Here is a 114426-nt window from a genome sequence, read left to right as displayed (position 1 = left end):
CCGCGAGCAGCGTGTGCGTGCCGATGAGCGCGCCGCACAGCATCTCCGCGCGGTCGTCGCCGTCGTCCGGCAGCGCCTCCGCCGACCGTTGCGTACGGTTCTCCGTGCGCACCCGCACCTTCAGCAGGCCGTACGGGCCGGGCACCGCCTCCGTCGCGATCCGCACCACCCCGCGCAGCGCCCGGCGCCTGCGGCCCTCTTCCTCGCCACCGGGCACCTCGAAGCGATGGTGTGCGACCGCCCCGGGCACGAGGTCCGCGTGCGCGTCGATCTCCCGTACGACCCCCTCGTCCCACGGCGGATCGCCCGGCCCGCGCGAGAACCGCCGCTGGACCTGGAGGAATCTCAGCCGCACGGCGAGCGTCGGGCCGCTGCCCCGGCCCGGGTCGACGAGGCAGTCGGCGTGCGCGGACGACGTCTCCGACGCGTCCGAGCCCTGTGGCGCCAGTACGCCGAACTGCCAGCGCAGCCGGTTCTTGGGCGCGGACGCCCGGTACGGGTAGAGGATGTAGCCCTCGAAGAGCACGGCGTCCGCCACCGCGCGGGCCCGCTCGAACCCGGCGGGCTGCCCGCCGGCCGCCGCCGCGCTCACCGGGCCTCACCCCCGCCGCACCACTGCCGTGGCCGGTCCCCGGCCCCGTCCTGCCCCGTCGGGCCCCTCCCGGCCCGGTCGAGGAGCGCCTCGACCGTCTCCTCCCACGTGGTGAGCTGCCGCGCGTGCTTGAACTCCTGCAACGCGTCCAGCGTTTCGCGGCGCAGCCGTAGCCAGCCGCTGCCCGGGAAGTACAGGTCCATCACCTCGCGCCACACGGCCGCCGGCAGCTCCGCCGTGCACTCCTGGTCCCATGGCACCATCTCGACCTGGCCCGCCGTGAAGACCGTGCCGCTGAACAGCATCAGCACCGGCACCTGGCCGCCCTCCAGAGCGTGGAAGTACTGGCCGCACGACACCTCCAGGTCGTACGAGCACGGCACCGGCACGTCGATCTCCGTACCGCCGCGGAAGCCGGGCACCATCACCGTCACGGTGGCGAGTTGCAAGGGCTGCTGCGTGGTGGACCAGCGGTCCGGCGGCCCGAACAGGGCGCCCAGCCGGGCCTGTTCGAGCGGACTGTACGTGCGCTGGTGCGGCTGGACGCGCAACTGGCAGCGGAGGGCGAGGGCCCGTACGTCCAGGCCGCTGCGTTCCTCGACGCACAGCCGGAAGAGCAGGGTGGGGGCCGCCGCGTACGGCTCGGGGCGGACACCGGAACAGGCGAAGGCGAAGTCACCCACGGGTGTCCACCTCCGGTCCCCCGGAGGCCGCCGAGCGGTTCCGCAACGCGGCGAAGAACGCGTCCAGTTCGCCCCGGACCAGCTCCCCGCCGTCGAAGCCCCGCCAGTGCAACCGCATCCGCCCCACCAGGTCGTAACACGCGTCGATGGGGACGAGATGGCACTCGACCCGCTCGCCGTGGCGGCGCAGCAGCAGGGCCTCCACGTCGTCGGCCAGGTCGGCCACGCCCGGGTTGACGGCCATCACCCGCTCCCAGGCGGCGTCCGGCAGCAGCGACTCGGTGGCGCCGCCGGGGCTCGGGTAGAACACCACGTAACGGCCGAGGCGGGAGTTGCGGAAGCAGAAGACCATGCCGACCGGCAGTTGCAGCGCTTCCCACTGCGCCGAGTCGAGCCCGAAGCCGGGTACGTGGCGGTGGCGGTCCGGTACGCCGCGGTAGCGTCCCTGGGCCGCACCGCGGGGCGCGAGCAGCATCCGGCAGGCCCGGCAGACACACAGCAGACCGCGGTCGTCGAGATCCACCACATGCCCGTGCGGGCCGGTGCCGAGGCCCGCGGCACACAGGTCGCAGCGTGGTCCGGGCGGCCCGGCGGCGGGTTCACGGAAACGGCGCAGGCCGTGGCCGGCGATCATGTTCGCGCCCCGCGGCCGGTGGGCGCGGGACACCGCGGCGGCGGCCCCGAACCGATCTGGAGCAGCGGCTGCCGCGGCGCGGCGCTCTCCACCCGTACGCCGGTGACCTCCGGAGCCACGGACCGGACCGCCCGTGTGACGGCCTGCTCGACGGTGGCGGCCGAGGAGGCGCAGCCGTCACAGGCGCCGTGCAGCCGGATCCGGGCCACGCCCGCCCCGTCGATCCCGACCAGTTCCACGTCGCCGCCGTGCGACCCCAGGAACGGCCGGACCCGCGCCAGCGCCTCGGTCACCCGTTCCGCCGTGCCGCGCGGATGCAGGTCGTGCAGGATCAGCAGGCTGCCCACCAGGTCGTCGGCGGCCAGTTCCGCCACCCGCTCGGCGGGCAGCAGCTCGGTGATCCGGGCCAGTCCGCCCCCGTACAGCCGCATCAGCAGCCGGACCAGCTCCTCCACCTGCTCGCCGACCCGCGGTGAGGTGGCGAGCCGGCCGATCAGCTCCTCCACCCGCGCCTCGGTCTGCCGTAGTTCTTCCATGTCAGCTCTCTTGGCCGTGGACGGTGGGGGACAGCGACTTCTTCAGCACCCGGCCGCCGCCCAGGAACATGTGCACGCCGCAGGGCATGCACGGGTCGAAACTGCGGACCGCCCGCATGATGTCGATGCCCTTGAACTTCTCGGGCGGGTTCTCCTCGAAGATCGGCGTGTTCTGGACGGCGTCCTCGAAGGGTCCCGGAGTGCCGTGCACGTCGCGGACGCTGCCGTTCCAGGGTGTGGGCGGGTACGGGTGGTAGTTGGCGATCCGGCCGCCCCTGATCACCATGTGGTGGGACAGGGCACCACGCACGGCCTCGCTGAAACCGCAGCTCACGGCCTCGTCGGGCACGGTGAACGGCGCCCAGGTGTCGGTGCGCCCGGCCCGCACCTCCGCGAGCGCGCGCTGCGCGAAGTGCAGGGCGGCGGCCGCCGCGTACGCCTGGAAGTACGTACGGGCGCGGTTGCGCTCGATGGCGTTGCTCAGTGGCTCACCGTTGTGCTCGGGGATGCGCCACTCGAAAGTGGTCTCGGGCTTCGTGGCGGTACGCGGCAGGTTGATCAGCACGCTGTGCCCGGTGGCCTTGAGGTGTTCGGTGTCGACCAGCCCGGACAGCGCCGTGGACCAGAGCCGGGCGAGCGGCCCGCCGCCGGTGTCCAGCGCGAGGTGCTCGCTGCCGTCGAACCACCGCGGGGACATCACCCAGCTATATTTGTCGCCGAAGTCCCGTTTCTGCGGCCGCGGGATCGTGTGCTGGTTCCACGGGTGCCGCTGGTCCACCGGGTTGCCCAGCGGGTCTTCGGTGACGAAGGGTTCGCGGTCCTGCCAGTCGTCGTAGAAGGAACTGCCCAGCAGGATACGGATGCCGAGGTTGATGTCCACCAGGTCGTTGGTGACGAGCCTGCCGTCGACGACCACGCCCGGCGTGACGAACGCCTTGCGCCCCCAGTCGGCCATCGTCCGGTAGTCGTAGTCGCAGTGTTCCGGGTCCTGGAACCCGCCCCAGCAGCCGAGCAGCACCCGGCGCCGCCCGACCTCCTCGTACCCCGGCAGTGCCTGGTAGACGAAGTCGAACAGGTCGTCGTGCATCGGCACGACCTTCTTCATGAACTCGACGTAGCGCATCAGCCGGGTCAGGTAGTCGGTGAAGAGCTGGACCGTGGCGACCGTGCCCACGCCGCCCGGGTACAGCGTCGAGGGGTGGACGTGGCGCCCTTCCATCAGGCAGAACATCTCCCGCGTGGAGCGGCTGACCTGGAGGGCCTCGCGGTAGAACGCGCCCTCCAGCGGGTTCAGCGAGCGCATGATCGCGCCGATGGTCCGGTAGCCGTGCTGCTCCGCGTGCGGGGCCTCGGTGCGCTCGGCCAGCTCCCACACGCCCGGGTTGGTCTCGCGGACCATCCGCTCGCAGTAGTCGACCCCGACCAGGTTCTCCTGGAAGAGGTTGTGGTCGAACATGAACTCGGCGGCCTCGCCCAGGTTCAGGATCCACTCGCCCAGCGCCGGCGGCCGCGCGCCGTACGCCATGTTCTGCGCGTACACCGAGCACGTGGCGTGGTTGTCCCCGCAGATGCCGCAGATCCGGCTGGTGATGAAGTGCGCGTCGCGCGGGTCCTTGCCCTGGAGGAAGATGCTGTAGCCGCGGAAGATCGACGAGGTGCTGTGGCACTCGGCGACCCGCCCGCGCCCGAAGTCGATCTTCGTATGGATTCCCAGGCTGCCGACGATGCGGGTGATCGGATCCCACGCCATCTCGACCAGTTCGCCGTCGTCCGTCCCCTCAGCCATGCCGCTTCCCCTTTCGCCAGGAAGGCTCGTATCCGGTGGTCAGCGCTTCGCCCTTGTGGCGCCACGCCGGTTCCTTCTCGACGTTGTGCAAAGTGATCGCGCGCAGGGTGCGGACCAGGCTCGTGTACAGCCCGCCGGCCGGCTCGGCGGCCTTCACCCCCGCCGGCTCGTCCATGAACGGCATGAACTTGTCCGGGAAGCCCGGCATGGTGCACGCGATGCAGATGCCACCGACGTTGGGGCAGCCGCCGATGCCGTTGATCCAGCCCCGCCGGGGCACGTTGCACTTCACCACCGGCCCCCAGCAGCCGATCTTCACCAGGCACCGGTCGGAGGCGAAGCCGCCCGCGAACTCGCCCTGTTCGTAGTAGCCCGCCCGGTGACAGCTCTCGTGCACGGTCTGACCGAACAGCCACGCGGGCCGCAGGTTGTCGTCGAGCGGGATCATCGGCGCCTGACCGGTGATCTGGTACAGCAGGTGGACGAGGGTCTCGGAGAGGTTGTCGGGCTGCACCGGACAGCCCGGCACGCACACGATCGGCGTCCCGGTCCGCGACCGCCAGTCACGGCCCAGGTAGTCCGGTACGCCCATGGCGCCGGTCGGGTTGCCGGCCATCGCGTGGATGCCGCCGTACGCGGCGCAGGTGCCCGCCGCCAGCACGACGGCGGCCTGCGGCGCGAGCCGGTCCAGCCACACGGACGTGGTGATCGGCTGGCCGGTCTCCGGATCGTTGCCGAACCCGCTCCAGAACCCCTCCGCCTTGATCGCCTCGTTCGGCACCGAACCCTCGACGACCAGGACGAACGGGTCGAGTTCGCCCCGGGCGCCCTTGTGGAACCACTCGATGAAGGAGTCGGCGCCGCCCTGCGGGCCGCATTCGTAGTCGAGCATCGGCCAGTGCATCGCGAGCCGCGGCAGCCCCGGCAGGGCGCCCAGCACGATCTCCTCGATGCTCGGCTGGGTGGCCGCCGTGAGCGCGACCGACTCCCCGTCGCAACTGAGTCCGGCGTTCAGCCACAGCAGGTGGACGAGCGGTTCCCCGTCCCGCCCGGCGGAACCCGGCGGGGGTGTGGCACGGCTGCCCGAGCCGTCGTCGGACGTCACCGCGCACCACCCCGCTCGGCGCGGACGGTCCGCAGCGCCCGCTGGGTCAGCTCCCACAGCGCGTGGTACACCGTCGTCTGCGCTTCCTGGATGCGGTGGACCGAGGCGGACGGGATGACGAACAGGTGGCCGAGCCCGCCGAGCCGGGCCAGCCGGCCGCCGTCGTGGCCCGCGAGCGCCACCGTCACCATGCCGCGCCGGTGCGCCTCCTCCAGCGCCAGAAGGACGTTGGCGGACCCGCCGCTGGCCGACAGGCCCACCGCGATGTCGCCGCGCCGCCCGAATGCGGCGAGCTGCCGGGCGAAGACCACCTCGAAACCGACGTCGTTGGAGAGCGCCGTGACCACCGCCATGTCACTGGTCAGCGACAGCGCGGGCAGCGGCACGGCCGCCGGCACCACCCCGGCGGGCGGCTGCAGGAACGTGGTCACCAGGCCCTGCGCGTCCGTCGAGCTGCCGCCGTTGCCGAAGGCGAACAGCCGGCCACCGGCCGCGAAGGACTCCGCCATGCGTACGGCGCAGGCGGCGATCCGCGGGCCGCACTCCGCCGCGACCCGCTGCCGGAGCGCGATGGTCTCGGCGGCTTTCTCCCGGGTCGACCGGGCCACCTCGTCGACCGGCCCGGCATCGGACGCCCGGCCCGCGGGAGCCGCCGACCCGTACAGGAACGGGTACAACTCCCGTACGCCTTCCGGCACGTCAGTCATCGGTGTCTCCCGTCGTGACCGGCCGTGCCAGGGCGACGGCCTCCCCGGCGTGCACGAGGACGGTGGCACCGGGAACGGCCTCGACGAGCGCCACACTGATCTCCACATCGCGGCCGCCCGCGTCGCCGTTCTCCTCGCGGGCCAGCGCCAGGCCGCCCGGCAGCAGCCGCCGCACCCGCATCGGCCGCGCCTCGTCGGAGCAGGTCACGCACGCGCCGCCGGGCTCCGGGGGCGCCTCGCACCACGGGCCGAGCCGGTCGAGGAAGACATGCGTCAGCTCCCACACCAGGTGGTACGCCGTCACGTGCACCTCCTTGGCGACCAACGGGTCCGGACCGCCGAGCACCAGCACGTGGTCCGCCTCCGGCGCGTCCGCGCGGTCGCCGCCGCACAGGGCGATGGTGAGCAGCCCGGAATCCCGCGCCTGGGCCAGCGCACGGCGTACGTTGGTGCAGCGGCCGTCCGGCGAGACGCCCAGCGCGATGTCCCCGGTGGCGGCGAACGCCCGTAGCTGGTGGGCGAAGACCTCGTCGAAGCCCTGCCGGACGCCGACGCCGCTGAGCGTCGCCGCGTCGTTGCCGAGCGCCAGCGCCGGGAGCGCCCGCTTGCCCACCACGACCGGGTGCATGAACTCCACGGCGATGTGGCCGGCGTCCACCCCGGACTCGCCGTTGCCGAACACGATCAGCTTGCCGCCGCCGGCGAACCGCCCGGCCATGTCCCGGCAGGCCGCGGCCACCCGGTCGGCCGCCGCGGCGAGTTCGCGGGCGGCCGGGGCACGGCGGGCGAAGACCTCACGTACCGCCGTCCCGTCGACGACCGGGCCGTTCATCGGCACACCCCGGGCGGGCCGCCGGACAGCAGGTAGACGGTCATCGTCGCTCAACTCCCTACGTGGAGGACGATGACGCAGGTGTCGTCCTCCGGATTGGTGTGCAGGACGGACAGCAGGGTCCGCAGATGCTCCTCGGGGCTGCCGGCCGCTCCACGGCGGGCGGCGGACAACAGCAGGTCCTCGCGCTTGCCGGCCCGGTCGGCGCGGCGCTCCACCAGGCCGTCGGTGTAGAGGATCAGGCGGTCGCCGGGGGCCAGCGGGAGCGTCTTGCAGACGTAACCGGGATCGAGGCTGGCGCCGAGGGTGGTCCCGTCGTCGTTGACCAGTTCGGTGGCCCGGCCACCCCGTACGAGCACGGGCGGCGGGTGACCGGCGCGGGACCAGGACAGGGTGCGCCGCAGCGGATCGAAGTGGCCGACCACGGCGGTCGCCGTCAGCGACTCGTCGTGGCCGTGGAAGGCGACGAGGTTGAGGCAGTCGAGGACGCGGGCCGCGTCGGCGCCGGTGTACGCGATCCCGAGCAGCGCGTTGCGCAACTGCGCCATGCCCGCGGCGGCCTGGAGACCGTGCCCGAGCACGTCGCCGATGGCGATCAGCACCCGGCCGTCGGGCAGCGGCGTGGCCTCGAACCAGTCGCCGCCCACCCGGGCGCAGTTCTCGGCGGGCTGGTAGCGGATGGCCGCCCGCAGCCCCGGCAGGGAGGTGTGGACCCGGGGCAGCAGGGCCAGTTGCAGTTCCTCCGCCATCCGTAGCTGCTGACGCTCGGCCTCCCGCCGGGACGCGTCCAGCGCCGCCTCCACCCGCCGGACGCGGGAGACGTCCTGGACGACACCGCGCAGCGCCACCGGGTTGCCGAGGCTGTCGCGGATCAGTTCGGCGTTGACGCTCACATGGCGCGGCCCGCCGGAAGCCCGCGTACGGACCTCGAACCACACCGGACCGTGGTTGCGGGACAGCGACTGCACGGCCCGGACGACGACGGGCAGGTCCTCCTCGACGACGTACTCGGACAGGGCGCCCAGCGACAACGGCCCCCGTTCCGCCGCGAGGTCGAAGATGTCGTACATCCGCCGCGACCACGTGGCCTCGGCGGTGGCCAGGTTCCACTCCGCCCAGCCGAGGTCGGCCAGCCGCTCGGCGTCGTCGACCCGGGCTGTCATCCGCGCGTGCTCGTCGTGGAACTGCCAGCTCACCAGCAGCCCGCCGCCCACGCGCTGGGCCCGCACGCTCAGCACGGCCGGATGCAGGACGCCCCGCAGCGGCTCCTCGTACGGGAACGGGCCCCGGTCCAGCGGGACTCCGGTCTCCAGGACCGTCACATAGGCGTCGAACAGCCCCGACAGGATCATGCCGGGGAAGGCGTCGAGCAGTCGGCTGCCGGTGATCTGCTCGGGCGTACGGCCCAGGAGGCCGGTGGCGTGCGCGTTGCAGCGGTCGATGGTGAACTCGACCACCCGGGCGAACGGTCCGCGCACCGGGAAGAGCAGGGCCGCCGGTACGGGGATGGCGTCGAGGACCGCGCCCAGCCAGGCGGCGCGCACGTCGTCGTCCGGCAGCCCGAGGGCGGCCAGGCCGCGCAGCCGCTGCCCGGCGCAGTCGGTCAGCTCCTCCAGCCGGCCCCGCACCGCGGGAGCCCGTGGCGCGGGGCCCGACCAGATGACGCTGGCCACGCAGACCACGACGTCGGTGCCGGTGTCGGATTCCCGGACGCCGACGGGGCGGGGCGCGTCCGGCGCGTCGCTCCTGGCCGAGACCCAGGTCAGCACCCGGTCGCCGGCCTCGTCGTCGAGCCACATCTGCTGGTCGGTGTCGGCCATCCGGGCCAGCGGGAGGATGCAGTGCAGGGGCACCTGCGACCAGTCGCTGACCGTCTGCGCGGCCGGGCCGGCGACTCCGCTCATCCGGAGCACGCCTTCCATGTCGAGGACCGCCAGCAGCACCGCCGTGGCGCCCGAGGGCTCGGCCTGTTCGTACAGCCGCTGCGCCAGCTCCACCGGGCTGCGGGCGGTGGTGAGTTCCACCGCGCCGTCGGACGGCCCGGGGCGGTGCGGGACCGTTACGGCATGACCGCCGGGCGCGGGGGCCCGTATGGCGCGGTGCTCGTCGTCGGCCGGCCTTTCGGTTCCGTACGCCGTTCCGGCGGTCGCTGCCGAGCCGTTTCCGCAGGCAGCGGCAGCGGCAGCGGCAGCGGCAGCGGGGCTCGGTGGCACGGGCGCCGCCGGGACTGCCGTCGCGGACACGCCCGCTTCGGCGACGACCTGGGTGCGCGCGGCTCCGTCCCGCTCGGCGCCGCGGACCGCCTCTGTGGCGCTCGCCCCGGTGAACCCCAGCAGTCCGCTCGCACAGGCGCGGGCCTGCGCCTCGTCGCACCCGAGATGCTTGACGAGGAGTTCCCCGACGCGTGCGGCAGTCAGCGCGGCCGCAGGCGTCGGCCCGGCCCCCTGCGGGGGGCCGTCCTCCTCCGGCCGGGAACCGGCAACGCCGCTGTCGCACCGGACCATGACACCTCGTCGCTTCATCGAAGGCGCCTGCGCCCGCCCCATGGGGTTCTCCGGACGGCGCACGGTAGACGCGCACGCACGCGGACCGGTCGGGGGAGCTTGCCTCATGACGGCTGATATCTAACAGTGCTCACTCGATCACCGTGAGAAGTGGCCGGTAATGTCCCAGGGCTTTGTCGTGCCGATCCCGAGAGCAAGAAGGCGAGCGGCGGCTGACCGTTATTGATCGGTCCGCCGGGGCGCCGGAGGGGGAACCGCGGAGGGGTGGGCCCCTGGCCGGGAGTGCGCGGGGCCGCCGGTCACGTCGGCGGGCGCCCCCGGGGCACTCGCCACCTCCGGCAACTTCACGCAATATGTGTTAACAATGCGAGGGTCTTCTGCTAAGAATGCCGTCCACCGTCATCCGTGCGATGACCCCCGCCGACTTGAGGGACACCCGCCCATGCCCGCTCCGCTGCCCGCCCACGTGCCCGCGACCATGCGCGCCGCCGTCCTGCACGCGCCGAAGGATCTGCGGATCGAGGAGCGGCCCGTGCCGGTTCCCGGGCCGGGACAGGTGCTGGTCCGCGTCGAGGCCGTCGGCATCTGCGGCTCCGACGTGCACTTCTACGAGCACGGACGGATCGGCGACTTCGTCGTCCGCGCCCCGATGGTGCTCGGTCACGAGCCCGGCGGCACGGTCGTCGCCCTCGGGCCCGGCGCCGCCCGGCACCAGCCGGGGCAACGGGTCTCACTCGAACCCGGCGTCCCCTGCGGCACCTGCACGCAGTGCCGCCACGGCCGCTACAACCTGTGCCCCGAGGTCTCCTTTTACGCGACCCCGCCGGTCGACGGCGCCCTGTGCGAGTACGTCACCATCGACGAGCACTTCGCCCACCCCGTCCCGGACACGCTGACCGCCGAGACCGCGGCCCTGCTGGAGCCGCTGTCCGTCGGCGTGTGGGCGGCGCGCAAGGGCCGGATCGGCACCGGCTCGCGGGTGCTGGTCACCGGCGCCGGGCCGATCGGGCTGATCGCCGTCCAGACCGCCCGCGCCTTCGGCGCCACCGAGGTCGTCGTCACCGACATCGCACCCGAACGGCTCTCCCTGGCACGGGAGTTGGGTGCCACCGCCACCCTCGACGCCCGCACCGCCCGGCTCGCCGACACCGGGTACGTCCCCGACGTGCTCCTGGAGTGCTCCGGCGTCCCGGCCGTCGCCGTCGAGGGGATCCGGGCCGTCGGCCGCGCCGGCCGGGCGGTGCTGGTGGGCATGGGCGCGGACACCGTGCCGCTGCCGCTGGCCCATGTGCAAAACTTCGAGATCGAGGTCACCGGCACCTTCCGGTACGCCAACACCTGGCCCGCCGCCATCGCCCTGGCCGCCTCCGGCGACGTACGGCTCGACCGGCTGGTCTCCCACCGGTACGGCCTGGCGGAGGCGGAGCAGGCGCTCACCGCGGCCGCCCGGGACCGTACGACGATCAAGCCCGTGGTGTGTCCGCTGCCCCGCTGACCGCCGCGGGCACGAAGGGAAGGAACGCCGGATGCCCGCCAAGGCACGGCTCTCGCAGGCCGCCGTCGAACAGCGGCGGCAGGCCGTCCTGCGGTACGTCGCCGATCACGGCGCCCTGCGCATCGACGCGCTCGCCGACCGCTTCGGCGTCAGCCTGATGACGATGCACCGCGACCTCGACGACCTCGCCGGACGCCACCTGCTCCGGAAGGAGCGGGGGCGGGCCGTCGCCTTCCCCGCCCTGACCATGGAGACCGCCACCCGCTTCCGGGAGAGCGTCGGCCTGGCGGCCAAGACGGCGCTGTGCGCCGCGGTGGCCGACCGGATCGCACCGGGCAGCACCCTGCTGATGGACGACTCCACCACCCTCTACCCCCTGGCCGCGATGCTGGCCCGGCGGGGCCCGGCCGCGCGGCTCGCCGTGGTCACCAATTCCGTCGGCCTGGCGCAGCGGCTGGGCGCGGCACCCGGCGTGGACGTCACACTGCTCGGCGGCCGCTATCAGAGCGAGTTCAACTCCTGCACCGGCCCGGAGGTCACCCGCGAACTGTCCCGGCTCCACGCCGACCTGGTGCTGATGTCCGCCACCGCCGTCCTCGACGGGCGGCTCTTCCACCCGCTGCGGGAGTACGCCGACGTCAAGGAGGCGATGCTGGCCGCCGCCGACGAGGCCGTACTGGCCGTGGACCATTCCAAGTTCGGCAAGCGGGCCACGTACCGGTACGGCACCGCCGCCCGCTACGGGGCGGTCGTCACCGACACCGCCACCCCCGCCGCGGAACTGGCGGCCCTCCGGGACACCGGCACCGCCGTCCAGGTCGTCGAGCCGGGCACGGGGTGAGCCGGGCGCCTGGCTCAGAGGCCCTCCGGGGGCAGGGCGGCAACCGTGTCGAGCAGGCGGTTGACGTCGGTCAGGGCCTCCCGGCCGGCGTCGGAGTCGCACTGCACGGGATCGTCGAGGACATCGGCGGTGCAGGCCATGAGCTGGTACATGGCGCCGATGGGCTTCAGGCCCCAGGAGGCGCTCAGCAGGATGTGGGTGATGAGGGGGGCGGTGAGCCGGCCGCCGTTGTCGTCCCGGGCGAGGACCAGGGCCAGGGCCAGGTTGCGGTCGGCGTCGTCCGGCTGCCACGGCCCGCCGAGGTCGCGGGCGAGGGTGGTGGCCTGGGACCGGATGTCGGATGCCGCGTTCATGGTCCGACGGTGCCACACCGTCGCCCGCGCCGCCCGGAGGCCCGGCCGCGGTGTCGTTCCGCCGGGGGGACGCGTGGGGTGCCGGCGCCGGGACTGTCCGCACCCGGCGGCACCGGCGGACCCGCACCGCCACGTGCACGCCCCGGGCCCCGGCGGGCGCGCTTCGCACGCGCCCTCGGCCGCGTCACTCCACCGGGTGAAGGCGGCCGCCGCCCGGCATACGGCGGTGCGACACCGGGCGCGCAGGGCCCGATGGCCCCGAAGCGGTCGGGCAGCCGGGGCCGCCGCGCGAAGAGGAAGCGTCGGGGAAACGGACACCGGACACGAGTGGGACCGCCCGGCGGGTGACCGCACCGGCGGGCACGCGGGGTGCCCGCCGGTGGGGGGTCACGGCTTGGGCAGGACGCAGCCCGGCCGTCCCAGGTCGAGTTTGTTGCCGGTGCCGAAGCACTTGGGTATCTCGTACGTCTCCTGCGCGTAGCCGATGCCCCGGCGCACGCTCACCTGGCCGTTGGCGTCCACCTCGCACGGGTTGTTCATCGTGCAGCGCTGGCCGCTCTCATTGATCGTGTTGTTGACGGCCGCCACCTTGCCGGAGGCCACGTCGATCACCGGCGATCCGGAGGTGCCGCCGATGACCTTGCACGGGGCGGTGTAGCGGACCGAGTCCTTCCAGGTCCAGTCGCCTTCCTTCAGCCGGTAGGCGAAGCCGTCCACATTGCAGTTGTAGGTCTTCTTCCAGTAACCGGAGACGACGCTGATCGCGGCGCCCTTCACCGGGTGGGTGGTGGCCATGTCCAGCGCCTGGATGCCGTAGCGCTGCTTGATCTGGGCGTAGGTGGAGGAGAGTTCGTACAGCGAGACATCGGTGTCGGTCATCGTGCCGTAGGCGATCTTGGTGGCGCGTACCGTGCCGAGGTTGCCGGCCGAGGCGCTGAGCACGGTGAAGCTGCGGCTGGAGGGCCGGTCGACGATGACCTCGCCCGCACCGGGCATCCCGGTTTCCAGGCAGTGCCCGTTGGACATGACCAGGGCCGGGTCGTTGTCGGTCGAGGTGGGCATCCGCACGATCGAGCCGGAGCAGTTGCTGAGCGCCACCGTGCCGGCGAAGGACACGGCCCGGGGAGCCGCCGCATCGGCTCCGGCGAGCGTGGCGTCCGTCGTGCGCGTCAGCGAGGGCGTCGCCGGGTGCCCGGTGGCGTCCGCGGGCGTGGCGGCACCGGCGGTTCCGGCGGTGCCCACGAGGGCCGCGGTACCCAGGACGGCCGTGGCCAGGGCACCGACGAGAGGGCTTCTCATGTGGGGGTCCTCTCAGAATCCGTGGCCGAAGTTCCTTCGGCTTTGACGTGCGCATTGTTGGGGCAACCGATGCCGCTGGCAACAACTTCGCCGTAACCGGCGGAAAGTTGTTCGGGTCAGGAGAGGGGGCGGAGGGGAGGGTGGGGCGGGGCATGACGGGGCGGGGGCCGTGCGCCGTCGTGGGGGACGCCGGACGCCGCCGTACCCATCCCGGCCTGCCGCCGCGTGGTGCCGGTCGGCTCCCCGCTCGCTCCCGGCCCGCCGCTCCGGAGCGGCTCGGGGGCGGGCGGGTCTCCGGACGCGACGCCTTTTGTCTCCGCACGGTTGACTGCCGCGCCGATTTCTCATGCGCTTCTCACGAACGCGCCCCGCCCTGTCCGGCGATACCCCGTTGACCTGCACCGCAGCCGACTCCGGGAAGTTCGCGAACGTTGTGGACATGAGGCAGGTGAGGTGTCGTACGCTAAACTCCGCGATCCGTTCGCGCATTTTCCGCTGTTTACCGTCAAACACGGACAGGTTGCCGCCGCACCGTCGTTAAGGACCCGGATGCTTTACGCCGCGCCCCAACACCCTCCCGGCCCGCAGGGAGAGGTGCGGCGGCCCAGACTGCGTATCCTCGACGGGCTACGGCTGCTGGCCGCCTTGATGGTCCTGGCGTATCACTACATCACCCTGCGCGACGGCTGGGGTGACGATCCGCAGGCATTCTCCCCGCTCGTCCACCACCTGTCGGAGTACGGGTGGCTGGGCGTCGAAGTCTTCTTTCTGATCAGCGGGTTCGTCATCTGCATGAGCGCGTGGGGGCGCTCCCTGGGTGATTTCGTGACATCCCGCGTTTCCCGCCTCTATCCGGCCTACTGGGTTGCCGTGCTGCTGACGGCGGCGGTGCTGACGGTGTGGCCGAACGTCCGCAGCGCGGACAACTGGGAAACGGTTCTGACCAATCTCACCATGCTCCAGCAGGGGCTCGGTGTGCCCGACGTGGACGACGCCTACTGGACGTTGTTCATCGAATTGAAGTTCTACCTGCTGTTCGCGGTCGTGGTCTTCCGCGGGGTCACGTACCGCCGTTGTGTGCTCTTCTGCGGCCTGTGGACCGTGGCCGGGGTGGTGGCGCTGAAGTCCAACAGTGACCTGCTCTCGGTGTGGGCGATCGCGCCGTACTCCCCGTACTTCATCGCGGGCATCGCCTTCTACCTCATGCACCGCTTCCGGCCCACCGTCCTGTTGTGGGCGATCGTCGCGGTCTCCTTCCTGCTGGCCCAGCACTATCTGCACGGCCGGCTGGTGATGAATCTCGGCGCGAAGGCGGACGTGGCCGAGGGGTGGCCGGTACGGCTGGCCGTCCTGGCGGCCTTCGCGCTGATGGCCGCCATCGCGCTCGGCTGGTTCGACGGACTCCAGTGGCGCTGGCTGTCCACGGCCGGATCGCTCACCTATCCGCTCTACCTGCTCCACATGTACGTCGGTTTCACCCTGATCGACCTGCTGCGCGACCGGGTGCCCGCGCTCCTTCTGCTGCCGGCGATCGTCGTCCTCATGCTGGCCCTTTCCTGGCTGGTGCACCGCTTCGTGGAACGGCCGCTCGGCAGGAAACTCCGGGTGTCCATGCAGAAAAGCGTGGAGGAAATGCGCTTCCATTCCCGGGGGAAAGGGGGCGGCGTCCCCTCGGGAGGGCCGGTGGAGCAACGCAAGGAAGTCATACGGGAGGAGCGGAAACCGGATCCGGAATTGCTGCACTGACGGCTGGGGGCGACCGGGGGCGGTCGGAGGGGGGATTCACTCCATGAATGCCGCCAGGGCAACTCCGCAGAGCAATTCTGGGCGGCTTCGGGGCAACTCCGTGCCATTCCCGGACATTCCGGCCCCATCCCGGGGGTAGTCTCAGTGGCACGTATTGGGGAACCCGGAGAAAACTCCCACCCCACCCGCCTCGTACGCCCTTCCCCGCGCTCCTCCGCTTACGCCGTTTCGCCTTCTCCGTTCACTCGTTGACGTGGGTACCGGCAACACCGGACGAAGAAAGCCGGGGCCGGCCGGCATTCCCCACACGACGAAGGGAAGACGTCAGGGATGAGCGGTGAGATGTGGGCGATCGTGGTGATCCTGGCGGTTCTGCTCGCGGCGATGGCCGGCGCCGCGATCGTGCTGCTGGTCAAGGTGGTCCGCGCACGCAGCGCCCTGCGCGACGCGGGTGTACCGCTGGAGAACAAGGTCGCGTACTGGGGCGCGCTGCTCTACGTGATCTCCCCGGTCGACCTGCTGCCGGACCCGGTCCTGCTCGACGACATCGGCGTACTCCTGCTGGCCCTCCGCTCGCTACAGGCGGCGGCCGCGGCCTCGGGCGTACACAAGGAGAAGCGGTCGGCGGCGTCACCGGAGGTGGAGGCGGGGGCGTGACGGTGTACGGCCGGGCGGTGGCGGGGCCGTCCGGCCGGCAACTCGCCGTCCTCCGCGCCGGAACAGGCGGCCCCGGCGCTCAGGTCCGCGCTCTCTCCGCCGCTCCTCACTCCGCTCACCGCGCCCGCCCGACCGACTCCCGCTCGATGAATTCCGTGGGCAGCGTGAGGTGTTCGGGGTGGTGGGCGCTGCCCTGGACGCGGGCGATCAGGGCCTGTACGGCCCGGGTGCCCAGCTCCTGGACGGGCTGGGCGACGACGCTGATGCGGGGGCGTACGGCGCGGGCCCAGTCGGTGTCGTCGAAGGTGATCACGGACAGGTCTTCCGGGACACGCAGGCTCAGCTCCCGTGCGGCGGACAGGACGCCCAGGGCGATCAGGCTGTCCGTCGCGAAGACGGCGGTGGGCGGCTCGGGGGAGGCCAGCAGGTCGTGGGCGAGCAGGGCCGGGTCCCGGCCGTGGAAGGCGCCGGTGCGCAGATAGGTCTCGGTGTCGGCGATGCCCGCTTCGCGCAGGGCGGCGCGGTAGCCCGCTATGCGCGCGAGACCCGTGGAGCCGGGGTCCACGGGGTCGTCGGTGGCGTCGTTGCCGACCAGGCTGACCAGGGCGATGCGGCGGTGCCCCATGGCGAGCAGGCGGCGTACCGCGTCCTGTGCCGCGCCGTGGTTGTCGACGGTGACGGAGTCCAGGTCGAGGCGGGGCACCCGGCGGTCGAGGAGGACGACCGGACAGCCGCCGGTGTGCGCGGCGGTGAGATGGCCGGTGTCCGTGGTGGAGGCGGGGGCGACGATCAGGCCGTCGACGTGCTTGTCGCGCAGCATCTTCACGGCGGCCCGTTCGGCCGCCGGGTCCTCGTCGGTGTTGGCCAGCAGGATCTGGTAGCCGGCGGCCCGGGCGGCGTCGGTGATGCCACGGGTGACGCCCGCGAAGAAGGGGTTCTGGATGTCGGCGATGACCGCGCCCAGCGTGTGCGTCCGGCCGGTGATCATGGACCGGGCGAGCTGGTTGGGACGGTAGCCGAGTTTCCGCGCGGCGGCCCGTACGCGTTCGCGGGCCTCGGGGCTGACGGAGCCGTAGTCGGCGAGGGCCCGGGAGGCGGTGGACCGGGAGACGCCCGCCTCGCGGGCGACGTCGGGGATCGTGGCGGGCCGATGCGGGCCGCTGCGTCGGTTCGTCGTCATGGCCTCGCCAGGTTATCGGCTGTGCAGGGGTATTGACGCTCCGCCGACGGCGGTGGGAAGGTACCCGGCATTCCCGGTGGGAACGTTCCCAAGACTACGTCGAGGGGCGTTCCCGGTCTCGGTTGGGAACGTTCCCAAACTGCTCGGAGAGGATCCGCGTGACCACCGCAACCCTGCCCCTCAAGCCCATCACCGAGGACTTCAAGGAGGCCGTGGCCTTCGCCCTGAGCCAGCACGAGACGGCCCGCGCCTTCGTGGCCGAGGCCGTCGAGAACGGACTGCGCAACGTCTTCCTCGTCGGCTGCGGAGGCTCGCTCACCGCCTCCTACCCGGTGCACTTCCTCCTGGAGACCCGCGCCGATTTCCCCGTCTTCCAGATGAACAGCGACGAGTTCAACCTGCGCAGGCCCGCGCTGCTCGGCGCGGGGTCCCTCGTCCTCGTCTCCTCGCACACCGGCACCACCAAGGAGACCGTCGCCGCTGCCCACTACGCCCGCTCCACCGGCGCCCGGGTCGCCGCGCTCACCCGCGACGCCGACAGCCCCCTGGCGCGGGCCGCGGACATCGCCTTCACGTACCGCAGCGAGGAGACCGTCGTCGCCCCCAAGGGCGTGCTCTTCGGGCAACTCGCTTACGCGCTGCTGGAGAAGACGGGGGCGGCAGGTGACTACGCGGCGGTGCGCAAGGCGTACGAAGCGCTGCCCGACGCCCTGTACACCGCCCAGGAGGAGGGCGAGGCGCTCGCCCACCGCATCGCCACCGCACTGGCCGACGAGCCGGTGACGTACGTGCTCTCCGCGGGACCCAACTACGGGGCGGGCTACGGCTTCACCATGTGTTACCTGATGGAGATGCAGTGGAAGCACGGCGGCAGCTACCACGCCGGTGAGTTCTTCCACGGCGCCTTCGAGGTCGTCACCGAGGACCAGCCGGTGATCCTCTTCCTCGGCGAGGACGCCACCCGCCCGATGGCCGAACGCACCAAGGCGTTCCTCGACAAGTACACCCGCAAGGCGCACCACGTCGACTCCAGGATCTTCTCGCTGCCCGGCGTGCCGGTGGAGGTGCGCGGCGACATCACCCCCATCGCGCTGGACGTCTTCGGCACCCGGTTGGCCCGCCACTACGAGTCCGTGCGCGGCCACGACCTCGACAAGCGCCGCTACATGTTCCGGGTCGAGTACTGAGCCCGCGCCGCCGCGTCCGTCCGGCCCGGTGCGCGTCGGCGCGCCGGGCCGGGCCCCACCGGAGCCCACTGGAGGAAAGAGCGGTATGCGCATCTGCGGACTCGGCGACAACGTCGTCGATCGCTACCCCCGGCGTGGACTGATGTACCCGGGTGGCAACGCCCTCAACGTGGCGGTCCACGCGGCACGTTGCGGTGCCGAGGCCGCGTACCTCGGCGTCACCGGAAGCGACGCGGCCGGCCGGCACGTACGGGCGGCCCTGGCGGCCGAAGGCGTATCGACGGAACGGTCCCGTATCGCCGAAGGACCCAACGCCTACGCCACCGTCCACCTCGACCAGGACGGCAACCGCACCTTCGGCGACTGCGACGAGACGATCTCCCTCTTCACCCCGGACGAGGCCGACCTGCGCTGGCTGCGCGGCTTCGACCTGGTGCACACCGGCGACTGCAGCGGCATGGAGGAGCACCTGCCGCGGCTGGCCGCCGCCTGCCCGGTGAGCTTCGACTTCTCGGACCGGCCCTGGAGTTACGCGCAACCGCTGCTGCCCTTCGTACGCGGCGCCGTCCTCTCCCGGCCCGACGCCGACGCGGACGAGGCCACCGGGCTGCTGACCGCCGCGCACCGCCTCGGCGCCAAGCTGGCGGTCGTGACGCGCGGCTCCCGGGGCGCGTACCTGTCGTACGAGGGCACCACGCACCACCAGCCGGTGGTGCCCGTCCACGCCACCGACACCCTCGGCGCCGGCGACTCCTTCATCGCCGCCCTGCACCTCGCCCTGCACCGCGGCCGGCCGCTCGCCGACGCGGCCGGGTACGCCGCCACGTACGCCGCGGCGGTGTGCACCCTGCCCGGCGCCTTCGGCCGGCCCCTCGCCCTCGACGGCGCGCGCCCCCGCGACCCGTCCCGATGTCCCTGACCCCTCTCGCCAGGAGAGAGCCGATGCGCCGCACTCCCGCCGCCGTCGCCGGCTGCCTGCTCGTCACCCTGCTGACGCTGCTGGTCAGCGGGTGCGGGCAGGCCCCCGTCCGCGTCACCCCGAACGACTTCGTCCTCGACGGGCCCCCACGCGGGCACCTCACCGTCCTGGAGAAGTGGGCCGATCCGGAGTACGCCCCGTACTTCCGCAGCGCGGTCCGCGCCTACGAGCGCCGGAACCCGGGCGTGACCATCGACCTCCGGGCCGTGGGCGACCAGCCGTACAAGGACCGCATCGCGGTGCTGGCCGCGTCCCGGGAGCTGCCCGACATCTACTTCTCCTGGCCCGGCCGGTACGCACGCAAGTTCGCCGACGGCAAGCTCGCCGCCGACCTGTCGGAACCGCTCCGGAACACCGCGTGGGGCCGGACGTTCGAGGCGGACGCGCTGGACGCGTTCACCTTCGGCGGGCGCCGGTACGGGGTACCGCTCGACATGGACGCCAAGGTCGTCGCGTACAACAAGGAGATCTTCGCCGCGGCCGGGGTCGAGCGGGCGCCGCGGACGTTCCCCGAACTCCTCGAAGCCTGCGACCGCGTCTCCGCGGCGGGCCGCACCCCGCTCGCCTTCGGCAACCAGTACGGCTGGCCCGCCGGGCACCTGCTCACCCAGTTCAACGCCATGGAGGTGCCCGCCGCCGTCCTGGCCAGGGACTACGACGGCGCCGGAGGTACGGAAGCCTTCAGCCACCCCGGCTATGAGCGTGCTTTCGACGACCTCGCCCAGCTCAAGAAGCACTGTATGGGGCCGTCCGGTACGAGCATGAGCCACGAGTCCGCGCAGACCCGGCTGCTGTACGGCAAGGCCGCGATGCAGTATCTGGAGACCCTGGAGTTCTCCTATCTGAGCGCCGAGGGCGGCGCCCCGGAGAAGTTCGCGAAGAGCTGGGACTTCTTCACCATGCCCGCCGTACCGGGCGCCGCGGGCTCCGCCCGGGCCGTCGCCGGGGGAGCGGACGGGCTGCTCGTCGCCAACTCCTCCCCGAACAAGGCACTCGCCGTCGACTTCCTGAAGTTCCTCACCAGCCGGGGCCAGGCCCGCACGATGGTGCGCGACCTGGGCTGGCTCAGCGCGGTCAAGGGCACGGCGGGCGCCGCACGCCTGAAGGGGCTGCCCGCGGCGCAGCGCACGCTCGCCGGCCGGAACATCGCCCTCTGGCTCGACACCGTGGCCGACGACAAGATCGTCAACCCGTATCTCTCGGCGGCCGAAGCCGTCCTCGGGGGCCGCGCCGACGCGGCACAGGCGGTGCGCCAGGTACGCGAGGGCGCGCGGCAGGCCCACCGTTTCCGCGTCCGGAACTGACTCCCCGTACGCCCCGACGCCCCGAAGGAGGTGCCGCCCTCATGCGGCGACGCCGATTCCGCCACGCCCTGTACGCCGCCCCCGCCCTCGCCCTGATCGCCCTGTTCGTCTACTACCCGATCGTGGAGAACATCCGGCTCAGCCTCTTCAAGTTCAGCGTCTTCCAGCCCGGTATGCGCTATGTCGGCCTGGAGAACTACCGGCAGGCCCTCCAGGACCCCGTCTTCTGGAAGGCGCTGGCCAACAACCTCGGATACGCCGTCACCTCGGTGATCTTCCAGGTGGGGACGGCACTGGTGCTGGCCGCGATCCTGGAAGGGATCATCGGACGGCGGCTGCGCGGACTGCTGCGGACGGTGTACTTCATCCCCGCCGCCGTCTCCATGACGGTCGCCGGCCTGCTCTTCCAGTTCCTCTACCAGCCCGACGCGGGCCTGTTCAACAGCGCGCTGCAAGCCCTGGGCCTCGGCCGTTTCGCCCACGACTGGCTCGGCGACCCGGCCACCTCCCTCTGGGGCGTCGTCACCATGAGCCAGTGGCAGTCCTTCGGCTACACCACGATGCTGCTGACGGTCGCCGTCCAGCGCATCCCGCGCGAGCTGTACGAGGCGGCGACCGTGGACGGCGCGGGCCGGGTGCGCACCTTCTTCGCCGTCACCGTCCCGATGGTCCGCGAGATGACGACCCTGCTCGTCATCCTCACCGTCTCCGGCGCGTTCCTCGTGTTCAACGAGGTGATGGTGATGACCGGCGGCGGCCCCTCCAACTCCAGCCAGACGCTGGGCACCTGGCTGTACACCAGCGCCTTCACCGGCGACGACATGGGGTACGCCGCGGCCATCGGCACCGTCCTGTTCGTCATCACCTTCGTGGCCGGTGCCGTCCAGCTCCTCCACTCGCGCCGGAAGGCGGCAGCGGCATGACCCTGACCCTGCACGAACCCGCACCGGCCGAGGCCCCGCCCGCCGCACCCGGCGAGCGCCGCCGGCCCGCCCGTCCCGGCTCGGTGGCCCTGCGCGTCCTCACGTACTGCGGGCTCGCCGCGCTCGTCGTCGCGGTCCTCTATCCGCTGTGCTGGATGGCCCTGTCCGGCCTGAAGACCAATGGGGAGATCTTCTCCGACCCGTGGGGGCTGCCCGCGCACCCCGACTGGGGGACCTACGCCGACGCGTGGCACCAAGGGGTGCTCGGCTATCTGCTCAACAGCGCGCTCGTCACCGCCGCCAGCGTCCTCGCCGTCGTCCTGATCAGCGCCTGGGCGGCGTACGGACTGACCCGGCTCGCCATTCCCTGCTCCCAGCCGGCGCTGCTGCTCGTCCTCGGCGCCATGATGCTCTCGCCGACCGTGGCGCTGGTCCCGCTGACGCAGCTCCTCCAGGCGCTGCACATCTACGACACGTACGGGGCGCTGATCGTCCTCTACACCGCCTTCAAGGTGCCCTTCACCACCTTCCTGATCCGCGCCTACCTGCTGGGCCAGCCGGTGGAGGTGGAGGAGGCGGCCCTGATCGACGGGGCGAGCCATCGGCAGACGTTCTGGCGCGTGGTCGTGCCGATGGCCCGCCCGATCCTGGTCTCCGCGGCGCTGCTTCAGGCGCTCTTCTCGTGGAACGAATACGCCTTCGCGCTCGTTTTCATCACCGACGACCACCTCAAGACCCTGCCCGTGGGGCTGGCCGACATGGCCGGGCGTCTCAACTCCGACTGGCCGATGCTCTTCGCGGGCCTGACCATCGCCGCGCTGCCCATGATCGTGATCTTCCTGGTCGCCCAGCGGCACTTCGTGCGGGGGCTGTCCGAGGGGATCGGGAGGTGAGCGGGGTGCGAGGGCGGCGCCGGTGATCGTGCGGGGGCGGCGGCGCCGTTGCAGGATGGCTGCATGCTGCTGGCTCGTCTCGCCCAAGTGTCCGGGGAGGTCGCCGCCACCTCGGCGCGGTCCCGAAAGATCCGACTGCTGGCCGAACTGTTCCGCCGGGCCGCCCCCGAGGACGCGCCGGTGGCCATCGCCTACCTGGCCGGGCGGCTGCCGCAGGGCCGTATCGGGGTCGGCTGGAGCGTCCTGCGGGACCCTGTACCGGCCGCGGACACCGCCACCCTGACCGTGCTCGGCACCGACGCGGCCCTGACCGCCCTGGCCGCCGTCGCGGGGCCCGGTTCCCAGACCGAGCGGCGCCGCCTCGTCCAGGAGCTGCTGGGCGCGGCGACCGCGGAGGAGCAACGTTTCCTCGTCGGCCTGCTGACCGGCGAGGTACGGCAGGGCGCGCTCGACGCCATCGCCGCCGAGGCGATCGCCGCGGCGGCCGAGGTGCCCGTCGGGGACGTACGGCGGGCCGTCATGCTGGCCGGGTCCCTGGAGGAGGTCGCCCGCGGCCTGCTCGCCGAGGGGCCTTCGGCGCTGGCCGAGTTCCGGCTGACGGTCGGGCGCCCCGTCGGGCCGATGCTCGCGCACGGCGCGAAATCCGTGGCCGAGGCGGTCGACAAGGCCGGGCGGTGTGCCGTCGAGGAGAAGCTGGACGGCATCCGGGTGCAGGTGCACCGCGACGGCCCGGACGTACGGATCTACACCCGCACCCTCGACGACGTCACCGACCGGCTCCCCGAGATCACCGAGGCGGCGCTCGCCCTGGAGGCGCCTTGCTTCGTCCTGGACGGCGAGGTGATCGCGCTCGGCGACGACGGACGCCCGCTGCCGTTCCAGCGGATCGCGGGCCGTTTCGGCTCGCGCGTGGACGTGGCCGCCGCACGGGCCGCGCTGCCGCTGTCCCCGGTCTTCTTCGACGTGCTGGCCGTGGACGGACACGACCTCCTGGACCTGCCCGGCGACCGGCGGCACGCGGAACTGGTGCGGCTGGTCCCGGAGGAGCGGCGGGTGCGCCGGACGGTGGTCGACGACCCGGCCGACGCCGCTGCCCGCCGGGCCGCCGAGGACTTCTGGACCGAGACGCTGCGCCGCGGCCACGAAGGCGTCATGGTCAAGGCGCTGGACGCGCCGTACAGCGCGGGCCGCCGCGGCGCGGCCTGGCTGAAGGTGAAGCCGGTGCACACCCTCGACCTGGTGGTGCTGGCCGCCGAATGGGGGCACGGCCGCCGCACCGGCAAGCTCTCCAACCTCCACCTCGGCGCACGCGGCCCGGACGGCACGTTCGTCATGCTCGGCAAGACCTTCAAGGGCCTCACCGACGCCCTCCTGGCCTGGCAGACGGAGCGGTTGCGCGAGCTGGCGGTGGACGAGAGCGGTTACGTCGTGACCGTACGCCCCGAGCTGGTCGTCGAGATCGCGTACGACGGCTTGCAGACCTCGACCCGCTACCCGGCGGGCGTGACGCTGCGCTTCGCCCGGGTCCTGCGCTACCGCGAGGACAAGACGGCCGCCGAGGCGGACTCGATCGAGACGGTCCTCGCCGCGCACGACCGGTCGGGGCCGGAGGCGTCCACCGGACCGGAAGCCTCCATGGAGCCGGACCGCGACGGCTGATCCGGGGCCCGCGAGGCGGGTGGGGCCCTGCGGCGGCCCGGATGCCCACCCCGCCCGTTTGCTCTGGCACTATGACGGACAGGGCCTCGATCGCTGGTCAGGGCCTTGGACGGCGGCACCGCCGCCGTGAAATCGATTTCCCGATCCGTGTCGAAGGGGAGGTGCCCGGCAGCACCAGCCGTGGTCGGTCCTGTCCGCCGGGCCGGTGCGCCGCCGTCCGTACGCGCTCTTTCGGTAACAGCCCTTCTGCTGTGCGCCAAGAGATCCACTTCAACACCTTCAGTCAGAGCAAAGGGGCTCTTCCGTTGGCCAGAAAGATCATTCTCGACTGCGACCCCGGGCACGACGACGCGATCGCCATGCTCCTGGCGTACGGCAATCCCGACATCGACCTGGTCGCCGTGACGACCGTCGTCGGGAACCAGACCCTGGAGAAGGTCACCCGCAACGCGCTGTCCGTGGCCCGCATCGCCGGGATCACCGGCGTGCCCTTCGCGGCCGGGTCCCCGCGCCCCCTCGTACGGACCATCGAGAACGCGCCCGAGATCCACGGCGACACCGGACTGGACGGTCCGGACCTGCCCGAGCCGGACATCGAGCTCGACCGCCGGCACGCCGTCGACCTCATCATCGACACGGTGATGTCGCACGAACCGGGCGAGATCACCATCGTCCCCACCGCGGGCCTGACCAACATCGCCCTCGCCGTGCGCAAGGAGCCCCGGATCGCCGAGCGCGTCCGCGAGGTCGTCCTGATGGGCGGCGGCTTCCACGAGGGCAACTGGAGCGCGGTCGCCGAGTTCAACATCGTCATCGACCCGCACGCCGCGCACATCGTCTTCAACGAGCGCTGGCCGGTCACCATGGTCGGGCTCGACCTGACGCACCAGGCGCTGGCGACCCCCGAGGTCACCAAGAAGATCGCCGAGGTCGGCACCAAGCCCGCCGCCTTCGTCCTGGAACTGCTGGACTTCTTCCGCGACGCCTACCGGGAGAACCAGGGCTTCGAGTACCCGCCGGTGCACGACCCGTGCGCCGTCGCCTACGTCATCGACCCGGACGTGATGACCGTACGCAAGGCCCCCGTGGACATCGAGCTGACCGGCGGCCTGACCATGGGCATGACCGTCACCGACTTCCGCTGGCCGCTCCCCGAGGACTGCCGCACCCAGGTCGCGGTCAAGCTCGACCACGAACGGTTCTGGAACCTCGTGGTGGACGCCCTTGAGCGCATCGGCGACGTCGAGGCATGAGCGCGCCGCACATCGCCCGGCCCGCCGGGACGACGGGGCCGGGGCGTTCCGTACGGATCGGCGTGCTGGTCACCGCGCTGCTGACGGCCTGTGTCGCCTTCCAGCTCAACGCCAGCATGCTCAGCCCCGCGCTGAAGAGCATCGAGGACAGCCTCGGCGCCACCTCCGCCGAGATCGGGCTCACCCAGACCGCGTTCTTCACCTCCGCGGCGCTGTTCTCGCTGTTCCTGCCGCGGCTCGGCGACATCGTCGGCCGCCGCCGGGTGCTCGCCGGGATGATGGTCCTGATGGTCGTCGGCTGCGTCGTGGCGGCGCTGGCGCAGAGCGTGCCGATGCTGTTCGTCGGCCGCGTCATCCAGGGGGTGTCCGGGCCGACCGTACCGCTGTGCCTGATCATGCTGCGGGTCGAGGTCACCGAGCCCAAGCGGTACGGCACCCTGCTCGGCGTGATCACCGCGGTCAACGGCGGCATCGCCGGTGTCGACTCCCTCGCCGGCGGCTACCTCGCCGACCGGCACGGCTTCGCCGCGGTCTTCTGGGCCATGGCCGTCGTCGCCGCGATCGCGGCCGCCCTCGTCGCGGCCCTGGTCCCCGAGTCCAAGGCACCGGACAGCCATCGGATGGACTGGCCGGGCGTCGTGCTGCTCGTCGTTTCGGTCGGGTCGCTGCTCGTTGCGCTCAACGAGGCGGGCAAGCTGGCCGCCGCGAACTGGCCGCTCATCGCGGTCCTGGTGATCGTGGCGGCAGTCGCGTTCCGGCTGTTCTGGCGGACCGAGGACCGCTCCGGACACCCCCTGGTCGCGACCCGGCACCTGCGGCAGCGCTCGACCTGGGCGACGCTGCTGACCACGATGCTGACGATGACGGGCGTGTTCGCCGTCATGAACGGGCTCATCCCCGCCTTCGCGCAGGACGCGCAGGCCGGACTCGGCATGTCGGCCGAGCAGTCCGCCTGGTGGACGCTCACCCCGTACGCCATCGCGGGCCTGGCCATGGGCCCGATCGCCGGCCGACTCGCGGCGACGTACGGCTACGGCCGCATCCTGCGGCTGGGGCTCGTCGGCGCGGCGGCGACCGTCGTGCTGATGATCGTCACGCTCTCCGCCCACTCGCGGGGGCTGCTGCTGGCCGCCTCCATCCTGGTGGGCATCACCTACGCGGGCGTGGCCAACATCGTGCTCAACGGGCTCGGCATCGTGCTGTCGCCCAAGGAGAACCCGGGCTTTCTGCCGGGCCTGAACGCCGGTGCCTTCAACCTCGGCTCCGGCCTCAGCTTCGCCGCCCTGTACGCGGTCAAGACCGCCATGCCGGCCGACGACCCGTCGTCCGCCTCCGGTTACACCGCCGGAATGATCGCCGGCGTCGTCATCATGGCCGTCGCCCTCGTGGCGTCGTTCCTGATCCCGAAGCCGGTGGAGGCCGAAGCGCACGACTGAGCGCCTGTGTCATAACCCTGGTCGGATCAGCGGCACCGGACGGCCCGGCCCCTCCTCGCCCGAGGAGGGGCCGGGCCGCTGCGCGTCAGCCCTCGGTGGCGGCCGTCAGGACACCGGAGGCGATCCGCCCGAGCAGGGCGGCCAGTTCGGCAGGCGCGGCCAGGAAGGGGGAGTGGCCGGTGCCGAGCCGTTCGACGGCGGTGGCGTTCGCGGCCATCGTCGTCTGCAGCGCGGGCGGGAGCGCCTGGTCACCTTCGCAGATCACGTAGGTGGAGGGCACGGTCCGCCACGCCGCGCGGGTCACCGGCTCCTGGAACGACCGCCGGCTCTGTTCGACGAGTCGGTCCATGGCCCGCTCGGCCACGTCGTCCGGCACGTCCCCGTACAGCGCCGCGCGCGGGTCCTCGAAGACGGGCGGCTGGACGTTGTCGACGTCCACGCCCCTGGCCGCGTCGCGGCCGTGCAGACTGCCGAGCGACTGGCCCTCCGCCGGCATGTAGGCGGCGAGGTAGACGAGGTGGGCGACGCTCGCCTGGTCGGCGGCCTCGGTGACGGGAACGCCGCCGTAGGAATGACCGACCACGATCACCGGGCCGTCGATCTCGCGCAGCCGCGCGGATATCGCCTCGGCGTCGTCGTACACCCCGGCGGTGGGCGTGCCCTGCGGGCCGGCGCTGGGCAGGTCGACCGTGTAGGACCGCAAACCCTCGGCGGTCAGGGCGTCCTGGAGGCCGGTCCAGCACGTGGACCGGTGCCAGGCGCCGTGGACGAGGAGGAAGGACGGGCGGGCTGCGGAGGAGGGCATCAGGGTGAGGCTCCTGTGGTCGGACGGTGGTGACGGCCAAGGCGGCAGGCGCGCGGGGCCGCAGAGCGCGCGGACCGCGACCGGGGCGAACACCCGCCCCGGCACGCCCTTCGAAGAAGCATGCAACACCACTGACGGAGCCGTACGCCACCCCATTCCACCTGCGCGGACCCGACACCGCGCACGCCCTGACGGAACATCTCGACCCGCCGTACGCGGCCGGTTCAGCGGGCTGCGGTCGCATCCTCGACGACCATCGCGACGAAGTCCGTGGCGGCCCTGCGCCGCGCGAAAGGGTTACGCAAGGGGCGGGAGGGGGCAGCCGGGGGAGCGGAGGCGGAGCGGTGGAGGCGGAGGGCTTCCCCGATCACCGGGTGCCATCGCGGCGCGAACGTCTCCAGGGCGTAGCGGCCCGCGCCGCCCTTGGAGATGACCTTTCCGGTGGCCGTCGTGTGATGGAGGCGGCTGACCCCGAGCACGCCCCAGGCCGGCGCCCCGCCCCCCAGTGCGGCCAGGCCCGGCAACGACAGCGGCTTGCGGTGCGCCGTGTGCCAGCGGCGCCAGTAGCCGCCGAGGTTCCCCAGCGTCCAGTCGCGCAGGGCGGCCCGGTCCACGCCGACCTCGAATCCGCCGGGGACGGGCCCGCGTACCGGCACGGCGTGCTGCGCGACAACGGTCCAGGTCACCGGATTGACCTCGAAGGCGTCGCCCGTCCGGAACCTGCCCCGCAGCGTGTACGGAACGGCGGGGCAGGACGCGAACCCCGCCGCGAGGTCCTGCCACGTGACGTGGACACCGTCGAAGTACGGGCGCGGGTGCCGGGCCCGCGTCTCGGCGTGGGCCTGCTCCAGGGCCGCCACGTCCGCCGCCGCGAGCCGCCGCGCGGTGACGGCCACGAAGTCGATGTCGCTGCGCCCCGGCCGGAAGTCGCCCAGGGCGATCGACCCCGTCAGGTACAGCCCCTCGACCAGGCCCGGACAGAGCCGGTCCGTGCTCGCGAGGAAGGCGCGCACCACGGCTTCCACCGAAGGGTGTGCCCCACGTTTCCGCGCGCTGCCCGATGCACCGTGCATGGTCCTGTGTCCTCCCGTCCGCCGGCCGTCGCGGCGGTGGTCCGCCGGATGGCGCCGTGTCCCGTGTCACGCGTGTGACGTGTGAACGGTTCCGGTACGGAGCCGCCGCGCCGGCCCCACCGCCCGCCGTGGTCAGCGGTAGCAGTACGAGTCGGACGACGCGTCGCCGCCCTGCAAGCGGGTCTGGTGGACGCGCAGCCCGCGGAAGTCCTCGCCGTGCGGGAAGAAGCGCGGGTCGGGGGTGAGGCCCCCGTGGTCCGGGTCGGCGTCGAGCCTGGCGAGCCAGGGGTGGATGCCCTCGGGGTAGAACTGGTCGTCCCACGAGCCGTACAGGGAATTGGTGAGATAGACCCGGCGTCCGTCGCGGCTCAGTTCGGCCATCTGTGGGCCGCCGGTCAGCGGCAGGCCCGGCGCGGCCGGGTGCGGCTGCCGGGCCGTGATGCCGCCGAGCCGGACGGACGCGGTTTTGCGGGGGTGGAAGGGGTCGCCGACGTCGTACTGGAGCAGCTCGCCGGTGCCCCACGCGGACACGTACAGCCAGCGGTCGTCCACCGACAGGTTGATGTCCGTGACCAGCGGCGGCACCGCCCCGAACGGCTTGAGGACCGGCGGCAGCGCGTCCTTCTCGGCGGGCTCCGCCGGGATCGTGACGACCTTGCGCGCCGTGAACCGTCCGCTGTCCTCGCGGTGCCACAGCCAGACGGACGCCGACAGGTCCGCCACGCTCACCACGACACCCGCGAAACCCCACGTCGCCTCCGGGTCGTGGGCCGGCCGCAGTTCGAGGACCATCTGGTGTTCGTCGCCCAGGTCGAGGCGTTGCAGGTGGCGGCCGGAGTCCAGCTCCCAGAAGTGCAGCGCGTGGCCGTACGCGCGGCCGAGCAGCAGCTCCGGGTCCACACCGTTCTCGACCATCGACGGGGTGCCCCACTCGCTGGTCACCGCGATGTTGTGCCGCAGGTGCCACCAGACGTCGTAGGCCAGGCGCTGCGGGCCCCGGTCGGTCTCCCAGGCGCGCAGGACGTCGAAGGTCTCGTGGTCGAGGAGCGCGACGCCGCCCGGTCCGTCGTCGCCGTGCGCGCCGCCGAGGCAGGAGAGCAGGACGCCGCCGGGTCCGCAGTGGAGGGTGTGCGGCCGCGAATAGCCGGCCGCGTCGGCCAGTTCGGCGGCTTCGATCACTTTCACGAGGCGGGGGCGGGCCGGGTCCGGTCGCGTGTCGAACACGTGCAGCCGGGAGGAGCGGAGCCCCGGGACCAGTAAGTAGCGCCGTTCGGGCCGGTGATGGCCCTCGTGGGCGAGGGCGCTGGAGCACGCGTTCCAACCGAAGTGGTGGAGTTCGTCGCCCAGTCCGGGCACCTCGGCGAGGTGCAGCACCCGCCCGTACGAACTCGACCCGGGGTCGGTGTCGACGACGATCAGCGCGTCCGGGCGCCGGGCGGAGCGGTCGAAGCCGACGAGGTAGGCGAGCTTCTCCGGGGGAGCGGCGATGGCTTCGGAGGGCGTGCGGTAGAGGGTGGGGTCGGGGCGGTCCGGGTGGCTCGTGCGGTGCGGGCCGTCGGCGTGTCCGGTGGGGTCGGCGCCGCCGGAGTGGTCGGTGCGGGAGGCCGTACCGGCATGCTCGGAAGTAGTCATCTTGTGGCTCTCCTCGGCTCCGTGACTGGCTGCGTGATCGGCTCCGTGGCGGGCTCCCCGGCCCCGCCCGTCGGCCGGGCGGAAAGCCGCGCCGGACCGTCCGTGACAGGCGGCCGTATCGGCAGGCGTGCGGGCCGGTGCCGACGGGGCGGCACACCCGGACGCGGCTCCGCGATGGCTGCGAGCCTCGCACAGGGCCTGCGCGCCGCCAAGGGCACACCGGCCGCGGGCGTCCGGGCAGCGGCCGGAAGTCGCCGTCCGGCCGTCCGATTGTCAGACCCGTGCGCGATGATCGCCTGTACGGACCGGCCGGATCCGACCGGTCGGGCCGTGCAGTGGACGAGCCGCCGCGATCCGGTGGTGGCGACGTGAGCAACGAGATACGGGGTCATCAATGCGACGTTTGGGCACGGTACTGACCGCGGTGGTGCTGGCAGGCGCGGCGGTGTCGGCGACGACGGTGTCGGCGACGGCCGCGCCGGCGACGGGGGCCGCACCGGCCGCCGCGCCGTCGGCCACGTGCGACACCGGTGGCTGGGGAAGCGCCCTGAAGTCCGCCGAGGCGCGTGACCACCAGCCGCTGAAGAAGATCAGGACCGGTCGGCACGCCTGCTACGACCGGATGGTGTTCGAGGTGCCGACCGCGGGCGGAAAGCCGGTCGGATACCGGGTCGGCTATGTCGACGCCCTGCACCAGGACGGCTCGGGCGAGCGGATACCGGTCGGCGGCGGGGCCATCCTGGAGATCCGGGTGGCGGCGCCGAGCTACGACCCGGGCACGGGCCAGTCGACGTACCCGGGCCGGGCCGGCAAGCCGCTTCCGGGGGTCGACATCAAGGGCTACCGCACCTTCGAGGACACCCGGTTCGCGGCCAGTTTCGAGGGCGACACACAGATAGGTCTGGGAGTGCGCAAGCGCCTCCCGTTCCGTGTCGTCCAGCAGAAGAACCGGCTCATCGTGGATGTCGCCCACTCCTGAGCGGTGACCGACACGCGGTCGCCGTCCGGTGATCCGCGCATGACCCGCCGACCAGGGGCGGCGCGGGCACGCCTGGCCGGCGCGCGACCGCTCCGGGCGCCGCGCCGTACGGGACGCCCCGCCGCCCCTGGCCGACCTGCCCGGACGGACGCCGGCTGCGCGGTCCTCGCCGTGTGCCTTCTCCCGGCACGAAAGACTTGCGTAACCACTACACCTGGAGCACTCTAGGTGAAGTGGTTGCGGGGTGGGACACGTCCGCGCCGCCACCGCCCTGCCCCACCGCGATGCGACCGCCGCATCGCCAGCGGAAACGAGGACCACCTTGCGCAAGCTCACCTACTTCGTGGCCTGCTCGATCGACGGCTTCATCGGCGACCCGAACGGTGACGCGTCGTCGATGATGCAGTTCGTGAACGAGGAGTTCCTGGAGTTCCTCAAGACGGAATACCCGGAGACCGTCTCCGCCGAGGGCCGTGCCGTCCTCAACTTCCACGACGCCGAGAACCAGCGGTTCGACACGGTCATCCAGGGGCGCGGCAGCTACCAGGTGGGCCTGGACGCCGGCGTCACCAGCCCGTACGGCCACCTCCGCGAGTACGTGGCCTCCCGCAGCCTCGGCGAGTCACCCGACCCGAACGTGCACCTGATCACCGACGACCTGGTCGGCGCCGTCCGGACCCTCAAGGCCGAGGAGAGCGACCTGGGCATCTGGCTCTGCGGCGGTTCCCGGCTCGCGGGCGAGCTGCTCGACGAGGTCGACGAACTCGTCATCAAGACCTACCCGCAGGTCTACGGCTCCGGCATGCCCATGTTCGGCTCGGACTTCGCGGTCACGGACTTCACCCTGGACTCCGTCCGCACCTTCGACAACGGCGTCCTCGTACGGAAGTACAGCCGCAAGCGCTGAACTCGATCACGCGGCGGACGAATCCGGCGCCCACCGGCTGACGGCTGCGCGCGCCGTATCCCGGCCGGCGCGGACGGAGGGCGAGCGCGCGCCCCGGGAGTCCCGGGCGGGGCACTCCCTTCGCGGCGGTGGCGGACGGTGTCCGCCGGGCTCAGGACGGCCGTGCCGTCACCATGGCGATCGTCACCAGGGCCAGCACCACCCAGGAGAACCAGAGCCAGCCGCTGCCGCCCAGCGCCACGGTGTAGGCCGTCGCCACGACCAGCCCACCGACCGTGCACGCGGCCATCGTCTTAGCGGATCCGGGCATCCCCGCAACCTCCTCACGGCGGCCCGGCGGCGCTACGCCACGGGCCGCGGCCTCAAGGACATCGTCCCCGGCCGCGGCCCGTACCGCTAGCTGTGTGCGTGACCTCCGGTCAGTAACCGGTCACCCCGCGCCGCCCCCCTGGCCGCGGGCCTGGAGGGAGGCCAGGTACGCGTTGTAGGCCGCCAGCTCCTGGTCCCCGTCCCGGGTCGCCGCGCGGTCCTTGCGCTGGTTCTGCCGCTCCTCGGACTTGTACCACTGGAACAGCAGGGCGATGAGCACCAGCACCGACGGGATCTCGCTGAAGGCCCAGGCGATGCCGCCCGCCGCGCTCTGGTCGCCGAGCGCGTCGATCCCCAAGGAGGCCGGCGGGTTCTCGAACGTCTTGATCATCGTCTCGGTGCCCATCATCAGCGCGATGCCGAAGAACGCGTGGAAGGGCATGCCAGCGAACAGCTCCAGCATCCGCATCACGTAACCCGGCCGGTGCGGCCCGGGGTCCACGCCCATGATCGGCCAGAAGAAGACCAGGCCCACCGCCAGGAAGTGCACCATCATCGCGATGTGCCCGGCCCTGGACTGCATCAGGAAGTCGAAGAGCGGCGTGAAGTACAGCGCGTACAGGCTCGCGATGAACATCGGGATGGTGAACGCCGCGTGGGTGATCACCCGCATGTACCGGCTGTGCAGCAGCGCCACCAGCAGTTCACGCGGCCCCTTGCGGCCCCGCCCGGCCGCCGGCAGCGCCCGCAGCGTCAGCGTGACCGGCGCGCCGAGCAGCAGCAGGATCGGCGACAGCATGCTGATCACCATGTGCTGCACCATGTGCACGCTGAACATGGCCATGCCGTAGTCGTTCAGCTTGGTGCACATCACCAGCGCCACGGTCAGTACGCCGACGACCCAGGCGACCGTCCGGCCCACCGGCCAGTGATCACCGCGCCGCCGCAGCCGCAGCACCGCCCAGCCGTACAGAATCAGCCCCACCAGGCACCCGACGAGGAAGAACGGGTCTCCGCCGAACTCCATGCCGCGCCCCAGCGTGAACGGCGGCAGATCCATGTCCATGCCGTGCCCGCCGTGATCCATCCGCTCGCTCCTGATTCGTACCGATACTCCGCGACCAGACTAGAACCGCCCCCGGCCGGGGCGGCGGCCGGGGGCGGTCAGCAGGCCGCGCGGCGGCCCGTACGCGCTACAGGACGCACTCCGCCTCGGCGTAGCGGTCCCCGGGCACCGTCTTCAGCGTCTCCACGGCCTCGGACAGCGGCACCAGCGTGATGTCCGTGCCGCGCAGGGCCGTCATCATCCCGAAGGCGCCGCGGTGCGCCGCCTCCACCGCGTGCCAGCCGAAACGGGTCGCCAGCACCCGGTCGTACGCGGTGGGTGTGCCGCCACGCTGCACATGGCCCAGGATCACCGCACGGGCCTCCTTGCCGAGCCGCCGCTCCAGCTCCAGCGAGAGCTGGCGGGCGACACCGGCGAACCGCTCGTGCCCGTAGACGTCGGTGCCGCCCGCGTCGAAGGCCATCGAGCCCTCGCGCGGCTTGGCGCCCTCGGCGACCACCACGATCGCGAACTTCTTGCCCGCCTCGAAGCGCTCACCGACCGTGCGGGTCAGCTCCGCCACGTCGAAGGGCCGCTCCGGCACGACGATGGCGTGGGCGCCCGCCGCCATCCCGGAGTGCAGCGCGATCCACCCCGTGTGCCGGCCCATGACCTCGACGATCAGGACCCGCTGGTGCGACTCGGCGGTGGTCTTCAGACGGTCCAGCGCGTCGGTGGCCACCCCCACCGCCGTGTCGAAACCGAAGGTGACGTCGGTCGCGGCGATGTCGTTGTCGATGGTCTTGGGCACGCCGACGATCGGCAGTCCGGCATCGGACAGCAGCCGGGCCGCCTTGAGCGTGCCCTCGCCGCCGATCGGGATGATCGCGTCCAGGCCCAGGTCGGCCACATGGCCGCGGGCCCGCTCCACGCCGTCCCGCAGATGCGCGGGCTGCACCCGGGACGAGCCCAGGATGGTGCCGCCGCGCGCCAGGATGCCGCCGACGGCGTCCAGGTCCAGCTTGCGGTGGTCGCACTCCAGCAGGCCCTTCCAGCCGTCCCGGAAACCGATCACCTCGTCGCCGTGGTCGGCGGTGGCGCGGTGGACGACGGAGCGGATGACAGCGTTCAGCCCGGGGCAGTCGCCGCCGGAGGTGAGCACACCAATACGCATTGTTCTCGCAGACCCTCTGCACATCAGAGCCTGTCCGCCGGGCCCCGGCCGGGCGCGGACACAGACTCTCAACCGGACGCCCGGACCCCGTCGTCCGGTGGGATGGCGCTCACCCTACAAGCGCGGGCCCCCTGGGCACACGTACGCCCGTAGTGCGGACACCACGGGCGTACGGATCGGGTCGGCGTGTCGTTACGCGGGCTGCGTGGCCGCGGCGATGCGCTCCTGCCGCAGGGCCTCGTACCAGCGGTCGTCGGCCGGCGGCAGCGCGTTGACGTCCAGCGCCAGCTTGATCAGCAGGTCGGCGATGTGCGGGTTGCGCGCCATGACGGGGCCGTGCATGTACGTACCGAAGACGGTGTCGTTGTACGCGCCCTCGTAGCCGTCGCCGACGCCGTTGCCCTTGCCGAAGCGGACCCGGGCGAACGGGCGGGCCGTCTGCCCCAGGTGGGTCACGCCCTGGTGGTTCTCGAAGCCGGTCAGCGGCGGCAGGTTCAGTTGCGGGTCGATGTCGGCCAGCACGTCGCCGACGCACCGCTCGCCCTCGCCGCGGGTGCTCACCACGTCCAGCAGGCCCAGGCCCTGCTCCCGCTCCCCGAGGTCGTTGATGAACTCGTGGCCCAGGATCTGGTAGCCGGCGCACACCGAGAAGACGATCGCGCCATTGGAGACCGCGCGGTTCAGGCCGCCGTCGCGGCGCAGCCGCTCGGCCGCCAGCCGCTGCGGCCGGTCCTCGCCGCCGCCGATCAGGTAGATGTCGCCGGAGGTGGGGATCTGCTGGTCGGAGCGGACGTCGAGGCGCTGGACGTCCAGGCCGCGCTGGCGGGCCCGGCGCTCCACCACCAGGGCGTTGCCCTGGTCCCCGTACGTGCTCAGCAGGTCCGGGTAGATCCACACCAGCCGCAGGCTGTTGTCACTCATGCTCGCTCGTCCTTGTCGTGAAGGTCGCTGGTTCACGTCAGTTCCCCACGCGCCTGCGGAGGTCCTGGAAGGCCGTGTAGTTGGCGATGACCTCGATACGGCCCGGAGGCGCCGACTGCACCGCCTCGTCCACCGTGTCACACACCCGGAAGTCCAGGCCCGCGACCTCCAGGCGGACCGCCAGGTCCAGCTTCCGGTCGCCGATCACGAAGATCGGGTGACCGGCCAGCCGGGTGTAGTCGACGTCCCACAGCCAGGAGGTGTCCGTGCCGTCCGCGCCACGCGCGTTCACCGACAGGATCACCGGTGTCGGCGGCGGATCGATCAGCGAGAACGTCTCCAGCCAGCCCGCCGGGTTCTTCGCCAGCAGCAGGCGCAGATCGCGCTGCATGAACGAGACCACGTCGTAGCGGCCCGCGACCGCCTGGACCGAGTACATCCGCTCCAGGGCGACCTGCGGCGGCACGCCGAACGCCGCGGCGACCGCCGCCGACGTCGTGGCGTTCGCCTTGTTGGCCCGGCCCGGGAGCTGGAGGCGGATCGGCCAGGCGCTGCCGTGCGGGTCGAGGACGTGGTCGCCGGAGAGCGCCCAGCTCGGGGTCGGCCGGCGGAAGCCGCACTCGCCGCAGAACCAGTCGTCGCCGGGGCGCTGCATCACGCCGCCGCACGACGGGCAGGACCAGGCGTCGTCCTTCCACTCCTGGCCCGCCGCGACCCACACCACGTTCGCCGACGACGAGGCCGCCCACACGATCAGCGGGTCGTCGCAGTTGGCGATGATCAGCGCCTTGGAGCCGGCCAGCCCCTCCCGCCAGTGCTCGGCGAGCATCCGGGTCTCCGCGGCGCGGTCGAGCTGGTCGCGCGAGAGGTTCAGCAGCGCTATGGCCTTGGGCGTCACATCCCGCGCCACGCCCGCCAGGTACTTCTCGTCCACCTCGATGACGCCGAAGCGAGCGTCGGAGCCGCCGGCCAGCGCGGAGGTGATGCCCGCCGGCATGTTGGCGCCGAGCGCGTTGGAGACGACCGGGCCGCTGGCCCGCAGTGCCTCCGCGATCAGCCGCGTCGTGGTCGTCTTTCCGTTGGTCGCCGACACCAGCACCACGTCCAGGTGCCGGGCGAGCCGGGCCAGCAGGTCGGGGTCGAGCCGAAGCGCCACCTTGCCGCCGATCACCGATCCGCTGCCGCGGCCCGCCGCGCGCGACACCGCCGCCGCGGCCTTGCCCGCCGTCACGGCCAGCTTGGCCCGTGGCGACAGCGGCTCCGTGTTGCCTGCCATCGTCCTTGATCCTCCTTGCATCCGGCGCCCTCCCGCCCTTGGGGCTGCCGGTGGAACGCCTCCTCCGGAGCCGATGACCGGCCGGAGGCTTCGGTCGGGGATCAGCCTATCGAGATCCGGCGGCGGCCCCGAATCCCGCTACCCGTGCCGCGACCTCGCGAACCCGCGACGACCTGCGTCGTCACATCTCCCAGAACGTACCCTTACCCCCATGCGTTCCCGCTCGATCCCCGGCAGCTCCGGCCACCCGCGCCCCCTGCGCCTGCTCGGCGACCCGGCCCTGGCCGAGGTCTGCCGGGACGTCACCGATTTCGACGCCGGGCTCGCCGCGCTCGTCGAGGACATGTTCGCGACGATGTACGCGGCCCAGGGCGTCGGGCTGGCGGCCAACCAGGTCGGCGTTCCGCTGCGGGTGTTCGTCTACGACTGCCCGGACGACGACGACCGGCGGCACCTCGGACACCTCGTCAACCCGCGCCTGGTGGAGGCTGACGGAATCCTGGTGCGCGGCCCCGAGGGCTGTCTCTCGGTGCCGGGCATCGAGGCCGGCACCCCGCGGTACGACCACGCGGTGGTCGAGGGGTTCAGCGTGACGGGCGAGCCGCGCACCGTGTCCGGCACCGGGTTCTTCGCCCGCTGCCTCCAGCACGAGTGCGACCACCTCCGGGGCGGCGTCTACCTCGACCACCTCACCGGCCTGCGCCGCCGCCGGGCCCTGCGGGCCGCGTCCCGCGCGCCGTGGGCGGGGCGTGAGCGGGCGGCGGGGGCGTAAGGGCGCCGCGCGGGCGCGGCGTCGGCCGCGGGTGCCACGGCTCCGGTCGCGGGCGTACGGGGCGCGGTCGTACGGGTCGCAGGTTCACGGCTACGTGCTTCCCGGCCGGGCTCGGGGCCGCGTGAGCGCGGGCCGCCGGGCCGTCCTCGTGGGCCTCAGAAGCCCGGCCCGCCCAGCCGGTCCCCGGCCGCTGCCAGCCGCCCCCACAGCAGGTCGGCCAGGTGCTGCACCAACTGGGCCCGCGAACAGGGACGTTCGCGCAGCCACCAGTCGCCGGCCGCGTGCATCATGCCGACGATCCCGTGGCCCCAGACCCGGGCCAGCTCCTCGCCGCCCGGCCCCAGGTCCAGCCGGTCGCCTATCACCTTCGCCAGCTCCTCGCCGAGCCGGCGCAGCAGTGGCGCGGAGTGCCGGCCGACGTCGAAGCCGGTGTCCTTGTCGGCGCCGGGGCCCTCGTCGGCGGGGTGCATCAGGAACCGGTAGACCTGCGGGCGGGTCTCGATCGCGGTCAGGTAGGTGTCGAGCGTCGCCTCGACGCGGTCCCGGCGTGGTACGGGTGAGTCCAGCGCCGCCCGCAGCCCGTCCAGCAGTGCGTCGGTGTGCCGTACGGCGAGCGCCCGGTAGAGGCCGCCCTTGTCGCCGAAGTGCCGGTAGAGGATCGGCTTGGTGATGCCGGCCTCCGCCGCGATGGCGTTCATCGAGGCGTCCGGGCCGTCGCGCAGCACCACCCGGTCCGCGGCCTCCAGCAGTTCGCGGCGCCGCCGCTCGGTGGCCGTCTGCTGCCGGCGGACCGTGTGCGGCGGGTCCGTCGCGGCGCCGTGGTCCGCGGCGGACTGCTCCACCGCGGTGGCCTGCTGCCGGCCGTCGTGCTGGGTGTTTTCCATGTCCCACTCCCCGCCCTTGTGAATCCGTGACGCTCGCGCAACGTAACACCCACGCTGCGGGCGATTGCGGGCCTGGGGGAGTTGACATCCCTTACTGGTCGGTAACACACTCGGGTTACCGCAAGTAACGCTCTCGAAGTAACACTGCCGGGACGCCGCCCCGGCGCAGCGCTGGAGGGGTCATGGCCGAGTTCACCATGGAACTCAACGACGAGCAGAAGGAGGTCAGGGACTGGATCCACGGCTTCGCCGCCGACGTCATGCGTCCCGCGGCCGCCGAGTGGGACGAGCGCGAGGAAACCCCCTGGCCGGTGATCCAGGAAGCCGCCAAGATCGGCCTGTACTCGCTCGACTTCTACGCCCGGCAGTTCTTCGACCCGACCGGCTTCGGCATCCCCATGGCCATGGAGGAACTGTTCTGGGGCGACGCCGGCATCGGCCTGTCGATCGTCGGCACCGGCCTGGCCGCCGTCGGCGTGCTGGCCAACGGCACCGAGGAGCAGATCGGCACCTGGATACCGCAGATGTACGGCGACGCGGCGGACGTGAAGGTCGCCGCCTTCTGCTCCTCCGAACCCGACGCGGGCTCCGACGTCTCCGCGATGCGCACCCGCGCCGTCCACGACGAGGCCAAGGACGAGTGGGTGCTCAACGGCACCAAGACCTGGGCGACCAACGGCGGCATCGCGGGCGTCCACGTCGTCGTCGCGGTCGTCGACCCCGACCTCGGCTCCAAGGGCCATGCCTCCTTCATCATCCCGCCGAACACCCCCGGCCTCTCCCAGGGGCAGAAGTTCAAGAAGCACGGCATCCGCGCCTCGCACACCGCCGAGGTGGTCCTGGAGGACGTCCGGGTCCCCGGCCACTGCCTGCTCGGCGGCAAGGAGAAGCTGGACGAGCGCCTGGCGCGCGCCCGCGAGCGGGCGCGCGGCAACGGGGAACGCGTGAAGAACGCCGCCATGGCCACCTTCGAGGCGTCCCGCCCGGCCGTTGGCGCCCAGGCCGTCGGCATCGCCCGCGCCGCGTACGAGGTCGCCCTCGACTACGCCAAAACGCGCGTCCAGTTCGGCCGCCCGATCATCGACAACCAGGGCGTCGCCTTCCAACTGGCCGACATGCGCACCCAGATCGACGCCGCCCGCCTCCTGGTCTGGCGCGCCTCCTGGATGGCCACCACCGGCAAGCCGTTCACCTCGGCCGAAGGCTCCATGTCCAAGCTCTTCGCCGGCGAGACCGCCAAGAAGGTGACCGCCCAGGCCATGCAGATCCTCGGCGGCAACGGCTACACCCGCGAGTACCCGGTCGAGCGGATGCACCGCGACGCGGCGATCTACACCATCTTCGAAGGCACCAGTGAGATCCAGCGGCTGGTCATCGCCCGGACGGTGGCGGGGGTGCCGATCCGCTGAATCGCGGCCGGTCCCGCGGGGCGGGCCCCGCGGTGCCGACGTGGCCCCGTCCCTGCCGACGGGGCCACGTCCGCGTGGCGACCCGTACGGAGAGGCGCCGTGCGCGCCGGCCGGCGGCGCTCCCGTCCGCTCAGGCGGCGGCCTCCTGCCGTGGCACGACCTTGAACACGTCACCGTGCGCGGAGTACACCACGTGCACGTCCTCCCCGGCGGCGCGCAGCACCTCCACCACCGCGTCCAGCATCGGCAGCGACCGGGCGCTGCCCGCGGGAAGCTGGCGCGGTAACGATACGGCGGGCACGCGAAGCGGTTCCTGAACGACCTTCATGACAACAGTCCAATCTCGGCACGGAACATCCCCCGTCGGCACCACCGCGCCGTCGGCACAGCCAGCTTCGGGCACGGCGATGAACAGAAGCTCAACGGCCCGTTCAACGACGTCAATCCGCGCAGCCGCACATGCGTGGCGGAACCTTCGGGCGGAGGCGGCGGCCGGGTAGCCGCATTGCCGTCTGCCGTCTGCCGTCCGCTGGCCGTGCGTCGGCGCCGGGCAGCGGCCCCGGGGGGGCGGACAAGGGCCCGTTCCGGGCGCGTCGCGGCACGTACGGGCTCGGGTGCGCCTTCTCGGGCCCGCAAAACCGCTGGCGGTGCGGGTGCGATCGGATCACCATGGGTGGTGATGCAGCCCACGACGGAGATGCCGGATACGCCGGATATGCCGGAAGCGCCGGAAGCCCCGGGGTCACCGGAGATTCTGGTCCTGTGCGGTGCGGCCGGGGTCGGCAAGTCCACGACGGCGTACGAGGTTTCCCGCCGGCTCGGCCGCGCGGACGTCCCGCACGCCCTGATCGACACCGACCAACTGGACCAGGTGCATCCCTGGCCGCCGCCCGGACTCGGGCCGAGCGAGCTGTCCCGCCGCAATCTCGCCGCGGTCTGGGCCAACCTGGCCGACGTGGGCCACACCCGGCTGATCCTGACGGGCGTGTTCGTCGCGCTGGAGCGGGAGTTGGCGTGGATCGCCGCTGCCGTGCCGGGCGCCGGCATCACGTCCGTACGGCTGACTGCCGACGTATCCACCTTGGAGTGCCGGGTCCGCCGCCGCGAGATCGACTCCCAGGCGGAGGGGCAGCTCGTCCGTACGCTCCGGCAGTACGCGGCCCTCGGGTGCCCGGAGCCGCCGGGCACGACGGTGATCGACACCACCGGCCGGACCGTGGCCCGCGTGGCGTCCGAGGTGATCGCGGTGTGGCTCGGTGGCGGAGGGGGACGGGGCGGGGCCGGTGAGCGGTCCGGCTCCGGCGGCAACCCGTAAGCCGGAAGGGCCGGGCGGGCGCGATGCGGTCGCCGTGCCGGTGGAGTACGGCGGGTTCCGGTCAGTGGGCCGGCAGCGCTCAAGGGGGCCGCCCCTCTTCTTTCGCTGCGCCGCCGAAGCGTGGGTCGTCGGCCCGTCCGGGGTCGTCGGCCTGTCGGGCGTCTCACTCCGCAGCGATCCCTTGACGGCTGGAAGGGTGCGCTCTACTTTCTTGGTACTTCCGCAGTGTAAAACGTGGATTCCGTAATACGGAATACAGGAACAGTGCAGCTCACGCTTCCGCCCCCGGGCCGGAGCGCGATCCCGACCGGCCGACGCAGGAGTACTCGATGCCTCGAATGACCGCCGCTCGTGCGGCTGTGGAGATCCTCAAGCGCGAGGGCGTGACCAACGCGTTCGGTGTGCCGGGCGCGGCGATCAATCCGTTCTATGCGGCGCTGCGGGCCGGTGGCGGGATCCACCACACGCTCGCGCGGCACGTCGAGGGCGCCTCCCACATGGCCGAGGGCTACACCCGGGCCAGCCCCGGCAACATCGGCGTCTGCATCGGTACGTCCGGCCCGGCCGGCACCGACATGATCACCGGCCTGTACTCGGCCATCGGTGACTCGATCCCGATCCTGTGCGTCACCGGCCAGGCGCCGACCGCGGTGATCCACAAAGAGGACTTCCAGGCCGTCGACATCACCTCGATCGCCGCCCCGGTCACCAAGGCCGCGACCACCGTCCTGGAGGCCGCCCAGGTCCCCGGCGTCTTCCAGCAGGCGTTCCACCTGATGCGCTCGGGACGGCCCGGCCCGGTCCTGATCGACCTGCCGATCGACGTGCAGATGACGGAGATCGAGTTCGACCCGGAGACGTACGAGCCGCTGCCGGTGCACCGACCGAAGGCGACCCGCAAGCAGATCGCCAAGGCCCTCGCCATGCTGAACGCGGCCGAGCGCCCGCTGCTCGTCGCGGGCGGCGGCATCATCAACGCCGACGCCTCGGACCTGCTGGTCGAGTTCGCCGAGCTGACCGGCGTCCCCGTCATCCCGACCCTGATGGGCTGGGGCACCATCCCCGACGACCACCGGCTCAACGCCGGCATGGTCGGCCTCCAGACCTCGCACCGCTACGGCAACGCGACCTTCCTGGAGTCCGACTTCGTCCTCGGCATCGGCAACCGCTGGGCCAACCGCCACACCGGCAAGCTGGACGTCTACACCCAGGGCCGCACCTTCGTGCACGTCGACATCGAGCCCACCCAGATCGGCAAGATCTTCGCCCCCGACTACGGCATCGCCTCCGACGCCAAGGCGGCCCTGGAACTGTTCGTCGAGGCCGCCAAGGAGCTGAAGGCCGCGGGCGAACTGCCGGACCGCGGCGAGTGGGCCGCCTCGGCGCAGCAGCGCAGGGCCACGCTCCAGCGCCGTACGCACTTCGACGACGTGCCGCTCAAGCCGCAGCGGGTGTACGAGGAGATGAACCGCGCGTTCGGGCCCGAGACCCGGTACGTCACCACCATCGGCCTCTCGCAGATCGCCGGCGCCCAGATGCTGCACGTCTACAAGCCGCGCCACTGGATCAACTGCGGCCAGGCCGGGCCGCTGGGCTGGACCATCCCGGCCGCGCTGGGAGTCGCCACCGCCGACCCCGGCGGCAGCGTGGTCGCGCTCTCCGGCGACTACGACTTCCAGTTCATGCTGGAGGAACTGGCGGTCGGTGCCCAGCACAACATCCCGTATGTGCACGTGCTGGTGAACAACTCCTACCTGGGCCTGATCCGCCAGGCGCAGCGCAACTTCGCCATGGACTACCAGGTCACCCTGGAGTTCGAGAACATCAACACCCCCGAGCTCGGCGTCTACGGCGTGGACCACGTCAAGGTCGCCGAGGGGCTGGGCTGCAAGGCGATCCGCGTCACCGAGCCCGACCAGCTTCTGCCGGCCTTCGAGGAGGCCAAGAAGCTGGCCGCCGAGCACCGGGTCCCGGTGGTCGTCGAGGCGATCCTGGAGCGGGTCACCAACATCGCGATGAGCGGCACCGACATCGGCAGCGTCAACGAGTTCGAGGACCTGGCCACCGAGCCCGGCCACGCGCCGACCGCCGTCGTGCCGATGAGCTGATCAAGTGGGGCGGGGGCGTGCCCCCGCCCCACCGAGAACGCCCTGCACGGCAACCGCGTCGAGGGCCTGGGCAAGACCGGATTCCTGATGGGTGAAGTCATGAGGGAAGCCATGGGGAAGGGCTCGTCAAAGGCCGTACGGGAACCGCCCGGTGAGGTGCCGGGCCGTGCGGTTCAGGGCGCTCTCTCATGTACGCGTGCGGGCCGGGTACCACACGACCACCAAGGCTCCGCCCACCATGACCACCCCGGTCAGTACGAGCATCGTGGTGTCGAGCGACCCGGTGAAGGCGTTGAGTACGGTATCCCGTAGGGCGTTGCTCGTGGGGCCGGAGGTGTTCAGTTGTCGTTCTGCCGCGGCCACGGTTGTCGGGGGGTGCGGGCCGTGGAGTGCCGGGGGCAGGTGCGTGGTGAAGAGGGCGGTCAGGACGCTGCCGCTGATCGCGATGCCCAGTGCGCTGCCCAACTCGCGGGCCAGGCTCTGGAGTCCGGAGCCCGTCCCCGCGCGGTCCGGTGGCAGCGCCGACATCATGCCGTGCGAGAGCAGGGGCGTGGCCAGCCCGCAGCCGGCCGCGGTCAGCGTGGCGCCGGTGGCGTAGCGGGCGTACGGGGTGTGTGCGCTCACCGTCGACACGGTGGCCAGCCCCGCCGCCAGGACCAGCAGGCCCGCTCCCACGGTGGCCCGGCCGCCCAGCCGCCGTTCCAGTGTCACGGCGCAGCGCGGGGCCAGCAGCAGCGCGGCCGCCATCGGCAGCAGACGTACGCCCGCCCCCAGCGGCGAGTGGCCCTGCACGTACTGGAGGTACTGGCCGTTGACGTAGAACAGGCCGAACATGCCGACGAAGGCCAGCGCCATGCCGAGCGCTCCCGCGCGCACGACCGGCAGGGCGAAGAGCCGCGGGTCCAGCATCGGGTGCGGCCGCCGGAGTTCGTACCGTACCCAGCAGGTCAGTAGGCCGGCCGCGAGGGCGAATCCACCCACCGTGCGGACGCTCGGCCAGCCCGCCTCCGGACCGGAGACGATGCCTGCCAGCAGGGCCAGGAAACCGGCCGTCAGCAGGGCCGCCGAGAGCGGGGAGACCGGGCGGGCGTGGCGTGCGGCGGCCGGTGTGCAGACGGCGATCAGGGCGAGGGCCAGCAGCGCCGGCGGGACGGCGCACAGGAACAGCGCCCGCCAGGAACCGGCCTGGAGGGCCGCGCCGCCTCCGACGTTCCCCAGCACCGCCGCCAGCCCCGTCATCGACGCCCACACCGCCACCAGCCGAGGCCGGCGTTCCGGTGCGGCGTCCCCGACCAGCAGGGCCAGTGTCGTCGGGAGCACCGCGGCGGCGCCGACGCCGCTGAGCATCCGCCCGGCGATCACCACCGCGATGCCGGACGCGGCGGCGCACAGCGCGGACCCCGCCGTGAACAGCGCCATTCCGCCGAGCAGGGTGCCCTTGCGGCCCAGCCGGTCCGCGAGCGCGCCCGCCGGGACGAGCAGGCAGGCGAAGAACACCACGTACCCGTCCACCACCCACACCACCGCCTCGGCGGAGGGGTGCAGCGCGCTGCGGGACAGCGCCGGGATGGCGAGGTTGACGGCGGAGACCATACCGACGACGAGGGTGACGCACAGGCACATCACCGCGACGGTGACGCGGTTCGGGCCGGTGGCCGGTCGGGAGGTGAGCGGGGGAGTGGGGCCGGTGGGGCCGGTAGGGGCAGTGGGGGCAGTAGAGCCGGTGGGGGTGGTGGGTGCGGTGCGTTTCATCGGCCGTTCCCTGTCGGGCCGGAGGTGCCGGGTGGGCTCCAGTACGTGGCGGCAGTCGGGCGGGGTCCGCCGGGCGGGCTCCAGCGTGTGGCGGCAGTCGGGCCGGGGACGCCGGGTGGGATCGCGGGCGAATCGGTAGCCGGGCCGGGGTCGCCGGGCGGGCGCCCGGGCGTACCGGCAGCCGGGCCGGGGGCGAAGGGCAGGCCGCCCGGCGCCCCGGCGTCCCGGTCCAGTTCCGCCCGGAATGCCAACCGGTCACCCCGGATCCGCAGGAACTCCAGGTCCACGGGGCGTCCGTCCGGCAGTCGGCTCAGCCGCTCGACGGTGAACACCGCCTGGCCCGGCGGGGTTTCGAGCAGGGCCGAGGTGCCGGGGTCCGCGTTGACGGCGTGCACGGTCACGCTCGCCGACCCCAGCGGCCCGCCGACCGACTCCTCGATCAGGCTGAACAGGTCCCGGCCCGCCAGGTCCGCGTCCAGCAGCGGCCGTCCGATGTCGGTGGCCAGATACGTCAGGTCCAATGACAGCGGGGCCTCGCCGAGGCGGCGCAGCCGCTCGATGTACACCACCTGCCCGCCCTCCGGTACGCACAGCTTGCGCGCCACCTCCCGGGGCGGCCGGACCACGTCCGCGACCCGTACCTCGTTGCTGACCCGCCCGTACGCCGACAGGGTCTCGGCCAGCCCGGTCAGCCGCTCCAGCGTGTGCTCGTACGTACGGCGCCGGACCACCGTCCCCACGCCCTGTCGCCGCTCCACCGCACCCTCGTCGCGCAGCACGCCCAGCGCCTCGCGGACGGTGTTCCGTGAGACGCCGTGGTCGGCGATCAGGCTCCGCTCGTCCGGCAGGACGCCGGAGGGAAAGGCGCCGGAGGCGATCTGACGGCGCAGTACCTCCGCGACCTGCCGGGCCCGGTCCGCGCGGGTCCGGGCGCGGGGGCCTGCCGGGGCGGTCGGGTCGGGGGACGACGCGGTCATGGGCTCTCCGCAACTCGGCTCGGGGTACGCCGGGCGACACGGTGCCGGGCGTCCGTCCAACCTAAGCTCCGGACGTTTCCCCGAAGTTACGCCACCCACTCTGACCTGCGGTAACGCTGGGACGTGGGGGTTTGCGCGCCGCGCCGGGGGGTTCCGCCACCCGGAATGGTGCGTCTGCGCGACCGGATCATCTCCCGTATTCCGGAAGGGTTGTTCCGCGTCGAGGGCTCCTTTATCGTCGGCCCGCCCGGCCGAGGGCGGCGGGGAACCGACCACGGAGGAGAGCGCGTTGGCGAACCAGGCAGGGCGGGAACGGCCCGGGGACGAAGACGGGCGGGAACGGTCCGGGGACGAAGACGGGCGGGAACGGTCCGGGGACGAGGTCGGGCGGGCGGCGGACGTGGAGCCGGGCCAGGAGGAGGGCACGGGCCGGCGGGCCTTCCTGGTGCAGGCCGGGCTGACCGGGGCGGGCGGCCTGCTGGCGGCGACCACGGCGGCGGGCCCCGCGTCGGCCGCGGCTCCCGCGCCGGCCGCGTCAACCGGGGCCCCCGCGCTCCGCCCCGAGCAGTTCGAAGGCGGTGAACTGCTCCTCGTACCGGAAGTGCTCCTGCTGCCCGCAGGACCGGTCAGGGACCATGCCGTACGCGTGGCCGGCGGAGTGTTCCGGGAGGTCGGGCCCGCCCGCAAGCTCATCGACGCCCACCGTCGCCTGACCCCGGTACGCCTGGACCGCGCGCTGCTGATGCCGGGCTTCGTGGACGCGCACCACCACCTGACGCAGAGCTTCGGCAAGGCGCAGGCGTTCGGGCAGCCGTCGGAGATCTTCAAGACGGTCTGGGAACCCCTGGAACGCGCGCTCGACGAGGACAGCGCCTATCTGGCGGCGAAACTGGCCGCGCTGGAAGCGCTGCGCGGCGGGTTCACCACCGTCGCCGACGCCGGGACCCGCGCGCCCGTCGACGTCGCGACCCTGGCCCAGGCCACCCAGGAGGCCGGAATCCGCTGCGTACTGGGGCAGGTGTGCTCGGACGGGAAGGGCGGCGAACGGCACCTCGCCCGCTGGGACGGGACCCGATTGGTCCACCCCTCGCTGGCGATACCCGTGCCGGAGGACGCCGCCGACGCCCGGGTGCTGCGGCACACGGCACGGCTGTGCGCCGAAGCGGGCGCCGTCTTCCAGGTGCACGTCAACGAACACCTCGCCTCCGTCGAACGCTCCCTCAAGAGCGTCGGCCGGCGCCCGGTGGAACACCTCCACCACGTCGGCGCCCTCGGACCGCACACGCTCGGCGCGCACGCCACCCTGCTCACACCCGGCGAACTGCGCCTGCTGGCCGACACCGGCACGGCCGTCGGCTACAACCCCGTCGCCAGCGCGTGGAAGGGCAACGGCGTCGCGCAGGCCGGGACGATGGCCGCCATGGGCGTGCGCTTCGGCACCGGCACCGACGGCACCCGCGGCGACGGATTCCGCCTGGTGGACGCCGCGGAGACCGCGCAACGCCTGGCGTTCGGCCTGCAGTGCGGCGACTCGGTGTGCGGCGCCGGACGGCTGTGGCTGGAACATGCGACCTCGCGCGGCGCCGACGCGCTCGGCCTCGGCCGGGTCACCGGCGAGATCGCGGTCGGCAAGGCGGCGGACTTCCTCGTCGTGGACCTCGGCGTACCGGAGCTGACCCCGTCCTGGGACCTGGGCTGGGAGCTGGTACGGCTCGCGGGCCGCGACCAGATCCGCGCGGTCGTCGTCGGCGGCCGGCTACGGCTGTGGGACGGCTGGCCGCCCCACTGGGACGGTCCCGCACTGGTACGGCGGGCCGCCGAGGTGGGGCGGGAGGTCGTGCTCCGGGCGGGCATCCGCCGCGTCGAACCGGTGCCGCCCGCGTCGTGACACGAGCGGACGGCACCAGGCCCTCAGCCCTCAGCCCTCCGCCACCCCCGCAGGCCCCTCAGTCCGACCGCCCCCATCGGCCTTTCAGCCCTCCGCCGCCCCCGTCGGCCCGCCCAGCACCCGCAGGCCACGCAGGCGGTTCAGGGCCGCGGCGACCTCGTGGCGGCGGGGCAGGGCGAAGTCCTCGTCACGGACGGCGAGGAGAGGGTGCGCGCCGTCCTCCAGGTCGCCGTCGAGCAGGTCCAGCGCCTCGGCCAGGGTGCGCTTCCCGTCCACGTACCCGCGGCGCACCATCAGTTCGAGGGCCAGGCCGATGCCGGTCACCTGGCGTGCGTCCGCGATCTGTTCGACGGCCCGCAGGTCGATGTCGTGCTCGCCGAAGGTCAGCCCGTCGTCGCCGCGCGCGCGGATGCGGGAGCGGCCGCGTACGGACGTGTCGAGCGAGCCCGGGTCCGGACGGCGGTGCGCGACACCGGGGAAGGCGTCCGCCTCGGCGGTCCGGCCGGTCGGTACCGCCGCCAGCCGGCGGGCCCGCTCGGTGACATCGGACGGCCGGTACGCGTCCATCATGATCACCTGGTCCGCGACCTCCATGTAGTCGCCGGACCCGCCCATCACCAGCACGGTCGAGACCCCGTGGTCCCGGTGCAGCGAGCGCACGAGGTCCACGAACGGCGTCAGCGGCTCCCGCTCCTTGGCGACCAGCGCCTGCATCCGCGCGTCGCGGATCATCAGGTTGGTGGCCGCGGTGTCCTCGTCGATGAGCAGGGCCCGCGCGCCCGCCTCGACGGCCTCGCACAGGGAGGCGGCCTGCGAGGTGGAGCCGGAGGCGTTGTCGGTACGGAAGTCGGTGGTGTCCGCGCCGCTCGGCAGGTGGTCGACGAAGGCGTGCACGTCCACCCGCTCGACCCGGCGGCCGTCCTCGGAACGGATCTTGACGGTGTCCGGCCTCGCCACCACCCGCTCGCGTCCGTCCCCCGGAACGTGGTCCCAGACGCCCGTCTCCAGGGCCCGCAGCAGCGTCGACTTGCCGTGAAAGCCGCCACCGACGATCAGCGTGACACCTTCGCGTACGCCCATGCCGGTGACCGTCCCGGCGTGCGGCAGGTCCACCGAGACCCGCAGCTCCTCGGGGGAGGCGAACGGGACGACCGCGCCGCCGGTCGCCGGACGGTCGTCCACGCCGCTGCGCCGCGGCAGCACCGCGCCGTCGGCCACGAACCCGACCAGGCCGAGGCCGGGCAGCGCGGCACGCAGCGCGACCGAGTCCTCGACGGTGTCCGCGAAGGCCCGTACGTCGTCGGCGTCCAGCGCCGCGTACCGCAGCGCGCGCTCGGCGACCCGCGGCAGCAGACCGCACAGGACGTGCTCCGCCGCGTGCCCGTCGATACGGCGGCCGTGTCCCGGCAGATCCACGCCCAGCCGCAGCGTCACCGAGCCGTCCCGCGCGTCGACCAGGCAGGAACTGCGTTCCAGCACCTCCTGGCCGCCCGCGTCCACCCGCAGTGCCCGGTGGTCCGCCGCCTCGGCGGCCCGGCGCGCCAGATAGCTCGCCAGTGCCCGCCGCCGGACGGGCGACTCCCACAGGCCGGCCGGGAACCCGGCCTCCTCGGCGGGTACGCGCAGGGCGACCCGCGCGGGCGGCGCGTACGGGTCGGACTGCCCGCGGATCACCTCCAGGGTGAAGCCGGGCATGGACCAGGAGCCGAGGAGCGCCTTGTACCTGCCGTACGAGGCGCCGTCCATCCGGCGCAGCTCCCCGGCCAGCCCGTCACGGGTTCCCTGCGGGCGGTCGGCCCGCTGCCGGTCCTGGGGACGGCCGTGGCCACGGGCCTGCCCGCGGTCCCGGCCGTGTTCGCGGCCGCGGTCGTGGTCGCGGCCTTGGGGGCGTCGCACAGCGCCTGCACCTTTCGCGTTGCGTCTTGCGGTCACCGGTGATCCACCGGTCGGGGACCGGTGCTCCACCGGCCCGACGGCCGACGATACCCAGACCGGGCCCGTACCGTCGCACGCGGACGAGTGACCGGCCGCAGCCGGGTCCTCCCGTCCGCGGCCGGTCGCCGGGCCGGCCCGGCGGTGCCGGGCGAACCTGTCAGTACACGGTGAAGGGGAAGTGCTGCCGGGGCTCCGCCGGCCCGTCCACCGTACGGGCCGGCCGCAGACCGACCAGCGTGGTACCGCCACACGCGCAGAACACGGACGTGGCGATCAGCAGCCGGCCGGAGCAGTCGACGACCGGGGTGGTGAAGGCGCGCGGCTCCGGCGCCCCGCACCGGCGGCACGCCGCCTCCGGCGCCCCGCTCACCGTCCCCACCTCGTTCCGCCCCGCACGGCGGCCGGCGTGAGCGCCGACGCCAGGAGCAGGACCCAGAGGGAGTCCTGCGGGACGGGGAAGCCGGTGGGGGAGGGCGTCACCAGGGTGACGCCCACGATGAGCACCGCCACGAAGGCGAGGCCCGTACAGCGAAGGGCTATCCTGCAGTCGGCGAACATGAGGTCTCCTTGTGGGTGAAGAACACGGGGGTCTCCTGAATTCGGCAGAGGGCCGTTCCCTGCTTCCCGTCAGAAGCACCAGGGAGCGGCCTCTTCGTATGCCGGTGGCGGTACGGGTGTTCCCGTCCGCCGGGTCGTGGTGGCCGGTAGGTGGCCGGCCGAGGTCATCGGTCAGGTCACATGGTGTGCTCCTCCCCGCCGGTGCGCCGCGCGACGTCGCGCGGCCCGTACACCGGAAGTGTCGTCCCCGCGCTCACCTGCGGCCATGGCGGGGAGACGGGCGCAGGCATTCCTGAGCACCACGACGGCGCGGGCGGACACTGGCGAACGCCGGTGGCACGGGCGGACAATGACGGACAGGCACGGGACTTCTGTGTCACCGGCGCCACCGCGCACCCGGGGGATGATGATCCATTGACCGAACGGCCCGTGCCCTCACCCGTACCGGAGCCCGTGGAGGCGTTCGCGGTGCAGCTCCGCGAACTGCGGCTGCGGTGCTTCGAACCCACGGAGGCCAGCCTCGCCCTGCAGATGAAGTGCGGGCGCAGCTCGGTGTCGGCGATGCTCAACGGCCGCCGCTTCCCGAGCTGGGAGCTGACCTCGGCCTTCGTCACCGCGTGCGGGGCGGAGCCGGCCGACTGGCTGGACCGCTGGCGGGACGCCAAGCGCCGCCTCGACGCGCTGCGCAGGGGCCCGGCCGGCCAGGGCGGGGACGGGCGCCCCGCGGCGCTGCCGGACGCCGGCGGCGACGCGCTGCTCGCCGCGACCTGGTACCGCAGCAACCCCGAGTTCTACACCGCGGCGGCCCGCTGCGTCCGGGCGGCGCGGTCGGAGATCAGGGTGACGTACACCCGCCGCTACCCGCCGGACCAGTACACGACGAAGGCCTCCGCCGACTACTTCGCGGACATCCTGGCCTGGGCGCGCGAGGACACCGAGGACCAGCGCAGCGTCCGTCGCATCATCGGCGTCCCGGAGACCGACGGCGTACCCGACCGGGACGTCCTCGCCTGGGCCCGGCGGCATCGGGAGGAGACCGGTGACATCCTCAATTACGAGGCGAACGTGCTGCGGTGGACGGCGGCGGCCGACGGCCTGAACATGGCGCTGATCGACGACAGCACCGTCTTCCTGGCCTTCTCCGGCGGCGCCCGCCAGAAACTGAACGGCTTCAGCGTGCAGGACCCGACCTACATGTCCTACTTCGCCGCCTACTTCGAACAGTTGTGGACGCCGCTCCAGCCGTTGGGCGCCTACCTGGACGCCGCAGGACGCTGACCCGGCCCTCGGAACGGCCGGCCCACGCCCCCGGCCGGCACACCGCTGCCGCACCAGGGGCCGCTACGGCGCATACTGCCTGCATGGGCGATACGCCGTCGGACGGTCTGCCGGACACCGCCGCACAACAGTCCACCGAACGGGAGCAGCAGCACGCAGAGCGGGAGAAGGCCGCGGACCGACGCGAGCGCCGGGCCGACGAGCGGGACCGGCGGGCGGACCTGCGGGACGAGGCCGCCGGCCGGCGGGGGCACCGCGCGGACGCGCGCGACGATTTCGGGCAGCGGGTCGTCGACCAGGAAGTGGCGGCCTCGGAGCGTGAGGCGCGCCGCGCCGCGAACAACGCGCAGGACGCCGACGACCAGCCGGGACCGCGACAGAGCTGACGCGGGCCACCGCGGGGCGCGCCGGGGTGGCTACCGTGTGCCGGCCGGGGCGAGCGCGTCGTCGGCGAAGCGCGGCACCTCCGCGTTCTCGTCGTGCCCCCCGTTCTTCTCCCGGATCCACTTGCCGGCGAGGGCGGGGATCCACGCCGAGAACTCGCTCTGCGTCAGGTCGCCGGGGACCTTGCCGCCCAGCTTGTTGATGTCCGCCGCGGGGTAGCCGCCGGGCGCGTCGATGCGTTCGGCCGGGGTGTCCCGCATCGTCGCGTCCCAGACCTGGAGGGCGAACGTGGTGCAGTTCTTCGCCGGCGTCCCCGCCCAGCCACCGGTCAGGACGTAGTTCCAGCTCGGCAGGAGGGTGTACTTCTCGGCGAGATCGGCACGCCGCCGGATCTCCTGCCGGAAAGCGCTCTGCTGCGCGCCGGTCAGTGCCGTGCAGCGCGCGGCGCGTGGGGAGTACGCCTGGCCCTGGTCCTGCTTGCGGCTCGGCCGGTCCCATTCGACCAGGGGCTTGCCGGGGACGTTGATGTCGTATCCGGTGTAGTTGACGGACATGCCGTCGACCGGCGATCCGTCGCCGTTGGTGCCGTCCGGGTCGTTCGGCTGGAAGGAGTACGTGTCGTAACGGGCCTCCTCGCCGCTGTCGAGCTTCCGGTGCAGCTTTCCGCCGGAGTTGAAGTGCACGAGCCAGCTATGCCCGAACACATGCCGGCTGACGTTGAGTTCGTAGAGCAGCTTGTTCGTCTGCTGGGCGTAGGACAGCTCGCCGTACTTCTTCTGGAAGTCGTCGCTCTTCCACAGCGCGTGGGCCCGCTTGCCGATGTCCCAGACGTATCCGCCGGTGGTGTGGTCGGTGATCTCGGTGCTGTAGATGCAGAGCACGTTGTCCAGCGGCAGGGCGCCGGACGGCTGCGGCCGGCCGGCGGCCTGGGCGGCGGGTGCCTGGAGCAGCCCCAGGCAGAGGGCCACCGCGGCGGACGAGGCGGCCACGGCCGGTGTACGTAATGTCATGACGTGCGGGTACTTTCCTTCGGTCGGCCGGCGGCTCGGACGCGCCACCGGCTCGGCGTACCAAGATCATTTCTCTGGACGGCCCGTGCGCCAAGGGCGGAAAGTCCTGCTGGGACGGGACTTTCGCCCTTGCCGGGGCCGGGGGCGGGCGCGCCCGGAAGGCGGCCCGTGATCAACTGGTCGGGTCCGGCCGGGAGACGGCCGCGCCCGCCGCGCCGGACGGCACCGTGTCACGACGTCCGACGCTTCGACCCCGGGAGACCCGGGAGACCCGGGAGACCCGGGAGAGTGGTCCGCCATGAACAGCATCAGCTACGAGGACGTGAAGGCGGCGGCCGGCCGGATCGCGGGGGACGTGCGCCCGGTCACCGTCGCCCCGGCCGACCCGGGCGCCTTCGGGCCCGGCGAGGGCTGGCTCGCCTACGAGTTCACCCAGCACACCGGGTCCTTCAAGGCCCGCGGCGCGGCGAACTTCATCGCCGCGCACCGGGAGGCGGGCACCCTGCCCGAGGCCGGGGTGGTCATCGCCTCCGGGGGCAACGCCGGACTGGCCTGCGCCTGGGCCGCCGGCCGCCACGGCGTGCGGGCGACGGTGTTCCTTCCGGAGACCGCGCCGCCGGTCAAGGTCGCCCGGCTGCGGCTGCTCGGCGCCGACGTGCGCCAGGTGGGCTCCGAGTACGCCGCCGCGCTGGAGGCGTCCGAAGAACACCTCGCCCGGACCGGGGCGTTGCGGTCGCACGCGTACGACCACCCGCTGATCGCGGCCGGCGCCGGCACCCTGCTGGAGGAGCTGCGGACCGCGCTGCCCGGCCTGGACACGGTCGTGGTCGCGGTCGGCGGCGGTGGGCTGTTCAGCGGCGTCGCCGCGGCCGCGCATCACCACGGCGTACGGGTCGTGGCCGTCGAGCCGGAGAACTGCCGGGCGCTGAACGCGGCGATCGGGGCGGGCCGGGTGGTCGATGTCCCGGTGGACTCCGTCGCCGCGGACTCGCTGGGCGCGCGCCGCGTCAGCGAGATGGCGCTGCACTGGGCGCGGCGGGCCGAGGCGGTCTCGCTCCTGGTTCCGGACGAGGCGATCCTGGCCGCGCGCCGGAGCCTGTGGGACGACCGCAGGCTGGCGGTCGAGCACGGCACGGCGGCCGCCTTCGCCGCCCTGAGGACCGGGGCGTACCGGCCCGCGCCGGGGGAGCGGGTGTGCGTCGTCGTGTGCGGCGCGAACACCGACCCGTCCGACCTGGTACGCCCCGGTGGGTAACGGCCTCGGGGGCGTTCGCAGACGTAGTCCGGCGTGGAACCGTCCGCTCGCGGGAACTCTCCTCCCCGCCTCGGGCTGCCGTCGGCCACGCCTTCGGCGCGGCGGTTCCGTGCCGGCCCGTCTCGCTCCAGCGCGATAAGCGGTGCCGGGCCGTAGGCTGGCGCTGTGTTCGGTGCCGTTCAGACGTCGCCCGCCGCCTTCGACGTGGTCTGTATGGCCGCGTCGCTGGGCGGGGTGAGCGCATACCGGGAGATCCTCGCGGCACTGCCCGAGACCTTTCCCGCCGCGGTGGTGCTGGTGCAGCACCGTTCGGTGCGAGAACAGGAAGGCCTGGTGGACGGCCTGGTGGACGTCCTGCGCCACCGTTCCGCGCTCCTCGTGCGGTTGCCGGCGGAAGGCGACCGGCTGGCCGTGGGCGTCGACCACGTCGTCCACGTCGTCCACGTCGTCCACGTCGTCCACGTCGTGCCGGCGGGACGGTGGGCGGCCTTCACCCCCGAGGGCGCGGTGTCGCTGCACGTCACGGAAGGCCACCGCGCGGCGGACCCCGTGTTCGCCTCCGCCGCGGTCGCGCTCGCCTCGAAGCCAATGCCTGTAGCTGCCACCGCGCCATCCGGAACGCCCTCGACGCCACGTTCCCGTCCACCGCGAACGGGACATGACACGGCCGGCCGGTCACGAGCCGTCCAGGGAGACGTTCTCCTCGGCGCGGCTTGTCCGGCCCCCGTCCGCCGCAGCGTACGAGGCGGCTTCCGAGGCCGCAGCGCCCGGTGAGACGGGTGAGCGATCTCGGGTGGCGCACACATTCGACGTACGGGTGACTGCCGGACCGGCCGCCGGGGAGCCGCCCGGACCCCGGAACCACCCGGCGTCTCCTCCGTCGTTCCCCCCGTGAGCTGCGCGTCAGCAGCTCTCCGGGCGGTCCGCGACCCGTGGACCGCCCCCGTCTCCGCACACCTGTCCAAAGAGATTTGCCGACGAACCGATACACCAGTCACCCGGCGCTCGTTGGCCCTTTACGGCGCGTGAGCCGCGGCCGGTCGCACGGCCCCGCCACGGCCCGGCCGCCGTTGTACACCAGCACCTTCGTCAGGAGACGGCAAGCATGAACAGGAAGCCAGGCCACCGCGGTCGTCGATTGCCGCTGACCGTCGCGCAGACGGGGATGTGGTTCTCCCAGCAGCTTGACGCGGAGAACCCGATCTACCGTGCCGCGGAGTACGTGGACATCCACGGCCCGGTCGACCTGGCCGTGCTGAGTGCCGCGGTACGCCGCGCGGTGGCCGACATCGAGGCCGTGCGGGTCCGGTTCGAGACCGACGAGGAGGGCGGCGTCTGGCAGGTCCCCGACCTCGCGGACGACTGGCCGCTGCCCGTCGTCGACCTGCGGGACGCGCCGGACCACACCGCCGGCCCGCCGCCCGGCCCGGCCCGGGTGGTCCCGCCGCCCGACCCGTGGACCCGCGCGAAGGAATGGATGTGGGCCGACCTGCGCCGCCCCGCCGACCTGCGCCGCTCCCCGCTGTTCAGCTTCGCCGTGCTGCTGCTGCCCGACGACCACCGCGTGCTGTACATGGCGCTGCACCACATCGTCCTGGACGGCTACGGCTTCTCGCTCTTCATCCAGCGCGTCGCCGAGATCTACACCGCGCTGGAGGCGGGCGCCGCGTGCCCGCCCTGCCGACTGAGCACCCTGGAGCAACTCCTCGCCGACGAGGCCGAGTACCACGCCTCCGAACGGTTCACCCGCGACCGCGCCTTCTGGGCCGAGCGCTTCGCCGGCCGGGCTGCCGACACCGGCCTGGCCGGCCGGCTGGCCACCGTCCCGCACCGCTTCGTCCGCGAGACCGGCCACCTCCCCGCACCCGCCGCCGACGGGCTGCGCTCCCTGGCCCGGCAGACCCGGTCGGGGCTGCCCGTGGTGGCCATGGCCGCGCTCGCGCTGTACGTGCACCGGATGAGCGGGGCCACCGACGTGACGCTGGACCTGACCGTGACCGGCCGCGTCGGCGCCGTACCGCGCACCGCGCCGTCCATGGTCGCCAACGTGCTGCCGCTCCAGGTCGGGCTGGAGCCGTACACCACCGTGCGCGAGCTGGTGCGGCACACCTCCGAGCGGGCCCGTGGACTGCTGCGCCACCAGCGCTACCCGTCGCCGTACCTCGTGCAGGAGCTGGGCGCCGCGCACACCGGCGGCCATCTCGGCGACTGGGGCATCAACATCATGGGCTACGACCCCGAGCTGAGCTTCGGGCGGCACCGGGCCACCCTGCACAACCTCTCCAACGGCCCGGTCACCGGCCTCGGCGTCAACGTCTACGAGCGGACCGACGACGGCTGCCTGCGCATCGACTTCCAGGCCGACCCGGACCTGTACGACGCCGAGGCCACCGCAGCCCACCAGCGCCGCTTCCTGGCCCTGCTGGACACCCTGGCCGGCATCGACCCCGAACAGCCCGTCGGCGGCATCGACCTGCTGCCCGCGGCGGAGCGCCGCCGGGTGACGACCGGATGGAACGACACCACCCGCAGCGTGCCGGTGACGACCCTGCCCGCGCTCTTCGAGGAACAGGCCCACCGCACGCCCGCCGCCACCGCCCTCGTCTGCGGCGCCACCACCCTGACGTACGCCGCGCTGAACGCCCGCGCCAACCGGCTGGCGCACGCGCTGATCGAACGCGGCGCCGGGCCCGAGGCGTTCGTGGCGCTGGTCCTGCCGCGCACGGCCGACCACATCGCCGGCCTGCTGGCGGTCCTCAAGACGGGCGCCGCGTACGTACCGGTCGACCCCGACCTGCCTGCCGAGCGGATCCGCTTCCTGCTCGCCGACACCCGCCCGGTCTGCGTCGTCACCACCTCGGCGGCCGCCGCACACCTGCCCGGCACCACCACCGCGCTGTGCCTCGACGACCCGGCCGCCGCACGGGAGCTGGACCTCCGACCGGACACCGACCCCACGGACGCCGACCGGCTGGCCCCGCCGGCGCCGGGCCACCCGGCGTACGTGAGCTACACCTCCGGGTCCACCGGGCAGCCCAAGGGCGTCGTCGTCGAACACCGCCAGTTGACCAACCTGTTCTTCGACCACCGGGCCGAGCTGATCGATCCGGAGACGGCCACCGCCCGGCGCCGCCTGCGGACCGCGCTGACCGCCGCGTTCTCCTTCGACACCGCCTGGGAGGGCCCGCTGTTCCTGGCCGCCGGCCACGAACTGCACCTCGTCGAGGACGCCGTACGGCTCGACCCGCCCGCCCTCGTCGACCACATCGCCGACCGGCGCATCGACTTCCTCGACCTCACCCCCACCTACCTGCATCAGCTCATCGCCGCCGGACTGTTCACCGGCGACCGGCACCGGCCGCGGATCCTCATGGTGGGCGGCGAAGCCGTCGACGCCGCCCTGTGGGAGACGCTGCGCACCCTGCCCGGCACCACCGCCTACAACTACTACGGGCCGACCGAGTGCACGGTCGACGCCGTCTACTGCCGCATCGCCGACCAGGGGGAGCAGCCCGTCATCGGACGGCCCGGACGCAACGTACAGGCGTACGTGCTCGACGCCGCGCTCAACCCCGTGCCGGCCGGTGTACCGGGGGAGCTGTACCTGGCCGGCGACCAGATCGCCCGCGGCTATCTGCGCCGGCCCGCGCTGACCGCGGAGCGGTTCGTCGCCAACCCGTTCGCCCATGCGGGCAGCAGGTCGGCCGCCGGCACCTGCGGCGACCCCGGGGTGCCCTGCACGTGCGGCGCGCCGGGCTCGCGCATGTACCGGACCGGCGACCGGGCGCGCTGGACGCCCGACGGCATCCTCGAATACCTCGGCCGCGCCGACGGGCAGGTCAAGGTGCGCGGCTTCCGCATCGAGCCCGGCGAGGTCGAGACGGCACTGGCCCGGCACCCGGGCGTCGCCCACGCGGTGGTCACCGTACGGGAGGACACCCCCGGCGACCGCCGCCTGGCCGCGTACGTCGTGCCCGTCGCCGCCGGGCGCCCGGCCGGCCGCACCGCGCCCGGCCGCATCCCCGCTTCCCGCCGCTCCGGATCCGGCGGTGCCGCCGCGCCCGCACCGGTCGACGCGGACGCCTTGCGCGCCTGGGCCGCCGCGCGCCTGCCCGAGTACATGGTTCCCAGCGCCTTCGTCCTCCTGGACCACCTGCCGCTGACCGCCAACGGCAAGCTGGACCGCGCCGCCCTGCCCGCCCCCGAGGCGCCCGCCGCCTGCACCGGGCGGCAGCCGCGAAGCCCTCGGGAGGAGGTGCTGTGCACGCTGTTCGCCGAGGTGCTCGGCGTCCGGCAGGTCGACGTCGACGACGACTTCTTCGCCCTCGGCGGCCACTCCCTGCTGGCGGCCAAGCTCATCAGCCGCATCCGCTCCGCGCTGGGCACCGAACTGTCCATCCGCGCGCTGTTCGAAGCGCCCACCGTCGCCGACCTCGTCAAGGTCCTCCGGACCGGCGGCGGGCCGGACGGCTTCGAGGCCCTGCTGCCGCTGCGCAGCCGGGGCAGCCGGCCCCCGCTGTTCTGCGTCCACCCCTCCGGCGGTCTGAGCTGGTGCTACGCCGGCCTGCTGCGTCACCTGGGGCCCGATGTACCGGTGTACGGGCTCCAGGCCGGCGGCCTGGAGCGGCGCGCGGCGCTGCCCGCCACCTTCGAGGAGATGGTCGCCGACTACGTCGGGCAGATCCGCGCCGTACAGCCCGCCGGGCCGTACCACCTCCTGGGCTGGTCGCTCGGCGGTGCGCTCGCGCACGCCATCGCGGTCCGGCTCCAGGCCAGGGGAGAGCGGGTGGCGCTGCTGGCGATGCTCGACTCGCGCCCCATCGACCCGCACGGCACGACGGATTCCGCCGTCCCGGAGCACGACATCCTGGCCCTGCTCCTGGAGGCGGCGGGCCACGATCCGGACACGTTCACACGGCCGCTGACCGTCCCGGGGGTGGCGGCGGTGCTGCGGGGGCAGGGCGGCGGTGACGTCCTGCTCGACGCGCTGAAGGAGCACCCCGCGCTCGGCGAGGACCGGCTGACCGCCGTCACCGAGGTGTTCACCAACTCGGTGAAGCTGCTGCCGACCTTCTCCGACGGCATCTTCGACGGCGATCTGCTGTACTTCCACGCCACGGAAGGCAAGCCCGCACACGCCCCGACCGCCGAGGCGTGGCGCCACCTGGTCACCGGCCACATCGAGAACCACGACATCGCGTGCACCCACCACACCATGACCCAGGCGGGCCCCCTGGCCAGCATCGGCCGGACGGTGGCCGCACACCTGAACTCGTCGGTGGCGGTACCTGGTCCGGGGGCGCGGAGGTGAGGTGAGGGGGCGGTGGCGCCTCCGGGGCCAGGTCACCTGGGCTTGGGGACAAGCCGGTACGGGGCCGTCGGGGTGGTGGGGTGGCGGGGCGCGTCCGGTGAGGTGGCGGGGCGCGCCCGGACCCGTAGTCACGCATCACGACGCGGTTCCCAACGCCTTCTCCGGCGGCATCGAGGCGGCGGACACGACCTGCGCGTACACCATCGTCTACGGCACGGAGAAGACCGGCACGTTCACCGGCATGGAGCTGCTGGACGGCAGCGTCGACGGGCGTCGGGGCACGTTCGTCGTCGAGGAGCGTGGCTCGTTCTCCGCCCGGGGGAGTGTGCACTGCGTCTTCGAGGTCGTGCCGGGCTCGGCCACCGGGGAGTTGGCCGGGCTGCGTGGCGCGGGTGAGTTCACGGCCGAGCCGGGCAGTCCGTCCGTGCCGTACACCTTTGTATACGACTTCGGGTGATCCGGGGCGGTGGCCCGAGGGGCGGTCGGTCGCCGTCTTCCGGGGTACCGTGTGCGCGTTCTCCACCTTTCGCGTAAGGGAGTTCAGGCCGCCCGCGCGACCGGGAGCCGCCGTACGACGGGGCCGAGGGCCGCGCCCGCCAGGGTGGCCGTGGCGATGGCGCCCAGTGTGATGCCCCAGGCCACCGGGCCCATCGGGGTGCAGCCGAAGAACCGGCTGATGCCGGGTGTCTGGATGACCGCCGCCAGTACCGCGGCGGATCCCACGCCCGCGAGCAGCACCCGGCGGTCGGGCCCGCCGGTGATCACGGTCTGAGCGAGCTGGGTGCCGACCACCGCGGCCAGCGCGACGGTCCCCGCGCGCCGGCGCCGGCCGGTGAGCCGGGCCGCGCCCCAGGCCAGTGTCGCGCCGAGGGCCGTGGTCACGCCGCGCAGCAGCAACTCGTGGGTGAGCGCGGCCCCCAGGGAGCGGTCGGGCCCCTCCCGCAGCAGTTGTTCGCCGCCGTCGCCGGGTGGCTCGCGGACCGCGATGGCCAGTGCCGGTGCCAGGTCGGTGAGCAGGTTGACCAGCATGATCTGCCGGGCGGTCAGCGGGGAGCGGCCGGTGAGGGCGGCGGCGAGCACACTGAAGCCGATCTCGCCGAGGTTGCCGCCGATGAGGATGGCCAGCGCGGCCCGGACCGAGGTCCACATCGCCCGGCCCTCCATCAGCGCGGCGATGATCGTCTCCAGCCGGTCGTCGCTGACGACGAGGTCGGCGGCGGCGGTGGCGGCCGGGGTGCCGCGGCGGCCCAGCGCGATGCCGATGTCGGCGAGCCGGATGGCGGGGGCGTCGTTGGCGCCGTCGCCGGTCATCGCCACGACCCGGCCGATGCGCTGGTACGCCTGCACGATGCGCACCTTGTGGTGCGGGCTGCACCGGGCGATCACATCGACCCGGGGCAGCAGGGCGTCCAGCTCGTCGTCGTCCAGCTCGTCGAGGTCCGCCGCGTTGCACACGTGCTGGGCCGCGCCCTGGCTGATGGTGGAGGCGATCGCGTCGGCGGTGGCGGGGTGGTCACCGGTGAGCATGACGATCTGCACACCGGCCTCGCGCAACTGCTCGGCGGCGGGCAGCGCCCCGGCCCGTACGGGGTCGGACAGGGTGAGGAAGCCGAGGAGGACCAGCCCGTCGACGGCTTCGTCGGTGAGCTTCTCGGCGCTGTCCATGGGCCGTTCGGCCACCGCCAGGACGCGGCGGCCGGCGCCGGCCAGCTCATCGGCGGCCGCGGTCAGGCGGGCGCGTTCCGCGTCGTCGAGCGGCCGGTCGGCCGCGCCGCTCGTACGGCGCCGGGCGCAGCGTTCCAGGACGTTCTCGGGGGCGCCCTTCACGCTGAGCAGCGCGCCGCCCGAGAACTGCCCGGCGGTGGCGTGGTAGGCGCGGGACGGCTCGAACGGCAGGTCGTCGGCGCGCTGCCAGCGGGGCGCCCCGCCGCGTACGGTGACGTGCTGCCGGCGGGCCCCGGCCACCACCGCCCGGTCGGTGTGGTGGGCCAGCGGCTCGGGGGAGCCCGCCGAAGGGGTGGCACGCAGGGCCGCGGCGAGGACCGTCCGGCGGGCGTCGTCCAGCCGGCCGACGGGCAGCGCCCGTTCGCCGTCGCTGACCTCCGCGAGCTCCAGCGTGCCCTCGGTGAGGGTGCCGGTCTTGTCGAAGCACAGCACGTCGGCGCGGCCGAGCGCCTCGATCGTCCGGGGGTTGCGGACCAGCGCCCCGTGCTCCGCGAGGCGGCGCGCGGCGGCCAGTTGGGCCGCGCTGACCAGGAAGGGCAGGCCCTCGGGGACCGAGGCGACCGCCAGGTTCACCGCCGAGGCCAGCGTGTGGTGCAGCCGCCTGCCGTGCAGGACGCCGGCCCCGGCCACGGCGGCGGCCGAACCGAGCGCGATCGGCAGGCTCGCCTTGGTCAGCGAGGCGAGCCGCTTCTCCACCCCGGCCCGGGGAGCCGCCTGCCGCGCGGTGGCCAGACTGCGCCCGACCTCCGTGGCCGCGCCGGTGGCGACGACCACGGCCGTGGCCCGGCCCGCGGCCACCGTCGTCCCCTCGTACAGCATCGACCGCCGCTCGGCGAGCTGCGCCGCCACCACCGGCGCCGGGTCCTTGGCCACCGGCAGGGACTCCCCGGTCAGCGAGGACTCGTCCAGCTCCAGTCCCTCGGCCTCCAGGAGGCGGCAGTCGGCCGGCACCACGTCCTCGGTGCCCAGTACCACGATGTCCCCGGGCACGAGTTCACCGGCCGCGACCTGCCGCTCCGCGCCGTCCCGCCGCACCCGCGCGCAGATCGCGGAGCGCCGGAACAGCTCGGCCAACGCCTTCTCCGTACGCACCCGCTGGACGCCGCCGACGAGCGCGGACGTGCCGGTGATGGCGGCCACGAGGGCCGCGTCGGTCCGCGAGCCGACGGCGGCGGACAGCGCGGCGCCCGCCGCGAGCACCGGCGTGAGCGGGTTGGCCAGCTCCTCGACGAACGCGGCGCCGAGACCGGTGCGCCGCGGGCCGTCCGCACGGTCGGCGGGTGAGGACCGGGCCTGCGCCTCGCGGGAGGACAGGCCCTCCGGTGTCGCCGTCAGGCGTTCCAGCACCCGGGCCGCGGGCATCAGATGCCAGGGCGTGCTCCGCGCGGGCGCCACCGGCGGGCGGTTCAGCAACTGCCGGGCGCGCCAGGCACCAAGGCAGAAGGCGGCGGACCCGGCGGTGTGCCCGGCCGTCGCGGCGCGCCGGGCGGCACCGGACGGGCGGGCCTGTACGGCGGCCACCGCCCCCACCCCGCTGCCGCCCGCCGCCAGCATCGCGCTCTCCCGGTCCACCTGCGCCGCCACGGCCACCGCGTCCACGATCAGCCCGGCGGCGCCCAGATCGCCGCCGACCAGCAGATGGGCACCCCACGCCGGTGCCTTCCCCTTGCGGTGCACCCCGATGCCGCAGTCGGACGCGCCCAGCGCCCGGCGGTTGCCCGAGACGAGCAGCACCACCGCTCCGTTGCCCTGGAGTTCCCGTACGGACGCGACCAGCCGCTTGCCGCCGGGCAGCACGGCGTCCGCGAAACCGCACTCCGGGTCCGGCCGGTCGGAGGCCAGCACGATCCGGGCCCCGGCGCGGCGCGCGGCCGCCGCCACGGCCTGGGCGCCCGGCGCCGTCTGCGCCACCAGCCCGGCCACGGCGCGCAGCTTCCCGTCCTGCGCCAGGCCCAGCAGGTGGTCGTACTTCTTCTGCCGCAACCGCCGTACGGCGTCTTCCCCCGCGGCGCCCCGGTCGCCGTCCGTCGCGCCGGGCAGGTCGGCCAGCGGGCCGAGCACCCAGCCGTCCGTGTCCCGCCGTATCTCCAGCGGCTCGTCGGCGTCGAACAGGTCGAACAGGTGGCCGGTGGCCGCGTCCGGGTCCGCGCCGTCCAGCAGGTCGAGGTCGGCCAGGTCGTACCGGTCGGCGCGCAGCGCCGTCTCGTCCAGCACCACGCAGTCCACCTGCCCGAGCCGGCGCAGCACGCCCCGGTCCATGGCCACCACGCCCCGCAGCGCCAGGAACCGGCCCAGGTTCGTCGCGAACCCCTCCCGCCCGGCCTCCGGCGCCTTCGGCACCCCGGCCAGCGCGACGGCCAGCCCACGACGCGGCCCGGCGAACGGCACGGCCGCCGCCCCGGCCGCCAGCCCCACGAGCGACGACCGCTCGGCGTACCGGTCCGCCGAGTCCTTCGGCGCCGGTACCGGCCGCTCGACCACGACCGGTTCGGCGACGGCGTCCTGCGGGCCGCGCACCATCCGCGGCTCCACCGCCTCCCAGGCCTTCTTGTACGCGTCGGCCTCCCGCCACTGGGCGACCCGCTGCACCACGTCCAACACCAGCCCGCCGCCCCGCGTGGCCACGCCCTGCGCCAGCGCGCTGACCGCCGGCAGCAGCGACTCGGCCTGTTCCGGGCCGGCCAGGCCCCGCGCCGCCCACGCGCGCAGCCGGGGGTGGTGCTGGAGCAGCCCCGCCAGCGCCCCCACCTCGGCGGGCAAGGGGGCCCAGGGGGCGAGGCGGGTCAGCGTGGCGATGCCCAGTCCGACCGCGTCGGCGGCCAGGCCTGTCATGGACTGCCGGGTCCGCGGCCCTTCACACGGGTGGTGCGGTTCCTGGCACCACTCACCGTGCTCGTCGCAGCCCGATGCCGCGTCGCGGGCCGTACCCGTGCGGCCCGCCTCGGCCCGCGCCACCAGGGCGACCAGGTCGGACTGCCGTGGCGCGCCCGGCCCCAGCGCGACCGCCACCCGCCCGGACGGCCCGTTCACCCGCGCCCACTCCACCCCCGGCTGCTGCTCCAGGACCCGCTCCACCCGCCGCGCGACCCGTTCACCGTCCGCCGTCTGCACCCCGTGCACCGCGATGTAACAGCGCCCCGGCCGCGACCACACCGCCCGCTTCGGCACCCCCGCGAGCTGCCAGGCCAGCTCCAAGGCCCCCCGGGCGCCCGCCCGCACGCCCTCCACCACCGGGCCGGGCAGCGGCAGCGGCGGCTTCGGCACGCGCAGCCCCGACAGCCCGGGCACTCCTGACAGCAGCGACATCGGGGCCTCACCTCGAAGGTCGTCCCCGGCGGACCGCGCAGGGGTACCCGATGGGTAACCCTCCCGCCGCCGGGCTACACCTGGCTTTCGCACCGCGGACCGGCGGTATGGCGTGGGACGCCGGTTCATGAAGATCACATGACGGCTGTACGGCACGCCCCGTGCGCCCGTACGGACCCGCCGGTGGAGCGGCCCCGGCACCCGCCGCGGCTCCGGTAGAAAGGGCCCCATGACGAACCCCGGAGTGACACGGCGCCAGCCGAAGGACGGCCCCGAGCCGTTGACCGCGATACCGGCGGGCGAGGTCGTCCTCCGGGACGAGGCCGCGAAGACCAGCCGGCGGGCCGAGGTCGCGGCCTTCCGGCTGGCGCCGTATCCGGTGACCCGCGAGCTGTACCGCGCGGTGCTGGGCGAGGCGCCCGAGAGCCCGGCGGGCCCCCGTACGCCGGTGACCGACGTCTCCTGGCTGGACGCCGTACGGTTCTGCGACCGGCTCTCGCGGGCCTCGGGGCTCGAACCCTGCTACACGGCGGGCGACGACCCCGACGCGCTGGACGTGGTCTGCGACTGGTCGGCCGACGGCTACCGCCTGCCGTCCGAGGCGGAGTGGGAGTACGCGTGCCGGGCCGGTTCCGCCGACGTCCGCCACGGGGAACTGGATGAGATCGCCTGGTACCGGGACAACTCCGACGGTCGGGTGCACGACGTCGCGGCCAGGACGCCGAATGCCTGGGGCCTGTACGACATGATCGGCAACGTCTGGGAGTGGTGCTGGGACGTCTACGACCCCCGGGTCTACGGCCCGTACCGCACCTTCCGCGGCGGCGGATGGCAGGACCCGCCCCGGGGCTGCCGCGCCTCCTGCCGCCGCAAGAGCCACCCGACCCTGCGCATCGACGACCTGGGGTTCCGGGTTGCCCGATCGGGCTGAGGCGTGGCGGGGAGCCGGGGGCCGGGGAGCCGCCGGCTCGGGCCGCGGCCGGCCCGGCGGCACCATACCGGCCTCCCGTGCCGCTGCCGGGCCGGTCGAGGAGGGGCGGCCGGGTGCCCAGGCCCGCGCGAGCCTCGCGTTCCGGGGAGAGCGGGCGCCGTTCCACCCGGGCGGCTGGGCCTCCGCGCTCTACCGACACCCGCGCCCGCCGCATCCGTACCCGCCTCCTCCGCTTCGCCGCGCGCGTCCTAGGATCAAGCGGTTCAGGAACGACGTGTCCGGGTCGCCGTGCGGTGACCCGCGCACAACGGGGAAACGTTGAAACGGGGAAACGGGGAAGCAGTGGTACAGCGCGGGAAGTGGATACGTACGACGGCGATGGTGGCCCTCGTGGTTGCGGCGGCCGGTGCCTGCGGGGCGTCCGAGGACGCGGCGCGGAGCAAGGGCACACCGGTCCCGAGCCCGACGGCGCCGCCTCCCGAGCAGGTCTCGCCCCAGCGCGCCGCGCCCGGCGAGAAGGCACCGGCGCTGGAGCAGATCAAGTACGGCCTGGAGTCCCGGGTGCTCGCCATGGGCGGCGCGGTCCCCAAGCCGACCAGCAGCTCCTGCGACACGAAGGAGGTCGGGGAGAAGCCGCAGACGTTCACCTGCACGGTGAAGTACATGGGGATCGACGTGCCGTTCCGCGTCGAGACCAAGGGCGGCTTCATCCTGATGCAGTACACGGCCACGCCGACCAAGGGCGGCGTGCTGACCGCCGAGGGGATGCGGGCCCGGGCGTGGCAGCAGTACGGGAGGTACGGCGGCTCGGCGGCCAGGTCGCTGCGCTGCGACAAGGCCCCCGCGGTGCGGCTCGTGCCGCTCGACAGGCCCAGCGGATACCGGTGCTACGTGGGCGAGGGCGGACTCAAGGGCTCCTACGACGCGGTCGTCACGGCCAACGGCATGCGGCTGACGTGATCCGCGCCGCGGTCCGCGGCTCCCGGCCCTGACCCGAAGCGGAACGTTCCGGTAGCGGAGGCGGTCGCGGGCGCGCCGGGAACCGGAACGCCGTCGGCCCGGTGGGGTGCCCGGAGGGGCCGGGCATCCCACCCCCGTAAGGATGCCCGTCCCCCCCGGCCGCACCGTGGCGCGGCCGTGCGCCGGCCCCGCCCCCGCCGAAGGCGCGGGCACCACGGGACGGCGCGTGTACCGCCACTCCACCGCGCCCGCCATTGATTGGCAGCCCCTTTCCGTGCGCCCAATCAATGACGCGCACGGCCAAAACCGTCCTTGTGGCGCCCCGCCGGGCTCCGTACCGTGGCGTTGCCCGGTCAGCTCGGCGGAGGACCGCATGGGGCGTCGCGAAAAACCCGTGGACCCCGGGGCGGGCCCGGTACAGCGGTTCGCCTACGAACTGCGCAAGCTGCGCCTGGAGGCAGGCGGTCCGACCTACCGGGCCATGGCGGAACGGGCGGCCTATTCGGCCGCCGTGCTGTCCCAGGCGGCGGCGGGCGAGAAGCTGCCGTCCCTCCCGGTCACCCTGGCGTACGTGGCGGCGTGCGGCGGGGACGCCGGGCACTGGCAGCGGCGCTGGCACGAGGCCGTACGGGAGGACGCGGGCCGCGTCCTCGAAGCGGACGAGGACCGCGCCGTCGCGCCGTACCGCGGCCTGGCCCGCTTCGAACCGGACGACCACGCCCGCTACTTCGGCCGCCGCCGGCTCACCGAGGAACTGCTGCGGCGGGTACGCGCACGCCGGGTCGTCGCGGTGTTCGGCCCGTCCGGCAGCGGCAAGTCCTCGCTGTTGCGCGCCGGACTCATCGCCAGCCTGCGCATGCCCGCCGCCGCCCCGCCGCTGCGCCTGCCGCCGCCCGCCGCGATCCGCGTCCTCACCCCCGGCGCCCACCCCATGCGCGACGCCGGGCGGTTGTTGACGCCGGCGGGGCCGACGGGGGACACCTGGCTCGTGGTGGACCAGTTCGAGGAGGTCTTCACCCTCTGCGCCGACCCCGACGAACGGAACGCGTTCATCGGCCGCGTCCTGACGGCCCACGACCCCGCGAGCCGGCTGCGGGTGGTGCTGGGCGTACGGGCGGACTTCTACGGCAGATGCCTGGCCCACCGGGAACTGGCCGACGTGCTCCGGGAAGCGAGCCTGCCCATCGGCCCGATGTCCCCGCAGGAACTGCGGGAGGCGATCGTCAAGCCGGCGGCCGCCGAGGGGCTGATCGTGGAGCGGTCCCTGACCGCCCGCCTCGTCGAGGAGATGGCCGAGGAGCCCGGGAGCCTCCCCCTGCTCTCCCACGTCCTGCTGGAGACCTGGCGGCGGCGCCGCGGCCGTACCCTGACGCTCCAGGCGTACGAGGCGGCGGGCGGCGTCCACGGCGCGGTCGCCCAGACCGCCGAGCACCTCTACGGCCGGCTCTCGCCGCAGCAGGCCGGGACGGCCCGCCGGATGCTGCTGCGCCTGATCACCCCGGGCGAAGGGACCCCGGACACCCGCCGCCCCGCGGCCAGAGGAGAGCTGGACGCCGGGGACCCGGCCGCGGCCCAGCTCGTCGAACAACTGGCCGCGGCCCGCCTGATCACGGTGGACCAGGACACCGTGGACCTGGCCCACGAAGCGCTGATCACCTCCTGGCCCCGGCTGCGCGGCTGGATCGAGGAGGACCGCGGACGTCTGATCGTGCACCGCCGGCTGACGGAGGCGGCCGGCCTGTGGGACGAACTCGACCGCGACCCGGGGGCGTTGTACCGGGGCACCCGCCTGGGCGCCGCCGAGGAGGCGTTCGCCCCGGCCGAGGCGCCCGGCCCGGCCCCGGCGCCCGCCGGGGCGCCCGACGAACTCACCCCGCTGGAACGCGCCTTCCTCACCGCCAGCGCCGCGGCACGCGACCGTGAGCGGCGCGCGGCCGCCCGGACCACCCGCCGCCTGCGCCAGTTCGCCGCCACCCTGTCCGTCCTCCTCGTCCTCGCGCTGGCCGCGGGACTGCTCGCCTGGGACCAGTTCCGCACCAGCGAACGGCAGCGCGACGCGGCGCTCGCCGCCCAGCGGATCTCCCTGTCGCGGCAGCTCGCCGCGCAGTCGTCCGCCCTCCTGGAGGACCGGCCGGACCTGGCCTCCCTCCTGGCGGTCCACGCCTACCGGACCGCCCCCACCGCGGAAGCCGTCGCCGGCCTGTTCAGCGCGGTGGACATTCCGCTGCGGCTGCGGCTCACCGCGCACGCCGGCGGAGTGCGGGCGGTCGCGTTCAGCCCCGACGGGCGCACCCTCGCCACCAGCGGCGGACTCGACAACGCCGTACGCCTGTGGAACGTGTCCACCGGCAGGGCCCGCGCCATCCTCCCCGCACTCCCGGAGCCCCTCGTCGCGCTGTCCTTCGGCGCCGACGGGCGCACCCTGGCCGGCAGCACCCGCACGGGAAGCCGGCGGCTGTGGGACGTGGCCACCGGCCGCACCCGCGCGACGTTCGGCGGGGCCGGCGGCCCGGTGGCGGCCACGGCCTTCAGCCGGGACGGCCGCACCCTGGCCACCGGCGGCACCGACGGCACGGTACGCCTGTGGAACACGGCCACCGGCGCGCTCTCCGTGACACTGCGCGGCCACACCAAGAAGATCGTCTCGGTGGCCTTCGCCCCCGACGGCCGCTCGGTGGCCACCAGCAGCCTCGACGGGACGGTGCGGCTGTGGGACGTCGCCACCGGCACCGCCGGCGCCCGGCTCCTGTCGCCCGCGGGCGGCAACAGGGCGGTGGCCTTCGGCCCGGACGGGCGCACGCTGGCCATCTACGGCAGCGACGACGCCACGATACGGCTGTGGGATGTCACCACCGGCACGCCGCGAACCACCCTCGCCGGGCCCGCCGGAAACGTGATCGCGATGGCCTTCGACCCGGCCGGCCGCATCCTGGGCGGCGGCAGCGACGACGGCACGGTACGCCTGTGGGACGTGGCCACCGGCGCGATCCTCGGCACCCTCCCCGGGCACGCGCGCCGCGTCAGCTCGGTGGCGTTCAGTCCGGACGGGCACACGATGGCCAGCGGCAGCGACGACGGCACGTACCGGCTGTGGAACACTGCCCTGGGCGACGTGCTCAAGACGCTCAACGGCCACTCCGGTCCGGTCGGCGCGGTGGCCTACGGCCGGGGCGGCCGGACGCTGGCCAGCGGCAGCGACGACGGCACCGTACGCGTCTGGGACCTGGGCATCCGCGGGAGCCGGACGCTCGGCGGACCCGCTGACGGCAGCCGGCGCGACCGGGTGCGCGCGGTGGCGTTCAGTCCCGACGGCCGCACCCTCGCCACCACCAGCAGACGCCTCGGCCTGCGCATCTGGGACGTGGCCACCGGCAGACTCCGCGCCACCCTCGCGCGGTTCACGGGAGAGGCGGTCGCCTTCAGCCCGGACGGCCGCACCCTGGCCGGCACCAGCGGGTCCGGAGCGCTGCTGCTGTGGGACACCGCCACCCACCGGACCCGGACCCTGCCCACCTCCAGCACCGACCGGGCCACCTCGGTCGCCTTCAGCCGGGACGGCCGGACGCTGGCCAGCGGCAGCCTGCACGGCTCCGTACGGCTGTGGGACGTGGCCGCCGGCCGCACCCGGACCGTCCTCACCGGCCCCCGGGGCGACGCCGGGGCGGTCGCGTTCAGCCCGGACGGCAGCACCCTGGCCGGTGGCGGCGCCGACGGCTCGGTACGGCTGTGGGACACCGCCACCGGCAGGATCCGGACCACCATCGCCGGGCACACCATCGGCACCCTGGGCGCGGTGGCCTTCACCCCCGACGGCCGGACGCTGGCCGCCAGCGGACGCGACACCGGCACCGTACGGCTGTGGGACGTGGCCACCGGACAGTCCCGCGCCGCCTACTCGGGCCAGACCGGCCTCGTCCGCTCGGTGACGTTCAGTCCCGACGGCCGTGCCCTGGCCAGCGGCAGCAGCGACGGCGTGGTACGCCTGCGGGAGGTGGACCTGCCCGGCCCCACCGCGTCGATCAAGAAGATCTGCCGCGCCGTCAACCGCGAGCTGACACCGGCGGAACACGCCAGATACCTGCCGGACGAGGCGCCGCGCACGGTCTGCGGCCGGTGACTCGTGTCCCGAACAAACTCAGACGGCATCTCATTGGGTGACTCTGCGGTAGCGGAGAAGGGTGCAGGCAAATGCTGGTGAAGCGAGCCCCGCGGTCTGTCGAAAGAGCTCTCGCTCCGTATTCGGATAGCGATGACTCGCTTCGCCGCCCCTTGGGATTCGGGCCTGTCAGGTCCACCTTTTCAGGCCCGCATGTTCACCGGATCGATCGCACAGCGGGACCAGTCCAGCTCACCGCCGCAGCCCAGCTCATCGAGGTCCAGGCGGTGGAGCTTGGCCCATCCCCGCGCTTTCGCCCACTCCGCAGAACGCCGGTGAGCTGTGGCTCCCGACGGCCCGAACGAGGCGTAAGGCAACTGCTGCCACGTACATCCCGACGTGGCCACGAACACGAGCACTGCCAGAACTTCCCGGTCACCATGCCGACGCCGACCGCCACCCTGAGGACGCGACGGCTCCTCCGGCACCGCACGCTGGAACAGTTCCCACAGCTCATCCGGTACCAGCCGCTCAACAATGCCCACGGCCTGCACGCCTACGACTCGCTTGAGCAGATGGTCTCAGTCCAGATCGCCTGGAGGTCACGGCAGACAATGGTGAGGGTGCCGTCCCAGCAGGCGATCTCGTGGCTGCAGCCGTCCCTGTGCGGCAGGATCTCGTCGAGAATCACAGCCCCGAGGTCAGTCCCTCGGTCCTCGCCGACGGGATCGATGACGAAGCCGGACACTCCCGCGTAGCGGATCAGCAGGTCCTGGTCGTGCTTCCAGCAGTTGTGCCGGAACTTGACCTCCATCTCCTCACCGCCGGCGCCCCGAACGGCCTGAAGTGTCAGGTCCTTCACACATCGCCTGCCGTGGAAGTCGTAGTGGTCCGCGTCAGTGGCGAAAGCCCGGGCACCCGGCGGCAGGCCACCGGAGATTGAGGGCAGATGGTCCAGGTAACGAGCCGGGTCCAAGACCCCTGACAGGTCGCCGACCTGCGCATCGAGATTGACGTACTGCATCGACCTTCGCCTCTGTTCATGGCTTCCCACTGGCCGATGAATCGTCGCACATACTCATCAAATGAGATGACGTCAAAGGGGAAACCGGCCATCGATGCCGGGCTCAGCGGGCGGGTTTCTCCCAGATCAGCGAGTACCGGCGCAGCACGTGGCGACGGTAGCGCACGCCGGGCAGCAGCCGCCGGGCAGCGGCCCGCACCTGCCCATGGCTCATCTGCGGTTCGGCGACCGGCATGCCCTGCGGGCCACGCGCGCGACGCGGCACCTTCGTGATCCGCACGATCGGAGCAGCCGCGATCAACGCCGCCCACTCCGCCACACTCACCTCGCGGACCGGACCCACCACCAGCGTGCCGCCGGGCCGCAGCAGCTCACGCATGCGGACGAGGGCCGCCTCGAAGTCCATGTGATGGATCGTGGTCACCGAGCAGACGAAGTCGTACCCCGCAACAGGAAGTGCCGAGGTGAGGAAGTCTCCTTCGCCGAAGGTGGGTTGCGGGTCGCCGGCAGCGGAGTCGCGTGCACAGGCGATCATGTCTGAGGTCGGTCATGGCCTGCCGAGTACACACCGATGGATCCGCCGTCCGCGTGGGGAGCCGTGATCGCAGGGATGGGGAATCACGTGTGGCTGACCACGCAGCTCGTGGGGAATTGCCGGACTGTCGACACCCCGCCGTCGGCCTGTTGACCTGCCGTCGTGCACGCCCGCCCGGCCTTGCGATCATGTGGGGAGCGGCAAAACGCCGGAGAATAAGGAGGAGTGAGTCGTTGTTCAAGAGGGGCAAGCGCAACCGCAAGGAATCTGGCATCAAGGAGTCCAAGGGCGCCAAGGGCGCCAAGGGCGCCAAGGGCTACCGGAGGAAGACCGGATGGCGGGTTGCAGGCGGCAAGACGTCCGACGAGGAGACCATGGCGGCGGTGGTAGCTGCCACCACCGGCGGATAGCTCGGGCGCCTGCTGGACGAGGGATACACGTCCGCGAACATCCCCGCCGGAAACAGTGCCTCCCGGTGCTCGGCCAGGAACGCGAACATGCTCCGCTCGGGGACCAACTCACGGCGGCTTTCCCATATATCAAGCCCTACCGGCACCCCGGCCCACTCACCCTGCATACCCACCAGACTGGCCTCGGACCGCATGATCCAGGACCAGAACAGCCGAACATTTCCAGTGATCTTCTAGTCACATCGCGGTTTCGGCTCGTGTCTTCGCTACGTCCAAAGCGGGCAGGGGCGGCCGGGACGTAGGCCGAAGTACGATCCCGGGTCGCCCTTACGTCTGCTGCGGCCGGTCGTCGGCGTTGTCGGCCCGGCCAGTTCCCTCATGATCTCCTCGTGCCCGAGCCATCCGGAAGGTGCGGAGTGTTCGGGTTTGCTCTCGTAGTCGCGGGCGAGGCGGCGGTGCATCATGATCCCCCCCCCGAAGCTGCGCTCTACCACCCAGCGCCGCGGGAGCACGGAGTAGCCTTTGGCCTGCGTGTTCCGTGGGACGACGTCGACGTCGATACCGAGCCTGGCGTCGTGTTCGATGGCCTGGTTCTTGTAGCCGGTGTCGACCCAGGCCTTGGTGATCGTGGGGCGGGTGGCCGCGGTGCGGGTGAGGAGTGTTTGCCGGCTTCGTCGTCGGAGACGCTGGCCGCGGTGACCATGACCAGCAGCAACAGGCCGAGGGGGTCGACGGTGATGCTGCGTTCGCGGCCGATGATCTTCTTGCCGGCGTCGATGCCCTGGGTGCCGACGGGGACGGTGTGGGCGGTTTCACGCTCTGGGAGTCGATGACGCGGGCGGTGGGTTCGAGGTCGTGTTCTTCCTTCTCGCGCACCAGCCGGTGCAGGCGGACGCCGGGTTGCTCGATGGTGCCGTCGGCGGGCCAGTGGCTGAAGTGGGAGAAGACGGTGGTGTGGGCCGGGGAGTCGTGCGGCAGGTACCGCCAGTTGATGGCGGTGCGGTTGACGCAGTGAATTGCGTCGAGGAATTCCCGTAGGTCGGGCCGGCCCAGCCGAGCCGAGCCCAACGGTGGAGGGCCAGGTGGGGAGCTGCCGTTTGTTGATCAGAGTGGGTTCCGTCGTCAAGGGCGCCATGGTCACGCATGGCACTGACGGTCGGTTTGCGGCTGAACTGGCCCTGCTCTGCGGCCGGGAGAGAAGGGTTCTCCCACACGTTCACAGGTGTTTGGCGTCGAATTCGTACCGGCGGGCAGCGGCATGAATAGCGTCGGCGTATGCCTGATCCAGCGCCTGGGCATCGGCGGAGAGGTCATCGAAGGGTACCAATGCGCGGTGGTCGTGGCCACGGCCCAGCATCCATGCCACCCAGGCGTCGTGGACGTCGGAGGTGGTTGTCCGCGTGCCCTTGGCCCGCATGAGCACCGCGTAGCCGAGGAACAGCGCATGGTCGTCGCCCGGCGGTCTTGCCGTGGGAGGAAGCAGGCTCCGGATGAGTTCGGCGGCCTCGGTGAGGTAGATGGTCACCCGCTCAGCCTTCCCACGAAGAGCAGGACATGCAGTGCCGCCAGGAGCAGGGGGACGAACCGCTCTGTCGTGCCCAACTCGAGATACCTGAACCGCCGCGATCCCCGCACCTGCTTCAAGCTGGCCCACTCGTCCGTGTAGATCTTGGCGGGCAGTTGCTCCTCCAGTTTGTTGATGACTTCGAACTTGGCCTGGTTGAGGTGCCGGTAACTGCGCAACTGCAGCCACCAGCAAGCAGAAATGGCGCAACCGGCCAAGGTGACGGACAGGGCTGCGTACCACCTGATGTCGTGGACAGTGGAGTCCGCCAGGCCGACAGCGGCCAACAATGTGGTCTGGATGCCCAAGAAGAAGCTGTTCGCGGTGCCGCGTCGGGCCGAGACGCGATCAGCCATCTCAACCGCCAGTGAGTAGCTGGTGATGACTTCCCGATCCCTTCTGGTGTCCGGCGTTTGCGACAGCGCCACCATGCGGTTCGGCTGTTCAGGGACTGCTGGATCCGCCTGACCGAACGCCGCCGCACCCTGCCATGAGTTCTCAGTCGTCACTTCTGCACCGACACTTCGGGTGATCCGCCTGGTCCGCTGTTTCGAGTGTTTCGAACCTGCTCCAAGAGAGGCCCCAGTTGCCTCTTGACGGCTGCGTTGTCCATCCAAAAATTTCCGCTCACCGTCGATGTGTTCAGAGCAACCATGTGCGGTTCGCCATCTTCGGTGAAGTAGACCATGGACTTGAACCAGAATGCCCGGTCGGCGCGAGAAGCTGCGTAGTTCGGCAGTTCAGGCAATAGAGGAGTATCCCACGAGTCGCCGTAGCGGGCCTTGAGTTCATACAACACGCCTTCCGCCTCTGCGATGCTCGATGCTTTGAAGCGCCGGTACTCGACGGGGTCCGTGACCAGGAGGATGAGTCGCGTGGGATGACTGCGGCGGAGCACCTCGGTGTACTCCCACAGCGTTCCCGGCCCGGGGCCGGTTCCCAGGACAATCAGTCCGGCGTTCTCGATGAGTCTGCCGACAGTGCCCTTCCAGTCGTCGAGCGGCAGGTACATGCGCGACGCCCCTGCGCCGCCCGGCACCTGCTCACCCGGGCTGCCGACTGCCAGCAGAGGCCCGAATTCGGAGAACAGGGCACTGAGGCGCTCCTCGTGACTGCGGTTCGACTGCGCGATCCACGTGGCAGGGTTGTTGAAGAAGTTCAGGTTGCCGTGACGAGGCGTGAGCGTGGACGCGCCGGCGTCCTGAGAGAACGGGCGAAGATAGAGGACGTACGAGCCTTCGGACAGGTCGGCCGGTGATGTGATGATGTTGGCCAGGTACCGATTTCCCGCCATCGCCGGGATGGTGGCGAATCGGATAACGGCGGCACCGGCGATTCCGACCATGAGGAACGCGACGAGAAGGACGTACCACGGCGGCCATCCATACCCTGGCCGTTCCGGGATGCTGCCCATCAACCTCAGTCCCAGAAACGCGAGAACGAGGATCACGGCGCCCCCGAGACGCATCACCCAGCCTGCTGTTCGCAGTGCCCAGCCATGGACCCGACGCCTTCGGGGAAGCGGCGCCAGGCCGGCCACAGGCGCGTCCGGCCCGAGTGCTCGCCGGGCAGCTCGCCGAGCGGCCAGTGCCGTCCAGATGGCCGCGCCGCCAAGGCACGCGATCGTGATGTCGAGAAGAAGTGCGTGAGGGGAGGGTCGGTCACGCGCAGATGATGCAAGTCTCGCGAGGTCACCCAGTGTGAGACGTGAGCCCCCCAAGATCACGGTGGTGCCGATCACACCCATCACGACGCTTGTGACCTGGAGAAACCTCGCCCGGAACCGTTGGGTCCCGCGCAGGGCCCTCGAGGTCGTTGGTGTGGCCAGTCCGAAGTGACGCCGGGCGGCATGCCTTGCGATCGTCCCAAGGCGGAAGAGCATCGCGCCGGCGACCGCGATCGACATGTAGAAGGCGAGAGCGATGAAGAATGAGGGGCGGTCGGCGCCTGGCCGAACCCAGGTGATCGCAGTCGAGAGCACATAGAGGGCGGCCACTGCGGCGCCGATCACCCTGAAGAGCCAGCAGACTGCATGCAACGTCCAGCCGGCCATGGAGGCTGCTCGTGAAGCGGCCTTCGTCGGGCGTCTGGCTGCGTTGAGCACCGCCCATCCTGCGAAGAAGACCGGGAAAGCGCAGAACGCCAGGCCGAGGTTGACGAGCCATAGGAACGTGGTGTGCAAAGTGACCAGGGACATCTGGAATCCCATGATCGAGAGGCAGACGCCGAGCCAGATCAGGGTGCTCCCCACAATCCGCAGCGGCATGCTGCTGGACGGAGCATCCGTCTTCTTGTGCACGGGCCGGATGGCAAGCGCGTTGGCGAGCCGGGGTGAGGCGTTGGGCGCGGCGACGCGCGCGCCCAGCGAGAGCAGAGTCAGGGACAGGATCGCGAGTGCGTGGTCCAGCAGAAAGACTTCGAGGAACGAAGGCTGTGCGCTGTGATCACCGGGTGTCGGCTCAGGTGCGGTCAGGGAGAGGAAGGGAACGACAAGCAGCGTGGCAAGAGCAAGGACAGCCGCGCACACGTAGCAGGCCCTACTGGTGATCGTGAGCGCACGCCGATGGATGACTCTTCGGTTCTCATGGGTTCGCCCGTGCACCGTATGCAGCCCCCTTGACCACGTAGGTGAAATCAAGATAGGGAGCACCTCGGAGCGCAGGCAATCACTCCTGCAAGAAGTGGTCGCGTGGCGGCCTGCAGCCGGAGTGCAGGTTGTTCCGGCACCCGGCCTCCGGCACCAGCGACGACCAGAGTGTCTGGGCCCGCTACGGCTTCTCCGGCACCATAGGTGGATCTCCCCCGGGCAAGTCCGGTGGGCGGTCCTGCTGGCCAACAAGCTCTACTGCGCCCGCGTTCGTCCTCACTGGAGGTGACGGTGGCGACATGCGGCGTGTTGCACAGGGCCGGAACTGGGCATCTCCGCTGTATGGCCGGGGTGCTGAGGACTGAGCGGGTGTGGGTGGAGACGTTCACCGGGCTGCGGGTGGATCAGTTCGGGCGGCCGCTCAAAGTGGTTCGCGAAGGCGGTGGCGAGGGCTGCTGATGGGGCCGCCCGTGGCGACTGCCGTTGTCCGAACGGGTGCTGCTGGTCGCCGTGTACTACCGCCCGGATCCCACCATGCGGCAGCTCGCGCCGCTGTTCGGCGTCTCGCCGGCCACCGTGTGTCGCGTGCTCCAGCGTTCGGGCCCGCTGCTCGCACGTGAGCCGGTCCCGCCCCGGCGGCACCTGGCCGAGCGGCCGTGGATCGTGGACGGCACATTCATCCCGGTCCGTGACCGGGCGGCGGGCACCTCGTCGCGCACCTACCGGTTCTCGGCGAACGTGCGGGTCATCGTGGACGCGGACACTCGCCTCGTGATCGCGGCCGCCCGCCCGGTGCCGGGTACCACGGCCAACGCCGAAGCCTGGCGGGAGTCCGGCCCGGCCGCGCGCTACCGGGGTGTGGCCGCGCTCGGTGACGGCGCCTACCTCAATACGGGGCTGATCGTCCCGCACCGCGAACGGCCCGGGCGGCCGCTGCTGCGGACCGGGGAAGATGACAACGCCGCCCACCGCAGGGTCCGCGCCCGGGTGGAGCATGTGATCAGCCGGATGAAGAACTGCAAGATCCTCCGCGACTGTCGGCAGCGCGGCAACGGTCTCCATCACACCGTCCAGGCCGTCGCCCACATGCCCGACCTCGCTCTTGCGGCATGAGCAGACCACGCCGAGATTGCAGGCAGGCCGCCAGTTCACGGTCTCGTGCAACACGCTTTGGCGTTGCCATCGGGGCATCGCCACTGAGTGAACGGGCCGCCCCGGTGTGCCGTCGCAGTTCATGGTCGAGCACGGTGAGGTATCGGAGGGCGCCGCAGAGCTGGTACCAGGTGGCGGGCCGGGAACGGGAGACAGGGACGTAGCCGGCCCGATGGGCCTGCGAGGCCCCCGGTCTCTGGCGCTTGTCGTCATACGTGCTGATTGCCGCAGTTCGACCTGGTCGACGGTTCCGCCTACCTCCCCTGCCCGCGGTCGGCGTTCGCCCGCTACCAGCCGTACGCCGTCGACTCCCTCCACCTGTCGAAGGTGGTCACCGGAGAGTTCGTCCAGGTGCCGCCCGGCCGTACGGTCACCGCCGCGATGACGGCCGACGGGCGGATCCGCGTCGAGCTGAGCGGACCGGCCGCCGTCAACGACACGGGCGAGTTCGCCGGCCCGGGACGCGAGGGCATGGCGGCGAGCCGCCGCGTCACCGTCACCGTGCGGCAGCGGGCCCGCTCCGGAGCGACCCGGACTGGACGGCGGCCGACGCCACGGCCGAACTGACCTGCACGCCCCGTGGCACCGGCTTCGTCTGGACCGGCGAACTGACCCTGTTGCCCGGCCGGTTCCCTTCGTCCAGCCTGCACCGGCTCCTCGTCGAGGTGTCCGAGACCTGCTTCACCGACCGCGCGACGGCCACCGGCACCCTCACCTCGAATGGCGTCACCCGCCCGGTGTCCCGCCACCTCGTCCACACGGACTTCTTCGGCCTGACCACGACGGTGTTCGGGCGGATCGTGCTGGAGGAGTAGGCGACCGTCGCCTGTCCGCTGTCCGCTGTCCGCTGTCCGCTGCCCCCGCGCCGGCGCGGGGCGCGCACCCGTGCCCTTGCCCCGGTGGCAAGAAGCCGGCAGAAAAAATCTCCGGTCCCGAGTGTGAGGCACCGATGCCGGGACACAAGAGCCTCAGTGCTTCGGAACCGCAGGCACCCCGTCCCAGAGGGGCCAGTCTGCCGTTTTCCGGTGAGTGGCCGCTCACCTGCCTGCGAACCGCCCACCAGCGTCTAAGGAGAGCCGGCGATGGCCACCACCATGATCGCGCGCCGCCACGGGCGCCGCCACGACGACCCCGACACCACCGAGGAGATGCGGCTGCTGGTCACGCTGCCGGACGGCCCCAAGAAGGAGCGGCTGCGCCAGCGTGTGATCACCGCCTGGCTGCCGCTGGCACACCGTCAGGCCGTGCGGCTGCGCGAGCGCGGGGAGCAGCTCGACGACCTCAAGCAGGTCGCCGCCCTCGGCCTGGTCAAGGCGGTCGACCGCTTCGACCCCGAGCGCGCCGACGCCTTCGAGCAGTTCGCCATCCCCACCATCACCGGTGAACTCAAGCGGCACTTCCGTGACCACACCTGGGACGTGCATGTGCCCCGGCGCACCCAGGAGCTGCGCAACAAGGTGCGCAAGTCCGTACGGGAACTGAGCACCACCCTGGACGGCCGGTCACCGACCGTGGCGCAGATCGCCGAACACGCCCGGCTCGCGGAGGACGACGTGGTGCTCGGCCTCGAAGCGCTGGAGACCTACCGGTCCCTGTCGCTGGACGTGGCCCTGGACCGCAGCGGCGACAACGACGACTACACCCTCCTGGACACCCTCGGCTCGGCCGACGGCCGCTTCGGACTCATAGAGGACCGCGAAGCGGTCAAGCCCGCCCTGGCCCGGCTGCCCGAACGTGAACGCCGCATCCTCTACCTGCGGTTCTTCAAGGACATGACGCAGAGCGCGATCGCCGCCGAACTGGGCCTGTCCCAGATGCACGTCTCGCGGCTGATCAGCCGGGCCCTGAACCGCGTACGCGCCGAGGTCGACCGGAACACGGAGAAGGACTTCCCGGTCGCCGCCTGAGCACCGGAAGGCCACGGCCGTGGGCCCGGCCGTAGCCCGGCGGCACGGCGCAGCCCTTCGCACGGGGAACCGGGCGAAGGGCTGCGGGCCGGTGCGGCCGGGCAAGCGTGGTGGGACCGGGCGGCGAGTGGTCAGCGCACCCAGTGGCGGTAGTGGTACTTGTGCTTGCTGAGGTCACTGACCTTCGAGTGCGAGGCGCTGCCCGCCTCGCCGATGGTGACACCGCCGGGCCCGCCGGCGTTCACGCCCTCCGCGTAGGCACCCTGCCAATGACTGGCGGTGTGGTGGTGGAGGTGCTTGCCCCCGCCTCCAGAGGGGGCGGCGGCCGCAGGGGTGGCAGCGAGGAATCCGGCGGCGATGATACCGACGGCGGCTATCGCAGTGCGACGCATGATCTCTCCTTATGGAGCGGGGTTGTTGCCACGACTGTCACCCGCCACGGCCCCGCCCGCACCCGGGGGCTGGCGAACGGGTTGCGCGGGCGGGGCTACTGCCGCGTACGGTGACGGCCTGGCCTGGCCTGGCCTGGCCCGGCCCGGCCCGGCTTGGACTGTGCCTGCCGCCGCGTGCGGTCGCTCAAAGTGGAAGGGGTCCCGGTGGAAGGGGTCCCAGCGGAAGGCTCCCCGGCGGGCGGCTGTTTCCGGTTCGCGATCGCCTCCGGTTCGCGGCCGCCGCCCGTTCGCGGTGCCGCTACGACGGCCCGCCCACGCTGATGCCCGGCCCTTCGGGAGGGGTGTCCCGGTCGTGCGGCCGGAGTTCGATCTCGATGCGGTGGGTGCTCTCGCGGGACAGCGCCCCGCCGGCCTCGGCGGTGACCACGCCGATCCGCAGGCCGCCCCTGCCGGATCCCTCGCGGCGGACCTGCACGGCGAACTCCACGTTGACGCGGTCCACCAGGAACCGGAGCCTGCTGCGCTCGCCCTCGCGCTGCGCCGTTTCCAGCTCCTCCCGGATGCGGCCGATGACGTCGGCCAGACCGGCGGTCTCCGCGCCCTCGTTCCCGCCCCGTCCGCCCGGCCCGCCGTTCGCGCCCATCATGGCCCTTTCGTCACCCGGCGGGGAGCGATTGTCACTGCCCGCGGCTATGGTTCAGGAGTATGAGGGAGCTCGGGGGAACTTCCAACCACTACGCGGGCGACGGGTGTTGGCGGGTCCGGCTGTTCCAGGGGGAGCGCCGGGACGCCCCGCCGCTCGGCGCGGGTGTGCTGCTGCCCGACGGTCTGGTCCTCACCTGCGCGCATGTCGTCCTGGCCGCCCGCCGGACCGCGGCGGCCGGCGGGCGGCCGGGTGACCCGCCGACGCCGCTGTCCGACGTGTTCGCGGAATTCCCCTGCGCCCTGCCGGCGGTGCCCCGGCCGGTTGCGGCGCAGGTGCTCACCCGCCATCTGCGGCCGCCCACCGGGCAGTTCGGCGCCGACATCGCGCTGCTGCGGCTGGCCGAGCAGCCGCCGGTGGAGCCTGCCGTGCTGCACCGGCAGGTCCCGGCGCTGGGCGAGCAGGTGCACACCGTCGGTTATCCGAGGGACCTGCCGGGCGGTGAGCACATCACCGCCCGGCTCATGGGGCGCGGCGGGCCGGGCCGCTTCCCCGAGTGGGTGCAGCTCGACCCGGAGACGGCGCCCTACGTGGTCCGGCACGGCTTCAGCGGCAGCGGGGTGGTGCACGACCGCACGCGCGGCGTCATCGGCATCCTGGTGCACCAGTACGGCACGGCGCAGTTCCCGGTGCCCTCCAGCCACGCGTACATGATCCCGACCGAGACGGTCCTGGGGCACCTGGCGGACGAGAAGATCAAACTCCGCGCCACCGGAGCCCGCGCCGTGTCGGGCTCCATCCGGCTCGTCCCCGGCGCGGCCGACCCGGAGCGGGCGCTCGGGCTGCGCCGCTGGATCGCCCGCTGGCTCGGCGACGGGGGGCCGGCCGCGGGTCCGGCCACCGGCAGAGGCACGGTCAGGGGCTCGGGCCGGGGGACCGGCGCGGGACGCGGCACGGGTCCCGGCAGAAGGTCCGGCACGGGCACGGACCGGCACCCCGGGGCGTGGCGGGGGACGGTGGAGTATCCGGACGGCAGCCGTGCCGTGCTCTCCCAGGGGCGTGGCGGCCCGGACGGCGTGGCGGAGCCCGTCGAGCTGGCCTTCGTCGCCGACGACGAGCCGGAGGCCCGGTCCGTTCTGCACTCGGCGCTCGTCCTGGCCGACCGCGAGCGCGGCCCGTGGTCCCTGCGGCGCGGCCGGGCCGCGGAGCCGTGGGCGGGCTCGATCGACCTGGCTCTGGACGCGACGGGCTGGACGGCCGAGAAGCTGGTCCGCCGTACCGCGGCCCGGGCCGGCGTGCCCGAACGGACGGCGCCGGCCGACACCGCCGCCGCCATGACCGCGCGGATCGCCGAGCAGGCTCCGCCGCTGTCCGCCGCCTTCCTCTCCGTCGACCGGATCCGGTCGGCCGACGGGCCGGTCATGGCGCTGCTGCACGCGCTGCTGGCGCGCGGCCACAGCCGGCTGCTGCTCGTCTTCCGCGACCAGCGCTCACCGCTGCTGGACCGCGTCGTCGGCGAACTCCTCGACGAAGGGTGGGCCGACCGCCACGAAAAGGCCGTCGCCGCGCGCCTGACCGTCCTGGCCGGGCTGGAGGACCGGCGCCGGCGGCTGCGGGACGGCCGGCCGGAGGCCGACGACGGGTACGTACCGGTCCAGCCCCGGCTCGCCCGCAGGCTGGCGGCCCTGCGCCAGGGCGGCACCCTGCGCAACAGCGACAGCGCCGCGTACCACCTGTTCCGGATCGGCCTCGATGTCGAGGAGGCCCTGCAACGCCTCGACCGGCCCCGTGCCCCGCGCGGTTACGTCGTCCTCCCGCCGGGCGCCGGGCTGACCGACCTGCCGCATGTCACCGTCGGTGATCCGGACGCCCTCGCCGAGCCGGACCCGCCACCGGGCCCGCCCCCGCCCGCGGTGTCCCGCCGTCAGCAGACGTGCGGCCCCGAGCCGGCGCCCGGTGCGGACCACCGGCCGCCCGCCGCGCCGGTGGCCGCTCCCGCGCGGCGCACCGGCCTCGTCCGCGGCCAGGAGCTGCACCAGCAGTACCAGGTCGTCGGCCGCCTCGGCCAGGGCAGCTACGGGCAGGTCTACCTCGCCCGTGACCGGATGCTCGCCGGCCGGCCCGTGGCCCTCAAAGGGGTGCACGACCCCGACGACGAGCAGGCGGTGAAGAACGCCGTACAGGAGCGTCTGCGGCTGGTCGGCCTCAACCACCCGTCGATCATCAAGGTCTTCAACTACGCCAGGGGCCCAGGGGCCCCGGAGCGCGGCCTCAGCTTCATCGTGATGGAGTTCGCCGACGGAGCGCCGCTGCGATGGGTCGCCGAGCAGATCGAGAAACGCGCCGAGCCCTTCCACGACCACCGGGTGTACGAATTCATCGCGGCCTACGGCCTCCTCGTCCTGGACGCGCTCACCTACCTCCACGAGGAGTGCGGGCTCGTCTACGGCGATCTGTCTCTCACCAACGTGATCCACTGCGGCGCCGGCATCAAGCTCATCGACGTGGCCGGCGTACGGCCGATCGGCACCCCGGGACCCGTGACGTACCCGGCGCCCGAGGTGCACGGCTCCGCCGGCATGACCGTCGCGGCGGATCTGTACGCGGCCGGTGCCGTGCTGGAGGAACTGATCGCCCGGGTTCCCGAGGCGCCCCCGGGGCTGGGCACCCGGTCGCTGCTGAGGGTGCTGAGCCGCGCCACGGCCGGCTGCCCGGAGGAGCGCTTCGCCACGGCCCGGGAGATGTCCGTCCAGCTCCGGGGCGTCCTACGGGAGCTGCGCTCCCTGCGGCTCGGCGAGGAGGCGGCCTTCGAGCCCTCGACGCTCTTCGCCCCGGCACCCGCCGCGCTCGACGGCGAACTGGGCAAGGCGCCACCGCTCGGTCAGTGGCGGGACGGCGGCAACGTCAAGCGGAAGCTGACCGCGAAGCCGCCGTCCCCCGCCGAGGTCGCCCTCGGCCTGCCGGTGCCCAAGCCGAGCGTCGCCGACGGCAACTGGACGGAGCTGCACCGCACCTCCTACGACGACCCGGTCGGCCTGCTCCAGCTCAGCGACGCGTGGACGGAGTCCCCGGAGAAGGCACTGCTGCACTGCCGGCTCCATCTGGAGATCGCCCGCGACCACCCGGAGGAGGCCGTCGCGGAGCGGGCCGCCGCCGAGGCGGAGCTGGCCCGCGCCCGTACGGCCGTCGGCGAACTCGCCGAGTTCGACTGGCGGCTGCACTGGCACGAAGGGCTGCTGCACCTCGTGCGCGACCGGGTGGCCGCCGCGCGGGCCTGCTTCGACCTGGTCTACGAGGCGATCCCGGGCGAGTACGCCCCGAAACTGGCCCTCGGCTACTGCCACGAGGCCGAGGGCAGCCCGAAGGAGGCCGTGGCGCTGTACGGAGCGGTGTGGCACCGCAACCACGCCCTCGGCGGTGCCGCCTTCGGCCTGGCCCGGATCCACCTCGCCGACGCCAAGCCCCAGCTCGCCCTCGACTGCCTCGAAGCCGTCCCCGCCGACTCGCGCCACCGCACCGCCGCCCGCACGGCCATGGTCCGCATCCTCGCCGCCCCGCCCGCCGACGGCGGCCCGCCCACCGTGGCCATGGCACGGCAGGCCTGGGTGGCGCTGCACCGGCTCACGCGAAAGGAGGGCCTGACCGACCGGCATGCCCAGGACCGGCTCCGCGCCGACCTTCAGGAACTGCTCCTCCTGCTGGTGACGACCGCGCCCGCCGGTGCGGAAACCGGCCCGCTGGGCGCGTTCTGCGCGGATCCCGACCTCCAGGCCGAGAAGATCCCCGCCCCGCCGACGGAGCGGGCCCTGCGTGAAGAGCTGGCCGCCTGCTACCGGCGGCTCCTCGAACAGATGCCGCCCGCCGAACGGGTCCGTGACCAGGCCCTGGCCAGAGCACTGCTCGACAACTCCTGTCACACCCGCCCCATGGGCGTGTGGCACCGGCGCGGCGGCCCGCACTCCCGCCGGCCGAGCCGCTGGAAGCGCGCCCGGACGAACGGCGAGGGGCTCCCGGCGTACGAGGACACCGCGCCCGAGGGGCCGGGATGAGCCGCGACGACCGCTCCCTTCCGGGCCCGGGAGAGCGGGACCCGGCGGCGCCCGCGACCCGGCGGAGACCGGCCCGTGCGCTGTGGCGCTGGTCGGCGGGCCGCGACGCGCGAGGCGAGCTGAAACCCACCGGGAAGTTCCTGTTCAGCCGCATGGTGATGGTGCCCGTCGGCATGCTCACGGTGCTCGCTCTGGCAGGGACGGCGTACTTCGACGTCCACCGCCGTACGGAGGAGCTGCGCGACCGCTACGCCCCCGCGCTGGTCGACCTCGCCCACGCCCGGGTGTCGCTGACCCTCGCGCAGCAGGAGGCCGAACAGCGGCTCGGCACCGGCGACGGCGAACCCCTGCTGCAGACCGGCCTCGTCGGGCTCGGCGAGCGGTACCCGGCCCTGGTGGCCGAGGCGTCACAGAGCCTCAACAACGCCGTGCAGACCCAAGCGCTGAGCAGGACGCAGGAGCAGGTGGTGCGCGTGGTGTCCGGCCTGGTGACCGCCTACGACGGCTGGATCGACTGGGCCAACAGCCACCACGGCAGCCGGCCGCTGCGCAGGGCGGGCATGGACTACGCGACGGATCTGCTGCGCACCGGTCCGACCGCGATACTCCAGCGCATCGGCGCCCTGGAGCAGCACCTGCGCAGCACCGTGGCCGGCCTGTCGGCCCGGCGCACCGTGCTCGCCGGGACGGCGTCGGCCGCGCTGCTCGCCACGCTGGTCCTCGCCCTCGTCTTCGTCGGCCTGCTCGACTACGTACGGGCCCGCCTGCGGGTACGCAGCCCGCTGCTGGTGCTGTACGGGCTGCCCGTCCTGCTGGTGCTCGGGGTGCTGTCGTTCGGCGTCACCGCGCAGCAACGGGCCCAGCGGGACGTGGAGCGCACGGCCGGTCTGCTCGGGCGGATCACCGTGCCTCGCCCGCCCGGCGACGGCGCGGGGGAGGCCGGCACGGCGCGCGGGCCCGACGCCGCGATCGAGCGGGAGGACGCCGCGCTCGCCGGGAAGCTGCGCGGTACCCACCCCGGCGAGTGGGCGACGGCCGCCGCGCTGGCCCTGGCCGTCGGCGCGGCGGGCGCCGTGGGATGCGGCTTCACACTCCGCCGCTACGGCCGGGAACACTGGAAGATCGACTGGGGGAAGGCATGAGGAGCCCACGCCGGTTGCTGCGCTCCGCCCTGGCGGGCTGCCTGCTGGGCACGGCCGCCCTGGTGCCGGCGGGCTGCTCCGCGGAGCAGGACCGGACGGTGGTGGTCCTGGGCCCGTGGACGGGCGGGGAGGAGAGACCGTTCGTCAGGATGCTGGAGGAGATCAGCCGGCGTACGGGCTGGTCGTTCCAGTACGAGGGCACCCGCTCCCTGCGGGAGACCCTGGCGACCCAGCTCCGGACGGAGACACCGCCCGACGTGGCGATCCTCAACGGCCTGGGCGAGCTGGCCGAGTACGCGCGCAACGGTGACGCCAAGGTGCTGGAGGACGACGTGGCGGGATCGGCGCTGGGGCCGTGGGCGGAGCAGATCACGCTGGAGGACGAGACGGGGGAGCGGCGGCGGCACTCGTACTGGGTGCCGGTGCGGGTGGACCTCAAGAGCATCGTCTGGAGCCGTCCGGGCGACCCCAAGGCGGCCGGGAGCCCGCGCTGGTGCCTGGGCATGGCGTCGGGCGCCACGTCCGGCTGGCCGGGGACGGACTGGATCGAGGACCTGCTGCTGCAGAAGTTTGGTGCGGACGTGTACGAGCGGTGGGCCACCGGCAAGCTGCCGTGGACCAGCGAGCCGGTGCGGCAGGCGTGGCAGGCGTGGCGGGACGTGCTCGCGAAGGACCGGCCGAAGGCGGCCGAGCAGGCGATATCCACCGAGTTCGAGAGCCTGGGCGGCGGCCGGTACGGGCTGCTGAACACCGGCAGGTGCACCCTGGAACACCAGGGCTCCTTCATCCGTCGGCACTACGGCGACGACGTGCTGCCCGCCCCCACCCATGAGTTCGTCCCCGGGCTGCCGGCCGGCCGCGGGACGTTCGAGGTCTCCGGCGACATGGCGGCCGTCTTCCGGCCGAGCGATGCCGCCTGGGACCTGCTGAGGGGGCTGACCTCGCTGGAGGCCCGCGCCGTGTGGGCCGGGCTGGCGGAACCGGGGGAGCGGCCGCTGTTCCCCGACGGGAGCACGGGCAAGGGCCGGCTCTCGGCGGGCACCGCCGCGGTGCAGAGACTCTTCCGGTCGGCGGAGGAGATCTGTTTCGACGCGTCCGACGCCATGCCGTCGACGCTGCGGGGGGCGTTCCAGCGGGCCGTACTGGAGTTCCTGGAGGACCCGCGGGATCCCCGGGCCCTCGAAGGGCTGCTGAAGCAGTTGGAGGCCGAACGGCTGACGCAGGAACGGGCCGGGGCCTTCGCGCTGGATCACCTGTGCGGCGAACTCGGCGACTGACGGTGACGACGACGGCGGCGGCAACGGCGATCATGGATGGCCGGGGTGGCCCGAGGACCGGGGCGGACCGGGACGACCCGAGGACCGGGACGGGCCGGTTGCCGGGGGCGGATGCCGGTTGACGGTGGCAGCGCGGCACCGTGCGGTGGCCGTCCGCGCGTCCTGCGCAGTTGGACCGCCATATACCGCCATACACCGCCATGCATCGCCGTACGCCGGTTCCGGCCGGGCGGGCAAACCGGACACCGGTCGGCCGCCGGGGCCGGCCGGTGTCCCCCGTAGTGATCCACCTCACGGGCGGAGCCGGTACCGATGCGGCAGGGCTCGCGTTTTCTTCGTACCATTCACGTGTTTGCCGAGGGAAATGGTGCGGTCAGTGCAGGAGCGGGCGGTCAAGACCCGGGAAGCTATTCTCCGGGCGGCTTCCGAGGTGTTCGACGAGTTCGGATTCAGCGGCGCGAGTGTCAGCAAGATCATGAAGCGGGCCGGGGTCACCCAGGGCGGGATGTATTTCCATTTCCCGTCCAAGGAGGCACTGGCACACGCCGTGATGATCGAGCAGGGCGACGGACTGGAGCTGCCGTCCGGGGAGGACGGGCTGCAACGGCTGGTCGACATCACGCTGTACCTCGCCGGGGAGCTGCAGACCAACCCGGCGCTGCGGGCCGGGGTGCGGCTGGCGATCGAGCAGGGCGAGTTCGGCGTCCAGGACGACGCTCCGTACCAGTACTGGGTGCAGGAGTTCGCCGTGCAGTTGCGCGCCGCCCGGGACAAGGGAGAACTGCTCCCGGACGTGGACATCGACGACCTGGCCTGGGTGCTGGTCAGCTCCTACTCCGGCACGCAGCTCCTGTCGCAGATCTCGACCGGCCGGGCCGACCTGCACCAGCGGGTCGTCACACTCTGGCGCTACCTGCTGCCCGGGGTCGCCGCCCCCGGCACCCGGCCGCTGATCGCCTTCGATCAGCATCAGGGCGGCACGGTCGCCTGACACCGGGGCCGGCCGGGCCCTACTTGAGACCGCTGAGCATGACGCCCCTGATGTAGTGCTTCTGCAGCAGGAGAAACAGGACCAGCACCGGCAGCACGCTGAGCATGAGACCGGCCATCATCACGGGCACCATGCTGTTGGGGTCGAGATAGCTCTGAAGGGTCTGGATGCCGACGGGCAGCGTCAGCAGGCGGGGGTTCGCGGTCGAGACCAGCAGCGCCCAGATGTACTCGTTCCAGGCGCTCACGAAGGTGAGCAGCGCGAGGGTCACGGCCACCGGCTTGGTCTGCGGTACGACGATGCGCCACCACACCGTGAACTCCCCGGCGCCGTCGATCCGGGCCGCCTCCAGCATCTCGTCCGGTACGGAGACGATGAACTGCCGCATCAGGAAGATCCCGAACCCGGACACCAGGAACGGCATGACCAGGGCGGCGAGGCTGACCGTCAGCCCCGCGCCGCCCTCGCCGAGCAGGCCGTTGCCGCCCGCCAGCGGCCAGTGCACGAGAATCAGGAAGTGCGGGATGAAGAAGACGAACGGCGGGAACATCATCGTCGCGAGCACCAGCCGGAAGATCAGGTCGCGGCCGGGGAAGCGCAGTTTGGCCAGGGCGTAGCCCGCCAGTGAGGACGTCAGCAGCACCGAGCCGGTGATCACGGCGGTGGCCACGGCGCTGTTGCGGAACAGCAGCGGCAGGTCCAGCCGGACGAACGCCTCCCGGTAGTTGGACAGCTCGAAGGCCTCCGGCAGGAAGCGGTACGGGAGCCTGCCGTACTCCCCCGGCCCCTTGAACGAGGTCAGCAGCATGTCCAGGAACGGTACGACCGTCACCACCGCGCCCACCCCCACCAGCAGATACGACAGCCACGGGAAGCGCCTGCGCCGTCTCACGCGTCCTCTCCCTTCCGCCGGAACAGCCACAACTGCGCCAAAGTGATCACCAGGATCAGGACGAACAGCACGAGGGCCGCCGCGCTCGCCGAACCCCAGTCCCCGTACTTGAACGCCCGCTGGTACATCTCCAGGGCGGCGACGTTGGTCGCGTCGCCCGGACCGCCCTCGCCGGTCATCACGATGATCAGCGCGAACGACTGGAGCCCGGTGATGAACTGGGTCACGCACACGAACAGCAGCGCCGGCCGCAGCAGCGGCAGCGTGATGCGCGTGAAGACGGTGAACTGCCCCGCGCCGTCCAGCTCCGCGGCCTCGTAGTAGGAGCGCGGAATCGCCTTCAGCCCCGCGGTCAGGACGAGGATCGCGGAACCGAGGGAGGCCCACGCCTGCACCACCACGATCGACGGCAGCGCCGTCGCCGGGCCCTGGAGGAAGGCCACGGAACGCAGGCCGAGCGCGTTGAGCACCCCGTTGACCAGGCCGCCCGGCTCGTACATGTACTTCCACACATTGCCGACCGCGACCACGGTCGTGACGATCGGCAGGAAGTACAGCGTGCGCCACAGGCCCTGGAAGCGCAGGTTGGTGATGCAATGGGCGACCAGCACGGCGCCGCTCAGCGCCAGGGCCACGGTGCCCAGCGCGTACAGCAGCGTGTTGCTCAGCACCGGCGTCAGGAAGGACGAGCCGCGGGCGAAGAGGGCGGCGAAGTTGTCCGTGCCCACCAGCCGTATGTCGGCGAGGTCGAAGCCGGCCCAGCGGGACAGCGACAGCAGCACCGCGAACAGCAGCGGCAGGACGAGGAAGACCGCGAAGAAGAGCAGGCTGGGGGCGAGAAAGAGGTAGCCGACGACGGTCTGCCGCCGACGGCGCCGGTGCGCGGCGGCGCGGGCGCGGCTCCCGGCCGTACGCACACCCCGCCCGCCGTCCTCGTAGCCGCGGCTCCCGGCGCCCGGGCCGCCTCGCCCGCCTTCCCCGTCCGCGCTTTCGACCGTTGTCGCCATGCAGCACCAGCCTTTCGAGGCGGGAGACCGACGGGTGCGGACCCGTGGGGCGGGCCGCGAGTCAGCGGGAGAGTTCCTGGTCGACCTGGCGTACGGCGTTCCGTATGGCGCCGTCCGGTGTCAGGCCGCCGGCCCACATCTCCTCGATGTTCTTGCGCAGCAGCGCCTTGGCCTTCTGCGCGCGCGGCCCGTTCGCCTCCGGCGTGGCGTAGTCCAGCGCGTCGACGAACGGGCTCAGATTCGGATCGCCCCCGGCGGCCAGCAGCGCCCGCATGTCGCGGGAGCGGCCGGTCATCGTGCCGACCGACATCTGCAGGGCGCTCATGCGGGTGGCCCGCACCGCGGCGGCCCGGCCCGCCCGCGGACCGGCCGGCACCACCTCGTCGTTCAGCCAGCGCAGGAACTGCCACGCCTCGCGCGGATGCCGGCTCCCGGCATTGACGCCCAGCAGGAAGCCGGTGGTGACCGTGCCCCGGTTGCCGGGCGCCGGCCCCGGCACCGGCGCCACCGCGACATCGCGGTAATCCCGGCCCATCGACTGCTTCAGGCTGCCGGTCCACCAGGCACCGCTGATCGCCATCGCCACCCGGCCCGCCGAAAAGGCTTTCATCAGGTCGATGCCGGGGTCGCTCGCGCCCCGGTCGATCAGCCGCCGCTCCAGCGCGAAGACGGCCCGGCCGGCGGGGGAGTCGAGGGCGCTGCGGGCGCCGTCCGCCCGGAGGAACGATCCGCCGCGGGAGGCCATCAGCGCCAGCGTCTGGTTCACCACGGTCGCGTCGTCGATCCGCGACAGCCCGAAGCCCTGCACGAGCGTGTTGCCGTGCCGGTCGCGCCGCGCGGTCCGGTACGCGGTCTCCTCCAGCTCCCGCCAGGTGCGCGGCGGCCCCTCCACGCCGGCCGCCCGCAGCAGCCGCTTGTTGTAGTACAGCGCGTAGGACTGCACCTCCGTGGGGTAGCCGATGATCCGGCCGCGCACCGAGGCCGCCCGGACCGCGGCGCCGGCGAAGCCGCGCGCGATCCGCCCGGCGTCCTCGGGCGGGGCCGGCCGCACCACCCCGGCCTGCGCCAACTGCCCGGCCCACAGGCTGTACGGGTGGATGATGTCCGCGCCCTGCCCCGCGGCCTGCCGGACCATCAGGGTGGTCAGCAGATCCTGGAAGCGGACCGCCGTCGTCCGTACGTGCACCCGGTCGTGCCCGGCGTTCCAGGCGTCGACCGTCCGTTGCAGCGCCGACTTCAGCGGCTCCGTCGCGTAGTGCGACAGCAGCGTCAGCACGATCGGGTCGCCGGGGCGGCCGCTCCCGCTCCGGCCGGGGGCGCCGCAGCCCGCCGCGGTCACCGCCGCTCCCGCCAGTCCCGCCAGCGCCCGGCGCCGCCTCATGGCCGTACCTCCCGCCGTAAGACCGCGAACGTACGGGTCGTGACGAACCCCGCCGACCGGTAGAGCTGCCCGGCCGGGCTCCGCTCGCCCGTCCACAGGAACCACGCGCCGTGCGCGCCCGCCGCCCGCATCCGCTCCAGCGTCAGGTGCAGCAGCACCTTGCCCAGCCCGGTACCGCGCTGGTCCGCCCGCACCCCGAACGGCCCGAACCGCTCGGTCAGCCCCTCGTACGCCCCGTGCATCGCCCAGCCCACGACCCGGCCCGACGGGTCGTGGGCCGTCACGACGCGGTCCATGGGCGCGCCGCCGTCCAGCGCCCGGCGCATCGCCTGCGGCCAGTCCGGACCGAACTCGTCCTCGGCCAGCCGCAACAGACCCACCAGGTCGTCGTCCCGCGGCGTGCCGAAGCGGTAGCCCGCGGCGGCCAGCGCGGCGGCCCGCTCCCGCACCGCGTCGGGCATCCGGTAGCCGACCAGGCAGCGGTCCATCGCGGCCGCTTCGCCACGAGGCCGGAAGCCCAGCCCCGTCAGCAGCCGGGCGGCCTCCGGGTAGGTGGCCCGGTCCAGGCCGGGGAGGAAGTAGTGCGGTGTGTAGCAGGCGAAGTCGACGCGGGTGCGGCCGTGCCCGGCGAGCCAGTCGAGCACCTCGGTGAGCAGCCGGCGCCCGAGCCCGGCCCGGCGGACGGCCGGATCCACGAAGAAGAACGGGACCCACCCCTGCTCCGGCTCCAGGTCGCGGCCGGTCATCGCGACCGTCCGGCGCACCCCGTACGCGGCCCCGACCAGTTCGCCGTCCCGCACGGCGACGCGCAGACCGGCGGGGTCGAAGTTCGGGTCGAGCAGCACCTGCCGACGGAAGCGCTCCCGCGTCACGGGGTCGTACGGCGCGCTGCGCGCCCACGCCGCGACGAGCGGCGCTCCGTCCCCGGACCGGAAATCCCGCATCCGGACCCGGCCGCCGGACACGGACCCATCACCGGACCGGGACGGCCCGCCCGGACCCAGCTTCCCGCCCGGCCCCTTGCTCTCGCCCGGCTCCTTTCCCCCTCCCGGTCGGTCTTCCCCTCCCGGTCGGTCCCGTTCGCCCGGTCGGCCGCGCTCGTCCGCGACGCCGGTCACCGGCCCGGTCATCGGCCCGGCCTCCCGCCCGGTCACCGCTCCCGCCCCGCACCGGCCGGTGGCCTTACCTGCTGCGGGCCGAGGGGGCCGCCCGTCGTCGTCGGGCCTGCGCCCCGGGAAAACGTGCACGCCAGGTTCGCACCGGCCTCCCACGGCTGCGTACCGGCGGCGCGGAGCGGGGCGCGGGACCGCGGCAGCGCCCGCGCGCAGCGGATCACCGGGTGGGAGCCTTCCTGGTGCAGCGTCGCGTGGTCCATCGGCGTCCTCTCGTCCGCGTCCCGTACGAGCCGGCAGGGTCATGGTCCCCGCCTTGCGCCCAGGCTCCAACACCTTCCGCACCGCGGGCTTCAGGACGTGCGCGCCGACGGCGTACGGCCGCCGTCAATCCCCCGATCGGACCCGCTCATGCTCCGCTCGGCCGTATCCTCCGCTCCCCTGCGACCCCCGCAGCGCCGTGCTGCCGTAGCCCGGGTCCCCTCGGATGCCGGTGCCGCGCAACGCACCCGGTCCCCGGAATCACTGCAGAACTCTTCCTGCCCGCCATGCCCGCCCCCTGGAACGCAGCGGCCCGGTCCGCCCCGACGACGTCCCGGCCCACTACCGCATCATGCCGCAGGGGCCCGACAACGGCCCCGGCTCAGGGCGTGACCTGGATCTTCCGTCCCTGCCCCGCCCTGAAGCGGTCCAGCGCCTCCGCGTACCGGTCCAGGGGCAGGCGGTCGCTGATGAAGACCTCCGGGTCCAGGACGCCCGCGGCGAAGAGTTCGGCGGCCCGCTCGTAACTGTGCAGGACCGCCATCGAACCGGTGATGGTGATCTCCTGGTTGTAGATCCGGTACGGCTCGATCACGGCCCGCGCCGCATAGTCGGAGACGCCGAACTGGAGGAACGTACCGCCCTTGCCGACGCGGCCCAGCGCGTCCTGGATGGCGCGCTCGTTGCCGGTGGCGTCGATGACCACGTCCCAGCCGCGCGGCCGGTCCAGCTCGTCGGCGGAGGCCGCCGCGTTGCCGCAGCCCAACTGCCGGGCGGTGGCCAGCCGCCGCGGGTTGACGTCGACCACGTCGACGCCCGCCGCCCCGGTGCGCTTGGCCAGCTCCAGCATCATCAGCCCCATCGTGCCGGAGCCGTAGATCAGCACATGGGTGCCGAGCTGCTGGGAGCGCAGGATGTCGTAGCCCCGTACGGCGCAGGACAGCGGTTCGATGAGCGCCGCGTCCTCGGTCCGTACGTGCTCGGGCAGCTTCACGCAGTTCGCGGCGGGCGCGACGGCGAACTCGGCGGCGCCGCCCGCGGTGGTCACCCCGATGGCGGCCCACCGCTCGCACAGGTTGTTGCGGCCGATGCGGCAGTAGTGGCACGCGTAGCAGTACAGGGAGGGGTCGACGGCGACCCGGTCGCCCACGGCCGGCCCGGTGACCTCGCGGCCGGTGGCGACGACCGTACCGGCGAACTCGTGCCCGGGCACGACCGGCAGCGTCGGCGCGAATTCGCCCTGGAGAATGTGCAGATCGGTCCCGCACAGCCCGCAGCCCGCGACGTCCACGACGACCTCCCGCGGCCCGGGCGCCGGATCGTCGACGGTGGTGACCTCGACCCGGCCCGGGGCGCTGATGACTGCGGCCTTCATTTCACGGCTCCTAGGGAGAGGCCCTGGACGAGCTTGTCCTGGGCGGCGAACCCGGCGGCGAGCACCGGCAGGGAGATCACGGTGGCGGCGGCGCACACCTTGGCCAGGAACAGACCCTGGCTGGTCACGAATCCGGTCAGGAAGACCGGTGAGGTACCGGCGACGATGCCGGTGAGCACCCGGGCGAACAGCAGCTCGTTCCAACTGAAGATGAAGGAGATGAGCGCGGTGGCCGCGATGCCGGGCAGGGCGACCGGCGCGACGATGCGCACCAGTGTCGTCGGCAGCCCGGCACCGTCGATGGCGGCGGCTTCCAGCATCTCCACCGGCACCTCGGCCAGGAAGGACCGCATCATCCACACCGCGATCGGCAGGTTCATCGAGGTGTAGAGGATGACGAGCAGCCAGACGCTGTCCAGCATCCGGGTGTTCTGGGCGATCAGGTAGACCGGCAGCAGTCCCGCCACCAGCGGCAGCATCTTGGTGGACAGGAAGAAGAACAGCACGTCGCTCCACTTGCGCACCGGCTTGATGGCGAGCGCGTACGCCGCCGGGACGGCGAGCACCAGCACCAGCAGGGTGGCGGCGACCGACGCCGTCAACGAGTTGATCAGCGGCGGCCAGGGGCTGAGACCGGTGCCCGCCCCGAAGAACTCGCGGTAGCCGTGCAGCGTCAGCCCGGCACCGAGGCTCGGCGGGTTGGTGGCCGCGTCCGCCTCGCTGTGGAAGGAGGTGAGCACCATCCACGCCACCGGCAGGAAGAAGGCGATGCCGCAGAGCCAGGCGGCCAGGCCCAGCAGGCTCCCGGCGCGCCGCCGTCGCCGTGCCGCGGGCGCCGCGGCCCGTACCGTACGCGCGCTCATCGGGTGACCTCCTCACGGAGCAGGGACGAGACGGTGCGCAGCGCGAAGGTCGCCACCAGCAGGGAGCAGACGACGACCACGACGCCCTGCGCGGAGGCCCGTCCGTAGTCGTGGGCCTGGTAGAAGGTCTGGTAGATCGTGTACGGGAGGTTGGCCGTTCCCAGGCCGCCCGAGGTGATGGTGAACACCGCGTCGAAGTTCTGCACCACGTACACCGTGCCGAGCAGCGCGGCCAGCTCCAGGTAGCGGCGCAGGTGGGGAAGGGTGAGGTAGCGGAACACGTCGAAGGCGGAGGCGCCGTCGACCCGGGCCGCCTCGACCGCGTCGGCGGGCCGGCTCTGCAGCCCGGCCAGCAGGATCAGCATCATGAACGGCGTCCACTGCCAGATCAGCGCCACCTCGACCGCCGCCAGCGGCGAGGCGGTCATCCAGTCCGGCTGTGGCGGGTCCGCGCTGCCGAACAGTTGCCATATCCGGGTCAGCGAGCCGTTGATCAGCCCGTACGAGGCGTTGTAGAGCGCGTGCTTCCACAGCAGCGCGGCGGCGACCGGCACCACCAGGAACGGGGTGATCAGCAGCGTACGGACGATGCCGCGCCCCCAGAACGCGCGGTCCAGCAGCAGGGCGAGGCCGAGCCCCAGGACGAGGCTGACGAGCACGACGGTCACGGTCAGCAGGACGGTGGTCCAGATGGCCGAGCGCATCGCGGGGTCGGTGAAGACGGCCCGGTAGTTGTCGAGGGCCGCGAAGCCCCGGTTGTCGGGTGCCAGCGCGTTCCACCGGGTGAAGGAGATGACGACGGTGGCCACGAAGGGGAGCTGGGTCACCACGATCAGGAAGACCAGGGCGGGCAGCAGTGGGGCGCGGCGGGCCCAGCTCGCGGTGCGCCGGGCGCCACGCGGGCCCTCGCGGTGCGGTGCGGCGGCGTCGGGCCGCCGTGTGCCGCCCCGGCCGTCCGGGTCGCCGCGTGTCTCAACGCTCCGCGTAGGCACGGGCCACCTCCTCCGCCAGCCGCTGGCCCTTGTCGAGCGCCTCGGAAACGCTCTGCCGTCCCGCGATCGCCGAACTGACCTCGTGGGACACCTTGGTGCCCAGGTCGGAGAACTCGGGGATGCCGACGAACTGGATGCCGGGCGCGGGCCGGGGCTGCACCCCGGGGTCGTCGGGCCGCGCCGAGGTGATCGCGTTCTTCGTCGCCGCGGCGAACGCCCCGGAGTGCCGCAGGTAGTCGGGGTCGCGGTAGGTGGAGGCGCGCTTGCCGGCCGGTACCTTCGACCAGCCCAGCCGCTCGCCCACCAGGCGTTCGTAGTCCTTGCCGGAGGCCCAGGAGATGAACTTCCAGGCCGCGTCCTGGTGGGTGCTCGCCTTCTGCACGCCCCACGCCCAGGTGTAGAGCCAGCCCGAACTCGCCGTCCGCTCGACCGGCGCGGGCGCGTAACCGACCTTCCCGGCGACCTTGGAGTCGCCGCTCTCCAGCGATCCGGCGCCGGCGGTCGCGTCGTACCACATGGCGACCTTGCCCTGCTGCATGTCGTTCAGGCACTCGGTGTACCCGGCCTGCGGGGCGCCCGCCTGCCCGTGCGCGCGCAGCAGGCCGACGTAGAAGCGGGTGGCGGCGGTGAACTGCGGACTGTTGACCTTCGCCTGCCAGTCCTTGGTGAACCAGGTGCCGCCGAAGGTGTTCACCACCGAGGTCAGCGGCGCCGCGAGCTGTCCCCAGCCGGGCTGGCCGCGCAGGCAGATGCCCTTCATGCCGGGGCGTGCGCCGTCCAGTTCCGCCGCGAGCGCCGCGACCTGCCGCCAGGTGGGTTTCGCGGGCATCGACAGCCCCAGGTCGCGCAGTACGTCCTTGCGGTACATCAGGAACGACGACTCCCCGTAGAAGGGCTGCGCGTAGACCTTGCCGTCGGCCGCGGTCAGCGACTTCCGTACGGGGGTGAGCAGGTCCGCCTGGTCGAATCCGGTGTCCCGCGCGGCCCGGCCGCCGAGCGGGGACAGCCAGCCGTTGCGGGCGTAGATGGGCGTCTCGTAGTTGCTGAGGCTGGCCACGTCGTACTGGCCGGCCTGGCTGGAGAAGTCCTGGCTCATCTTGTCGCGCAGGTCGTCCTCGGGCAGCACGGTGTAGTTGACCTCGATGCCGGTGCTCCGGGTGAAGTGTTCGGCGGTCAGCCGTTGCAGGTCCGCCATCTGCGGGTTGTTGACCATCAGGACGTTGATGGTGTCCCGGCCCTCGTTGCCGAGGGCGCCGGCGCCCCGGTAACAGCCCCCGAGGGCCAGGGAGACGGCGACCACGACGGCCGCCAGTCCCAGCGGACCACGCCGTCTGGTACGCGGGGCGGACCGCCGTGGGCGGACGGTCCTCCCGGGAGATCGTGCTCGCACGGCTCGACACCTCTCTGCTGGGAATTGCACCGGCTGGGCGGCCCGCCGGGAAACGCTGTGGTGCGGGCCGCGGGCACGGCGGACCAGGGCCGCACGCCGGTTCCCGTGCGGCCCGGTGCTCCGGGTGGTCACGCCGTCTTCAAGTGGGCACGCCGTTCCGTACGGGCGCTTCCCGCGCGCGGTGCGCGCCGTCGTCAGACCCGCAGGACCTGCGGGCCCAGCAGGGTGTACCGGTGGGCCTCCGGGGCGGAGAGCCCGGTGTCCGTGACGATCGTGTCCAGGTCCCGTACGGTGGCGAACCGGCAGAAACTGCTCGCCCCGAACTTGCTGTGCACCCCGATCAGCACCCGCCGCCGCGACGACTGCACGGCCTGCGCCTTCACATCGGCGACCGCCGGGTCGGGGGTGGTCAGGCCGTGTTCCCGCGACACCCCGTTCGCCCCGAGGAACGCCAGGTCGATGACGAACCCGGCGAGCATGTCCCGGGCCCAGGAGCCCACCGCCGCCTGCGTGCCGGACCGCACCCGCCCGCCGAGCAGCAGCACGGTCGTCGTGTCCGACGCGGAGACCAGCGACGCGGTGCGCAGCGAGGAGGTCACCACCGTCAGCGGTCGGTCGGTGGGCAGCAGCATCGCCAGCAGCTCCGGCGTGTACCCCTCGTCGACGAACACCGTCTCGGCCTCGCCGACGAGCTGCGCGGCCGCCGCCGCGATCCGCCGCTTCTCCGCCACCTGCTGGGTCTCACGCCGGGCCAGCGTCGTCTCGAAACCGGCGCTCTCCACCGGATATGCGGCTCCGTGGGTGCGCCGGACCAGGCCGCGCCGCTCCAGCTCGCTCAGGTCCCGTCGTACGGTCTCGCGCGCCACCCCGAACTCCCCGGCGACGTCCGTGACGTCCACCCGGCCGGCCTGGCGGGCCAGTACGAGGATGCGGTGTTGGCGTTCCTCGGCTCTCACGGCGCACTCCTGCTCGGTTCCCTCGGTTCCACGGCGTTCCGTTCGGTCATCGTCCTGCCCGCTTCTGCCCGGCACCAGGTTTATAGCAAGCGCAAGGGCGCGTCTTGCTGCCCGTCATGGCGGGAAACCCGCCCGCTTCGGCCCGCTTCCCCCGCGCCGTTCCGGACCCCACGGCCGAGGCCCTGCCCGTTCGCCTCCCCGGCGGGCCCGTTCTCCGGTGCGCGGACGGGCCGGGCGTGCCGTACGGCCCGTCCGCGCGCCGCCCAGACCTCAGCCGAGGACCAGCCGCTCCGTGTCGAAATCCGCGACGATCTCCAACCGTCCGCTCAGGGCCGCCACATGGTCGGCGAGGGCGCGCACCTCGACGGCGCCCGGTCCGGCGTCCTCGATCGCCGCCACGCGGGCCGCGGAGTCCCCCATCCGTACGGCGAGCTGTTCCCGCGTCGGCCCCCGGTGGCGGCGTACCGCCGCCGGCCGCTGCCCCCGGTTGCGTGCCACGAGCACGGCCGCACCGTCGTGCCGCTCCTCGTCCCGGCCGGGGTACCAGGCGCGGAGGGAGTCCCGGCTGCCGCAGAAGGTCTCGTCCTCCGCGCCGGGCTCCCGCCCCGGCAACTGCCGCCTGTCCAGGCGCTCGCGGGCCGGCGGCAGGGCGTACGCGTACCACTCCCACCACTGCGTGCGGTCGGCGGCCACGGTGAGCAGCACCACGGCCTCGGCGGCCCCCGCGCTCCCGGTGACCTCCCCGGCCTCGATGGTGCACAGAATCCGCAGGTCAAGGCCCGCCAGCGGCCCGAGCCGCAGGTCCTGGTCCGGGAGCGCGGTGACCGCTTCCCCGGCGAGCCGGGCCGCCCCGGCGCCGTCGCGGCGCAGGCCGTTCAGCCGACTCCGTGCCTCGCGTGTCATCACCAGCCGGTACGTCACGACGGCCGCACTCCCGGAACTCCCCGAACTCCCCGCACTCCCCGACGAGCCCCGCGCGCTTCCCGGCCGCCACTGTGCCGCCCCCGCCGGCCGCTGTCCCGGCATCGGGCGGAGTGGGAAAGACGATCGGCGGGCGGTGCTCAGAATCCGAGGTCGTCGACCACGGTGGAGGACGGGACGCACAGCATGCCGTCGAAGGCCTCGGCCACGGGCACGTTCAGATAGCCGCTGTGCATCCGGACGCGGTCGGGGCCCGCTCCCGCCACGGCCTCGCCCGGGGCCGTGTCCCGCACCCCGCGCAGCCCGGCGAGGCTGATCCGCGATCCCAGCCCGGCCGCCACGACGGCCGCCTCGATGCTGCCGGGCTCCGGCGCTTCGAGTGCGGTGTCCTCGACGCGGAAGCCGAAGGCGGTGTTCTCGTCGAGGTGCATCTCGGCGGTGCGGCCGCCCACGCTGGTCATGCCGAGGGCGAAGTAGTCCTCGCCCAGGGCGTGGCTCAGATGCAGGCCCATGGGAAGCCCGGTGAGGCGGCCGTCGAACGAGACCGGGGCCCGCTGGATGTGGGCGTTGTGCGCGGGGAGCACGACCCGCGTCCCGGGGGCGGCGCGGTCCAGCAGCCACCGCACCGAGTCGGCCATGAACACCTCGCGGGCCGAGGTGTCGGCCGGCGTGCCGCCGCCCGCGTACAGCGCGGCCATGGCCCGGAACTGGTGGTCGGCGTGGCACGCCGCCTCGGTGCGGTGCAGCGCGATGTCGTACGCGGCCCGGCCGCCGCGCTCGACGTACAGCGGTTCCATGGCCCGCAACCGGATACGCAGGCGCAGCAGCGTCGCGCTGAGGGCGTCCTGTACGTCCGTGTCCAGCCGCTGCCACGCGGGTGCCGCGAGCGCCATGGACGCGCCGCCGAACCGCTCGGCGGTCCGCATGGCGTCCCGCACGAGCGGCACCCCGTCCGGATCGACCTCGCGGAGGTATTCGGCCACCGGCGCCAGCGCCGGGAGCAGCGAACCCCCGGCCTCGGGAATGTCGACACCGGCGAACCGCACGGGCAGGGTCGCGGTCCGGTTGTGGCGGCGCAGCCAGTGCAGCGGACCCGACAGGCCGATGGGGATGTTCGCCTCGGTCTGCCGGGCGAAGTCCTCCTCGGCGCCCTCCCCTTGGACCCACGCGTCCAGCGCGAAGCCTTCGCTGAAGCCGAACTCGAAGGCCAGGGCGGTGAATCCGCAGCGCTGGACGAGGAAGCGCAGCACGCGTTCGCGGGCCAGGCCGAACTCCCGGATGAAGTGGGAGTTCTCGCCGAGCGCGACGACGCGGGCGGTACCGATGAGCGCCCGCAGCGGCTCCAGGTCGTCGAGCGGTTCCTCGGGGTCGAGGGTGCCGAGCACGGCGGCCCGCTCGCGGAGCCGGCCGGCGAACCGGCTCCCGGCGCCGTGGCTGCCGTTGTCGCGGTGCGGGCCGTGGCTGGTGTCGGGCATGTCGAACGCTCATTTCTCGGAGGCGGCGCAGCGACGACTGCGGGCGGTGCGGGCGCGTGAACTCCCGCCGGGCAGCGTCCCACGGAAGATCACGGCCGGCCACCTGATATCCGAGGCCCTCGACACCGCCGGTGCGCGCCGGACCGGCGATCGCGGAGTCGACGGTGGCGCGCGTCCCGGGGGCCTTTCCGGTGAGGTCCCGTCGGTGCGGGGCGTGCCGTGAGGCGTGTGATGTATCTCCTTCTCCGTGGGGCATGGAGGCCCACGGGACGGGTAGCTGACGCGGGGAGCACAGGTGATCATGTGATGGAAGGGGAAAAGGATGTTGTTGGCGCACCCGGTGGTGTTGGGTAACCTCGTCGAGCAGTACGAGACACTGCGGGTGCTGCGTGCTGAGGACGGCAGTCCTGAGCTGCGCAGGCGGATGGACGATCTCGCCTACTCGCTGTGCATTTCCACCGGAACGAAGGATGTTGATGCGGCACTGGTCGCGGCCAGGCACCGGCTGCCCGGCACGGGTGTGCGGGAGGACTCTCTCCTCGCCGCCTGACACGCGCTCCGCCCGCAGTTCCGGCGTCGTTGTAATTTCCGCATCCCCTCCCTCGCCGTGGGCGGGGGACGGTGCGGCTGAATGGTTCGAGGACTGACCCCACATGACCGCTGCCCGCCTGCCCGCCGGCCCGCCGATCTACGACAGCCTCATCGAGGAGCACGGCGATGTACTGACCCAGGTCCGCCAGTTGGCCAAGGAGACGGAGCGCGAGGCCGACGAACTGCTGGACTGGAGCGAGCTCCGCGCGGGCCGGGACTGACGGACGGCCGTCGCGCGGGTGACCGCCCCGAGCCGGCGGCGCCCAGGCCCCTGCGGCCTGCTCGGCATGGGCGGTCCTCGCGCGGATGCCGGGGTACGGCGGGCCGCCGCGGCTGCCCCGGCCGTCCCGCCGAGGCCGGCCGGCATCCGGTCCGGCGCGGCCCGACTCATCGGGGGCCGGGAGGCACCGCGGCCCGCGTGCGTGATGGGTGAAGGATCCGTCGTCGTACGGCACTCGGGGAGGGCCGACCGTACTCGGAAACACAGCACGCCGCCGGTGCGGCGGGTCGTCTCACTCTGAGACGGTGCGGCCGCAACTGCCCTGTTCCCGGCGGGATTTCGCCCCGCTGTGGGGGAATGCCGTACACGGAGGGGCGATTGCGTCCGCTCGCGGGGATCGTGGTTCGGCGCCCGGGGCATGTCTGCAACCATGAATTTCCGGGACTTCCCCGAACAGACGGTCATGCGGGCACGGGAACGGATGCTGAGCGGTGCTCCGGAGGCGTCGGCAGCGGCGCCCGGACCGGACGGGCGCGGCACGGCCGGCCCCGCCGCGCCCGCCGCCGACCCCGCTCCCGGCGCCGCCACCCCCGGCGTGCCGCACCCCCGGGCCAGGGAGGCGGTCCTCGCCTCCTGGAGACGCTGCCGCCTGCACGCGGTCGACGCCGACCGGCTGCACGTCCCGCACGTGGAGCAGCACATCGACTGGGACAGCCGCTTGCTGTCCGCCGCCGCGCCGGTCCTCGAACGCGTCGAGCAGCTTCTCGCCGACTGCACGGCCGGCGTGGTCCTCGCGGACGCCGCGGCCCGCGTCCTGACCCGCCGGGGCGGTGACCCCGCGGTCGTCCGCCTGATGGACCGGGTGCACCTGGCGCCGGGATTCAGCTACGCCGAGGAGGCCGTCGGCACCAACGGGATCGGCACCGCGCTGACCGAACGGCGCCTGAGCACCGTCTTCGGCGTCGAGCACTACGCCGAGCCGCTCCAGCGCGCCGCGTGCGCCGGCGTCCCCGTACGCAATCCGCTCACCGGACGGCAGGAAGGCGTCGTCAACCTGACGTGTCTGCGGCAGGACGCCTCCCCGCTGATGGCCGCGGTGGTACGGCAGGCCGCCGCCGACATCGAGGAGCGGCTGCTGGACCGGTATTCGGGCGACGAGCGGGCGGCCCTGGACGCGTTCCTGGCCGTCGGCCGCCGCACCAGCGGCCCGGTGCTCCTGGTGACGCCCACCCTGCGGACGGCCAACACCGAGGCGGTGCGCCTCCTGGAGCCGCAGGACCTGCGCCAGACGGGCGCGCTCGCCGCCGACCTGCTGGCCGCCCCGGCGGGCAGCCGCAGGCAGCGCGTGGACGTGACGCTGCGGCTGGCCTCCGGCGCCGACGTCCGGGCCCGCTGCACCCTGGTCGGCCCGCCCGGCCGACCGACCGGCTGCGTCGTCGGCATGACGGTGCCGGAGGGCCGGGGGACGCCCGCCCCGGCGGCCCGGGCGCCCGGCACCCGCACCGGCCCGCAGCCCTCCACCGCCCCACCCCCGGCGCTCCTGCCGGGCCTGGCCGGCAGCTCGTCGTCCTGGTGTTCGGCGAGCCGGGACGTCACGTCCGCCTGCCGGCAGCGGCTGCCGACCCGCGTGGTGGGCGAGGCCGGGGTGGGCAAGCTGGCGCTGGTGCGCGCCGCCCACCACTGGGTACGGCCCCAGGGCCGGCTGTACGTCGTGGACCTGACGGTGAGCCGGCGCACTCCGAACGTCCTGGACCGCGTCGAGGAAGCGCTCCGGGACGAGGACGGCACCGTGGTGCTCCAGCACCTGGAAGCGGCGGGCCGGGAGGTGACGCACCGGCTGGAGACGCTGCTCGCGGGCGTGCGCCGCAACTGTGACGCACGCCCGTGGGTGGTCGGCCTCCACACGGTCCCGGGGCAGGGGCCCGTCCCGGCGGGCGCCGCGCCTCCGGCGCTGGACAGCGCGGTCTTCCCGTGCACGGTGGCGGTGGCACCGCTGCGCTACCGGCCCGAGGACATCCGCGACCTCGTCCCCGCGCTGCTGGCCCGGCACGGCCGTGGCGGCACCGTGTCCTGCACCCCCGCGGCGATGCAGGTCCTCACCCGCTTCGACTGGCCGGGGAACGTACGGCATCTGAGCCGGGTGCTCCAGCAGGCGGCGCGCGGGCGACGGCAGGCCGACCTGCAACCGCACGACCTCGCGCCGGAGTGCCACAGCTCCTGCCGCCGCACCCTCACGCCCTGGGAGACCACCGAACGCGACGCGATCGTCCGTGCGTTGCACGACGCCGCGGGCAACCGCGACGCGGCGGCCCGGCAACTGGGCATCTCCCGCGCCACCATCTACCGCAAGATCAGGCTGTACGGCATCACCGTGGCGCCCGCGAGAACCCGCTGAGGCGTACGGCGCCGTGGGCGGCCGGGCGGGCGGCCGCGCCGGCCGGGGCGGCGGCGTTCCGCGCCCGCGCCGCCCCCCTCGGGGCTCCTGAGAGGGGCCCCGGGTAGCCCAATAGCGCCCGGGAATTGCACAGTTGGACGTCCCCTTTCGCGGTACGGAGCTGGATAGCATGACCGGCATGTCGTGCTGAGCGGAGCGGGGGCGGCGCCCATGGGAAAGCCCGGATTGGCTGACATATGGCCGCTGACAGCCATGCAGAAAGGCATGCTCTTCCACGCCGGTTACGACCCGCGGGCCACCGACATCTACCGCAGTCAGACGGCTCTGGATTTCACCGGACCGCTCGATCCGGCCCTGCTGCGCTCCACCCTCCAGCAGCTCACCCGCAGGCACGCACCCCTGCGGGCGGCCTTTCGCACCCTGGAGTCCGGGGAAACCGTGCAGTGCGTGCTGCGCGAGGTGGACATTCCCTGGACGGAAACCGACCTGAGCGAGGCGGACGCATCCCGGATGCGCCAGGTGGCCGACCGGGAATGGCTGCGCCGTTTCGATCTCGCCGAATCCCCGTCGATACGGGTGACGGTGGTACGGCGCGCGGCCGGCCGGCACCGCATTCTGCCGGGACTGCACCACATTCTCTGCGACGGCTGGTCGCTCGCGATCCTCCTGGACGAATGGGCCACGCTGTACGAGCACGCGGGGGACGCCACCTGCCTCCCGCCCGTGACGCCTTACGCCGCCTACATGTCCTGGCTTGCCGCCCGGGACCGGGACGCCGCCCTCGCGGCCTGGCGGCAGGCGCTCGCGGACGTACGGCCCACCCTGATCGCGGGCGACCGGGGGACACGCCGGCTCTCGGTGCCGGTCTGGCCGACGTCGGCGGGCCTGGCGCCGAGCGCGAGCAGCCGCTCCCACTCGGCGTCCTGGTCGCGGTCGGTGGCGTTGACGTCGATGTGCAGCCGGAGCTTCCCGGGGCGCGGGTCGCCGCTGGGGCTGAGGACGAGGGTGGGCTGCGGGCCGCCGAAGCCGGCGTCGGGCGGCCCGACCTCGATGCTTCCGTCGTCCTCCCGGCCGAGTTCGACGTAGCCGAGGACCTCGCTCCAGAACACGGCGAGCCGCTCGGCGTCGGCGGCGTCGATGACCAGCTCACTGATACGGCATGCCATGCCCGTCAGGCTACGGAGGCGACCGGTCTCCGCTCCACCCTATTCCGTGCGCTTCCGCGACGGGGCGCCCCGTAGGGTCCTGCCGCGGTGGTGGAGGTCCTCCAGGGCGTTCAGCAGGACCGTGCGCTGGTGCCACTCCAGCCAGCGGCCGGCCTGGGCGGCCAGCCCGTCCAGGGCGTCGGCCTGTGTCCGGGTGAGGTCCTGGCCCGCCCGTGGGAGGTGGAGGGAGAACACTCCGACGACACGGCCCGCGGCCGAGAGCATCGGTATGCTGTGCGCGGTGCGACTGCCGACCGCCAGGATCATTTCGCGGGACGGTTCGCTGACCGCCGGATCGGTGGCGACGTCCGAGACGACGCGGGCCCGGCGCCGGGCGGCGAGGGAACAGGACGTGCCCTCCTCGACCACGGCGAAGAAGTCCAGGAACTCCTCGCTGAGCCCGCTGTGGTGCTCCATCCGCAGCCCGACGGAAGGCTCCATCGTCTGGAGGTCGCCCATCGGAGCCTCGGTGAACGCCAGTGCCTGGTGCAGCACCTCCTTCAGCACGGTGCTGCGGTTGACCTTGTCCGGCCGGTGGCCGGGCAGGAAGCGCAGCGGGGGCGGCGTCCGGCCGGCCCGGCCCGGAAACCACAGGCCCCGCTCGTCGTCGGGGCGGGGGACGGAGACCACGGCGGACGCCAGGTTCCGCAGCTTGAGGTTGTGCTGCTGTGAGCAGCGCTTCATCAGTTCGAACGCGGCCGCCCCGTCCGGCAGCCGGTAGCGCTCCTGGAGCAGGCCCTGCGCCTGGGCGATCAGCGGATGCGCGATCAGCTTGCCCCGGAGGTCCCGTACCTCCCGGCGGAGCCGGTCGATCTCCGCCTGCCCGTCGTCCCGTGGCCCGCCGTCCCGCGGTTCGGCGGGCCGGGCGCCGTTGGTGTCCGGCGGTACGGCGGCCGTGTCAGGGGCGTCGGCGGCCGGCGACGAGTCCACTGGCTCTTGCATCGTTTCCTCTCCCTGTAGGGCCGTTCCCGGGGCGCTGTGGCCGGACGAAGGCCGGGGGCGGCCGGCTGCGCGGGCGGCCCCTCGACTGGTGCGAACCTAACCCATCCACCGGCGGCGCCCCGCCGGGTACGGACATTCCGGACCCGCTGTGGTAAGGGTCACTAAACCGCCGGACCCTTTCCGGGGCGAAGCGCCGCACACCGCCCGCAACCCCGGTGCCACGCCCACCAAGGCTCCGCCATGCGGGAGTTGGGGGCGGCGGCGTCCTGATCCGCCGGGATCGCGACGGCGCGCCGCTGGACCGTACCGAGCCGCCCGGGCCCTGCCCGGCTGCCCGCTCCGCTCCCCGGCCGGCCCGCCCGCCCTGCCCAGGCTGCGGCCCCTTACGGACACTGCGGAAACCGCGTACGACCCGGAGGGCGGGCCCGGACAGGCGTGGTGTTCGGGGATTTTCGCCGCGCAGACAGGTGATGTACCGCGCGTCCGGTGCGACTCCTCCCGGTTCGTGGGCAGCTTTGTGGCGACCGCCCAGGCGGTGCGAACGGTTCCCGACCCAGTGAGGCGCAGGAGTGCCATGACGACGACAGCCGACGACGCGCCGACAGAGAAGAGCCCGCTCGGGGCGGGGGAGAGCGGCGTCAGTTTCGCCTTTCCCCCGTCCGACGCGACGGAGGAAGCGGCCCAGCGTGCGGTGCTGCGGGCCACGGACCACCTGCTGGCCCGGCAGCACGCCGCGGGGTGGTGGAAGGAGCCCTTCACGACGGACGTGAGCTATGACGCCCACGATCTGTTCCTGCGGCACCTGCTGGGCAACCTGGACGAGCGCGTGGCCGCCGCGAGCGGCCGGTGGATCCGTTCGCAGCAGGGCGCGGACGGCTCCTGGCCCCTGGTCTTCGACGGGGCGGGCCACCTGGGGACCACCGTCCAGGCGTACGTGGCGCTCCGGCTCGCCGGACACGGCCCGGACGAGGAGCACCTGCTCCGGTGCGCGGCATGGGTGCGCGAGCGGGGCGGCGTGGCGGCCGCCCCGCTGGAAGCCCGGGTGTGGCTCGCCATGTTGGGCCTGTGGAGCTGGGACGACCTTCCCGAGGTCCCGCCGGAGATCATCGGCCTGCCCGCGTGGGCGCCCCTGAACATCCATTCCTTCAGCGCCATCATGCGGGTGGCGCTGGTGGCGCTCGGCATCATCAGCGCACACCGGCCGGTGCGACCGGCCTCCTTCGGCATCGACGAACTCTTCCCCCCGTCCGACGGGACCCCCGTACGCCCGGCGACGGCGCCGGTCATCAGTTGGGAGGGCGTCTACCAGCGCGCGAACACCGTGCTCCGCGCGTATCGCAGGGTCACCCCCCGCTCGGCACGCCGGCTCGCGACGAACGGGTGTGCCCGCTGGCTCCTCGAACGCCAGGAGGCGGACGGAAGCTGGGGCGCCTGCACTCCCATGACCACCTGGGTGCTCGTCGCCCTCCACCTGCACGGTTACCCGTCGGACCACCCGGTGTTCACGGCCGCCTTCACGTTCCTGGACGGGTGTGTCTCCTGGCCCGAGGACGACGTACGGAAGCTCCAGACCGTGCACAGCCCCGTCTGGGACACCTGCCTGTCCACCACCGCGCTGCTCGACGCCGGCCTGGCCGCCGGCCACCCCGCGCTGGTCGCGGCCGCCGACTGGCTGCTCACCCGGCAGGCCGACAGCCCCGGTGACTGGGCCGTACGGCGGCCCCACCTCGCGCCCGGGGGCTGGGCCTTCGAGTTCCACAACCGGAACTATCCCGACCTCGACGACACCGCCGAAGTGGTCCTCGCGCTGTGCCGCGTCGACCACCCCGACCGGGAGCGCCTCGACGACGCGGTGCGCCGGGCGGTGCGCTGGAGCCTCGGCATGCAGGGCCGGGACGGCGGGTGGGGCGCCTTCGACGCGGACAACACCAGCGCCCTCCCCAGCAAGCTGCCCTTCTTCGACTTCGGCGAGTACTGCGCCGACCCGCCGACCTCCGACGTCACCGCCCACGTCGTGGAGATGCTGGCGGCCGTCGGCATGGCGCGCGACCCCGGCACCCGGCGCGCCGTGCGCTGGCTGCTCGGACAGCAGGAGGACCACGGCGCGTGGTTCGGGCGCTGGGGGGTCAATCACATCTACGGCACCGGCTGTGTCCTCCCGGCGCTCGTCGCCGCCGGGACGCCCCTCGACCACCCCGCCGTCCGGCGCGCCGTCACCTGGCTGACGTCGGTACAGAACGAGGACGGCGGCTGGGGCGAGGACTGGGAGTCGTACGCCGACCCCGCGCTCCACGGCCGTGGCCCCTCCGTCCCGTCGCAGACCGCCTGGGCGCTCCTCGCGCTGCTCGCCGCGGGGGAACGCGACAGCGTCGCGGTGCGGTCCGCGGTGCGCTGGCTGACCGAGCGGCAGACGGACGACGGCACCTGGGAGGAACGGCACTTCACCGGCACACTCGTCCCCCGGGCCGTGGCCGTCCATTACGGCAGTTACCGGCATGTCTTCCCCCTCATGGCCCTGGGCCGCTACGCCCGGCACCAGAGCCACGGAGCCGTGGCGCCGCCCGGCTAGCGGCTAACGCGACCGCCGCGCGGAGGCCCGTACGGTCGTCTCCGGCGGGCCGGACGCCGCCATCGGGGAAGGCAGCCCGGTGGCGGCGACGGCGCCACCCGCGGAATGGGACCGCGTACGGACGTGGAAGACGAGCAGGGCCAGCGCGCTCGTCGCCGCGGACCAGGCGCACGAGAGCAGGCCGTAGGACCAGGGGGTGCGCGAGGTGAACGTCGCGGCCAGCGTCAACTGGTTCGCGCCGTACAGGGGAAGCACTTCCAGGCCGGACAGATCGACCACGGTGAAGATCGGGTTCTGTAGACCGGTGTCGACCAGGCTGAGCATGATGACGAGGAAGAAGCCCTCCAGCTCACCGCGGACCAGCGAACCCAGCAGGAGCCCGATGCCGCCGTACGCCAGGCCGGCGCCGAGGAGGCCGAGGATCAGCGGGCCCACCTGCCGTACGGGCACGGAGGCCCACAGCACGGCCACGGTGTACAGGGCCAGCAGCGCGGCGATGAGGGTGACGGCCGCGACCTTGGCCAGCAGCATCGGGACACGGGGGTAGCCGGCCAGCAGCAGCCGGCGGTCCATCTCCCCGGCCTTGAACGTCTCCATGAACATCACGAACCCGGTGACCAGGGTGACGGCGGCGAGCGCGTTGACGACCTGGCTGACGTGACTGGCCCGGGTGGCGGCATCGACACCGAGGGAGTCCAGGGAGAAGCGCACCGCCCGGTCCGAGGCGCACAGGCGGGCCACGGCGATCCACCCGGGGATGAAGGCGACCGCCAGGAGCAGGGCCATCCGGTTGCGCACCTGGCCGAGCAGCGTGCAGCGCAGCATCTCGGTGAACGCCGCCGGGTGCCGCCTCATCGGGTGGGCTCCTCGATGTCCAGACGACCCTCGCGCAAGTGGCCGATCGCGTCGAAATGATGCAGGTCGTGCAGCAGATGCGAGACCACGACGATCGACCGTCCCTGGTCGCGCAGGCGGGCGGCCAGCGTCCAGAAGCGCTGGTGGGTGTCCCAGTCGAACCCCTGGTACGGCTCGTCCAGCACCAGGAGCTGCGGGTCGTGCATCAGGGCGAGCAGCAGGTTCAGCTTCTGCCGCGTCCCTCCGCTGAGTTCCCCGGTCCGCTGCCGCCCGCAGTCGGCGAACGCCAGCACGTCCATCAGCTCGTGCGCCCGGGACAGCGTCGGCAGCCGGTAGGCCACCTGGAACAGCCGCAGATGCTGGAACACGGTGAACGAGTCGTTCAGCACCGCGCGCTGCGGGCAGTACCCGACCGCTCCGGTACGTTCCACCGCCCCCCGGTCGGGCGTCAACTGGCCCACGGCGATCTGGAGCAGCGTGCTCTTGCCCGCGCCGTTCTCACCGACGACACCGACCAGCGCCCCCGGTGGTACGTCGAGGTCGGCGCCGCGCAGCACCTGTCTGCGGCCGTACGCCTTCCACACGCCGCTGATCCGCAGCCGTGACTGCCGTTGCGTTCCCTCTGCCGGCACGTCGGGCCCCTTCTTCAACGCGATATGGAGGTGGAGGTCGTCAGCGGAGCGTGTAGATGGAGGCGGCGAGGGCGAAGGTGTACCACTGTTCCACCAGGCGGTAGCTGCGCTGGTCCTGCTCCGGGCCGCGCAGCAGCAGCACCCGGGCCGCCAGCAGCAGGCTCAGGCCGCACAGGAACAGGTCGGTGGCGACCAGCCACCAGTGCGGGCCGGCGGGCGCCATCAGGAAGGAGTGGATGAACACGGGGCCGACGGCGAAACCGGCGCACAGGAAGACGCGGGTGGGCAGTTCGCCGAAGACCAGGGGCATCGTGGAGCGGCGGACCGCGCGGTCGCCGTGCATGTCGCGCAGGTCCTGGACGGACATCAGGAAGGTCACCGTGATCGTCAGCGTCCAGATCCAGCGCCAGGCGTCCGGCGTGAGCACGGTGACGATCTCCCACGCGGCCGCCAGTTGGGCGATGACCCCGATCCCGGCGTACAGGTTCCTGCCCAGCCAGTGGCGGCCCCAACCGTACTCGTGCTGGAGCAGGGAGAGGATCTGCCACATCAGCGCCCACTTCAGGACGCCCAGGCAGTAGCCGTACGCGGGGAAGGCGATCCGGACGGCGACCAGGCGCAGCCGGGCGCCCCGGATGGTGCTCTCCCCGGTGACCAGCGGCCGGAAGGGCTTGTTGAGGCGGTCCTCCTCGACCCCGACCAACTGGTTGGCCAAGGTGTGCTCGTAGATGAACAGCCAGAAGTACACCGCTCCCAGGCCCACGGTGACGGCGGCCGCGGGCAGGGGCAGCCGCGCGTGGACGGTGGCCGCCGCGACGAAGCAGGTGCCGGGGAAGACCGTGGTCCAGCGGTCGACGCGGATGAACAGCCAGCTCAGGCGGATCTCCCGCCAGACGGTCTGCAGTACCGCCGTGGGAGCGCTCGTCGTGGGGGTGGTCATGGGTCGGCTCCGTACTGTTCGGCAGCGGTTCCCGGCCGGCTCGTGGCCCGGGGCCGGTCGGTGGACGGGACCGGCGGACTCATGCCGCTCGGTGCACGGCCGCCTCCGCGACGGACTTGAGCGTGCGGATCGCGTCGGCCGTGAAGGGCGACCCGTCCAGGGCGTCCAGGGCCTGCTCGTACCGCTCGTCGATCATCCGCTCGACCGCGGCCCGCGCCCCGGTGCTCGTGAGGATGTCGCGGACGTCGGCGGCCTCCGGCTCCTCCAGTTCCGGGTCGCCGATCAGCGCGCGCAGCCGGTCGGCCTGGGCGGGCGTGGCCGCCCGCAGCGCGCTGACCACGAGGCTGGTGCACTTGCCCTCACGCAGATCGTCCAGGTGCGACTTGCCCATCCGGTCCGGGTCGCCGAACACCCCGAGCACGTCGTCCCGGAGCTGGAACGCCTCCCCGAGGGGCACACCGTAGGCGCTGCACGCATCCATGACCCGCTGGTCCGCGCCGGCGAGGGCGGCACCGACCTGCAAGGGCCGTTCGATGGTGTACTTGGCCGTCTTGTAGCGGACCACGGTCAGCGCGGTCTCCAGGCTCACGTCCAGGTCACCGGTGGTGAGCAGGTCCAGGTGCTGGCCGGCGATCAGTTCCGCCCGCGCGAGATCGACGACACGCAGCACGGCGACGCGGTGGGCGTCCGGCATGAGCGTGGTGTGCAGCAGCTCGTCGGACCAGACGAGGGCGAGGTCGCCCACCAGGATGGCGCCACTGGTGCCGAAGCGTTCCGCCATCTCCGGAAGGGGGTGGCGGTCGGCCAGCAGCCGGTGGACCGAGGGGCGCCCGCGACGGCTGTCGGCCGCGTCCATGATGTCGTCGTGCACGAGGGCGCAGGCGTGTGCCAGCTCGATGGAGGCGGCGAGGCGGACGGCCTGCGCGGGGTCTCCCGTCCCGCCCGCCGCGCGCCATCCGGCCACGCACAGCAACGGGCGGACCCGCTTGCCTCCGTCGATGAAGTCCCGCAGCAGAAGGACGAGCGCCGACTGACCGGGCACCGCGGCGGTCTGGGCTCTCTCCGTCAGGAACGAACACAGCAGGTCGTCGATGGCTGCTCGGGGGGCGAAGAAGTCGGACTCGACCGGAAGTGTCTCAGTACGCATCGGAAAGGCGCGCCCCCGGTCCGGAAACCGGCTGGGGTGCCCGCCCGACGAGGCGGAGACATCCGCCCGCCTGGTCACTCAGGGCCTGGACCGGCCCGGCATGCCTCTTGTTCATTCATCCAATCCTTCGGTTGCCCCTGCCCGTGCTTCCGTACGAAGTGGGCGTAACTGTTGATGTACACCGAAGTACCCGCCGAACCTCCCCATGCAGACTTTTTCTACCTATTTGCCGTAAGCGCTCGCCGGGAGAGACCGTCAGGCGGACACGCGGGGGCGCGCCCGGTGCGGTGCGCGCAGGCGGGCGCCGCCACGGTGGTGGCCGGCCCCACCGCGGCCGATCACCCCAGGCCCTCACCGAGAGCGGCGATCGCCTCGGGGGCGTGTCCCGCGGCGCGGAGCGGGGCGCGGACGTCGCCCTCCAGGTCGGGGAGGTAGCCGAGGAGTACGTCGGCCGGGCCGTGGACACGGGTGCCGGAGGCCGTGGCGGCGGGCAGCAGGAGCGTCTCCGCCGGGCCGAGGGTCTCCCGTACCGCCCCGCACGTCACCTCCGTCGCGGCACCGATGTTGCTGAGCACCACGCAGGTGTCGAACGCCGGCACCGCCGCCCCCGGCGCCCGCACCCGCCAGTTCTCCAGCGCGAAGTACGGCCCGGCGCACAGCATCCGGCGCTCCACCCCGTCCTCCGTCGGCAGCCGCAGCCCGGGGTGGAAGTCCGGCCGGTGCTCCGGCCTCCACTCGCACAGCAGCGCCTCGACGTTGGCCCGCCACCGCGTGTCGTCGATCGGGGCGCCGTCCTCCATGCGGTGACGCATCGCGTGCTGTTGCAGGTCGGAGGTCTGTTCGAGTTCGTAGACGAGGGTGTCGGGGCCGAAGCTGTGCGGGGTGCCGCCCGGTACGTACAGGGTCTGGCCCGCGCGTACGGGCAGGCGCCGCAGCACGGCGTCGAAGTCCTGGTCGAGCAGCGCCTGCCGCAGCCGGTCGTGGTCCACACCGGGCCGTACGCCGGCGAACGCCGTGGTACCGGGCGGCGCGTACAGGATGTGCCAGGCCTCCGTCTTGCCGTTCGGCTCGCCCGCCCGCTCGCGCGCCGCCGTGTCGTCGGGGTGCAGATGGACCGGAAGGGGCCGGTGCGCGTCGATGAACTTGGCCAGCAGCGGGAACCGGGTACCGCGCCAGCCCCGCCCGACCAGTTCGTCGGGATACTTCAGCGCCAGCTCCCGCAGGGTGTGGCCGGCCAGCGCCCCGTTCAGGACGTGGGAGTGCTCTCCCTCGACATCACTGACCTCCCACGTCTCCGCCACCGGCCCGTCGGGCAGCCCGGTCCGGCCGAGCCGCTCGGGAACGGCCCGGCCGCCGAAGACATGCTGCTTGACCGGTGTGGTCAGCCGCATCGGATACCAGTTCATCGTCCGAGTACACCCCGGTGTTTCGCGGGTCCGGATTCATTACTCCGACCACTGGCGTGCCCCGGGCCGGGAGGTACGGCGGGTACGGCGGCGCGGAGTGGCGCATATCGAGTGCCCGGCGCGGGACGGCCGAATCGCCTCCCGGTCCGGCCCCCGCATCGCGTCGGCGCGCCGATTTCCGCCCGCCCGTGAATCGACCTGTTTACCGGCCGGGCGCACGGGCACGCGATGGACTGTCAAGGAAACGGCTCGACCGAAAAGGAGCGCGACCATGACCGCCGACAAGAAGGCTTCCACGAAGGCCGAGCGCGCCAAGGGCGCGGTGAAGGAAAACGTCGGCCGTGCGGTCGGCAACGAGCGGATGACGGCGGAGGGCCGCGCGGAGCGCGCCAAGAGCGACGTGCGTGAGGCCGGCGAGAAGGCCAAGGACGCCTTCAAGCGGTGACGTCTTCGGCGTGACCCTGCCCATCTCTCGGCGCAGGCGCCCTGAAGTGCCCTTTCGTGCCCTCGGCACAACCCTTTGAGAAGTACGCCATATTCGTGGCGGAGCAGAGTTCCGGGGGGGGGGGGGGGGGGGGGGGGGCGGGCGGCCCCCCCCCCCCCCCGGGGGGGGGGGGGGGGGGCCCGGGGCGGGCGGGGGGGGGCCGGCCGACCCGGGGGGGGAGGG

General features: G+C 72.9%; 95 protein-coding genes and 5 pseudogenes (1 of these 100 only partly in view). 44 read left to right on the top strand and 56 right to left on the bottom strand.

Going from position 1 to position 114426, the window contains the following annotated elements; all coding sequences use genetic code 11:
- From ACH4EB_RS29680 to ACH4EB_RS29640, 9 genes are all read right to left on the bottom strand, one after another.
- A protein-coding gene (locus tag ACH4EB_RS29680) for a hypothetical protein (protein WP_398351008.1) crosses the window boundary here: on the bottom strand, positions 1-592 show its beginning. 635 nt of this gene lie to the left of the window's left edge; only the first 592 of its 1227 coding nucleotides appear in the window; its start codon is at positions 590-592; its stop codon lies off the left edge, out of view.
- On the bottom strand, positions 589-1275 hold the full coding sequence (locus tag ACH4EB_RS29675; protein ID WP_398351007.1) for a DUF6084 family protein: 687 nt from the start codon (positions 1273-1275) through the stop codon (positions 589-591). The genes ACH4EB_RS29680 and ACH4EB_RS29675 overlap by 4 nt, the downstream gene beginning before the upstream one ends.
- The gene (locus tag ACH4EB_RS29670; RefSeq protein ID WP_398351006.1) at positions 1268-1909 is read right to left on the bottom strand and encodes a DUF5947 family protein; all 642 of its coding nucleotides are present in this window, start codon (positions 1907-1909) and stop codon (positions 1268-1270) included. Before ACH4EB_RS29670 ends, ACH4EB_RS29675 begins: the two co-directional genes overlap by 8 nt.
- The gene (locus tag ACH4EB_RS29665) at positions 1906-2445 is read right to left on the bottom strand and encodes a NifU family protein (protein ID WP_398351005.1); all 540 of its coding nucleotides are present in this window, start codon (positions 2443-2445) and stop codon (positions 1906-1908) included. The genes ACH4EB_RS29670 and ACH4EB_RS29665 overlap by 4 nt, the downstream gene beginning before the upstream one ends.
- Before the next feature lies 1 nt (position 2446).
- Positions 2447-4231, bottom strand: a complete 1785-nt coding sequence (locus ACH4EB_RS29660) for a nickel-dependent hydrogenase large subunit (protein WP_398351004.1) — start codon at positions 4229-4231, stop codon at positions 2447-2449.
- Entirely contained in the window at positions 4224-5255 is a 1032-nt protein-coding gene (locus ACH4EB_RS29655; protein ID WP_398351034.1) for a hydrogenase expression protein HypE, read from the bottom strand. Before ACH4EB_RS29655 ends, ACH4EB_RS29660 begins: the two co-directional genes overlap by 8 nt.
- Before the next feature lie 77 nt (positions 5256-5332).
- Entirely contained in the window at positions 5333-6043 is a 711-nt protein-coding gene (locus ACH4EB_RS29650) for an SIS domain-containing protein (protein WP_398351003.1), read from the bottom strand.
- Positions 6036-6875: an SIS domain-containing protein gene (locus ACH4EB_RS29645; protein ID WP_398351002.1), complete on the bottom strand. Its 840-nt coding sequence runs from the start codon at positions 6873-6875 to the stop codon at positions 6036-6038. Before ACH4EB_RS29645 ends, ACH4EB_RS29650 begins: the two co-directional genes overlap by 8 nt.
- Before the next feature lie 50 nt (positions 6876-6925).
- Complete coding sequence (locus ACH4EB_RS29640; RefSeq protein WP_398351000.1) at positions 6926-9397, bottom strand: PP2C family protein-serine/threonine phosphatase; 2472 nt, start codon at positions 9395-9397, stop codon at positions 6926-6928.
- A gap of 424 nt (positions 9398-9821) precedes the next feature.
- Here ACH4EB_RS29640 and ACH4EB_RS29635 point away from each other — a divergent pair, with 424 nt between their 5' ends.
- Both ACH4EB_RS29635 and ACH4EB_RS29630 read left to right on the top strand, forming a co-directional pair.
- Positions 9822-10874: an NAD(P)-dependent alcohol dehydrogenase gene (locus ACH4EB_RS29635; protein ID WP_398350999.1), complete on the top strand. Its 1053-nt coding sequence runs from the start codon at positions 9822-9824 to the stop codon at positions 10872-10874.
- A gap of 31 nt (positions 10875-10905) precedes the next feature.
- Positions 10906-11715 carry a DeoR/GlpR family DNA-binding transcription regulator gene (locus tag ACH4EB_RS29630; RefSeq protein ID WP_398350998.1) on the top strand — a complete coding sequence of 270 codons (810 nt, stop codon included), beginning with the start codon at positions 10906-10908 and terminating at the stop codon, positions 11713-11715.
- A 14-nt stretch (positions 11716-11729) separates the two neighbouring features.
- On the opposite strand, the gene ACH4EB_RS29625 is transcribed toward ACH4EB_RS29630, so the two are convergent.
- Positions 11730-12068, bottom strand: a complete 339-nt coding sequence (locus ACH4EB_RS29625; protein WP_398350997.1) for a hypothetical protein — start codon at positions 12066-12068, stop codon at positions 11730-11732.
- A 387-nt stretch (positions 12069-12455) separates the two neighbouring features.
- Complete coding sequence (locus ACH4EB_RS29620) at positions 12456-13367, bottom strand: serine protease (RefSeq protein ID WP_398350995.1); 912 nt, start codon at positions 13365-13367, stop codon at positions 12456-12458.
- A gap of 594 nt (positions 13368-13961) precedes the next feature.
- Between ACH4EB_RS29620 and ACH4EB_RS29615 the strand changes: the two genes are divergently transcribed.
- Together ACH4EB_RS29615 and ACH4EB_RS29610 are read left to right on the top strand one after the other, a co-directional pair.
- On the top strand, positions 13962-15113 hold the full coding sequence (locus ACH4EB_RS29615) for an acyltransferase family protein (RefSeq protein WP_398350994.1): 1152 nt from the start codon (positions 13962-13964) through the stop codon (positions 15111-15113).
- 330 nt (positions 15114-15443) lie between these two features.
- Entirely contained in the window at positions 15444-15770 is a 327-nt protein-coding gene (locus ACH4EB_RS29610; protein ID WP_398350993.1) for a DUF1232 domain-containing protein, read from the top strand.
- A 115-nt stretch (positions 15771-15885) separates the two neighbouring features.
- Here ACH4EB_RS29610 and ACH4EB_RS29605 read toward each other — a convergent pair whose 3' ends face one another.
- A complete protein-coding gene (locus ACH4EB_RS29605; RefSeq protein WP_398350992.1) occupies positions 15886-16950 on the bottom strand; it encodes a LacI family DNA-binding transcriptional regulator in 1065 nt (354 codons plus the stop codon).
- A 158-nt stretch (positions 16951-17108) separates the two neighbouring features.
- Between ACH4EB_RS29605 and ACH4EB_RS29600 the strand changes: the two genes are divergently transcribed.
- The 8 genes from ACH4EB_RS29600 to ACH4EB_RS29565 all read left to right on the top strand — a co-directional run bounded on the left by ACH4EB_RS29600 (position 17109) and on the right by ACH4EB_RS29565 (position 26584).
- Positions 17109-18137: an SIS domain-containing protein gene (locus ACH4EB_RS29600; protein ID WP_398350991.1), complete on the top strand. Its 1029-nt coding sequence runs from the start codon at positions 17109-17111 to the stop codon at positions 18135-18137.
- Positions 18138-18222: 85 nt separating this feature from the next.
- Entirely contained in the window at positions 18223-19056 is an 834-nt protein-coding gene (locus ACH4EB_RS29595) for a PfkB family carbohydrate kinase (protein ID WP_398350990.1), read from the top strand.
- A 23-nt stretch (positions 19057-19079) separates the two neighbouring features.
- Complete coding sequence (locus ACH4EB_RS29590; RefSeq protein ID WP_398350989.1) at positions 19080-20420, top strand: ABC transporter substrate-binding protein; 1341 nt, start codon at positions 19080-19082, stop codon at positions 20418-20420.
- A gap of 41 nt (positions 20421-20461) precedes the next feature.
- Positions 20462-21343: a carbohydrate ABC transporter permease gene (locus tag ACH4EB_RS29585; RefSeq protein WP_398350988.1), complete on the top strand. Its 882-nt coding sequence runs from the start codon at positions 20462-20464 to the stop codon at positions 21341-21343.
- Entirely contained in the window at positions 21340-22236 is an 897-nt protein-coding gene (locus ACH4EB_RS29580; RefSeq protein WP_398350987.1) for a carbohydrate ABC transporter permease, read from the top strand. The genes ACH4EB_RS29585 and ACH4EB_RS29580 overlap by 4 nt, the downstream gene beginning before the upstream one ends.
- 63 nt (positions 22237-22299) lie before the next feature.
- Positions 22300-23895: an ATP-dependent DNA ligase gene (locus tag ACH4EB_RS29575; RefSeq protein ID WP_398350986.1), complete on the top strand. Its 1596-nt coding sequence runs from the start codon at positions 22300-22302 to the stop codon at positions 23893-23895.
- Positions 23896-24200: 305 nt separating this feature from the next.
- The gene (locus tag ACH4EB_RS29570; RefSeq protein WP_398350985.1) at positions 24201-25148 is read left to right on the top strand and encodes a nucleoside hydrolase; all 948 of its coding nucleotides are present in this window, start codon (positions 24201-24203) and stop codon (positions 25146-25148) included.
- The gene (locus tag ACH4EB_RS29565) at positions 25145-26584 is read left to right on the top strand and encodes an MFS transporter (RefSeq protein WP_398350983.1); all 1440 of its coding nucleotides are present in this window, start codon (positions 25145-25147) and stop codon (positions 26582-26584) included. The genes ACH4EB_RS29570 and ACH4EB_RS29565 overlap by 4 nt, the downstream gene beginning before the upstream one ends.
- An 85-nt stretch (positions 26585-26669) precedes the next feature.
- On the opposite strand, the gene ACH4EB_RS29560 is transcribed toward ACH4EB_RS29565, so the two are convergent.
- The 3 genes from ACH4EB_RS29560 to ACH4EB_RS29550 form a co-directional block, all read right to left on the bottom strand.
- Positions 26670-27389 carry an alpha/beta hydrolase gene (locus ACH4EB_RS29560; RefSeq protein ID WP_398350982.1) on the bottom strand — a complete coding sequence of 240 codons (720 nt, stop codon included), beginning with the start codon at positions 27387-27389 and terminating at the stop codon, positions 26670-26672.
- A 224-nt stretch (positions 27390-27613) separates the two neighbouring features.
- Positions 27614-28462 carry an aminoglycoside adenylyltransferase domain-containing protein gene (locus ACH4EB_RS29555; RefSeq protein ID WP_398350981.1) on the bottom strand — a complete coding sequence of 283 codons (849 nt, stop codon included), beginning with the start codon at positions 28460-28462 and terminating at the stop codon, positions 27614-27616.
- A 132-nt stretch (positions 28463-28594) separates the two neighbouring features.
- Complete coding sequence (locus tag ACH4EB_RS29550; RefSeq protein ID WP_398350979.1) at positions 28595-30094, bottom strand: selenium-binding protein SBP56-related protein; 1500 nt, start codon at positions 30092-30094, stop codon at positions 28595-28597.
- A 394-nt stretch (positions 30095-30488) separates the two neighbouring features.
- Between ACH4EB_RS29550 and ACH4EB_RS29545 the strand changes: the two genes are divergently transcribed.
- Both ACH4EB_RS29545 and ACH4EB_RS29540 read left to right on the top strand, forming a co-directional pair.
- The gene (locus tag ACH4EB_RS29545; protein ID WP_398350978.1) at positions 30489-31073 is read left to right on the top strand and encodes a hypothetical protein; all 585 of its coding nucleotides are present in this window, start codon (positions 30489-30491) and stop codon (positions 31071-31073) included.
- A gap of 322 nt (positions 31074-31395) precedes the next feature.
- Entirely contained in the window at positions 31396-31980 is a 585-nt protein-coding gene (locus ACH4EB_RS29540) for a dihydrofolate reductase family protein (RefSeq protein WP_398350976.1), read from the top strand.
- Positions 31981-32131: 151 nt separating this feature from the next.
- Here the strand turns inward: ACH4EB_RS29540 and ACH4EB_RS29535 are convergent, their stop codons facing one another.
- The 5 genes from ACH4EB_RS29535 to ACH4EB_RS29515 all read right to left on the bottom strand — a co-directional run bounded on the left by ACH4EB_RS29535 (position 32132) and on the right by ACH4EB_RS29515 (position 36705).
- Positions 32132-32290, bottom strand: a complete 159-nt coding sequence (locus ACH4EB_RS29535) for a hypothetical protein (RefSeq protein ID WP_398350975.1) — start codon at positions 32288-32290, stop codon at positions 32132-32134.
- 120 nt (positions 32291-32410) lie between these two features.
- The gene (locus tag ACH4EB_RS29530; RefSeq protein WP_398350974.1) at positions 32411-33376 is read right to left on the bottom strand and encodes a cytochrome c oxidase assembly protein; all 966 of its coding nucleotides are present in this window, start codon (positions 33374-33376) and stop codon (positions 32411-32413) included.
- 106 nt (positions 33377-33482) lie between these two features.
- Complete coding sequence (locus tag ACH4EB_RS29525) at positions 33483-34508, bottom strand: 6-phosphofructokinase (RefSeq protein WP_398350972.1); 1026 nt, start codon at positions 34506-34508, stop codon at positions 33483-33485.
- Between the two features lie 192 nt (positions 34509-34700).
- Positions 34701-35429, bottom strand: a complete 729-nt coding sequence (locus ACH4EB_RS29520) for a type 1 glutamine amidotransferase (RefSeq protein WP_030018655.1) — start codon at positions 35427-35429, stop codon at positions 34701-34703.
- 37 nt (positions 35430-35466) lie between these two features.
- Positions 35467-36705 (bottom strand): MurT ligase domain-containing protein, encoded by a 1239-nt coding sequence (locus ACH4EB_RS29515; RefSeq protein WP_125057884.1) that lies wholly within the window; start codon positions 36703-36705, stop codon positions 35467-35469.
- A gap of 211 nt (positions 36706-36916) precedes the next feature.
- Between ACH4EB_RS29515 and def the strand changes: the two genes are divergently transcribed.
- The gene (gene def / locus ACH4EB_RS29510) at positions 36917-37477 is read left to right on the top strand and encodes a peptide deformylase (RefSeq protein ID WP_398350971.1); all 561 of its coding nucleotides are present in this window, start codon (positions 36917-36919) and stop codon (positions 37475-37477) included.
- A 155-nt stretch (positions 37478-37632) separates the two neighbouring features.
- Here def and ACH4EB_RS29505 read toward each other — a convergent pair whose 3' ends face one another.
- A complete protein-coding gene (locus ACH4EB_RS29505; RefSeq protein WP_398350969.1) occupies positions 37633-38361 on the bottom strand; it encodes a TetR family transcriptional regulator in 729 nt (242 codons plus the stop codon).
- Positions 38362-38543: 182 nt separating this feature from the next.
- On the opposite strand from ACH4EB_RS29505, the gene ACH4EB_RS29500 reads away from it, so the two are divergent.
- Positions 38544-39770 (top strand): acyl-CoA dehydrogenase family protein, encoded by a 1227-nt coding sequence (locus ACH4EB_RS29500; RefSeq protein ID WP_398350968.1) that lies wholly within the window; start codon positions 38544-38546, stop codon positions 39768-39770.
- 130 nt (positions 39771-39900) lie between these two features.
- Here ACH4EB_RS29500 and ACH4EB_RS29495 read toward each other — a convergent pair whose 3' ends face one another.
- The gene (locus ACH4EB_RS29495) at positions 39901-40071 is read right to left on the bottom strand and encodes a hypothetical protein (protein ID WP_398350966.1); all 171 of its coding nucleotides are present in this window, start codon (positions 40069-40071) and stop codon (positions 39901-39903) included.
- A gap of 378 nt (positions 40072-40449) precedes the next feature.
- On the opposite strand from ACH4EB_RS29495, the gene ACH4EB_RS29490 reads away from it, so the two are divergent.
- Positions 40450-41085 (top strand): hypothetical protein, encoded by a 636-nt coding sequence (locus ACH4EB_RS29490; RefSeq protein WP_398350964.1) that lies wholly within the window; start codon positions 40450-40452, stop codon positions 41083-41085.
- 329 nt (positions 41086-41414) lie between these two features.
- Positions 41415-43193: a glyoxylate carboligase gene (gene gcl, locus ACH4EB_RS29485; RefSeq protein WP_398350963.1), complete on the top strand. Its 1779-nt coding sequence runs from the start codon at positions 41415-41417 to the stop codon at positions 43191-43193.
- A 186-nt stretch (positions 43194-43379) separates the two neighbouring features.
- Here gcl and ACH4EB_RS29480 read toward each other — a convergent pair whose 3' ends face one another.
- Positions 43380-44945, bottom strand: coding sequence for an MFS transporter (locus ACH4EB_RS29480; RefSeq protein WP_398350961.1), 1566 nt, complete (start codon positions 44943-44945; stop codon positions 43380-43382).
- The gene (locus ACH4EB_RS29475; protein WP_398350959.1) at positions 44942-45922 is read right to left on the bottom strand and encodes a GntR family transcriptional regulator; all 981 of its coding nucleotides are present in this window, start codon (positions 45920-45922) and stop codon (positions 44942-44944) included. Before ACH4EB_RS29475 ends, ACH4EB_RS29480 begins: the two co-directional genes overlap by 4 nt.
- 601 nt (positions 45923-46523) lie before the next feature.
- Between ACH4EB_RS29475 and ACH4EB_RS29470 the strand changes: the two genes are divergently transcribed.
- Positions 46524-47810: an amidohydrolase family protein gene (locus tag ACH4EB_RS29470; RefSeq protein WP_398351033.1), complete on the top strand. Its 1287-nt coding sequence runs from the start codon at positions 46524-46526 to the stop codon at positions 47808-47810.
- An 84-nt stretch (positions 47811-47894) separates the two neighbouring features.
- Here ACH4EB_RS29470 and ACH4EB_RS29465 read toward each other — a convergent pair whose 3' ends face one another.
- From ACH4EB_RS29465 to ACH4EB_RS29455, 3 genes are all read right to left on the bottom strand, one after another.
- Entirely contained in the window at positions 47895-49706 is a 1812-nt protein-coding gene (locus ACH4EB_RS29465; RefSeq protein WP_398350958.1) for an ABC-ATPase domain-containing protein, read from the bottom strand.
- A 196-nt stretch (positions 49707-49902) separates the two neighbouring features.
- Positions 49903-50115: a hypothetical protein gene (locus tag ACH4EB_RS29460; RefSeq protein WP_398350956.1), complete on the bottom strand. Its 213-nt coding sequence runs from the start codon at positions 50113-50115 to the stop codon at positions 49903-49905.
- Positions 50112-50303, bottom strand: a complete 192-nt coding sequence (locus tag ACH4EB_RS29455; protein WP_398350955.1) for a hypothetical protein — start codon at positions 50301-50303, stop codon at positions 50112-50114. The genes ACH4EB_RS29460 and ACH4EB_RS29455 overlap by 4 nt, the downstream gene beginning before the upstream one ends.
- A gap of 414 nt (positions 50304-50717) precedes the next feature.
- On the opposite strand from ACH4EB_RS29455, the gene ACH4EB_RS29450 reads away from it, so the two are divergent.
- Entirely contained in the window at positions 50718-51581 is an 864-nt protein-coding gene (locus tag ACH4EB_RS29450; RefSeq protein ID WP_398350954.1) for a helix-turn-helix domain-containing protein, read from the top strand.
- An 83-nt stretch (positions 51582-51664) separates the two neighbouring features.
- Positions 51665-51967 carry a hypothetical protein gene (locus ACH4EB_RS29445; RefSeq protein ID WP_398350952.1) on the top strand — a complete coding sequence of 101 codons (303 nt, stop codon included), beginning with the start codon at positions 51665-51667 and terminating at the stop codon, positions 51965-51967.
- Positions 51968-51997: 30 nt separating this feature from the next.
- On the opposite strand, the gene ACH4EB_RS29440 is transcribed toward ACH4EB_RS29445, so the two are convergent.
- The gene (locus tag ACH4EB_RS29440) at positions 51998-52975 is read right to left on the bottom strand and encodes a hypothetical protein (RefSeq protein ID WP_398350950.1); all 978 of its coding nucleotides are present in this window, start codon (positions 52973-52975) and stop codon (positions 51998-52000) included.
- A gap of 298 nt (positions 52976-53273) precedes the next feature.
- Between ACH4EB_RS29440 and ACH4EB_RS29435 the strand changes: the two genes are divergently transcribed.
- From ACH4EB_RS29435 to ACH4EB_RS29420, 4 genes are all read left to right on the top strand, one after another.
- The gene (locus ACH4EB_RS29435; RefSeq protein ID WP_398350949.1) at positions 53274-54230 is read left to right on the top strand and encodes a threonine/serine dehydratase; all 957 of its coding nucleotides are present in this window, start codon (positions 53274-53276) and stop codon (positions 54228-54230) included.
- A 165-nt stretch (positions 54231-54395) separates the two neighbouring features.
- On the top strand, positions 54396-55004 hold the full coding sequence (locus tag ACH4EB_RS29430) for a chemotaxis protein CheB (protein ID WP_398350947.1): 609 nt from the start codon (positions 54396-54398) through the stop codon (positions 55002-55004).
- A 331-nt stretch (positions 55005-55335) separates the two neighbouring features.
- Positions 55336-59541 (top strand): amino acid adenylation domain-containing protein, encoded by a 4206-nt coding sequence (locus ACH4EB_RS29425; RefSeq protein ID WP_398350946.1) that lies wholly within the window; start codon positions 55336-55338, stop codon positions 59539-59541.
- Positions 59542-59638: 97 nt separating this feature from the next.
- Positions 59639-59998, top strand: coding sequence for a DUF3224 domain-containing protein (locus ACH4EB_RS29420; RefSeq protein ID WP_398350945.1), 360 nt, complete (start codon positions 59639-59641; stop codon positions 59996-59998).
- Between the two features lie 83 nt (positions 59999-60081).
- Here the strand turns inward: ACH4EB_RS29420 and ACH4EB_RS29415 are convergent, their stop codons facing one another.
- Positions 60082-64572, bottom strand: a complete 4491-nt coding sequence (locus tag ACH4EB_RS29415) for an HAD-IC family P-type ATPase (RefSeq protein WP_398350944.1) — start codon at positions 64570-64572, stop codon at positions 60082-60084.
- 229 nt (positions 64573-64801) lie between these two features.
- Between ACH4EB_RS29415 and ACH4EB_RS29410 the strand changes: the two genes are divergently transcribed.
- From ACH4EB_RS29410 to ACH4EB_RS29400, 3 genes are all read left to right on the top strand, one after another.
- Positions 64802-65503, top strand: a complete 702-nt coding sequence (locus tag ACH4EB_RS29410) for a formylglycine-generating enzyme family protein (protein WP_398350943.1) — start codon at positions 64802-64804, stop codon at positions 65501-65503.
- A 342-nt stretch (positions 65504-65845) separates the two neighbouring features.
- A complete protein-coding gene (locus tag ACH4EB_RS29405; RefSeq protein ID WP_398350941.1) occupies positions 65846-66463 on the top strand; it encodes a hypothetical protein in 618 nt (205 codons plus the stop codon).
- 373 nt (positions 66464-66836) lie between these two features.
- A complete protein-coding gene (locus ACH4EB_RS29400) occupies positions 66837-70580 on the top strand; it encodes a hypothetical protein (RefSeq protein ID WP_398350939.1) in 3744 nt (1247 codons plus the stop codon).
- Between the two features lie 130 nt (positions 70581-70710).
- On the opposite strand, the pseudogene ACH4EB_RS29395 reads toward ACH4EB_RS29400, so the two are convergent.
- The 3 genes and pseudogenes from ACH4EB_RS29395 to ACH4EB_RS29385 all read right to left on the bottom strand — a co-directional run.
- A pseudogene (locus ACH4EB_RS29395) lies at positions 70711-71104 on the bottom strand (transposase); the annotation flags it as partial.
- An 11-nt stretch (positions 71105-71115) separates the two neighbouring features.
- Positions 71116-71583 carry a hypothetical protein gene (locus ACH4EB_RS29390; RefSeq protein ID WP_398350938.1) on the bottom strand — a complete coding sequence of 156 codons (468 nt, stop codon included), beginning with the start codon at positions 71581-71583 and terminating at the stop codon, positions 71116-71118.
- Positions 71584-71686: 103 nt separating this feature from the next.
- The gene (locus ACH4EB_RS29385; protein ID WP_398350936.1) at positions 71687-72118 is read right to left on the bottom strand and encodes a class I SAM-dependent methyltransferase; all 432 of its coding nucleotides are present in this window, start codon (positions 72116-72118) and stop codon (positions 71687-71689) included.
- 233 nt (positions 72119-72351) lie between these two features.
- Here ACH4EB_RS29385 and ACH4EB_RS29380 point away from each other — a divergent pair, with 233 nt between their 5' ends.
- A complete protein-coding gene (locus ACH4EB_RS29380; protein ID WP_398350935.1) occupies positions 72352-72528 on the top strand; it encodes a hypothetical protein in 177 nt (58 codons plus the stop codon).
- A gap of 413 nt (positions 72529-72941) precedes the next feature.
- On the opposite strand, the pseudogene ACH4EB_RS29375 reads toward ACH4EB_RS29380, so the two are convergent.
- From ACH4EB_RS29375 to ACH4EB_RS29360, 4 genes and pseudogenes are all read right to left on the bottom strand, one after another.
- Positions 72942-73569, bottom strand: a pseudogene (locus tag ACH4EB_RS29375) (IS5 family transposase); the annotation flags it as partial.
- A 175-nt stretch (positions 73570-73744) separates the two neighbouring features.
- Positions 73745-74053, bottom strand: coding sequence for a hypothetical protein (locus tag ACH4EB_RS29370; protein WP_398350934.1), 309 nt, complete (start codon positions 74051-74053; stop codon positions 73745-73747).
- A complete protein-coding gene (locus ACH4EB_RS29365; protein WP_398350933.1) occupies positions 74050-74601 on the bottom strand; it encodes a hypothetical protein in 552 nt (183 codons plus the stop codon). Before ACH4EB_RS29365 ends, ACH4EB_RS29370 begins: the two co-directional genes overlap by 4 nt.
- The gene (locus ACH4EB_RS29360; protein ID WP_398350932.1) at positions 74598-76619 is read right to left on the bottom strand and encodes a hypothetical protein; all 2022 of its coding nucleotides are present in this window, start codon (positions 76617-76619) and stop codon (positions 74598-74600) included. The genes ACH4EB_RS29365 and ACH4EB_RS29360 overlap by 4 nt, the downstream gene beginning before the upstream one ends.
- Before the next feature lie 164 nt (positions 76620-76783).
- Here ACH4EB_RS29360 and ACH4EB_RS29355 point away from each other — a divergent pair.
- From ACH4EB_RS29355 to ACH4EB_RS29335, 5 genes and pseudogenes are all read left to right on the top strand, one after another.
- Positions 76784-76968, top strand: a pseudogene (locus ACH4EB_RS29355) (serine hydrolase); the annotation flags it as partial.
- A 53-nt stretch (positions 76969-77021) separates the two neighbouring features.
- A pseudogene (locus ACH4EB_RS29350) lies at positions 77022-77792 on the top strand (transposase family protein).
- A 261-nt stretch (positions 77793-78053) separates the two neighbouring features.
- Positions 78054-78398, top strand: coding sequence for a hypothetical protein (locus tag ACH4EB_RS29345; protein ID WP_398350931.1), 345 nt, complete (start codon positions 78054-78056; stop codon positions 78396-78398).
- A 50-nt stretch (positions 78399-78448) separates the two neighbouring features.
- On the top strand, positions 78449-78646 hold the full coding sequence (locus tag ACH4EB_RS29340) for a hypothetical protein (protein WP_398350930.1): 198 nt from the start codon (positions 78449-78451) through the stop codon (positions 78644-78646).
- A 267-nt stretch (positions 78647-78913) separates the two neighbouring features.
- On the top strand, positions 78914-79738 hold the full coding sequence (locus ACH4EB_RS29335; protein WP_398350929.1) for a SigB/SigF/SigG family RNA polymerase sigma factor: 825 nt from the start codon (positions 78914-78916) through the stop codon (positions 79736-79738).
- A gap of 131 nt (positions 79739-79869) precedes the next feature.
- On the opposite strand, the gene ACH4EB_RS29330 is transcribed toward ACH4EB_RS29335, so the two are convergent.
- Together ACH4EB_RS29330 and ACH4EB_RS29325 are read right to left on the bottom strand one after the other, a co-directional pair.
- Positions 79870-80130, bottom strand: a complete 261-nt coding sequence (locus ACH4EB_RS29330; protein ID WP_398350928.1) for a hypothetical protein — start codon at positions 80128-80130, stop codon at positions 79870-79872.
- 298 nt (positions 80131-80428) lie between these two features.
- Positions 80429-80776: a trypco2 family protein gene (locus ACH4EB_RS29325; protein ID WP_398350926.1), complete on the bottom strand. Its 348-nt coding sequence runs from the start codon at positions 80774-80776 to the stop codon at positions 80429-80431.
- A 59-nt stretch (positions 80777-80835) separates the two neighbouring features.
- Between ACH4EB_RS29325 and ACH4EB_RS29320 the strand changes: the two genes are divergently transcribed.
- The 4 genes from ACH4EB_RS29320 to ACH4EB_RS29305 all read left to right on the top strand — a co-directional run bounded on the left by ACH4EB_RS29320 (position 80836) and on the right by ACH4EB_RS29305 (position 88232).
- On the top strand, positions 80836-84822 hold the full coding sequence (locus tag ACH4EB_RS29320; protein WP_398350925.1) for a tetratricopeptide repeat protein: 3987 nt from the start codon (positions 80836-80838) through the stop codon (positions 84820-84822).
- Positions 84819-85964: a hypothetical protein gene (locus tag ACH4EB_RS29315; protein ID WP_398350924.1), complete on the top strand. Its 1146-nt coding sequence runs from the start codon at positions 84819-84821 to the stop codon at positions 85962-85964. The genes ACH4EB_RS29320 and ACH4EB_RS29315 overlap by 4 nt, the downstream gene beginning before the upstream one ends.
- Positions 85961-87241: a hypothetical protein gene (locus ACH4EB_RS29310; protein WP_398350923.1), complete on the top strand. Its 1281-nt coding sequence runs from the start codon at positions 85961-85963 to the stop codon at positions 87239-87241. The genes ACH4EB_RS29315 and ACH4EB_RS29310 overlap by 4 nt, the downstream gene beginning before the upstream one ends.
- Positions 87242-87605: 364 nt before the next feature.
- Positions 87606-88232, top strand: coding sequence for a ScbR family autoregulator-binding transcription factor (locus tag ACH4EB_RS29305; RefSeq protein WP_398350922.1), 627 nt, complete (start codon positions 87606-87608; stop codon positions 88230-88232).
- 19 nt (positions 88233-88251) lie between these two features.
- Here ACH4EB_RS29305 and ACH4EB_RS29300 read toward each other — a convergent pair whose 3' ends face one another.
- The 11 genes from ACH4EB_RS29300 to ACH4EB_RS29250 all read right to left on the bottom strand — a co-directional run bounded on the left by ACH4EB_RS29300 (position 88252) and on the right by ACH4EB_RS29250 (position 100857).
- Complete coding sequence (locus tag ACH4EB_RS29300) at positions 88252-89124, bottom strand: carbohydrate ABC transporter permease (protein WP_398350921.1); 873 nt, start codon at positions 89122-89124, stop codon at positions 88252-88254.
- On the bottom strand, positions 89121-90131 hold the full coding sequence (locus tag ACH4EB_RS29295; protein WP_398350919.1) for a carbohydrate ABC transporter permease: 1011 nt from the start codon (positions 90129-90131) through the stop codon (positions 89121-89123). Before ACH4EB_RS29295 ends, ACH4EB_RS29300 begins: the two co-directional genes overlap by 4 nt.
- Positions 90132-90192: 61 nt before the next feature.
- Positions 90193-91512: an extracellular solute-binding protein gene (locus ACH4EB_RS29290; RefSeq protein WP_398350918.1), complete on the bottom strand. Its 1320-nt coding sequence runs from the start codon at positions 91510-91512 to the stop codon at positions 90193-90195.
- Positions 91509-92477: a GNAT family N-acetyltransferase gene (locus ACH4EB_RS29285; protein ID WP_398350917.1), complete on the bottom strand. Its 969-nt coding sequence runs from the start codon at positions 92475-92477 to the stop codon at positions 91509-91511. Before ACH4EB_RS29285 ends, ACH4EB_RS29290 begins: the two co-directional genes overlap by 4 nt.
- A 790-nt stretch (positions 92478-93267) precedes the next feature.
- Complete coding sequence (locus ACH4EB_RS29280) at positions 93268-94260, bottom strand: zinc-dependent alcohol dehydrogenase family protein (protein WP_398350916.1); 993 nt, start codon at positions 94258-94260, stop codon at positions 93268-93270.
- Entirely contained in the window at positions 94257-95123 is an 867-nt protein-coding gene (locus ACH4EB_RS29275) for a carbohydrate ABC transporter permease (protein WP_398350915.1), read from the bottom strand. The genes ACH4EB_RS29280 and ACH4EB_RS29275 overlap by 4 nt, the downstream gene beginning before the upstream one ends.
- The gene (locus ACH4EB_RS29270) at positions 95120-95980 is read right to left on the bottom strand and encodes a carbohydrate ABC transporter permease (protein WP_398351032.1); all 861 of its coding nucleotides are present in this window, start codon (positions 95978-95980) and stop codon (positions 95120-95122) included. Before ACH4EB_RS29270 ends, ACH4EB_RS29275 begins: the two co-directional genes overlap by 4 nt.
- 115 nt (positions 95981-96095) lie before the next feature.
- Positions 96096-97505 carry an ABC transporter substrate-binding protein gene (locus tag ACH4EB_RS29265; RefSeq protein WP_398350913.1) on the bottom strand — a complete coding sequence of 470 codons (1410 nt, stop codon included), beginning with the start codon at positions 97503-97505 and terminating at the stop codon, positions 96096-96098.
- A gap of 194 nt (positions 97506-97699) precedes the next feature.
- Positions 97700-98461 (bottom strand): DeoR/GlpR family DNA-binding transcription regulator, encoded by a 762-nt coding sequence (locus ACH4EB_RS29260; protein ID WP_398350912.1) that lies wholly within the window; start codon positions 98459-98461, stop codon positions 97700-97702.
- Positions 98462-98731: 270 nt separating this feature from the next.
- A complete protein-coding gene (locus tag ACH4EB_RS29255) occupies positions 98732-99364 on the bottom strand; it encodes a hypothetical protein (RefSeq protein ID WP_398350911.1) in 633 nt (210 codons plus the stop codon).
- Positions 99365-99522: 158 nt separating this feature from the next.
- On the bottom strand, positions 99523-100857 hold the full coding sequence (locus tag ACH4EB_RS29250; RefSeq protein WP_398350910.1) for an erythromycin esterase family protein: 1335 nt from the start codon (positions 100855-100857) through the stop codon (positions 99523-99525).
- 322 nt (positions 100858-101179) lie between these two features.
- Between ACH4EB_RS29250 and ACH4EB_RS29245 the strand changes: the two genes are divergently transcribed.
- The 4 genes and pseudogenes from ACH4EB_RS29245 to ACH4EB_RS29230 all read left to right on the top strand — a co-directional run.
- A complete protein-coding gene (locus ACH4EB_RS29245; RefSeq protein WP_398350909.1) occupies positions 101180-101407 on the top strand; it encodes a DUF5133 domain-containing protein in 228 nt (75 codons plus the stop codon).
- Positions 101408-101510: 103 nt separating this feature from the next.
- Positions 101511-101669, top strand: a complete 159-nt coding sequence (locus ACH4EB_RS29240) for a hypothetical protein (protein ID WP_398350908.1) — start codon at positions 101511-101513, stop codon at positions 101667-101669.
- Between the two features lie 429 nt (positions 101670-102098).
- Complete coding sequence (locus tag ACH4EB_RS29235) at positions 102099-104063, top strand: sigma-54-dependent Fis family transcriptional regulator (protein ID WP_398350907.1); 1965 nt, start codon at positions 102099-102101, stop codon at positions 104061-104063.
- 210 nt (positions 104064-104273) lie between these two features.
- Positions 104274-104822 (top strand): annotated as a pseudogene (locus tag ACH4EB_RS29230) (condensation domain-containing protein); the annotation flags it as partial.
- Here ACH4EB_RS29230 and ACH4EB_RS29225 read toward each other — a convergent pair.
- The gene (locus ACH4EB_RS29225) at positions 104804-105229 is read right to left on the bottom strand and encodes a VOC family protein (RefSeq protein WP_398350906.1); all 426 of its coding nucleotides are present in this window, start codon (positions 105227-105229) and stop codon (positions 104804-104806) included. The pseudogene ACH4EB_RS29230 and the gene ACH4EB_RS29225 sit on opposite strands and share 19 nt — an antisense overlap.
- Before the next feature lie 39 nt (positions 105230-105268).
- A complete protein-coding gene (locus ACH4EB_RS29220; protein ID WP_398350905.1) occupies positions 105269-106210 on the bottom strand; it encodes an ANTAR domain-containing protein in 942 nt (313 codons plus the stop codon).
- Between the two features lie 574 nt (positions 106211-106784).
- Between ACH4EB_RS29220 and shc the strand changes: the two genes are divergently transcribed.
- Positions 106785-108779, top strand: coding sequence for a squalene--hopene cyclase (gene shc, locus ACH4EB_RS29215; RefSeq protein ID WP_398350904.1), 1995 nt, complete (start codon positions 106785-106787; stop codon positions 108777-108779).
- A 3-nt stretch (positions 108780-108782) separates the two neighbouring features.
- On the opposite strand, the gene ACH4EB_RS29210 is transcribed toward shc, so the two are convergent.
- From ACH4EB_RS29210 to ACH4EB_RS29190, 5 genes are all read right to left on the bottom strand, one after another.
- A complete protein-coding gene (locus ACH4EB_RS29210; RefSeq protein ID WP_398350903.1) occupies positions 108783-109634 on the bottom strand; it encodes an ABC transporter permease in 852 nt (283 codons plus the stop codon).
- A complete protein-coding gene (locus ACH4EB_RS29205) occupies positions 109631-110266 on the bottom strand; it encodes an ATP-binding cassette domain-containing protein (protein ID WP_398350902.1) in 636 nt (211 codons plus the stop codon). The genes ACH4EB_RS29210 and ACH4EB_RS29205 overlap by 4 nt, the downstream gene beginning before the upstream one ends.
- 40 nt (positions 110267-110306) lie before the next feature.
- The gene (locus ACH4EB_RS29200; protein ID WP_398350901.1) at positions 110307-111206 is read right to left on the bottom strand and encodes a UbiA family prenyltransferase; all 900 of its coding nucleotides are present in this window, start codon (positions 111204-111206) and stop codon (positions 110307-110309) included.
- 79 nt (positions 111207-111285) lie between these two features.
- Positions 111286-112353, bottom strand: coding sequence for a polyprenyl synthetase family protein (locus tag ACH4EB_RS29195; protein ID WP_398350900.1), 1068 nt, complete (start codon positions 112351-112353; stop codon positions 111286-111288).
- Between the two features lie 338 nt (positions 112354-112691).
- Positions 112692-113759: a type I phosphomannose isomerase catalytic subunit gene (locus tag ACH4EB_RS29190; protein WP_398350899.1), complete on the bottom strand. Its 1068-nt coding sequence runs from the start codon at positions 113757-113759 to the stop codon at positions 112692-112694.
- A 271-nt stretch (positions 113760-114030) separates the two neighbouring features.
- Between ACH4EB_RS29190 and ACH4EB_RS29185 the strand changes: the two genes are divergently transcribed.
- Positions 114031-114204 (top strand): CsbD family protein, encoded by a 174-nt coding sequence (locus tag ACH4EB_RS29185; protein WP_398350897.1) that lies wholly within the window; start codon positions 114031-114033, stop codon positions 114202-114204.
- The last annotated feature ends 222 nt before the right edge of the window (positions 114205-114426 follow it).

Source organism: Streptomyces sp. NPDC018045, assembly GCF_044327445.1.
Classification (GTDB): domain Bacteria; phylum Actinomycetota; class Actinomycetes; order Streptomycetales; family Streptomycetaceae; genus Streptomyces.
The sequence above is the reverse complement of the archived record's forward strand: the minus strand, read 5'-3'. Positions and strand labels throughout refer to the sequence as shown.

Excerpts from the sequence above, each read along its gene's own strand:
- ACH4EB_RS29515 (WP_125057884.1), bottom strand. The coding sequence starts at position 36,705 with ATGGCAGGCAACACGGAGCCGCTGTCGCCACGGGCCAAGCTGGCCGTG.
- ACH4EB_RS29530 (WP_398350974.1), bottom strand. The coding sequence starts at position 33,376 with ATGGATCACGGCGGGCACGGCATGGACATGGATCTGCCGCCGTTCACG.
- ACH4EB_RS29295 (WP_398350919.1), bottom strand. The coding sequence starts at position 90,131 with ATGGCGACAACGGTCGAAAGCGCGGACGGGGAAGGCGGGCGAGGCGGC.
- ACH4EB_RS29605 (WP_398350992.1), bottom strand. The coding sequence starts at position 16,950 with ATGACGACGAACCGACGCAGCGGCCCGCATCGGCCCGCCACGATCCCC.
- ACH4EB_RS29625 (WP_398350997.1), bottom strand. The coding sequence starts at position 12,068 with ATGAACGCGGCATCCGACATCCGGTCCCAGGCCACCACCCTCGCCCGC.
- ACH4EB_RS29425 (WP_398350946.1), top strand. The coding sequence starts at position 55,336 with ATGAACAGGAAGCCAGGCCACCGCGGTCGTCGATTGCCGCTGACCGTC.
- ACH4EB_RS29630 (WP_398350998.1), top strand. The coding sequence starts at position 10,906 with ATGCCCGCCAAGGCACGGCTCTCGCAGGCCGCCGTCGAACAGCGGCGG.
- ACH4EB_RS29245 (WP_398350909.1), top strand. The coding sequence starts at position 101,180 with ATGTTGTTGGCGCACCCGGTGGTGTTGGGTAACCTCGTCGAGCAGTAC.
- ACH4EB_RS29560 (WP_398350982.1), bottom strand. The coding sequence starts at position 27,389 with ATGCCCTCCTCCGCAGCCCGCCCGTCCTTCCTCCTCGTCCACGGCGCC.
- ACH4EB_RS29435 (WP_398350949.1), top strand. The coding sequence starts at position 53,274 with ATGAACAGCATCAGCTACGAGGACGTGAAGGCGGCGGCCGGCCGGATC.
- ACH4EB_RS29190 (WP_398350899.1), bottom strand. The coding sequence starts at position 113,759 with ATGAACTGGTATCCGATGCGGCTGACCACACCGGTCAAGCAGCATGTC.
- ACH4EB_RS29305 (WP_398350922.1), top strand. The coding sequence starts at position 87,606 with ATGGTGCGGTCAGTGCAGGAGCGGGCGGTCAAGACCCGGGAAGCTATT.
- shc (WP_398350904.1), top strand. The coding sequence starts at position 106,785 with ATGACGACGACAGCCGACGACGCGCCGACAGAGAAGAGCCCGCTCGGG.
- ACH4EB_RS29475 (WP_398350959.1), bottom strand. The coding sequence starts at position 45,922 with ATGACCGCGTCGTCCCCCGACCCGACCGCCCCGGCAGGCCCCCGCGCC.
- ACH4EB_RS29525 (WP_398350972.1), bottom strand. The coding sequence starts at position 34,508 with ATGCGTATTGGTGTGCTCACCTCCGGCGGCGACTGCCCCGGGCTGAAC.
- ACH4EB_RS29580 (WP_398350987.1), top strand. The coding sequence starts at position 21,340 with ATGACCCTGACCCTGCACGAACCCGCACCGGCCGAGGCCCCGCCCGCC.
- ACH4EB_RS29445 (WP_398350952.1), top strand. The coding sequence starts at position 51,665 with ATGGGCGATACGCCGTCGGACGGTCTGCCGGACACCGCCGCACAACAG.
- ACH4EB_RS29480 (WP_398350961.1), bottom strand. The coding sequence starts at position 44,945 with ATGAAACGCACCGCACCCACCACCCCCACCGGCTCTACTGCCCCCACT.
- ACH4EB_RS29275 (WP_398350915.1), bottom strand. The coding sequence starts at position 95,123 with ATGAGCGCGCGTACGGTACGGGCCGCGGCGCCCGCGGCACGGCGACGG.
- ACH4EB_RS29195 (WP_398350900.1), bottom strand. The coding sequence starts at position 112,353 with ATGCGTACTGAGACACTTCCGGTCGAGTCCGACTTCTTCGCCCCCCGA.
- ACH4EB_RS29400 (WP_398350939.1), top strand. The coding sequence starts at position 66,837 with ATGGGGCGTCGCGAAAAACCCGTGGACCCCGGGGCGGGCCCGGTACAG.
- ACH4EB_RS29225 (WP_398350906.1), bottom strand. The coding sequence starts at position 105,229 with ATGGCATGCCGTATCAGTGAGCTGGTCATCGACGCCGCCGACGCCGAG.
- ACH4EB_RS29575 (WP_398350986.1), top strand. The coding sequence starts at position 22,300 with ATGCTGCTGGCTCGTCTCGCCCAAGTGTCCGGGGAGGTCGCCGCCACC.
- ACH4EB_RS29665 (WP_398351005.1), bottom strand. The coding sequence starts at position 2,445 with ATGGAAGAACTACGGCAGACCGAGGCGCGGGTGGAGGAGCTGATCGGC.
- ACH4EB_RS29490 (WP_398350964.1), top strand. The coding sequence starts at position 40,450 with ATGCAGCCCACGACGGAGATGCCGGATACGCCGGATATGCCGGAAGCG.
- ACH4EB_RS29235 (WP_398350907.1), top strand. The coding sequence starts at position 102,099 with ATGAATTTCCGGGACTTCCCCGAACAGACGGTCATGCGGGCACGGGAA.
- ACH4EB_RS29610 (WP_398350993.1), top strand. The coding sequence starts at position 15,444 with ATGAGCGGTGAGATGTGGGCGATCGTGGTGATCCTGGCGGTTCTGCTC.
- ACH4EB_RS29670 (WP_398351006.1), bottom strand. The coding sequence starts at position 1,909 with ATGATCGCCGGCCACGGCCTGCGCCGTTTCCGTGAACCCGCCGCCGGG.
- gcl (WP_398350963.1), top strand. The coding sequence starts at position 41,415 with ATGCCTCGAATGACCGCCGCTCGTGCGGCTGTGGAGATCCTCAAGCGC.
- ACH4EB_RS29635 (WP_398350999.1), top strand. The coding sequence starts at position 9,822 with ATGCCCGCTCCGCTGCCCGCCCACGTGCCCGCGACCATGCGCGCCGCC.
- ACH4EB_RS29555 (WP_398350981.1), bottom strand. The coding sequence starts at position 28,462 with ATGCACGGTGCATCGGGCAGCGCGCGGAAACGTGGGGCACACCCTTCG.
- ACH4EB_RS29545 (WP_398350978.1), top strand. The coding sequence starts at position 30,489 with ATGCGACGTTTGGGCACGGTACTGACCGCGGTGGTGCTGGCAGGCGCG.
- ACH4EB_RS29335 (WP_398350929.1), top strand. The coding sequence starts at position 78,914 with ATGGCCACCACCATGATCGCGCGCCGCCACGGGCGCCGCCACGACGAC.
- ACH4EB_RS29505 (WP_398350969.1), bottom strand. The coding sequence starts at position 38,361 with ATGGAAAACACCCAGCACGACGGCCGGCAGCAGGCCACCGCGGTGGAG.
- ACH4EB_RS29290 (WP_398350918.1), bottom strand. The coding sequence starts at position 91,512 with ATGAGGCGGCGCCGGGCGCTGGCGGGACTGGCGGGAGCGGCGGTGACC.
- ACH4EB_RS29590 (WP_398350989.1), top strand. The coding sequence starts at position 19,080 with ATGCGCCGCACTCCCGCCGCCGTCGCCGGCTGCCTGCTCGTCACCCTG.
- ACH4EB_RS29585 (WP_398350988.1), top strand. The coding sequence starts at position 20,462 with ATGCGGCGACGCCGATTCCGCCACGCCCTGTACGCCGCCCCCGCCCTC.
- ACH4EB_RS29565 (WP_398350983.1), top strand. The coding sequence starts at position 25,145 with ATGAGCGCGCCGCACATCGCCCGGCCCGCCGGGACGACGGGGCCGGGG.
- ACH4EB_RS29535 (WP_398350975.1), bottom strand. The coding sequence starts at position 32,290 with ATGCCCGGATCCGCTAAGACGATGGCCGCGTGCACGGTCGGTGGGCTG.
- ACH4EB_RS29645 (WP_398351002.1), bottom strand. The coding sequence starts at position 6,875 with ATGAACGGCCCGGTCGTCGACGGGACGGCGGTACGTGAGGTCTTCGCC.
- ACH4EB_RS29390 (WP_398350938.1), bottom strand. The coding sequence starts at position 71,583 with ATGCAGTACGTCAATCTCGATGCGCAGGTCGGCGACCTGTCAGGGGTC.
- ACH4EB_RS29595 (WP_398350990.1), top strand. The coding sequence starts at position 18,223 with ATGCGCATCTGCGGACTCGGCGACAACGTCGTCGATCGCTACCCCCGG.
- ACH4EB_RS29620 (WP_398350995.1), bottom strand. The coding sequence starts at position 13,367 with ATGAGAAGCCCTCTCGTCGGTGCCCTGGCCACGGCCGTCCTGGGTACC.
- def (WP_398350971.1), top strand. The coding sequence starts at position 36,917 with ATGCGTTCCCGCTCGATCCCCGGCAGCTCCGGCCACCCGCGCCCCCTG.
- ACH4EB_RS29640 (WP_398351000.1), bottom strand. The coding sequence starts at position 9,397 with ATGAAGCGACGAGGTGTCATGGTCCGGTGCGACAGCGGCGTTGCCGGT.
- ACH4EB_RS29320 (WP_398350925.1), top strand. The coding sequence starts at position 80,836 with ATGAGGGAGCTCGGGGGAACTTCCAACCACTACGCGGGCGACGGGTGT.
- ACH4EB_RS29550 (WP_398350979.1), bottom strand. The coding sequence starts at position 30,094 with ATGACTACTTCCGAGCATGCCGGTACGGCCTCCCGCACCGACCACTCC.
- ACH4EB_RS29200 (WP_398350901.1), bottom strand. The coding sequence starts at position 111,206 with ATGACCACCCCCACGACGAGCGCTCCCACGGCGGTACTGCAGACCGTC.
- ACH4EB_RS29330 (WP_398350928.1), bottom strand. The coding sequence starts at position 80,130 with ATGCGTCGCACTGCGATAGCCGCCGTCGGTATCATCGCCGCCGGATTC.
- ACH4EB_RS29385 (WP_398350936.1), bottom strand. The coding sequence starts at position 72,118 with ATGATCGCCTGTGCACGCGACTCCGCTGCCGGCGACCCGCAACCCACC.
- ACH4EB_RS29280 (WP_398350916.1), bottom strand. The coding sequence starts at position 94,260 with ATGAAGGCCGCAGTCATCAGCGCCCCGGGCCGGGTCGAGGTCACCACC.
- ACH4EB_RS29325 (WP_398350926.1), bottom strand. The coding sequence starts at position 80,776 with ATGATGGGCGCGAACGGCGGGCCGGGCGGACGGGGCGGGAACGAGGGC.
- ACH4EB_RS29650 (WP_398351003.1), bottom strand. The coding sequence starts at position 6,043 with ATGACTGACGTGCCGGAAGGCGTACGGGAGTTGTACCCGTTCCTGTAC.
- ACH4EB_RS29250 (WP_398350910.1), bottom strand. The coding sequence starts at position 100,857 with ATGCCCGACACCAGCCACGGCCCGCACCGCGACAACGGCAGCCACGGC.
- ACH4EB_RS29240 (WP_398350908.1), top strand. The coding sequence starts at position 101,511 with ATGACCGCTGCCCGCCTGCCCGCCGGCCCGCCGATCTACGACAGCCTC.
- ACH4EB_RS29660 (WP_398351004.1), bottom strand. The coding sequence starts at position 4,231 with ATGGCTGAGGGGACGGACGACGGCGAACTGGTCGAGATGGCGTGGGAT.
- ACH4EB_RS29255 (WP_398350911.1), bottom strand. The coding sequence starts at position 99,364 with ATGACACGCGAGGCACGGAGTCGGCTGAACGGCCTGCGCCGCGACGGC.
- ACH4EB_RS29220 (WP_398350905.1), bottom strand. The coding sequence starts at position 106,210 with ATGCAAGAGCCAGTGGACTCGTCGCCGGCCGCCGACGCCCCTGACACG.
- ACH4EB_RS29210 (WP_398350903.1), bottom strand. The coding sequence starts at position 109,634 with ATGAGGCGGCACCCGGCGGCGTTCACCGAGATGCTGCGCTGCACGCTG.
- ACH4EB_RS29455 (WP_398350955.1), bottom strand. The coding sequence starts at position 50,303 with ATGTTCGCCGACTGCAGGATAGCCCTTCGCTGTACGGGCCTCGCCTTC.
- ACH4EB_RS29310 (WP_398350923.1), top strand. The coding sequence starts at position 85,961 with ATGAGGAGCCCACGCCGGTTGCTGCGCTCCGCCCTGGCGGGCTGCCTG.
- ACH4EB_RS29415 (WP_398350944.1), bottom strand. The coding sequence starts at position 64,572 with ATGTCGCTGCTGTCAGGAGTGCCCGGGCTGTCGGGGCTGCGCGTGCCG.
- ACH4EB_RS29185 (WP_398350897.1), top strand. The coding sequence starts at position 114,031 with ATGACCGCCGACAAGAAGGCTTCCACGAAGGCCGAGCGCGCCAAGGGC.
- ACH4EB_RS29440 (WP_398350950.1), bottom strand. The coding sequence starts at position 52,975 with ATGACATTACGTACACCGGCCGTGGCCGCCTCGTCCGCCGCGGTGGCC.
- ACH4EB_RS29315 (WP_398350924.1), top strand. The coding sequence starts at position 84,819 with ATGAGCCGCGACGACCGCTCCCTTCCGGGCCCGGGAGAGCGGGACCCG.
- ACH4EB_RS29410 (WP_398350943.1), top strand. The coding sequence starts at position 64,802 with ATGACGAACCCCGGAGTGACACGGCGCCAGCCGAAGGACGGCCCCGAG.
- ACH4EB_RS29520 (WP_030018655.1), bottom strand. The coding sequence starts at position 35,429 with ATGAGTGACAACAGCCTGCGGCTGGTGTGGATCTACCCGGACCTGCTG.
- ACH4EB_RS29500 (WP_398350968.1), top strand. The coding sequence starts at position 38,544 with ATGGCCGAGTTCACCATGGAACTCAACGACGAGCAGAAGGAGGTCAGG.